The sequence below is a fragment of the Conyzicola nivalis genome (assembly GCF_014639655.1).
Lineage (GTDB): Bacteria > Actinomycetota > Actinomycetes > Actinomycetales > Microbacteriaceae > Conyzicola > Conyzicola nivalis.
Map to the genome: position 1 here is coordinate 2,491,919 of NZ_BMGB01000001.1, position 114,472 is coordinate 2,606,390.

General features: G+C 66.7%; 109 protein-coding genes (2 of these 109 cut by a window edge). 55 read left to right on the forward strand and 54 right to left on the reverse strand.

From position 1 onward, the window contains the following. Positions 1-681, reverse strand: the 5' portion of a protein-coding gene (locus tag IEV96_RS12460; protein ID WP_188510890.1) for an NAD(P)/FAD-dependent oxidoreductase. The gene continues 270 nt to the left of window position 1, outside the view; the window shows 681 of its 951 coding nt (coding positions 1-681); the start codon lies at positions 679-681; its stop codon lies beyond the left edge, outside the window. A gap of 65 nt (positions 682-746) precedes the next feature. On the opposite strand from IEV96_RS12460, the gene IEV96_RS12465 reads away from it, so the two are divergent. Further along, positions 747-1,331, forward strand: coding sequence for a helix-turn-helix domain-containing protein (locus tag IEV96_RS12465; protein WP_188510891.1), 585 nt, complete (start codon positions 747-749; stop codon positions 1,329-1,331). Here IEV96_RS12465 and IEV96_RS12470 read toward each other — a convergent pair. The 4 genes from IEV96_RS12470 to IEV96_RS12485 form a co-directional block, all read right to left on the reverse strand. After that, positions 1,328-1,750: a hypothetical protein gene (locus tag IEV96_RS12470; RefSeq protein ID WP_188510892.1), complete on the reverse strand. Its 423-nt coding sequence runs from the start codon at positions 1,748-1,750 to the stop codon at positions 1,328-1,330. The genes IEV96_RS12465 and IEV96_RS12470 overlap by 4 nt on opposite strands. Continuing rightward, complete coding sequence (locus IEV96_RS12475; protein WP_188510893.1) at positions 1,747-2,178, reverse strand: winged helix DNA-binding protein; 432 nt, start codon at positions 2,176-2,178, stop codon at positions 1,747-1,749. The genes IEV96_RS12470 and IEV96_RS12475 overlap by 4 nt, the downstream gene beginning before the upstream one ends. 165 nt (positions 2,179-2,343) lie before the next feature. Further along, positions 2,344-3,135, reverse strand: coding sequence for an isocitrate lyase/PEP mutase family protein (locus tag IEV96_RS12480; RefSeq protein ID WP_188510894.1), 792 nt, complete (start codon positions 3,133-3,135; stop codon positions 2,344-2,346). Positions 3,136-3,332: 197 nt separating this feature from the next. Next, a complete protein-coding gene (locus tag IEV96_RS12485) occupies positions 3,333-4,751 on the reverse strand; it encodes an MFS transporter (RefSeq protein WP_188510895.1) in 1,419 nt (472 codons plus the stop codon). Positions 4,752-4,940: 189 nt separating this feature from the next. Between IEV96_RS12485 and dnaK the strand changes: the two genes are divergently transcribed. The 6 genes from dnaK to IEV96_RS12515 are packed head-to-tail and all read left to right on the forward strand — an operon-like array spanning position 4,941 to position 12,155. Continuing rightward, positions 4,941-6,809, forward strand: a complete 1,869-nt coding sequence (dnaK, locus tag IEV96_RS12490) for a molecular chaperone DnaK (RefSeq protein ID WP_188510896.1) — start codon at positions 4,941-4,943, stop codon at positions 6,807-6,809. A gap of 8 nt (positions 6,810-6,817) precedes the next feature. Next, on the forward strand, positions 6,818-7,429 hold the full coding sequence (locus IEV96_RS12495) for a nucleotide exchange factor GrpE (RefSeq protein WP_188510897.1): 612 nt from the start codon (positions 6,818-6,820) through the stop codon (positions 7,427-7,429). A 10-nt stretch (positions 7,430-7,439) separates the two neighbouring features. Next, positions 7,440-8,432 carry a DnaJ C-terminal domain-containing protein gene (locus IEV96_RS12500; protein WP_188510898.1) on the forward strand — a complete coding sequence of 331 codons (993 nt, stop codon included), beginning with the start codon at positions 7,440-7,442 and terminating at the stop codon, positions 8,430-8,432. Beyond that, positions 8,432-8,839: a heat shock protein transcriptional repressor HspR gene (locus IEV96_RS12505; protein WP_188510899.1), complete on the forward strand. Its 408-nt coding sequence runs from the start codon at positions 8,432-8,434 to the stop codon at positions 8,837-8,839. Before IEV96_RS12500 ends, IEV96_RS12505 begins: the two co-directional genes overlap by 1 nt. 5 nt (positions 8,840-8,844) lie before the next feature. Then, the gene (locus IEV96_RS12510; protein WP_188511256.1) at positions 8,845-9,984 is read left to right on the forward strand and encodes a class I SAM-dependent methyltransferase; all 1,140 of its coding nucleotides are present in this window, start codon (positions 8,845-8,847) and stop codon (positions 9,982-9,984) included. 17 nt (positions 9,985-10,001) lie between these two features. Beyond that, positions 10,002-12,155 (forward strand): ATP-dependent Clp protease ATP-binding subunit, encoded by a 2,154-nt coding sequence (locus IEV96_RS12515; RefSeq protein WP_188510900.1) that lies wholly within the window; start codon positions 10,002-10,004, stop codon positions 12,153-12,155. A 100-nt stretch (positions 12,156-12,255) separates the two neighbouring features. Here IEV96_RS12515 and IEV96_RS12520 read toward each other — a convergent pair whose 3' ends face one another. From IEV96_RS12520 to IEV96_RS12555, 8 genes are all read right to left on the reverse strand, one after another. Continuing rightward, a complete protein-coding gene (locus IEV96_RS12520; protein ID WP_229733290.1) occupies positions 12,256-12,960 on the reverse strand; it encodes a response regulator in 705 nt (234 codons plus the stop codon). Further along, positions 12,957-14,183 carry a sensor histidine kinase gene (locus IEV96_RS12525; protein WP_188510901.1) on the reverse strand — a complete coding sequence of 409 codons (1,227 nt, stop codon included), beginning with the start codon at positions 14,181-14,183 and terminating at the stop codon, positions 12,957-12,959. Before IEV96_RS12525 ends, IEV96_RS12520 begins: the two co-directional genes overlap by 4 nt. Before the next feature lie 90 nt (positions 14,184-14,273). After that, on the reverse strand, positions 14,274-15,341 hold the full coding sequence (locus IEV96_RS12530; protein WP_188510902.1) for a threonine aldolase family protein: 1,068 nt from the start codon (positions 15,339-15,341) through the stop codon (positions 14,274-14,276). A 73-nt stretch (positions 15,342-15,414) separates the two neighbouring features. Then, positions 15,415-16,503 (reverse strand): ABC transporter permease, encoded by a 1,089-nt coding sequence (locus tag IEV96_RS12535; protein ID WP_268235594.1) that lies wholly within the window; start codon positions 16,501-16,503, stop codon positions 15,415-15,417. Further along, a complete protein-coding gene (locus tag IEV96_RS12540) occupies positions 16,500-17,384 on the reverse strand; it encodes an ABC transporter ATP-binding protein (RefSeq protein WP_188510903.1) in 885 nt (294 codons plus the stop codon). Before IEV96_RS12540 ends, IEV96_RS12535 begins: the two co-directional genes overlap by 4 nt. A gap of 78 nt (positions 17,385-17,462) precedes the next feature. Next, positions 17,463-18,149: a response regulator gene (locus IEV96_RS12545; protein ID WP_188510904.1), complete on the reverse strand. Its 687-nt coding sequence runs from the start codon at positions 18,147-18,149 to the stop codon at positions 17,463-17,465. Beyond that, a complete protein-coding gene (locus IEV96_RS12550; protein WP_229733292.1) occupies positions 18,146-19,423 on the reverse strand; it encodes a sensor histidine kinase in 1,278 nt (425 codons plus the stop codon). The genes IEV96_RS12545 and IEV96_RS12550 overlap by 4 nt, the downstream gene beginning before the upstream one ends. 158 nt (positions 19,424-19,581) lie before the next feature. After that, positions 19,582-20,964 (reverse strand): DUF6421 family protein, encoded by a 1,383-nt coding sequence (locus IEV96_RS12555; protein WP_188510905.1) that lies wholly within the window; start codon positions 20,962-20,964, stop codon positions 19,582-19,584. 183 nt (positions 20,965-21,147) lie between these two features. On the opposite strand from IEV96_RS12555, the gene IEV96_RS12560 reads away from it, so the two are divergent. The 3 genes from IEV96_RS12560 (at position 21,148) to IEV96_RS12570 (ending at position 23,980) form a co-directional block, all read left to right on the forward strand. Further along, the gene (locus IEV96_RS12560) at positions 21,148-21,873 is read left to right on the forward strand and encodes a DNA alkylation repair protein (protein WP_188510906.1); all 726 of its coding nucleotides are present in this window, start codon (positions 21,148-21,150) and stop codon (positions 21,871-21,873) included. 122 nt (positions 21,874-21,995) lie between these two features. Continuing rightward, positions 21,996-22,916 (forward strand): AEC family transporter, encoded by a 921-nt coding sequence (locus IEV96_RS12565; protein ID WP_188510907.1) that lies wholly within the window; start codon positions 21,996-21,998, stop codon positions 22,914-22,916. A 242-nt stretch (positions 22,917-23,158) separates the two neighbouring features. Beyond that, entirely contained in the window at positions 23,159-23,980 is an 822-nt protein-coding gene (locus IEV96_RS12570) for a hypothetical protein (RefSeq protein ID WP_188510908.1), read from the forward strand. 30 nt (positions 23,981-24,010) lie between these two features. On the opposite strand, the gene IEV96_RS12575 is transcribed toward IEV96_RS12570, so the two are convergent. Continuing rightward, a complete protein-coding gene (locus IEV96_RS12575) occupies positions 24,011-24,844 on the reverse strand; it encodes an aldo/keto reductase (RefSeq protein ID WP_188510909.1) in 834 nt (277 codons plus the stop codon). 77 nt (positions 24,845-24,921) lie between these two features. On the opposite strand from IEV96_RS12575, the gene IEV96_RS12580 reads away from it, so the two are divergent. Continuing rightward, the gene (locus IEV96_RS12580) at positions 24,922-25,221 is read left to right on the forward strand and encodes a DUF4287 domain-containing protein (RefSeq protein WP_188510910.1); all 300 of its coding nucleotides are present in this window, start codon (positions 24,922-24,924) and stop codon (positions 25,219-25,221) included. A gap of 26 nt (positions 25,222-25,247) precedes the next feature. On the opposite strand, the gene IEV96_RS12585 is transcribed toward IEV96_RS12580, so the two are convergent. Next, positions 25,248-26,318 (reverse strand): Glu/Leu/Phe/Val dehydrogenase family protein, encoded by a 1,071-nt coding sequence (locus IEV96_RS12585; protein ID WP_188510911.1) that lies wholly within the window; start codon positions 26,316-26,318, stop codon positions 25,248-25,250. 142 nt (positions 26,319-26,460) lie between these two features. Here IEV96_RS12585 and IEV96_RS12590 point away from each other — a divergent pair, with 142 nt between their 5' ends. Both IEV96_RS12590 and IEV96_RS12595 read left to right on the forward strand, forming a co-directional pair. Further along, positions 26,461-26,934 carry an Lrp/AsnC family transcriptional regulator gene (locus IEV96_RS12590; RefSeq protein ID WP_188510912.1) on the forward strand — a complete coding sequence of 158 codons (474 nt, stop codon included), beginning with the start codon at positions 26,461-26,463 and terminating at the stop codon, positions 26,932-26,934. A gap of 9 nt (positions 26,935-26,943) precedes the next feature. Next, entirely contained in the window at positions 26,944-27,246 is a 303-nt protein-coding gene (locus IEV96_RS12595; RefSeq protein WP_188510913.1) for a hypothetical protein, read from the forward strand. A gap of 113 nt (positions 27,247-27,359) precedes the next feature. On the opposite strand, the gene IEV96_RS12600 is transcribed toward IEV96_RS12595, so the two are convergent. Further along, positions 27,360-28,199: an exodeoxyribonuclease III gene (locus IEV96_RS12600; RefSeq protein WP_188510914.1), complete on the reverse strand. Its 840-nt coding sequence runs from the start codon at positions 28,197-28,199 to the stop codon at positions 27,360-27,362. A 53-nt stretch (positions 28,200-28,252) separates the two neighbouring features. Here IEV96_RS12600 and pyrE point away from each other — a divergent pair, with 53 nt between their 5' ends. Next, positions 28,253-28,801, forward strand: coding sequence for an orotate phosphoribosyltransferase (gene pyrE / locus IEV96_RS12605; protein WP_188510915.1), 549 nt, complete (start codon positions 28,253-28,255; stop codon positions 28,799-28,801). Further along, the gene (locus tag IEV96_RS12610) at positions 28,798-30,006 is read left to right on the forward strand and encodes a hypothetical protein (protein ID WP_188510916.1); all 1,209 of its coding nucleotides are present in this window, start codon (positions 28,798-28,800) and stop codon (positions 30,004-30,006) included. Before pyrE ends, IEV96_RS12610 begins: the two co-directional genes overlap by 4 nt. 31 nt (positions 30,007-30,037) lie before the next feature. Here IEV96_RS12610 and IEV96_RS12615 read toward each other — a convergent pair whose 3' ends face one another. Genes IEV96_RS12615 through opgC form a run of 7 tightly spaced genes read right to left on the reverse strand, consistent with a single transcriptional unit; the run spans position 30,038 to position 36,750 of the window. Then, complete coding sequence (locus IEV96_RS12615; RefSeq protein ID WP_188510917.1) at positions 30,038-30,838, reverse strand: HAD-IIA family hydrolase; 801 nt, start codon at positions 30,836-30,838, stop codon at positions 30,038-30,040. Beyond that, positions 30,831-31,697, reverse strand: a complete 867-nt coding sequence (locus tag IEV96_RS12620) for a DNA-methyltransferase (RefSeq protein ID WP_188510918.1) — start codon at positions 31,695-31,697, stop codon at positions 30,831-30,833. The genes IEV96_RS12615 and IEV96_RS12620 overlap by 8 nt, the downstream gene beginning before the upstream one ends. A gap of 27 nt (positions 31,698-31,724) precedes the next feature. Continuing rightward, entirely contained in the window at positions 31,725-32,891 is a 1,167-nt protein-coding gene (locus IEV96_RS12625) for a PP2C family protein-serine/threonine phosphatase (RefSeq protein WP_188510919.1), read from the reverse strand. Further along, positions 32,888-33,298: an ATP-binding protein gene (locus tag IEV96_RS12630; RefSeq protein WP_188510920.1), complete on the reverse strand. Its 411-nt coding sequence runs from the start codon at positions 33,296-33,298 to the stop codon at positions 32,888-32,890. The genes IEV96_RS12625 and IEV96_RS12630 overlap by 4 nt, the downstream gene beginning before the upstream one ends. Continuing rightward, on the reverse strand, positions 33,291-33,623 hold the full coding sequence (locus tag IEV96_RS12635; RefSeq protein WP_188510921.1) for an STAS domain-containing protein: 333 nt from the start codon (positions 33,621-33,623) through the stop codon (positions 33,291-33,293). The genes IEV96_RS12630 and IEV96_RS12635 overlap by 8 nt, the downstream gene beginning before the upstream one ends. Further along, positions 33,623-35,554, reverse strand: coding sequence for a glycosyltransferase family 2 protein (locus tag IEV96_RS12640; RefSeq protein ID WP_229733294.1), 1,932 nt, complete (start codon positions 35,552-35,554; stop codon positions 33,623-33,625). Before IEV96_RS12640 ends, IEV96_RS12635 begins: the two co-directional genes overlap by 1 nt. After that, positions 35,551-36,750 carry an OpgC domain-containing protein gene (opgC, locus tag IEV96_RS12645; RefSeq protein ID WP_188510922.1) on the reverse strand — a complete coding sequence of 400 codons (1,200 nt, stop codon included), beginning with the start codon at positions 36,748-36,750 and terminating at the stop codon, positions 35,551-35,553. Before opgC ends, IEV96_RS12640 begins: the two co-directional genes overlap by 4 nt. A gap of 158 nt (positions 36,751-36,908) precedes the next feature. On the opposite strand from opgC, the gene IEV96_RS12650 reads away from it, so the two are divergent. Continuing rightward, positions 36,909-37,550, forward strand: coding sequence for a TrmH family RNA methyltransferase (locus IEV96_RS12650; RefSeq protein WP_188510923.1), 642 nt, complete (start codon positions 36,909-36,911; stop codon positions 37,548-37,550). A 43-nt stretch (positions 37,551-37,593) separates the two neighbouring features. On the opposite strand, the gene IEV96_RS12655 is transcribed toward IEV96_RS12650, so the two are convergent. From IEV96_RS12655 to IEV96_RS12665, 3 genes are read right to left on the reverse strand one after another with little or no spacing between them, the layout of a single operon-like run. Next, positions 37,594-39,576: a YhgE/Pip family protein gene (locus IEV96_RS12655; protein WP_188510924.1), complete on the reverse strand. Its 1,983-nt coding sequence runs from the start codon at positions 39,574-39,576 to the stop codon at positions 37,594-37,596. Beyond that, positions 39,573-40,247 (reverse strand): hypothetical protein, encoded by a 675-nt coding sequence (locus tag IEV96_RS12660; protein WP_188510925.1) that lies wholly within the window; start codon positions 40,245-40,247, stop codon positions 39,573-39,575. Before IEV96_RS12660 ends, IEV96_RS12655 begins: the two co-directional genes overlap by 4 nt. Continuing rightward, positions 40,247-40,882 (reverse strand): TetR/AcrR family transcriptional regulator, encoded by a 636-nt coding sequence (locus IEV96_RS12665; RefSeq protein ID WP_188510926.1) that lies wholly within the window; start codon positions 40,880-40,882, stop codon positions 40,247-40,249. Before IEV96_RS12665 ends, IEV96_RS12660 begins: the two co-directional genes overlap by 1 nt. A gap of 99 nt (positions 40,883-40,981) precedes the next feature. On the opposite strand from IEV96_RS12665, the gene IEV96_RS12670 reads away from it, so the two are divergent. From IEV96_RS12670 to IEV96_RS12695, 6 genes are all read left to right on the forward strand, one after another. Continuing rightward, positions 40,982-42,268: an adenylosuccinate synthase gene (locus IEV96_RS12670; protein ID WP_188510927.1), complete on the forward strand. Its 1,287-nt coding sequence runs from the start codon at positions 40,982-40,984 to the stop codon at positions 42,266-42,268. Positions 42,269-42,335: 67 nt separating this feature from the next. After that, positions 42,336-42,755, forward strand: coding sequence for an organic hydroperoxide resistance protein (locus tag IEV96_RS12675; protein ID WP_188510928.1), 420 nt, complete (start codon positions 42,336-42,338; stop codon positions 42,753-42,755). A gap of 101 nt (positions 42,756-42,856) precedes the next feature. Beyond that, the gene (locus tag IEV96_RS12680; protein WP_188510929.1) at positions 42,857-43,507 is read left to right on the forward strand and encodes a GNAT family N-acetyltransferase; all 651 of its coding nucleotides are present in this window, start codon (positions 42,857-42,859) and stop codon (positions 43,505-43,507) included. Positions 43,508-43,522: 15 nt separating this feature from the next. After that, positions 43,523-44,449, forward strand: a complete 927-nt coding sequence (locus IEV96_RS12685) for a DMT family transporter (RefSeq protein ID WP_308419484.1) — start codon at positions 43,523-43,525, stop codon at positions 44,447-44,449. Positions 44,450-44,458: 9 nt separating this feature from the next. Next, positions 44,459-44,830, forward strand: a complete 372-nt coding sequence (locus IEV96_RS12690) for a chorismate mutase (RefSeq protein ID WP_188510930.1) — start codon at positions 44,459-44,461, stop codon at positions 44,828-44,830. After that, complete coding sequence (locus IEV96_RS12695; protein ID WP_188510931.1) at positions 44,827-45,756, forward strand: SDR family NAD(P)-dependent oxidoreductase; 930 nt, start codon at positions 44,827-44,829, stop codon at positions 45,754-45,756. The genes IEV96_RS12690 and IEV96_RS12695 overlap by 4 nt, the downstream gene beginning before the upstream one ends. A gap of 150 nt (positions 45,757-45,906) precedes the next feature. Here IEV96_RS12695 and purL read toward each other — a convergent pair whose 3' ends face one another. After that, positions 45,907-48,222, reverse strand: coding sequence for a phosphoribosylformylglycinamidine synthase subunit PurL (gene purL / locus IEV96_RS12700; protein ID WP_188511262.1), 2,316 nt, complete (start codon positions 48,220-48,222; stop codon positions 45,907-45,909). 180 nt (positions 48,223-48,402) lie between these two features. Continuing rightward, the gene (locus tag IEV96_RS12705; RefSeq protein ID WP_188510932.1) at positions 48,403-49,389 is read right to left on the reverse strand and encodes a putative endonuclease domain-containing protein; all 987 of its coding nucleotides are present in this window, start codon (positions 49,387-49,389) and stop codon (positions 48,403-48,405) included. Between the two features lie 245 nt (positions 49,390-49,634). Between IEV96_RS12705 and IEV96_RS12710 the strand changes: the two genes are divergently transcribed. After that, a complete protein-coding gene (locus tag IEV96_RS12710; RefSeq protein WP_188510933.1) occupies positions 49,635-50,801 on the forward strand; it encodes a mechanosensitive ion channel family protein in 1,167 nt (388 codons plus the stop codon). Between the two features lie 3 nt (positions 50,802-50,804). Here the strand turns inward: IEV96_RS12710 and IEV96_RS12715 are convergent, their stop codons facing one another. The 5 genes from IEV96_RS12715 to IEV96_RS12735 all read right to left on the reverse strand — a co-directional run bounded on the left by IEV96_RS12715 (position 50,805) and on the right by IEV96_RS12735 (position 53,570). Next, entirely contained in the window at positions 50,805-51,260 is a 456-nt protein-coding gene (locus IEV96_RS12715; protein ID WP_188511263.1) for a DUF3817 domain-containing protein, read from the reverse strand. Further along, a complete protein-coding gene (locus IEV96_RS12720; RefSeq protein WP_229733298.1) occupies positions 51,257-51,808 on the reverse strand; it encodes a GNAT family N-acetyltransferase in 552 nt (183 codons plus the stop codon). Before IEV96_RS12720 ends, IEV96_RS12715 begins: the two co-directional genes overlap by 4 nt. 2 nt (positions 51,809-51,810) lie before the next feature. Then, positions 51,811-52,506, reverse strand: a complete 696-nt coding sequence (gene purQ, locus IEV96_RS12725; RefSeq protein ID WP_188510934.1) for a phosphoribosylformylglycinamidine synthase subunit PurQ — start codon at positions 52,504-52,506, stop codon at positions 51,811-51,813. Then, on the reverse strand, positions 52,506-52,754 hold the full coding sequence (gene purS, locus IEV96_RS12730) for a phosphoribosylformylglycinamidine synthase subunit PurS (RefSeq protein WP_188510935.1): 249 nt from the start codon (positions 52,752-52,754) through the stop codon (positions 52,506-52,508). Before purS ends, purQ begins: the two co-directional genes overlap by 1 nt. A gap of 66 nt (positions 52,755-52,820) precedes the next feature. Next, positions 52,821-53,570, reverse strand: a complete 750-nt coding sequence (locus IEV96_RS12735) for an SGNH/GDSL hydrolase family protein (protein ID WP_188510936.1) — start codon at positions 53,568-53,570, stop codon at positions 52,821-52,823. A gap of 35 nt (positions 53,571-53,605) precedes the next feature. Here IEV96_RS12735 and IEV96_RS12740 point away from each other — a divergent pair, with 35 nt between their 5' ends. Next, entirely contained in the window at positions 53,606-54,616 is a 1,011-nt protein-coding gene (locus IEV96_RS12740; RefSeq protein ID WP_188510937.1) for a serine hydrolase domain-containing protein, read from the forward strand. Here IEV96_RS12740 and IEV96_RS12745 read toward each other — a convergent pair. From IEV96_RS12745 to purD, 5 genes are all read right to left on the reverse strand, one after another. Next, complete coding sequence (locus IEV96_RS12745) at positions 54,613-54,909, reverse strand: hypothetical protein (protein WP_188510938.1); 297 nt, start codon at positions 54,907-54,909, stop codon at positions 54,613-54,615. The genes IEV96_RS12740 and IEV96_RS12745 overlap by 4 nt on opposite strands. A 37-nt stretch (positions 54,910-54,946) precedes the next feature. Next, positions 54,947-55,816, reverse strand: coding sequence for a VOC family protein (locus IEV96_RS12750; protein WP_229733300.1), 870 nt, complete (start codon positions 55,814-55,816; stop codon positions 54,947-54,949). A gap of 135 nt (positions 55,817-55,951) precedes the next feature. Beyond that, the gene (locus IEV96_RS12755; RefSeq protein ID WP_188510939.1) at positions 55,952-56,446 is read right to left on the reverse strand and encodes a GNAT family N-acetyltransferase; all 495 of its coding nucleotides are present in this window, start codon (positions 56,444-56,446) and stop codon (positions 55,952-55,954) included. Further along, entirely contained in the window at positions 56,443-57,312 is an 870-nt protein-coding gene (locus IEV96_RS12760) for a phosphoribosylaminoimidazolesuccinocarboxamide synthase (protein WP_188510940.1), read from the reverse strand. Before IEV96_RS12760 ends, IEV96_RS12755 begins: the two co-directional genes overlap by 4 nt. Positions 57,313-57,455: 143 nt before the next feature. Beyond that, a complete protein-coding gene (gene purD, locus IEV96_RS12765; RefSeq protein ID WP_188510941.1) occupies positions 57,456-58,706 on the reverse strand; it encodes a phosphoribosylamine--glycine ligase in 1,251 nt (416 codons plus the stop codon). Between the two features lie 40 nt (positions 58,707-58,746). Here purD and IEV96_RS12770 point away from each other — a divergent pair, with 40 nt between their 5' ends. Both IEV96_RS12770 and IEV96_RS12775 read left to right on the forward strand, forming a co-directional pair. After that, on the forward strand, positions 58,747-59,121 hold the full coding sequence (locus IEV96_RS12770; protein WP_188510942.1) for a sterol carrier family protein: 375 nt from the start codon (positions 58,747-58,749) through the stop codon (positions 59,119-59,121). Then, positions 59,118-59,609, forward strand: a complete 492-nt coding sequence (locus tag IEV96_RS12775; RefSeq protein ID WP_188510943.1) for a hypothetical protein — start codon at positions 59,118-59,120, stop codon at positions 59,607-59,609. Before IEV96_RS12770 ends, IEV96_RS12775 begins: the two co-directional genes overlap by 4 nt. A 538-nt stretch (positions 59,610-60,147) precedes the next feature. On the opposite strand, the gene purF is transcribed toward IEV96_RS12775, so the two are convergent. Continuing rightward, entirely contained in the window at positions 60,148-61,605 is a 1,458-nt protein-coding gene (purF, locus tag IEV96_RS12780) for an amidophosphoribosyltransferase (protein ID WP_188510944.1), read from the reverse strand. 72 nt (positions 61,606-61,677) lie between these two features. Between purF and purM the strand changes: the two genes are divergently transcribed. Continuing rightward, the gene (gene purM / locus IEV96_RS12785) at positions 61,678-62,769 is read left to right on the forward strand and encodes a phosphoribosylformylglycinamidine cyclo-ligase (RefSeq protein WP_188510945.1); all 1,092 of its coding nucleotides are present in this window, start codon (positions 61,678-61,680) and stop codon (positions 62,767-62,769) included. A gap of 75 nt (positions 62,770-62,844) precedes the next feature. Here the strand turns inward: purM and IEV96_RS12790 are convergent, their stop codons facing one another. Further along, positions 62,845-63,108 (reverse strand): DUF3073 domain-containing protein, encoded by a 264-nt coding sequence (locus tag IEV96_RS12790; RefSeq protein ID WP_188510946.1) that lies wholly within the window; start codon positions 63,106-63,108, stop codon positions 62,845-62,847. A 121-nt stretch (positions 63,109-63,229) separates the two neighbouring features. Between IEV96_RS12790 and IEV96_RS16765 the strand changes: the two genes are divergently transcribed. Next, positions 63,230-65,377 (forward strand): NAD(P)-binding domain-containing protein, encoded by a 2,148-nt coding sequence (locus tag IEV96_RS16765; protein WP_268235595.1) that lies wholly within the window; start codon positions 63,230-63,232, stop codon positions 65,375-65,377. Between the two features lie 220 nt (positions 65,378-65,597). Here the strand turns inward: IEV96_RS16765 and crcB are convergent, their stop codons facing one another. From crcB to IEV96_RS12810, 3 genes are read right to left on the reverse strand one after another with little or no spacing between them, the layout of a single operon-like run. Beyond that, complete coding sequence (gene crcB / locus IEV96_RS12800; protein WP_188510947.1) at positions 65,598-65,963, reverse strand: fluoride efflux transporter CrcB; 366 nt, start codon at positions 65,961-65,963, stop codon at positions 65,598-65,600. After that, on the reverse strand, positions 65,960-66,319 hold the full coding sequence (locus IEV96_RS12805) for a fluoride efflux transporter FluC (RefSeq protein WP_188510948.1): 360 nt from the start codon (positions 66,317-66,319) through the stop codon (positions 65,960-65,962). The genes crcB and IEV96_RS12805 overlap by 4 nt, the downstream gene beginning before the upstream one ends. Continuing rightward, positions 66,320-68,347 carry an APC family permease gene (locus IEV96_RS12810; RefSeq protein WP_188510949.1) on the reverse strand — a complete coding sequence of 676 codons (2,028 nt, stop codon included), beginning with the start codon at positions 68,345-68,347 and terminating at the stop codon, positions 66,320-66,322. 64 nt (positions 68,348-68,411) lie between these two features. On the opposite strand from IEV96_RS12810, the gene IEV96_RS12815 reads away from it, so the two are divergent. Then, the gene (locus tag IEV96_RS12815; protein WP_188510950.1) at positions 68,412-69,062 is read left to right on the forward strand and encodes a hypothetical protein; all 651 of its coding nucleotides are present in this window, start codon (positions 68,412-68,414) and stop codon (positions 69,060-69,062) included. Here the strand turns inward: IEV96_RS12815 and IEV96_RS12820 are convergent. The 3 genes from IEV96_RS12820 to IEV96_RS12830 all read right to left on the reverse strand — a co-directional run bounded on the left by IEV96_RS12820 (position 69,059) and on the right by IEV96_RS12830 (position 70,861). Then, a complete protein-coding gene (locus IEV96_RS12820) occupies positions 69,059-69,250 on the reverse strand; it encodes an RNA polymerase sigma factor (protein WP_188510951.1) in 192 nt (63 codons plus the stop codon). The genes IEV96_RS12815 and IEV96_RS12820 overlap by 4 nt on opposite strands. A 193-nt stretch (positions 69,251-69,443) precedes the next feature. Further along, positions 69,444-70,061 carry a PadR family transcriptional regulator gene (locus IEV96_RS12825; protein WP_188510952.1) on the reverse strand — a complete coding sequence of 206 codons (618 nt, stop codon included), beginning with the start codon at positions 70,059-70,061 and terminating at the stop codon, positions 69,444-69,446. After that, a complete protein-coding gene (locus IEV96_RS12830; RefSeq protein WP_188510953.1) occupies positions 70,058-70,861 on the reverse strand; it encodes a DUF4097 family beta strand repeat-containing protein in 804 nt (267 codons plus the stop codon). The genes IEV96_RS12825 and IEV96_RS12830 overlap by 4 nt, the downstream gene beginning before the upstream one ends. Positions 70,862-71,055: 194 nt before the next feature. On the opposite strand from IEV96_RS12830, the gene IEV96_RS12835 reads away from it, so the two are divergent. Beyond that, positions 71,056-71,811: a MerR family transcriptional regulator gene (locus IEV96_RS12835; RefSeq protein ID WP_188510954.1), complete on the forward strand. Its 756-nt coding sequence runs from the start codon at positions 71,056-71,058 to the stop codon at positions 71,809-71,811. A 116-nt stretch (positions 71,812-71,927) separates the two neighbouring features. Beyond that, on the forward strand, positions 71,928-73,397 hold the full coding sequence (locus IEV96_RS12840; protein ID WP_229733302.1) for an LCP family protein: 1,470 nt from the start codon (positions 71,928-71,930) through the stop codon (positions 73,395-73,397). Here IEV96_RS12840 and yczE read toward each other — a convergent pair. Then, complete coding sequence (yczE, locus tag IEV96_RS12845; RefSeq protein WP_188510955.1) at positions 73,390-74,040, reverse strand: membrane protein YczE; 651 nt, start codon at positions 74,038-74,040, stop codon at positions 73,390-73,392. The two genes, IEV96_RS12840 and yczE, sit on opposite strands and share 8 nt — an antisense overlap. Positions 74,041-74,103: 63 nt before the next feature. On the opposite strand from yczE, the gene yczR reads away from it, so the two are divergent. The 7 genes from yczR (at position 74,104) to IEV96_RS12880 (ending at position 81,849) form a co-directional block, all read left to right on the forward strand. Further along, complete coding sequence (yczR, locus tag IEV96_RS12850; RefSeq protein ID WP_188510956.1) at positions 74,104-75,534, forward strand: MocR-like transcription factor YczR; 1,431 nt, start codon at positions 74,104-74,106, stop codon at positions 75,532-75,534. Between the two features lie 155 nt (positions 75,535-75,689). Beyond that, positions 75,690-78,788: an efflux RND transporter permease subunit gene (locus tag IEV96_RS12855; protein WP_188510957.1), complete on the forward strand. Its 3,099-nt coding sequence runs from the start codon at positions 75,690-75,692 to the stop codon at positions 78,786-78,788. Between the two features lie 91 nt (positions 78,789-78,879). Continuing rightward, a complete protein-coding gene (locus IEV96_RS12860) occupies positions 78,880-79,164 on the forward strand; it encodes an SAV_915 family protein (protein ID WP_188510958.1) in 285 nt (94 codons plus the stop codon). Beyond that, positions 79,161-79,454, forward strand: coding sequence for a hypothetical protein (locus IEV96_RS12865; protein ID WP_188510959.1), 294 nt, complete (start codon positions 79,161-79,163; stop codon positions 79,452-79,454). The genes IEV96_RS12860 and IEV96_RS12865 overlap by 4 nt, the downstream gene beginning before the upstream one ends. Further along, positions 79,454-80,605, forward strand: a complete 1,152-nt coding sequence (locus tag IEV96_RS12870) for a hypothetical protein (protein ID WP_188510960.1) — start codon at positions 79,454-79,456, stop codon at positions 80,603-80,605. Before IEV96_RS12865 ends, IEV96_RS12870 begins: the two co-directional genes overlap by 1 nt. 11 nt (positions 80,606-80,616) lie before the next feature. Continuing rightward, a complete protein-coding gene (locus tag IEV96_RS12875) occupies positions 80,617-81,354 on the forward strand; it encodes a hypothetical protein (RefSeq protein ID WP_229733304.1) in 738 nt (245 codons plus the stop codon). Positions 81,355-81,363: 9 nt separating this feature from the next. Continuing rightward, entirely contained in the window at positions 81,364-81,849 is a 486-nt protein-coding gene (locus IEV96_RS12880; RefSeq protein ID WP_188510962.1) for an NUDIX hydrolase, read from the forward strand. On the opposite strand, the gene IEV96_RS12885 is transcribed toward IEV96_RS12880, so the two are convergent. After that, positions 81,846-82,301 carry a GNAT family N-acetyltransferase gene (locus IEV96_RS12885; RefSeq protein WP_188510963.1) on the reverse strand — a complete coding sequence of 152 codons (456 nt, stop codon included), beginning with the start codon at positions 82,299-82,301 and terminating at the stop codon, positions 81,846-81,848. The genes IEV96_RS12880 and IEV96_RS12885 overlap by 4 nt on opposite strands. A gap of 155 nt (positions 82,302-82,456) precedes the next feature. Beyond that, positions 82,457-84,502: an acyltransferase family protein gene (locus IEV96_RS12890; RefSeq protein ID WP_188510964.1), complete on the reverse strand. Its 2,046-nt coding sequence runs from the start codon at positions 84,500-84,502 to the stop codon at positions 82,457-82,459. A 340-nt stretch (positions 84,503-84,842) separates the two neighbouring features. On the opposite strand from IEV96_RS12890, the gene IEV96_RS12895 reads away from it, so the two are divergent. Continuing rightward, positions 84,843-86,996 (forward strand): DEAD/DEAH box helicase, encoded by a 2,154-nt coding sequence (locus tag IEV96_RS12895; RefSeq protein ID WP_188510965.1) that lies wholly within the window; start codon positions 84,843-84,845, stop codon positions 86,994-86,996. Positions 86,997-87,122: 126 nt separating this feature from the next. After that, positions 87,123-87,494 carry a YybH family protein gene (locus tag IEV96_RS12900; protein ID WP_188510966.1) on the forward strand — a complete coding sequence of 124 codons (372 nt, stop codon included), beginning with the start codon at positions 87,123-87,125 and terminating at the stop codon, positions 87,492-87,494. Between the two features lie 132 nt (positions 87,495-87,626). Here IEV96_RS12900 and IEV96_RS12905 read toward each other — a convergent pair whose 3' ends face one another. After that, entirely contained in the window at positions 87,627-89,738 is a 2,112-nt protein-coding gene (locus tag IEV96_RS12905; protein ID WP_188510967.1) for an acyltransferase family protein, read from the reverse strand. Positions 89,739-89,916: 178 nt separating this feature from the next. On the opposite strand from IEV96_RS12905, the gene cysK reads away from it, so the two are divergent. From cysK to IEV96_RS12940, 7 genes are all read left to right on the forward strand, one after another. Continuing rightward, positions 89,917-90,849: a cysteine synthase A gene (gene cysK / locus IEV96_RS12910; RefSeq protein WP_188510968.1), complete on the forward strand. Its 933-nt coding sequence runs from the start codon at positions 89,917-89,919 to the stop codon at positions 90,847-90,849. 4 nt (positions 90,850-90,853) lie between these two features. After that, positions 90,854-91,393 (forward strand): serine O-acetyltransferase EpsC, encoded by a 540-nt coding sequence (epsC, locus tag IEV96_RS12915; RefSeq protein WP_188511267.1) that lies wholly within the window; start codon positions 90,854-90,856, stop codon positions 91,391-91,393. Between the two features lie 284 nt (positions 91,394-91,677). Continuing rightward, entirely contained in the window at positions 91,678-93,537 is a 1,860-nt protein-coding gene (locus IEV96_RS12920) for a polysaccharide biosynthesis protein (protein WP_188510969.1), read from the forward strand. A gap of 95 nt (positions 93,538-93,632) precedes the next feature. After that, positions 93,633-95,492 carry a DUF4012 domain-containing protein gene (locus tag IEV96_RS12925; RefSeq protein ID WP_188510970.1) on the forward strand — a complete coding sequence of 620 codons (1,860 nt, stop codon included), beginning with the start codon at positions 93,633-93,635 and terminating at the stop codon, positions 95,490-95,492. Positions 95,493-95,754: 262 nt separating this feature from the next. After that, positions 95,755-97,575, forward strand: a complete 1,821-nt coding sequence (locus IEV96_RS12930) for a polysaccharide biosynthesis protein (RefSeq protein WP_188510971.1) — start codon at positions 95,755-95,757, stop codon at positions 97,573-97,575. Between the two features lie 5 nt (positions 97,576-97,580). Then, entirely contained in the window at positions 97,581-99,593 is a 2,013-nt protein-coding gene (locus tag IEV96_RS12935) for an NAD-dependent epimerase/dehydratase family protein (RefSeq protein ID WP_229733305.1), read from the forward strand. Further along, positions 99,590-100,834, forward strand: a complete 1,245-nt coding sequence (locus IEV96_RS12940) for a glycosyltransferase family 4 protein (RefSeq protein WP_188510973.1) — start codon at positions 99,590-99,592, stop codon at positions 100,832-100,834. The genes IEV96_RS12935 and IEV96_RS12940 overlap by 4 nt, the downstream gene beginning before the upstream one ends. An 18-nt stretch (positions 100,835-100,852) precedes the next feature. Here IEV96_RS12940 and IEV96_RS12945 read toward each other — a convergent pair whose 3' ends face one another. Further along, positions 100,853-101,734 carry a dTDP-4-dehydrorhamnose reductase family protein gene (locus IEV96_RS12945; RefSeq protein ID WP_229733408.1) on the reverse strand — a complete coding sequence of 294 codons (882 nt, stop codon included), beginning with the start codon at positions 101,732-101,734 and terminating at the stop codon, positions 100,853-100,855. A 213-nt stretch (positions 101,735-101,947) separates the two neighbouring features. Between IEV96_RS12945 and IEV96_RS12950 the strand changes: the two genes are divergently transcribed. The 5 genes from IEV96_RS12950 to IEV96_RS12970 all read left to right on the forward strand — a co-directional run bounded on the left by IEV96_RS12950 (position 101,948) and on the right by IEV96_RS12970 (position 108,065). Next, complete coding sequence (locus tag IEV96_RS12950) at positions 101,948-103,006, forward strand: polysaccharide biosynthesis protein (RefSeq protein WP_188510975.1); 1,059 nt, start codon at positions 101,948-101,950, stop codon at positions 103,004-103,006. A 14-nt stretch (positions 103,007-103,020) separates the two neighbouring features. Continuing rightward, positions 103,021-104,151 carry a non-hydrolyzing UDP-N-acetylglucosamine 2-epimerase gene (gene wecB, locus IEV96_RS12955; protein WP_188511268.1) on the forward strand — a complete coding sequence of 377 codons (1,131 nt, stop codon included), beginning with the start codon at positions 103,021-103,023 and terminating at the stop codon, positions 104,149-104,151. 86 nt (positions 104,152-104,237) lie between these two features. Continuing rightward, positions 104,238-105,329, forward strand: a complete 1,092-nt coding sequence (locus tag IEV96_RS12960; protein WP_188510976.1) for a glycosyltransferase — start codon at positions 104,238-104,240, stop codon at positions 105,327-105,329. A 2-nt stretch (positions 105,330-105,331) separates the two neighbouring features. Next, complete coding sequence (gene wzy, locus IEV96_RS12965; RefSeq protein WP_188510977.1) at positions 105,332-106,840, forward strand: O-antigen polysaccharide polymerase Wzy; 1,509 nt, start codon at positions 105,332-105,334, stop codon at positions 106,838-106,840. 76 nt (positions 106,841-106,916) lie between these two features. Beyond that, positions 106,917-108,065 carry an MATE family efflux transporter gene (locus IEV96_RS12970; protein ID WP_229733307.1) on the forward strand — a complete coding sequence of 383 codons (1,149 nt, stop codon included), beginning with the start codon at positions 106,917-106,919 and terminating at the stop codon, positions 108,063-108,065. Here the strand turns inward: IEV96_RS12970 and IEV96_RS12975 are convergent. After that, positions 108,062-108,907, reverse strand: a complete 846-nt coding sequence (locus IEV96_RS12975; protein ID WP_188510979.1) for an NAD-dependent epimerase/dehydratase family protein — start codon at positions 108,905-108,907, stop codon at positions 108,062-108,064. The genes IEV96_RS12970 and IEV96_RS12975 overlap by 4 nt on opposite strands. Positions 108,908-109,063: 156 nt before the next feature. On the opposite strand from IEV96_RS12975, the gene IEV96_RS12980 reads away from it, so the two are divergent. Continuing rightward, positions 109,064-109,534 (forward strand): VanZ family protein, encoded by a 471-nt coding sequence (locus IEV96_RS12980; protein WP_188510980.1) that lies wholly within the window; start codon positions 109,064-109,066, stop codon positions 109,532-109,534. Positions 109,535-109,565: 31 nt separating this feature from the next. After that, positions 109,566-109,985: a GNAT family acetyltransferase gene (locus tag IEV96_RS12985; protein ID WP_188510981.1), complete on the forward strand. Its 420-nt coding sequence runs from the start codon at positions 109,566-109,568 to the stop codon at positions 109,983-109,985. Here IEV96_RS12985 and IEV96_RS12990 read toward each other — a convergent pair. Then, positions 109,969-110,403, reverse strand: coding sequence for a VanZ family protein (locus IEV96_RS12990; RefSeq protein ID WP_188510982.1), 435 nt, complete (start codon positions 110,401-110,403; stop codon positions 109,969-109,971). The two genes, IEV96_RS12985 and IEV96_RS12990, sit on opposite strands and share 17 nt — an antisense overlap. A gap of 17 nt (positions 110,404-110,420) precedes the next feature. Continuing rightward, on the reverse strand, positions 110,421-111,299 hold the full coding sequence (locus IEV96_RS12995) for an EamA family transporter (protein WP_188510983.1): 879 nt from the start codon (positions 111,297-111,299) through the stop codon (positions 110,421-110,423). Positions 111,300-111,445: 146 nt separating this feature from the next. Here IEV96_RS12995 and IEV96_RS13000 point away from each other — a divergent pair, with 146 nt between their 5' ends. Further along, positions 111,446-114,472, forward strand: the 5' portion of a protein-coding gene (locus IEV96_RS13000) for an ExeM/NucH family extracellular endonuclease (RefSeq protein ID WP_188510984.1). 990 nt of this gene lie beyond the right edge of the window; the window shows 3,027 of its 4,017 coding nt (coding positions 1-3,027); the start codon lies at positions 111,446-111,448; its stop codon lies beyond the right edge, outside the window.

Below are 114,472 nucleotides of genomic sequence, written 5' to 3' on the forward strand. Positions count from 1 at the left end.
GACGACGAGCGCCTCGAGCGCGTGAACGCTGCCGCCCGCCAGCTCGACACCGACGAGCGTGTCGTCCTCCACAACCAGCCGTTCGACCCGTCCTTCCACCACCTTGATGCCGCGCGCCGCCAGCAGTTCGAGCTGCTCGGCCTCGGGCAGGGCCTGGCCGTTGAGTAAGAGTGTGATGTCCGGGCTCCACTGTCGGAACAGCAGCGCCTGATGGAACGCCCGCGGTCCGCTCGCGAGCACGCCGATCGCCCGGTCGCGCACCTCCCAGCCGTGGCAGTACGGGCAGTGCAGAGCGTCCACGCCCCAGCGCTCGCGCAGGCCCTCGACCTCGGGCAGCTCGTCGACGAGCCCGGTCGTCACGAGCAACCGGCGCCCGGTGACCACCGATCCGGTCGACAGTCTCACGGCGAAGCCGTCATCCGTTCTCTGCACGCCGTCTGCGCGCGCGTCCACCAGCTCCGCGCCGTACGCCCGAGCCTCCTCGCGGCCGAGGCGCCGCAGTTCGGCGGGGCTCGTCCCGTCGCGCGTGAGGAAGTTGTGCACCGCGTGCGCAGGGGCGTTGCGCGGCTCGCCCGAGTCGACGACCACGACCGAGCGACGCGCACGTCCCAGCGCCACGGCCCCGCTCAGCCCGGCCGGTCCGCCGCCGATGATCACCACGTCAAATTTTGAATTCGTCATAGCTCATGGTGAATCGAAGCTGGCCGATTCGACAAGCTGCGTTGCTGGTCTGGCAAGATAGCCGCATGGATGACACGACAGACGGCGTACTCGCGGCGGTAGGACCACGGCTGCGCGCCGTACGGCAGCGGCGGGGCGTGACGCTCGCCGACCTCTCGGCGGCGACCGGCATCTCGGTGAGCACGCTCTCCCGGCTCGAGTCCGGACAGCGCCGCCCGAACCTCGAGTTGCTGCTGCCGCTCGCCCGGGCGCACGGCGTCCCGCTCGACGAGCTCGTCGGAGCGCCCGCCACGGGCGACCCGCGCATCCACATCCGGCCGATCAAGCGGCACGGGCACATCATCCTGCCGCTCTCCCGCGACGCCGGCGGCCTGCAGGCGTTCAAGCACGTGATCCCGGCGAACGCCCCTCAGGGGGAGCCGAGCCAGAAGACGCACGAGGGCTTCGAGTGGATGTACGTGATCAAGGGCAAGCTGCGGCTGGTGCTGGGCGAGCTCGACATCATCCTGCCCGCTGGCGAGGCCGCCGAGTTCGACACCCACGTGCCGCACTGGTTCGGCCGGGCCGGTGACGAGAGCGTCGAGTTCCTCAGCCTGTTCGGGCGGCAGGGCGAACGGATGCACGTACGGGCGAGCACCGAGCGGGCCTAGACGCGCGGGAGTGTGATCGCTCTCGGCTCGTTGCGCAGCAACAGCGTGAGGGCCCCGGCGCACAGCGTGCCACCCAGGGCCGAGACGGTCGGCCACAGATAGTTCTCGGGGCTGAACAAGTCGAGCGCGAGTGCGGCCGTGCCCACCGCCAGAACGCCGACGACGACCGCCGAGGTGAAACCGATGATCACGGCCCAACTATCCCCGGCGCGTGACCGCACTGCGAATGCCCTGCCGATGCGGAAGGCGGCGAAAGCGAGGAGCGCCATGATGACCGAAACAGCGAACATGAACACGACCGCAAACATCAGAGCCAGTTCGTAGAACGGCTCGCCGACGTACGACGCCATCGAGAACGCTCCGGCGATGCATCCGGAGATGACCCCCGCGACCAGCATGGCGGCGAGAAGCGTCTTCACGCCTCGAACCCGAGGTTGCGGGCGACGCGTTCGAGAACCCCGACCGTCGTGAGGTACTCCTGCTCGGAGACTCCCTCGGTGCTGCGGGTGCGCTGATCCGCGACAACGACCTCGAGCCGCGCGAGCGCCGCCGCGCCACGCTCGGTCAGTTCATAGCCGGTCGGGGTGGCGTTGACCCATGCGCTCTCGATGAGTTCGGTCAGGTGCTCTACGGATGACTCGGCTGGCGAGTCATCCGTAGCCGCCTGTAAAAACGGCGCCACCTCGGCGTCGAGCTGCTCGACGCTGGCCGGACCGGACGCGAGCACGTTCAGCAGCTGCCACTGGCGCCGCGTGATTCCGTGCTCGTCGAGGGTGAGGGCGAACTGCTCGTCGATCAGGCGGTCGACGAGTTTGAGCCAGAATCCAATCGGGCGACGATCACTCATGCAGCGACCATACGCTGAGGCCACCGCGCGGGGGAAGGCTCAACGTCCCGCGTACCAAATGCAGGAGATCTGCGGCGCGAGGGCCGTGCTTCCGCGCCGATGTGTGACTCGACGCGGTTTCTCCTGCATTTGGTACGGGGTGGGGCGGGTACGCGCGGGTGGGGCTCAGTACTGGAAGCCGAGCTCCTCGGGGTAGTCGCCGAGCGCCGTGAGCTGGGTCGCGGCGGCCTGGAGGTGGGCGAGGGTGAGGCCGAGGGTGCCGGGTCCGAAGCTGACGCGGGAGACGCCGAGGTCGGCGAGGCGCCTGAGCGGAACGGAGCCCGGGTTCGAGATCACGGAGACCTTGCCGTCGATCTCGGCGAGGGCGCGCTTGACCAGCTCTTCGGTGCCCAGTCCGAGCACGAACACGACGTCGGCGCCGGCGCCGAGGTAGGAGTTGGCGCGGGCGATCGCGTCGTCCCACTCGCCTCCGCCAGCCAGCGTGTCGACGCGCGCGTTGATCACGAGCGGCACGCCCGAGGCCTCGGCCGCGCGGCGCACCGCGGCGACGCGCTCGGTGGCGACCTCGATCGGGAAGGTCGGGGCTTTGGGCGCACCGACGCTGTCCTCGATGTTGAGACCGGCGGCGCCGGCCTCGATCAGGCGGGCGATGTTGGCCTCCAGCCCCGCGATGTCTGCCGAGTAGCCCTTCTCGAAGTCGACCGAGACGGGGATGTCGACGGCGGCGCTGACGAGGCGCGCGGTCTCGATGGCCTGGTCGACGGTGAGTCCCTCCCCGTCGTCGACGCCGTGGGCGAAGGAGACGGCGTGGCTCGCCGTGGCGAGAGCCTTCACGCCGGGGGCCCCGGCGACGATGCGGGCGGTCACCGCGTCCCAGACGTTGGTGACGATGAGCGGCGTTCCGGGAACGTGCAGCGAGCGGAGGAGTTCGGCCTTGGCGGCGGTTGTCGTAGTCATGCCCCCAGCTAACCCCGCGAACCTGACCGTGTCTCGCGGGTTACGGACGGTGACGTCGGCCCGCCGCGAGTCGCGCTCGCCGAGTCATCCGCCCCTCGAACCTGCCAAATGAAGGAGATTTACCCGGCGAGGCGTCTGCATCCCACCCAACCTGTGACTCGCACCCTGTTTCTCCTTCATTTGGCAGGAGAGCGGGGCTAGGAGGCCTTCGGGGCGACGCGCACGAAGAGCATCAGCACGAGGCCGACCGCGAGCACCAGCACGATGCCCAGGATGCCCCAGTACTGGAAGCCGAACAGCGCGATGAGCAGCGCCCAGAGGCCGGGGGAGAGGAAGCTGGCCGCGCGTCCCGTGGTGGCGTAGAGGCCGAAGATCTCGCCCTCGCGGCCGGCAGGGGTGACCCGCGCGAGCAGCGAGCGGCTCGCCGACTGTGCCGGGCCCACGAACGCGCAGAGCAGCAGGCCGAACACCCAGAACAGGCTCTTACCGGCGTCGTGGAAGAGGAAGGTGGCCGAACCGGCGATCACGAGACCGGTGAGGGAGAACAGGATGACGGCGCGCGGTCCGAAGCGGTCGTCGAAACGGCCGGAGACGATGGTGCTGACGCCGGCGACGAGGTTGGCGGCGACTCCGAAGATCAGCACCTCGTTGCTCGTGAACGCGAAGGTGCCGGTGGCGATGATGGCGCCGAACGCGAAGACGCCCGCGAGCCCGTCGCGGTAGACGGCGCTCGCGACGAGGAACCAGAAGGTGTCGCGGCTCTCGACCCAGAGGCGCTTGATGTCTTTCGCCAGCAGCACGTAGCTGCGGAAGAAGTTGACCTTCTCGCGCGAACCCCGCCCCTCGATCTCGGGCACGTTGAGGATGATCGGGATGACGAACACGATCGTCCAGACCGCGCAGCCGAGGGCGATGACGCGGTAGGCCATGCCGTTGTCGGTCGACATTCCGAACCACTCGAGCTGCGTGAGCACCACGACGATCACCAACGCCACGATCCCGCCGATGTAGCCGAGGCCCCAGCCGAGCCCGCTCACCTTGCCGACGGTCTTCTTGGTGGAGACCTGCACGAGCATGGCGTTGTAGCTGACGTTCGCGATCTCCTGGAAGACGCTGCCGATCGCCACGAGCGCGGCGCCGAGCACGAAGAACGCGGGGGCGGCCTGCACGAAGAACAGCAGCGCCATGCAGACCACGACGACCGCGGTGTTCACGAGCAACCAGAACTTGCGGCGGCCCGACGCGTCGGAACGCTGGCCCATGACGGGGGCGAGCACCGCGACGAGCAGGCCGGCGATGAAGATCGCGAAGCCGAACTGGCCCGAGAGGGCGTCGATCGCGAGGATGCGGGCGGTGTCGTCTTCGGGGAGGGCGGCCAGTTCCGGGGAGATGAAGGCGTCGGATGTCAGGTAGAGAGCCGTGAACACGAAGGTGAGGATTACCGTGTTGAAGGGCTGCGTCGCCCAGTCCCAGAGCGCCCAGGAGACCACCTGCTTGCGCGGGATGACCTTGCCCTCCTGCAGGTCGAGGCCCACGGCGGCAATGGCGCCGGTGTTGGCCAAGGTCGGCACCGACGGAGTGGTGGCCGACGTGTCATCCGGGGTCTTCTCGATCATGGTCACAGGGTAGTGCGCGGGAGGAAACATTCGGTGTCGCCATGCCTTGGCTGAGAGTTGAGCCTGAGTGGCTCAAGTTTCGGGCTATCGACTTGACAAACTTTTCTCGTGCTTTCAAACTTGATACAGCGCGGCTCAACTACGAATGGGCACTGAAGCGTAAGAAGTTTTGACAAGAGGAGAGAGCACATGGCTCGTGCAGTAGGAATCGACCTGGGAACGACCAACTCGGTCGTCGCAGTTCTCGAGGGTGGAGAACCCACCGTTATCGCAAACGCGGAAGGCTTCCGCACGACCCCGTCTGTCGTCGCCTTCACCAAGGACAACGACGTGCTGGTCGGCGAGACCGCCAAGCGCCAGAACGTCACCAACGTCGACCGCACCATTTCCAGCGTCAAGCGCCACATGGGCACGACCTGGACCGTCGACATCGACGGCAAGAAGTACACGCCGCAGGAGATCTCGGCCCGTATTCTCGCCAAGCTCAAGCGCGACGCCGAGCAGTACCTCGGAGAGCCCGTGACCGACGCCGTCGTCACCGTTCCCGCGTACTTCAACGACGCCGAGCGCCAGGCCACGAAGGACGCCGGCGAGATCGCCGGCCTCAACGTGCTGCGCATCATCAACGAGCCGACCGCCGCGGCTCTCGCCTACGGCCTCGACAAGGGCAAGGAAGACGAGCTCATCCTGGTCTTCGACCTCGGTGGCGGAACCTTCGACGTCTCGCTGCTCGAAGTGGGCAAGGACGACGACTTCTCGACCATTCAGGTTCGCTCGACCGCCGGTGACAACCGCCTCGGTGGAGACGACTGGGACCAGCGCGTCGTCGACTACCTCATCACCAAGTTCAAGGAGACCACCGGCGTCGACGTCTCCAACGACAAGATCGCCAAGCAGCGCCTGAAGGAAGCAGCCGAGCAGGCCAAGAAGGAACTGTCCTCCTCGACCAGCACCTCGATCCAGCTCCCCTACCTCTCGCTCACCGAGAACGGCCCTGCCAACCTCGACGAGACCCTGAGCCGCGCGAAGTTCGAGGAACTCACCAAGGACCTGCTCGAGCGCACCCGCAAGCCGTTCCAGGACGTCATCAAGGAGGCCGGAGTTTCGGTCGCCGACGTGTCGCACGTCGTGCTCGTCGGTGGTTCCACCCGCATGCCCGCCGTCGTCGACCTGGTGAAGAGCCTCACCGGAGGCAAGGAGCCGAACAAGGGCGTCAACCCCGACGAGGTCGTAGCCGTGGGCGCAGCCCTGCAGGCCGGCGTCCTCAAGGGCGAGCGCAAGGACGTTCTGCTCATCGACGTCACGCCCCTGAGCCTCGGTATCGAGACCAAGGGTGGCATCATGACGAAGCTGATCGAGCGCAACACCGCGATCCCGACCAAGCGCAGCGAGACCTTCACGACGGCCGACGACAACCAGCCGTCCGTCGCGATCCAGGTCTTCCAGGGCGAGCGCGACTTCACCCGCGACAACAAGAACCTCGGAACCTTCGAGCTTCAGGGCATCGCACCCGCGCCCCGCGGAATCCCGCAGGTCGAGGTGACCTTCGACATCGACGCCAACGGCATCGTGCAGGTTCACGCGAAGGACAAGGGCACCGGCAAGGAGCAGTCAATCACCATCACCGGTGGCTCGTCGCTCTCGAAGGACGACATCGAGCGCATGGTGCGCGAGGGCGAAGAGCACGCAGCAGAGGACAAGGCCCGCCGCGAGGCAGCCGAGATCCGCAACACTGCCGAGCAGCTCGCGTACTCGACCGACAAGCTGCTCGTCGACAACGCCGACAAGCTGCCCGACGAGGTCAAGACCACGGTCCAGGCCGATGTCGACGCCCTCAAGACGGCGCTCGCCGGAGACGACGAGGCGGCAGTGAAGACCGCGTTCGACACGCTCGCCGCGAGCCAGTCGAAGATCGGCGAGGCCCTGTACTCGCAGAGCGAGACCGCGGGTGCCACCCCCGGTGCCGACGAGACGCCCGAAGAGCCGACTCCGACGAACAGCGACGAAGACATCGTCGACGCTGAGGTTGTCGAAGACGAGCCCGAGACCAAGAAGTAAGAAGACACATGTCTCCCGATAAGAACAAGCGGGACGACAACGAGAAGCCGGAGGCCGCCAAGGCCTCCGGCTCCCCGGAGTCGTCCGAAGAAACTCCCGTCGTAGACGGCGAAGAGGTCGTCGTCGAGCCCGAAGCTGCGGATGTCACGGTGGAAACCGAGACCCTCAGCGAGGAAGACGCCGCGCTGCTCGACCTCGCGGCCGTCGACCTGGTCTCCGAGATGCGCAGCGACATGCTGCGCGCTCAGGCCGAGCTCGTGAACTTCCGAACCCGCGTCGAGCGTGACCGTGTCGCCAACCGTGAATCGGTCATCGCCGAGGTCATCCGCTCGCTGCTCCCCGCACTCGACGACCTGACCCGTGCCGAGAAGCACGGCGACCTCGTGGGCAGCCCCCTCGAGCTCGTCGCCGCGAAGCTCCACGCCGCGTTCGAGCGTTACGGACTGCGCTCGGTCGGTGAGAAGGGCGAGGTCTTCGACCCGCACTTCCACGAAGCCGTAGTGCAGCTCCCCACGCCGGGTGCCACCGCGCAGACCGTCGCCGACGTCATCGAGCCCGGCTATGCCCTGGGCGAGCGCCTGATCCGCGCCGCCAAGGTCGCGGTATCCGTCCCAGAGTAGGCGGAGCACCGTGGCTAGTCAGGACTGGTTCGATAAGGACTTCTACAAGATCCTCGGAGTGTCGAAAGACATCTCGCAGGCGGATCTGAAGAAGCACTATCGCAAGCTGGCCCGTCAGTATCACCCGGACTCCAACCCGGGCGACACCAAGGCAGAGGCGAAGTTCAAGGAGATCAGCGAGGCCAATTCGGTCCTCGCCGACCCCGAGACGCGCAAAGAGTACGACCAGATCCGGGCCATGGGCTCCGGGGCGCGGTTCACCGCACCCCGGCAGCCCGGCGCCAACGGCGGTTTCGAAGACGTCTTCGGCGGCATGTTCGGGCAGGGCGGCGGCGGTCGCCGTCAGGGCGCCCAGGGCACGAGCTTCGAAGACCTGCTCGGCGGTATGTTCGGCGGCCAGGACACGGGATTCGGCTCGTCGACCGGCGGCTTCCGCGGGGCGGGCGGTCCCACGAGGGGCCGCGACTTCAGCGCGACGACGACGCTCGACTTCCTCACCGCCATCCGTGGCGAGACGATCAAGCTGCAGCCGGCCGACGGACCCTCGATCAACGTCAAGGTGCCCGCCGGTGTGAGCGACGGTCAGAGGATCCGGTTGAAGGGAAAGGGCGAGCCCAGCCCCGACGGCGGTGCGCCGGGAGATCTCGTTCTCACGGTGACGGTTCGTCCGCATCCGGTCTTCGAACGCGACGGCCTCAACCTGCGCGTCGACGTGCCCGTGACGTTCGTCGAGGCGACCCTCGGCGCGACGATCGAGGTGCCGACGCTCGGCGGGGAACCGGTGCGCCTCAAGGTCGCTCCGGGAACGCCGAGCGGGCGCGTGCTGCGGGTCAAGGGCCGCGGCGTCACCACCGCGAAGGGCTCGGGCGACCTGCTCGCCACCGTGCAGGTCGCGGTGCCGAGCCACCTCAGTGGTGACGCGCGCAGCCTGCTCGAGGCCTTCGCCGACGCGATGCCTGCCGAAAACCCCCGCGCCGAACTGATAGCGAAAGCGCGCGGCTAATGGTTGACGAGAACTCCCCCGTCTTCGCGATCGCCGTGGCGGCGGAGCTCGCCGCGATGCACCCGCAGACGTTGCGGCAGTACGACCGCCTCGGGCTCGTGAGCCCGAGGCGGACGGCGGGCAAGTCCCGCCGGTATTCCATGCGGGATATCGTGCAGCTGCGGGAGATCGCGGCGCTCAGCGCCGAGGGACTCAACCTCGAGGGCATCCGCCGCATCCTGCAGCTGGAGAACCAGGTCGTGGCGCTGTCCAGCCGCGTGCAGGAACTCGAGCATGCCCTCGCCGAGGAGCTGCTCAACCGCTCGGGCCGCCGCGTCTTCGCGGCCGGTGCCGCCGGCGACGTCGTGTCGCTGCGTGCAGGAACCCGAGCGCACCGCGCCAACGAACTAGTGGTGTGGAGACCGTGACCGCTATGAAGAACGACTTCGATTTCGACGCCCTGCGTCGCTTCCCCGACGTGGAGGCCCCCAACCTCTTCGCGTACGACCCCAGCGACAAGCTCATCCTCGCCGAGGCGGCCGAGGCGCTCGCCGCGACGACGCCCGGCCAGGTGGCCGTGGTCGGCGACGACTACGGCGCCCTCACCCTCGGCGCCGCGTACGCCCACGGGCTCACCGGCATCCGGGTGCACCAGGACGCGCTCTCGGGCGAACTCGCCCTCGGATTCAACGCCCGGGAAGAGAACATGGGCGACGTCTACGAGAACTTCCCGCTCGACGAGGAGCTGCTGACCGGCGCGACCGTGGTGCTGCTGCAGCTTCCCCGCTCCCTCGAGGAGCTCGCCGACGTCGCGTCCGCGATCGCCCGTCACGCCGACCCGTCGGTCGTCGTCTTCTCGGCCGGCCGCATCAAGCACATGACCCTCGCCATGAACGAGGTGTTCGCGAAGTACTTCGAGCGCGTCGACGTGACCCGGGCGCAGCAGAAGTCGCGAGGACTCATCGCGCGCGGCCCCCGCGACCAGGCCGACGCCGTCGTCCCGCGCACCCAGTACCACGCCGACCTCGACCTGCACGTCGTCGCCACCGGCTCGGTGTTCGCCGGGACCAAGGTCGACATCGGCACGCGCGCACTGCTCGCGGTACTCGACCAGATCGATCCGTCCGCGCAGACCGCCATCGACCTGGGCGCCGGAACCGGGATTCTCGCGGCGACGCTCGCGAAGATGCGACCCGGCCTCGCCGTGATCGCGACGGACCAGTCGGCCGCTGCCGTCGCATCCGCCACCGCCACCATGAAGGCGAACGGCCTCGAAAACCGGGTGACCGTGGTGCGCGACGACGGACTCTCCTCGCAGCCCGACGAGAGCGCCGACGTCATCGTGGTGAACCCGCCCTTCCACATCGGCGGTGCCGTGCACGCGGGAGCCGCGATCAACCTGCTCGGCGACGTCTACCGGGTGCTCAAGCCCGGCGGCCAGCTCTGGGCCGTCTACAACACGCATCTCGCCTACCGCGCGGAGATGGGCCGCATGGTCGGACCGACCACACCCATCAGCCGAAACGATAAATTCACGGTAACCCTGGCCGAGAAACCGCTCACCGAGACCTGAATGAAAGCGCAGGAATCATGGCAAACCTCCAAGGTGCACCCGGCACCGACGAAGACCAGAAGACCGCTCTGCAGCGCTACGGCGTCGATCTCACCGCCATCGCGCGCAGCGGCAAGCTCGACCCGGTAATCGGCCGCGACGCCGAGATCCGCCGGGTGAGCCAGGTGCTCACCAGACGCACCAAGAACAACCCGGTGCTGATCGGCGAGCCCGGCGTCGGCAAGACGGCCGTGGTCGAGGGGCTCGCGCAGCGCATCGTCGCGGGCGACGTCGCCGACTCGCTCAAGGGCAAGCGGCTCGTCTCGCTCGACCTCGCAGCCCTCGTGGCCGGCGCCAAGTACCGCGGCGAGTTCGAGGAGCGGCTCAAGGCGGTTCTGGCCGAGATCAACGCGGCCGACGGCGAGATCATCACCTTCATCGACGAGCTGCACACGCTGATGGGCGCCGGCGGCGGTGAGGGTTCCGTCGCGGCATCCAACATGCTCAAGCCCATGCTCGCCCGCGGCGAGCTGCGCCTCATCGGCGCGACCACCCTCGACGAATACCGCCAGTACATCGAGAAGGACGCCGCGCTCGAGCGTCGCTTCCAGCAGGTCTTCGTGGGCGAGCCCAGCGTCGAAGACACCATCGCGATCCTGCGCGGCCTGCGCGGCCGGTACGAGGCGCACCACCAGATCACCATCGAAGACGGAGCGCTCGTCGCCGCCGCCGCCCTGTCGCACCGCTATATCTCGGGACGCAAGCTGCCCGACAAGGCGATCGACCTGATCGACGAGGCCGCCTCCCGCCTGCGCATGGAGATCGACTCCTCGCCCGTCGAGATCGACGAGTTGCGCCGCAGCGTCGACCGGTTGAAGCTCGAAGAACTCGCCCTCAAGCGGGAGAAGGATGACGCGTCGAAGGCCAGGCTCGAGAAGCTGCGAGCCGACCTGCGCGAGCGCGAGACCACCCTGCAGGGCCTCCAGTCGCGCTGGGAGACGGAACGCGCGTCGATCAACCGTGTCGGCGAGCTGAAGAAGCGTCTCGACAACCTCGAAACCGAGTCCGACCGTGCACAGCGCGAGGGCAACCTGGAGCGGGCCTCGCGCCTGCTCTACGGCGAGATCCCCGAGGTGAAGCGCGCGCTGGAAGAGGCGGAACGTGCCGAAGAGGGCGGCCCGCGGATGGTCAGCGAGCAGGTCACGGCGGAGGACATTGCCGAGGTCATCGCCGCGTGGACCGGCGTGCCCGTCGGCAAGCTGCTGCAGGGCGAGACCGAGCGCCTGCTCGGCCTCGAGGGCGAGCTCGGCAAGCGGCTCATCGGCCAGAAGGACGCCGTGCGGGCGGTCAGCGAGGCCGTCCGCCGCACGCGCGCCGGGGTCTCCGACCCCGACCGGCCCACCGGAACGTTTATGTTCCTGGGCCCGACCGGCGTCGGCAAGACCGAGCTCGCGAAGGCGCTCGCCGAGTACCTCTTCGACGACGAGAAGGCCCTCGTGCGCATCGACATGAGCGAGTACGGCGAGAAGTTCTCGGTCTCCCGCCTCGTCGGTGCCCCTCCCGGCTACATCGGCTACGAGCAGGGCGGCCAGCTCACCGAAGCCGTACGCCGCCGCCCGTACTCGGTGATCCTGCTCGACGAGGTCGAGAAGGCGCACCCCGAGGTCTTCGACCTACTGCTGCAGGTGCTCGACGACGGCCGGCTCACCGACGGCCAGGGCCGCACGGTCGACTTCCGCAACGTGATTCTGATCCTGACCAGCAACCTGGGCAGCCAGTACCTCGTCGACCAGACCCTCGACTGGGAGACGAAGGAACAGGCCGTGAACGCGCTCGTACGGCAGTCGTTCAAGCCCGAGTTCCTCAACCGGCTCGACGACATCGTCATCTTCTCGCCGCTGTCGGAGATCGACCTCGCACAGATCGTGGAGCTCTACGTCGACCGTCTGGGCCGACGGCTCGGCGACCGCCGCCTCGAGCTGGCCGTGACGCCGAACGCGCGACTCTGGCTAGCCGAGCGCGGATACGACCCGATCTACGGCGCGCGCCCGCTGCGTCGCCTGATGCAACACCAGATCGACGACAAGCTCGCGCGGTCGCTGCTCGGCGGCGAGATCCGCGACGGCGACACCGTGCTGGTCGACGTCGCGCCCGATGGCGAGGGCCTCAGCGTCAGCAAGGTCGCGCAGTAGCGATTGACCCGCGTTAGTGCGGGTGTGGCGGGTGTGAGAGCGGCATCACCCGCCACAACTGCACTTCCGCCGTAACCCGGCGCCGCGGACGGCGGCGCGGCTAGGCCTGGCCGAGCCAGCCCGGCCGCACGAAGCCGGTCTCGTAGGCGAACACCGCCGCCTGCACCCGGCTCTGCGTCTGCGTCTTGACCAGGATGTTGCTCAGGTGCGTCTTGACCGTCGCCTCGCTCAGGAAGAGTTCCGCCGCGATGGCCGCGTTGCTCAGCCCGCGAGCCACCGAGGCGAGCACCTCCTGCTCGCGGTCGCTCAGGGCGGCCAACAGGTCGCGGCCGACACCGGTGTCGGCGGGCGCCGCGGGTTCCGCGCGCAGCCGGTGCTCGAGCAGCGAGCGGGTCATGCCGGGATCGATCAGGGAGTCGCCGCGCATCGCCGCCCGAACCGAGGTGGCGAGCAGATCGCCGCCGGCGTCCTTCAGCAGAAACCCGCTTGCCCCCGCGCGGATGCTGTCGAGCAGATACTCCTCGTCGTCGAACGTCGTGATGATCACGACGGCCTTTGCCGTGCCCGCGGCCATGATGCGCCTGGTCGCCTCGACACCGTTGAGCCGCGGCATCCGAACGTCCATCAGAACCACGTCGGGCCGCAGGTGCGCGGCCTTCGCGACGGCCTCCTCGCCGTCGGCGGCCTCGTCGACCACGGTGATGTCGGCCTCGCTGTCGAGCATGGTGCGCAGGCCCGCTCGCACGATCTGCTGGTCGTCGACCACCAGCACGCGCGTCGAGGGGCCCAGGATGTCGGTGGTCACGAGACCGAGTCTGCCATCGCCGACCGCGGCAGGCGGGCCACGGTGCGCCAGCCGTGCTCGATCCGCACCGATTCGAGGGTGCCGTCGAGGGCCTCGGCGCGCTCGCGCATGCCCTGGATGCCGGAACCGCCGTCACCCACCCCCAACAGCCGGCGGCCGACGATGGCGTCGGGGCCCTCGCCGCTGCCGTTGTCGCACACGGTGAGTTCGATCGAGCCGGCATAGGGCGCGAGCGTCACCTTCACGTCGTTCGCGTCGGAGTGGATCATCACGTTCGTCAGCGCCTCCTGCGTGATCTGCAGCACGGCGGTCTCGGCGTCCGGGCTGAGCCGCACGGCGGGCGAGAGCGTCGTGGTGACGGTGAGCCCGGTGTCGCGCACGCGCGCGACGAGCTCGGCCATCGCGGCTTCGAAGGGCAGCGCGGCCGCCTCGTGCGGCCCGTCGGCCCGCAGCACCTTCACCGCGCGCCGCATGGCGGTGAGTGCTTCCTGCCCGTTCGTGATGACCGAGCGCACCGCCGGACGCAGCTTCTCGGGGTGGGCATCGGCGACGTGCTCGGCGGCTTGGGCGTTGATGACCATGGCGCTCACGTGGTGGGCCACGACGTCGTGGATGTCACGGGCGATGCGTGTGCGCTCCTGCGACGCGATGCGCTCGATGTCGGCGTTGCGCAGCGCCTGCAGTTCTTCGTTGCGCTCGTGCAGTTTCGCGGCGGTGGTCGACTGCCGGTGCGAGAACGTGCCGACGAGCAGCGCCGACAGCACGACGACTCCCGACAGGATGCGGGTAGACGGGTCGGTGAGATCGTAGATCGCGAACGGGTAGACGAGCGACAGGTCCGAGGTCAACCAGCTGTAGGTGAGCGCCGGCACGATCGTGTACAGCGCGAAGAAGGCGGTGAGCGGTGCCGCGACGAACAGGCTGAGGCCCCGCGCCGTGGCAAAGTAGCCGGCGAGCACGAGCGGGATCATCCGGATCTCCGGCTGGTCGAAGTACCAGGGCGGGAAGATCGTGATGAGCCCGATCCCGATCAGCCCGGGGAGGGGGAACTCCCGGCAGACGAGGATGGCGACGGCGGCGATCGCCCCGACCGCCACGTAGTTGCCGACGTTGTACGGGTACCACCCGAGCTGCAGCGCGGCGGAGATCGTCACCGACCAGACGGCGAAGAACAGCACGGCCTGAATAGCCGGCATCCTGAGCCGGCCGAGTCGTGCGCGCATGCGTTGCCCCCTGTTCCGCTCTCAGTCAACGGCATCCGCGCTCGCCGTGCATCGCCCTTTAGGCGGGGCGCTCTCAGCCGTACGGCTGAGCTACACCGCGAGTTCGCGGCTGATCGCGGCCACGAACGTGTCGATGTCCTGCTCGGTGGTGTCGAACGACGCCATCCAGCGGACCTCGTTAGCCGCGGCATCCCAGTCGTAGAAACGGAACGATTCACGCAGCGTGTCGGCCACGCCCGCCGGCAGCACGGCGAAGACCGCGTTCGCGTCGGTCGCCTGGCTGAAGCTCAGGCCGCTGATGGTGCCCGCGGCGATCTCCGCTTCGAGGGCCGCGCGCAGGCGGGCGGCCATCGCGTTGGCATGACCGGCGGAGCGCAGGTAGAGGTCGTCGGCGAGCAGCGCGATCAGCTGGGCAGACACGAAGCGCATCTTCGAGGCGAGCTGCATGTTGAGCTTGCGCAGGTAGGTGAGGCCCTCGGATGATTCGGGGTTCAGCACCACGACGGCCTCGCCGTACAGCAGGCCGTTCTTTGTCCCCCCGAAGCTGAGGATGTCGACGCCGGCGTCGGTCGTGAACTCGCGGAGGGGGACGCCGAGCGCCGCGGCGGCGTTCGAGATGCGCGCGCCGTCGAGGTGCACCTTCATGCCGAGCGAGTGGGCGTGGTCGCTGATCGCGCGGATCTCGTCGACCGAGTAGAGGGTGCCGAGTTCGGTGGTGTTGGTGATGCTCACGGCGAGCGGCTGGGCGCGGTGTTCGTCGCCCCATCCCCAGGCCTCGAGGTCGATGAGCTCGGGGGTGAGCTTGCCGTCGGGCACCTCGACGGTGAGCAGCTTGAGGCCGCTGACGCGCTCGGGTGCTCCGCCCTCGTCGGTGTTGATGTGCGCGGTCTTCGCGCTCACCACCGCGCCCCAGCGGGGAAGCAGCGAGGTGAGAGCGGTGACGTTGGCGCCGGTGCCGTTGAACACGGGGAAGGTCTCGGCCTGTTCGCCGAAGTGCGACTTCATGACCAGCTGCAGCTCGGCGGTGTAGACGTCTTCGCCGTAGGCCACCTGGTGGCCGCCGTTGGCTTCGGCGATGGCCGCCAGCACCTCGGGGTGGATCCCCGCGTAGTTGTCGGAAGCGAAGCCGCGGGAGGAGGTGTCGTGGAGTTGGGTCACGTGTCCATTGTCCCGTACGCGGGAGCGCCGGTTGGGTAAGGCCGCAGGCGGCCCTACCCAACCACCAAAGGCGCTACGCCTTCAGCGCGTCCTTCAGCTTCACGGGGGCTCCCATACGCAGCAGGCCGTTCTCGTAGATGCGCGAGCCGACCGCGATGATCGCGAGCGTCGACGCGAGAAGGATCACGAGCGAGAGCAGCGGCTCCCACCACTCGGCGAGCCCGAGGAAGACGCGCAGCGGCATGCCGACGGGTGCCGAGAACGGCACGTACGACATGATCGCGAGCACGAACGGGTTGTCGTAGAAGAAGACCACCGCGAAGTACGGCACCATCAGCAGCGTCGTGATCGGGGTGATGGTGGTGTTCATGTCCTCCTGGCGGGAGACGAGCGCGCCCGCCGCGGCGAACATGGCCGCGAGCATCACGAACCCGGCCGCGAAGAACACGATGAACCAGATGATCGACGGCCCGATCTCGCCGAGGAGGATGTTCTGGCCGGTGGCGAGCAGTCCGATGCCGGCGAACAGGGCGATCAGCACGATCTGGCCGAAGGCGAGGATGCTGCTGCCCACGATCTTGCCGGCCAGCAGAGCGCGTACGGGGATGGTGGCCATCAGGATCTCGACGATCCGGGTCTGCTTCTCCTCGACGACGCTCTGGGCGATCATCATGCCGAAGGTGAGAGCCGACGAGAGGAAGAGCGCGCCGAAGGCGAGCGCGACGAGGTAGACGATGCCCGGATTCTGGTCGGACGGTTCCAGGATTTCGATCTGGGGGGCGGCGCTGAGCAGCGCGACCACCGAGCTCGGCTCCTCGTCGAGCGCGATCACGGTGAGGCCGACCGCGCCCTCGGAGGGGATGACCGCCGCCTCGACCGACTCGTCGCGCACGAGTTCCTCGGCTTCCTCGACGGTGGCGGCCTCGGTCACCTCGAACGACTTGGTGGCCTCCACCTTGCTGATCGCCGTGCCCACCGCCGCGATCTTCGGCAGCGACTGGTTGGCGCCGAAAATACTCATCGCCACGATCGAGCCGAGAACGAGCAGAAGCAGGATGCCCGTGGAAACCATGAACGACTTGCTGCGCAGACGCATGCGGATCTCGCGCTCGGCCACGAGCCAGGTGGCGGGCAGCAACGTCGGGGTCGTGTACCTGGTCACTGGATGACCTCCTTGAAGATCTGAGAGAGAGACGGGAGTTGGGGAGCGAAGCGCTCGACGGTGGAGGTGGCGATCGCACGCTGCAGCACGCGCTGGGCGGTGGAGTCGGAGTCGACGTCGAACAGCGCGTAGCCGCCCGCGAAGTCGAGCACGCTCACGCCGGGTTCGTCGCGCAGCCAGCCGACGTCGCCGCCCACCTGCAGCTCGAACCGCGGGAGGGTGTGCTGGGCGCGCAGCCCCTCGCGCGACCCGCTCGCTCGGATCTCGCCGTCGGCGATGACGACGAGGTCGTCGCAGAGCCGCTCGACGATGTCGAGCTGGTGCGACGAGAAGATCACCGGCGCACCGGTCGCGGCGAAGTCCTTGAGCACGTTCAGAACGACCTCGACCGCGATCGGGTCGAGGCCCGAGAACGGCTCGTCGAGCACGAGCACCTCCGGGTCGTGAACGAGCGCGGCCGCGATCTGCGCGCGCTGCTGGTTGCCGAGCGAGAGGCTTTCGACGGTGTCGTCCATGCGCTCGCCGAGACCGAGCCGCTCCAGCAGGCTCTCGGTGTTGGTCTTGGCCTGCGCCGGGCTCATTCCGTGCAGCCGGCCGAGGTAGACGATCTGTTCGGCGATCTTCATCTTCGGGTAGAGGCCGCGTTCCTCGGGCATGTAGCCGAAGCGGGTGCGCTGCTCGGCGGTGAGCGGCGCGCCGTCGAGGGTCACGTTTCCGGAGTCCGCGGCCAGTACGCCGAGGATGACGCGCATGGTCGTGGTCTTACCGGCGCCGTTGCCGCCGACGAAGCCGGTCATGCGGCCGCCGGCCACCGTGAACGAGACGTCGCGCAGCACGCGGCGCTCGCCGAACGACCGGTTGATCGAGTGCAGTTCGAGCATGTGTACCTCCTTGGGTTATTACTCAAGTTACGGGGAGGGACGGCCCCGGGGCATCCGCCTGACGGCGGGTTTATGCCCTCATCCGCGCGGGGGAACCGCCCCGCCGCGCACCGCGATGCCGTTCTCGTAGGCGAACACGACGGCCTGGATGCGGTCGCGCACGCCGAGCTTCGCGAGCACGTTCGACACGTGCGTCTTCACGGTGGCCTCGCCGACGAACAGCTCGGCGGCGATCTCGGCGTTCGAGCGACCGAGGGCGATCTGTGCGAGCACCTCGGTCTCGCGCTCGGTCAGGTCGGGCAGGTCGACCGCGTCGGCACGACCGCTCGGCGGCGGCGGTGTTGCGCGCCCGAACCGCTCGATCACGCGGCGCGTGACGCTCGGCGAGAGCAACGCGTCGCCGCGGGCCAGCACCTGCACGGCCTCGACGAGGTTCTCGGGGGAGGCCGTCTTCAGCAGGAAGCCGCTCGCCCCCGCGGTCAACGCGGCGAACAGGTAGTCGTCGCGATCGAAGGTGGTGAGTACGAGCACCTGGCTGGTCACCGACGGGTCGGCGACGATCAGGCCGGTTGCTTCGAGGCCGTCCATGCCGGGCATCTGCACGTCCATGCAGATCACGTCGGGGTCCAGCTCGTGGGCGAGCCGCACGCCGTCCGCGCCGTTGGCGGCCTCGCCCACGACCTCGATGCCCGGTTCGCTGTTGAGGATGATGCGGAAGCCCGCGCGCACGAGCTCCTGGTCGTCGACGAGGAGCACCCGGGTCATGACTCCACCTGCACGATGCGGGCGCGCACGAGGTAACCACCGCGGGCACGCGGGCCGACCTCGAGCTGTCCGCCCACCGCGGCAACCCGCTCGCGCATGCCGACGTGGCCGTGACCGGGGCCGGCGGAGCGCAGGCCCGTGCCCTGCCCCGTGTCGGTGACCTCGAGCTCGACGCCGGAGTCGAGGTAGCGCAGCCGCACGTCGGCCGTCGCCCGCGGGCCGGCGTGCTTGCGCACGTTGGTGAGCGCCTCCTGCGTCACGCGGTACAGCGTGAAACCGACCAGGGAGGTTACGGGCCGTGGTTCGCCCACGACCTGCAGGGCGGCGGGCACTCCGGCCGCGGTGCACTCCTCGACGAGGTCGCCGAGCTGGTCGAGGCCCCGCGTCGAGGAGCTCTGGCTCGCGTCATCCGAATCGCTCTCGCGAAGCGTCGTGAGCAGGCGGTGCAGTTCGTCGACGGCGCTGCGGGCGCTCGACTCGATGGTGGCGAGGGATTCGGATGCCTGGGCCGGGTCGGTCTGGATGACGCGCCTCGCCGCGCCGGCCTGCACGCCCATGACCGAGACGTGGTGGGCGACGACGTCGTGCAGCTCGCGGGCGATGCGCACCCGGTCGAGCGCGACGGCCTGCTCGGCGCTGCGTTCGCGCTCGGCGGCGAGTTCCGCCGTGCGGTCCTCGAGTTCGGCACGCTCGCGGGCGCTGCGGAAGGCCGTGTACCCGAAGTAGTAGGCGCCGCCGAAGTAGAGCAGGTTGGTGAGCACGTTGATCACGGCCCACGACGCGAAGGCGCTGAAGACGCCCGAGCGGGAGAAGCCGGGAAGCGTGTCGGGGTCGTCGACGGTGAGCACCAGCTGCACGCCGATCCAGACGAACATGCCGATGATGATCAGGATGCGGGTGATGGTGGCCGCGCGCCGGTGGCGGCTCCAGGCGCCTACCGAGTAGATCGCGATGAACAGCGTGATGCTCGCGAACAGCATCTCGGGCACGTGGAAGGCCGGGGTGAGGAAGAACGCGACCGAGACCACCACGGCGACGACCTGGGGGTAGCGGCGGCGCCAGGCGAGGGGCACCGTGAGGGCGGCGATCATGATCGCGCTCAACCACAGGGGCGCGGGGTGCAGCGTCGGGTCGGCGTCGAGATCGAGGTAGAGCCCGGTGCGGGTGTAGAGCAGGGCGCTCACCGTGGTGCCGACGAAGAGCAGGGCCGCGCCGATCGCGTCGCGTCGGAACCCCTCGCGCCCCGGGCGGGGTCTCAGCCAGTCGTCGGTCACGGGTCAACGCTACCGACGGCGGGCGCGGGCGGCATCCGTCGCGAGGGGGAGCCGCGCCCGGCGTACCAAATGCAGGAGATTTCTGCGGGACGGGCCGCGCATCGGCGTCAACCTGTGACTCGACATGATTTCTCCTGCATTTGGTACGGAACGGAGGGCTACGCGTCGGCCGTGATGCCCGCCGTCGACTCGATGACCGCCGCCATCTTCTTGCTCAGCGCTTCGTAGAACATCGACAGGGGAAACTCGTCGTCCATCACGGCGTCGGTCAACCCGCGCGGCGGACCGTCGAGCGGCAGCTCGCGCACGGCCCAGCGCGAGGCCGGGTGGGGCGTGAGCGTCGTCGAGACCAGGTCGTAGGCCGCGAGCCAATGCGCCGTCTTCGGCCGGTCGATGCTCTTCCAGTAGAGGTCGTTGATCTCATCGGAGAGCGCGATGACGACGTCCTGGACGTCGTCCCAGTCGATCGTGAGCGCGGTGTCGGTCCAGTGCAGGACGTGGTGCTGGTGCATCCACGCGAACAGCAGCTGACCGCCGAGCCCGTCGTAGTTGCGCACGCGGCTGCCGGTAATCGCGAACCGGAAGATCCGGTCGAAGATCACGGCGTACTGCACGAGCTTCGCGCGGTCGTGGGCCACGTCGGTCGCTTCCTCCGCGCGCTCGATGCGCACCGCCTCGCGGAACGCAGTCAGGTCGCACCGCAGCTCCTCCAGCGAGTAGAGGAAATACGGCATGCGCTGCTTGATCATGAACGGGTCGAACGGCAGGTCGCCGCGCATGTGCGTGCGGTCGTGAATGAGATCCCACATGACGAACGTCTGCTCGGTCAGCGTCTGGTCGTCGAGCAGCCGCAACGCGTCATCCGGAAGTTCGAGCTTCGTGATTTCGGATGCCGCGCGAACGACCCGACGGAACCTGGCGGCCTCGCGGTCGGCGAAGATGGCACCCCACGTGAAGGTCGGTACCTCGCGCATCGCGACGCTCTCGGGGAAGAGCACGGCCGAGTTGGTGTCGTAGCCGGCGGTGAAATCGATGAAGCGCACGGGAACGAACAGCTTGTTCGAGTAATCGCCCGCCTCGAGCTCGGCCACGAACTCGGGCCAGATCACCTCGATCAGCACGGCCTCGACGAGGCGGCTCGTCGACCCGTTCTGCGTGTACATCGGGAAGACGACCAGGTGGCGCAGGCCGTCGACGCGGTCGAGCTGCGGCCGGAAGGCCTGCAGCGAGTCGAGGAAGTCGGGCACACCGAAGCCCTCGGCCGCCCAGCGCTCGAAGTCCCGCGAGACGGCCTCGAGGTAGGCGGCGTCGTGCGGCAGCGCGTTTCGGAAATTCAGGACCTCGCGCGCGATCGTCTCGGCGAAGCCGCGGGCCGCCGGGTGGTCGGCCGCCTCGGGAACGCTGCCATCCTGAATTTGCAGAGCCTGAAGCGCGGATGCCGCGGCCTTGATGTTCAGCCACGCGGCGCTCTCGGCGAGCGAGCGGTCCTCCACGACCTCGGGTTCTCCGACGATTGCTTCTGACATCGTGGTGTGGGACATGGGTGAACCTCCGATCCGCGTGAGCGAGTGTCTGGGGCGCACGGATGGAGCGCCTCGATCGAGCCTATCGACGGGTCAACCGCGGTTGGTTGTGTCTCGCGCGGGAAAGTTGCACCCGGAGGGCCGGTTGACGCAAGAATCCGTCATCCCGCGGGTGTCGCGCCCTGCGCCTACACTCGGGGGATGTCCAGCGCGCGAGAACTCGAAGACGCGCTCGCCGCGGTGGCGAACCCCGACCAGGCTCGCGAGCTGCAGCGGTTCTTCAAGACCCGAAAGGGCCAGTACGGCGCGGGCGACGTATTCATCGGCGTGCGCGTTCCCGAGGTGCGCCAGATCGCCAAGCGGTTCGCCGACCTGTCGCCCGCCGACCTGAACGACCTGCTCGACAGCGCCGTGCACGAGCACCGGTTCGCCGCGCTCGCGGTGATGGTCGCGCAGTTCCAGGCGGCGAGCAAGGCGGGCGACGAGGGGGAGCGGGAACGCCTCGTCGAGTTCTACCTGTCGGCCATGCGCCGCGGACGGATCAACAACTGGGACCTCGTCGATTCGTCGGCCGAGTACATCCTCGGCGAGTACCTCTACGACAAGCCGCGCGACCAGCTCGCCCGCCTCGCGAAGAGCGGCATCGTCTGGCAGCGGCGCATCGCGATTCTGTCGACGTTCGCCTTCATCAAGCACGGCGACGCCTCGACGACGCTCGAGGTGGCGGAGGTGCTGCTCGAGGACCAGCACGACCTGATCCAGAAAGCCGTCGGCTGGATGCTGCGAGAGGTCGGCAAGAGAGTGGACCGCGAGCTGCTGGTCGGGTTCATAGAGACGAACGCGAAGCGGATGTCGCGTGTGACGCTCGGTTATGCCACCGAGCATTTCGAGCACAGCGAGCGCGTCTACTACCGCTCGCTCAACTAGCTCTCAACCTGCCCTACCCGCAGCCGACGCGATTCCGGCGAAATGAGGGCGCCGCGGGCGCCTCATTCCGCCGGAAACGGCTCGGGAAGAGGCAGGCGGGGGTTGTACGCGATACTTGACGGGTGTCGGGGGTATTGGTCGGGTTCGCCATTATCGGCGCCGTGATCCTCATCGGATACGTCGTCGGTCGCGCCGGCGTGCTCGGCGACCACGCCCCCTTCGTGATCAGCCGCATCGTGTTCTTCGTGCTCTCGCCCGCCCTGCTCTTCACCGTGCTAGCCGACGCCGACATCCACCAGCTGTTCTCGTCGATGCTCGCGGTCTCGGCGATCGCCGCGCTGCTGGCGTGCCTGCTGTTTTTGGGCGTCGCGCTGCTCGTCTTCCGCCGAAAGCTCCCCGAGGCGATCATCGGCTCCGTGTCATCCGGATACGTCAACGCGAACAACATCGGCATTCCGGTCGCGTTCTACGTGCTCGGCGACACCGCCCTGTCGGCGCCGGTCATCCTGCTGCAGTTGCTCGTGCTCACGCCCATCACGCTCACCATCCTCGACATCACCACCAGCGGAACGACCTCGGTCAAGCGCATCATCATGACGCCGCTGACCAACCCGGTAATCATCGGGTCGGCCCTCGGCGTCATCGTCTCGGCGACCGGACTCGACGTGCCCGATGCGGTCATGGAGCCGTTCCGCATCGTGGGGGCCGCCGCCGTTCCCCTCGTGCTCATCGGGTTCGGCATGTCGCTGCACGGTCAGAGGCTGCTCGCTCCCGGGTCCGGGCGGCGCGACATCCTGCTGGCGTCGGCCATCAAGCTCGCGCTCATGCCGATCATCGCCTGGGTTTTCGGGCGGTTCGTCTTCGGGCTCGACCACGACCAGCTGTTCGCGGCCGTGGTTCTCGCCGGCCTGCCGACCGCCCAGAACGTCTTCGTTTACGCGCAGCGGTACGAGCGCGGGGTCACCCTGGCGCGCGACACGGTGCTGATCACGACGGTGGGTTCGGTGCCGGTGCTCGTTCTCGTGGCCTTGCTGCTCAAATAGGCGCGGCGTGTCGGTATTCCCCGGCTGTCGCTATCGAGGTCGGCGGCACCTTAGTATTGACGGCAGAACCGCCGCTTAGCGAGTGTTTGTAACAAAATACGGTGTTCTGACTACCGGTCGACACCAGCTGTACCCCTTTTGCGCGAGCAACTATCAAAGAATTGGCTAAAGTTGCCATGTGTTCGATTCCATGCGTCCCCCAGTTGTGCAGGTGAGTGATGTCCGTTAGCGCGACTGATGAGTTGGCAGCCTGGAAGGCGGCCGCGGTAGCCCGTGGCTACTCGTACCAATCCCACATCCGCGGCCCGCTGCTGCGTGGACTGCTCTTCCGCACCGGCGACAGCGTCGTGGCGACCTCCCTCGTGAGCGCGCTGCAGGCCTCGACCCCCTTCTTCGCCGGCAGCGTGAACGGCCGCTACAAGATCGACGAGCAGGATTCGCGCAGCGTCTCCTCCTCTTTCGTCGCCATTCCGCTCGCCCGCAAGGTGCCGAACGCCGTTCTGCTCGGCGAGGGTGTCGACGTGCTCCGCTCCGCCGGTATCGCGCTGCAGAGCCGCCAGAAGCTCTCGATCGACGACCACTTCGAGGGTCCCTTCACGCTGTACAGCCACGGCGGCCACGAGCGCGAGGCGCTCGAGATCTTCACGCCCGAGTTCCTGGGCCTCCTCACCGAGACCACCGACGGCTGCGACGTCGAGCTCATCGACACGTGGATGTTCGTCTACAGCCGCCCCGGACGCTTCGGCTCCGAAGAGGCCCTGCAGAACGTCGAGCGCATCACCAAGCACGTGAAGCTCAACGTGCTGCCGTACATCGAGCCGGAGACGCCCGTCGGCTCGCCGTTGGCTGAGCCGTACGAGGCGCCGACAGAAGATGCGGATGCCGCGGCTCGACTCGCGGCGCGCGAGGAGCGCGAGGCCCGTGCCGGGGCGATTGCCACCGGTCGCCGCACCCTCGACGCCCGCAACCGTGAGATCGGCCGCCTCGTCGGAGTGGGCATCGGCTCGTTCCTGCTCGGTGCCGCCGCCTGGTGGGCGCTCGGCGAGACGCTGCTTTCGGTCTAGCCCGGCACCGCGGGCGGCCCGCCCGCGGTCTCAGCCGACGTCGTCGGGGTTCGAGCCGGTGCGTTCGCCGGTCTCGAGCGCCGCGATGGCGGCGAGGTCCGTCTCATCCAACTCGAAATCGAAGACCCGCGAGTTCTCGCGGATGCGTTCGATCGAGTTGGACTTGGGGATCACGACCAGGCCCTGCTGAACGTGCCAGCGCAGCACGACCTGTGCGCTCGACCTGCCGTGCTTCTCGCCGATCGCCTCGAGCGTCGGCTCGCCGAGCACGCGGCCGCGGGCCAGCGGCGACCACGACTCGGTCACGATGCCGTGACCGGCGTCGAAGTCGCGCAGCTCGCGCTGCTGCAGCCACGGCTGGATCTCGACCTGGTTGATCACCGGTGTTTCGACCGAGTGGGCGATCAGGTTCTCGAGGTGCGCGGCCGTGAAGTTGCTGACCCCGATCGAGCGGGCCCGGCCGTCGCGCTTCAGCGTCTCGAGCGCGCGCCAGGTCTCGAGGTATTTGTTCTGCTTCGGCGCTGGCCAGTGGATCAGGTAGAGGTCGACGTAGTCCATGCCGAGCAGCTCGAGGCTCGCGTCGAAGGCGCGCAGGGTCTCGTCGTAGCCGTGGTCGTCGTTCCACACCTTGGTCGTGACGAAGAGCTCGTCGCGCGGGATTCCCGAAGCCCGCACACCCGCGCCCACGCCGGCCTCGTTGAAGTACAGCTTGGCGGTGTCGACGTGACGGTAGCCGGCATCGATGGCGCCCTCGACGATTCGGGCGGCCGTGTCATCCTCGACCTTGTACACCCCCAGTCCCAGCTGCGGGATCCGACGCCCGTCGGCGAGCGTGATCAACGGTGAGAACGGGGGAGTCGTCATGGTTCCAGTATTGCGGGTGTTTATCCGCGACGGCATGGCGGTACATTGTTGCCACCACCTGCAGACGGGAGACCAGCATGTCGTTCCAGGCCTATCTCGACACGATCGAGGACAAGACCGGTCTCACGCCCAGGCAGCTGGTCGCCATCGCCTCGGAGCGCGGTCTCGACACCGCACCGGTGAAGGCCGGCCCGATCGTCGATTGGCTGAAGGACGACTACGGACTCGGGCGCGGCCACGCGATGGCACTCGTGCACGTGATCAAGAACGGCGCCACGATCAGCGACAAGCACGTCGGCACGGAGGGCACCCACAGTGACGAGTCGTCCGAGCTGTGGCTCGACGGCAAGGCCTCCAACCCGCTCGCGAAGAAGTAGCCCGATTAAGGGCGCTCGCGCCCTACCTAGCCCGCGACCGAGCGCAGGCGCTCCGCGACGAGCCGGTCGGCCGCCTCGACCGAGGTGACGCCGCTGCGCTCCGACTCGTCGAAGACCTCGCCGAGGGTGCGCTCGATCGCGTCGATGCGGGCGAACACCTCGTCGTCGGTAGACCGCTCGTCGCCGAGCCGGATGACGCCGCCCGCGTTCACGAGATAGTCGGGCGCGTACAGGATGCCGCGTGCCCGCAGCTGCGCGTCGCCGTCGCTCTCCGCCAATTGGTTGTTCGCGGGGCCACACACGGCGGTCGCGGCGAGCTCGGCGATGACGGCGGGCGACAGCATGCCGCCGACGCCGGCGGGCACGAACACGTCGGCCGGCACGCGGTGCGCCTCGTCGGGCGCGACCCAGGTGGCGCCGAGTTCGGCGGCGAACTGGCTGCGTGCCGGGTTGAAGTCGGTGACGGTGAGCACGGCGCCCTCGTGCGCGAGGCGGCTGGCGAGGCGGGATCCGACCTGCCCGAGGCCCGCGACCGTGATGCGGCGGCCGTCGACCGACGCGCTGCCGGTGGCGCGACGCAGGGTCTCGCGCAGTCCCGCGTAGACGCCGCGGGCGGTGTACTCGGCCGGGTCGCCGTGGCCGCCGGTCTCGGTGGGCAGTCCCACCACGTGCGCCGTGCGCTCGGCGATGATCGCCATGTCGGCCGAGGTGGTGGCCACGTCTTCGGCGGTGCGGTAGCTGCCGCCGAGCGATTCGACCAGGTCGCCCAGGTCGAGGAACGCGTCACGCCGGGCGGCGCCCTCGAGAACCGTTCCGGCCGGCAGCATGATGACCGATTTGCCGCCGCCGGCGTCGAGCCCGGCCAGGGCGTTCTTGCTCGTCATACCGCGCGAGAGGCGCAGCGCGTCGGCGAGCCCGTCGGCCCACGAGTCGTACGACCACAGTCGGCAGCCGCCGAGTGCCGGGCCGAGCGTCGTGCTGTGCACCGCGACGACCATCGAGAGGCCCGAGCGCGTGCCGGTGGCGGCGACGACGGTCTCGTGGTCGAAGGAGAGGGGTGTCGTGGTGGCGGTGCGGACGGGAAGAACTGCGGTCATCGTCGATCGATTCTGTGGATGTGCGCGAGCGGGCGGTATTGAGGCCCATTCCAGCATCTTCCGTCGTGAGCGACAAGAGTTGGCTCCGGCGCTAAGCGATCTGTTCAACGAACGGCACGAATACCGGCATACACTGGCCAGCATGACCGCTCTGGACGCGACCGACCGCAGAATTCTCGCCGCCCTCGATGACGATCCACGAGCATCCGTTCAACTGCTGGCCCTGAACCTGCGGCTCGCCCGGGGCACCGTGCACGCGCGCCTCGACCGCATGGCCCGCGAGGGCGTCATGCGCAAGAACTCTGTGCGGCTGTCGCCGACGGCGCTCGGGTATCCGATGCGGGCGCTCGTGACCGCCGAGGTCGACCAAGACCAGTTCGACGAGATGATGGCCGACATGGCCGGCATCGCCGAGGTGATCGAGTGCGTCGGCCTCGCGGGCGAGAACGACCTGATGATCCAGATAGTGGCCCGCGACGCCGACCACGTGTACGACATCACGAAGCGCATCAAGGGCTGCCGCGGCATCAACCGCACGGCGACGTCGATCGTGCTGCGCGAGCTGCTCGGGTACAGATTCGAGCATCTCTTACGAGACGCGCCCCTACCGGGCTAGCGTGGCCGCATGCAGAAGAGACGGTTTGTGCCGTGGGCCCTCATCGCGGGGCTCGTGGTCGGGATAGTTGTCGCGGGCCCGGTGAATGCCGGCTGGCACATGGTGTGGATCGGGCTGGTCGTCGGCGGCGTCGTCGACCTGCTGCGGTTCACGCTCGCGGGCAGCCGAGGCGGCGACCGAGCGGGCTCCGGTGACGGTGGTGGGGGCGGGGGAACGCCCTTCGTCTACGGCGACGGGGGTGGGCACCACCACGGCGACCACGGCCACGGCGGCGGCTTCGACGGGGGCGGCGGAGGCGGTGGAGGCGACTGACGCCCACAGGACGAATCGGCGCTGACGCACGCTCAACAGGATGAACTCCCGGGTTGGGAGGCCGGCGTCATGTTGACGACGGTTTCGACGAGCTCAACCGGCGGGGATGAGAGCTAGAAGATCATCGGGCGGTCGTCGTCGTCGCCCAGCACGTCGTCGAGTTCGACCAGCACCGGCACGTGGTCGCTCGGTGCCTCGCCCTTGCGCTCGTTGCGGTGGATGCTCGCCGCGATCACCAGGTCGGCGAACGACTGCGAGCCAAGGATGAAGTCGATGCGCAGGCCCTCGTTGCGTGGGAAGCGCAGCTGCTTGTAGTCCCAGTAGGTGTAGCCCTCTGGCACGAACGGCCGCACCGTGTCGACCAGGCCGATGTCGGCGAACGCGGCGAAAGCGGCCCGTTCCTCCGGCGAGACGTGGGTGGACTGGCCGACGACGATCGTCGGATCGCCATTGTCCTCGTCGGTGGGGATGATGTTGAAGTCGCCCATCAGCGCTAGCGGGGCGCCGTAGTTGGCGGCGAGCCAGCGCGCGGTCTCTTCCTTGAGCTTGGCGAGCCAGTCGAGCTTGTAGACGAGGTGGGGGTCGTCGAGCGAGCGTCCGTTCGGCACGTACAGGCTCCACAGGCGCACGCCGTCGACGGTCACCCCGATCGCGCGTGCCTCGATCGGCTGGTCTGGTCCTTCCGCACCCTTCAGGAAGCCGGGCTGTCCCTCGAACTGCGTCACGACATCCGTCATCGGAAGCCTGGACGCGAAGGCGACGCCGTTCCACTGGTTCAGCCCGGTGAGCTGCACGTCGTAGCCGGCCGCCGTGAACTTCTCGTACGGGAACTGCTCGGGCTTGCACTTGATTTCCTGCATCGCGAGCACGTCGACGTCTTCGCGCACCATCCAGTCGACGGTGCGGTCGACGCGGGCACGGATCGAGTTCACATTCCAGGTGGCTACACGCATGCCCCCAACGCTACCGTTCGACCACGGCCGTGAGGCTCAGTAGTCTTGAGCCTGTGACTGACGCGCGTACCCAACTCATCGAGTTCATCAAGGCTGACGCCGTATTCCACGGAGACTTCACCCTCACGAGCGGCAAGAAGGCCACGTACTACGTGGACATGCGCCGCGTGAGCCTCGACCACCGCGTCGCCCCGCTGATCGGACAGGTCATGGTCGACCTCATCTCCGAGATTCCGGATGTCACGGCCGTCGGTGGTCTCACCATGGGCGCGGACCCGATCGCGTCCGCCGTGATGCACCAGGGCATCGCCATGGGCCACAACTACGACTCCTTCGTCGTGCGCAAAGAGCCTAAGGACCACGGCCGCGGCCGCCAGGTGGAGGGCCCCGACCTCGACGGCAAGCGCGTCGTCGTGCTCGAAGACACCTCGACCACGGGCGGATCGCCGCTCAAGGCCATCGAGGCGCTGCTGAAGGTCGGCGCGATCATCGCCGGCGTCGCCGTGGTCGTCGACCGCAACACCGGTGCCAAAGAGATCATCGAGGACGCCGGCTACCCCTACTACTCGGCCATCGGCTTGGGTGACCTCGGGCTCGAATGAGCGACGACGAGAAGACCCGGGGCGAGGGGTTCACCTGGGGACTTCGGCCCGGGGGAGAGCCGAAAGAGCCGAAAGATCCGGATGCCACGGAGCCTGAGGCGAAACCGGTCATGCCGCTCGATCTCGGCCATTTCCTCGCTCTCAACCAGACCGAGATGATCGCGGCGGCCACCGAGCCCGACCCGATGACCGACCCGATCCGCCTCCCCGTCGACGACAGCGTCGACGACGGCGAGCCGACGGCTGCCTTCGACTTCCGCGCGCCGCCGCCCCCGCCTGTCGACCCGCTCCAGGCTCCGGTGTACCACGCGGGCCACGCGCTGCCGTGGGAACAGCCGCCCGCCTTCGACCCCGCCCTCGACGGCGCCACCGAAGTCCTCGGCCCCGAGGCCGTGGGTATGGACACCCCGGCGGGGGAGTCCGCTCCCACCTCCGCGATCGACGCGCTGTTCGGCGAGGGCAAGTTTCACGAGTACACCGACGCTCCCGTTTCCGTCGTCATCCCCGTCACGTCGCACGAACTCGTCACCATCGCGCCGCCGGCCCCGCCGAAGCGGCCGAAGGGCCCGCGTGCGCCGATGGCGAAGAGCCAGAAGGTGCTCGTCGGCATCGCCGCCGCCCTGGTGGCCGCGCTCGCGCTCGCCGGACTCTTCTTCATCGGCACCCGGCTCAGCGAGGCGCCCCCCGTCGCCGAAGCCACGCCCGCGCCCTCCGCGCCCGCCGGCCCCGCTTCGAGCGCGTCGGCCGAGGCGCCGGTCGCTCCGGTCGCCGCCCTCGGCCCGGTCGCTCCCGGCGTGCACGAGTGGAAAGACCTGCTCGGCACCGAATGCCTCGACCCCTTCGTCTCTGCGTGGGAGAGCGAGTACACGGTCGTGGACTGCGCCGCCCCGCACGGCGGCCAGCTCGTCTACCGCGGCCGCTTCGACGACTCGGCCCTCGACGCTTTCCCCGGTCTCGAGCCGCTGCAGGCGCGCATGAACCTGCTCTGCTCCAGCCCCGAGAACATCGACTACGCGGCCGCCAGTGAGTTCGACGACATCCAGATCTCGTCGAGTTTCGCGGGGACCGAGGAGGACTGGGCGAGCGGCAACCGCAACTACTTCTGCTTCGTCAGCCGCTCGTCGGGCGATCCGCTGACGATGGGCGTCGCGATGCCCCCGCGGGCTCCCGCCGTGATCCCCGTCGTTCCGTCGCAGGAACCGTGATCTCGGCTCGCGGGTCAGCCAACGGCGGCGGCTAGATCTCGTCGGATTCGACGGGTTCGGGGTTCACGAGGTCGGCGACACTGTCGAGGATCTCGTCGGGGCGGAACGGGTAGCGGTCGATCTCGGCCTGGTCGCTGATGCCGGTGAGCACCAGAATCGTGTGCAGGCCAGCCTCGATGCCGGCGACGATGTCGGTGTCCATGCGGTCGCCGATCATGCCCGTGTTCTCGGAGTGGGCGCCGATCTTGTTCATCGCCGACCGGAACATCATGGGGTTCGGCTTGCCGACCACGTAGGGCTCTTTGCCCGTTGCCTTGGTGATGAGGGCGGCGACGGCCCCGGTCGCGGGGAGCGGTCCGTCGGCACTGGGCCCCGTGGCATCCGGATTCGTCACAATGAATTTTGACCCCGCGCCGATGAGGCGGATGGCCTTGGTGATCGCCTCGAACGAATAGTTGCGCGTCTCACCGACGACCACGTAGTCGGGCTGCGACTCGGTCATGATGAAGCCGGCCTCGTGCAGCGCGGTGGTGAGGCCGGCCTCGCCGATCACGAAGGCGCTGCCGCCCGGCAGCTGGCTGGCAAGGAAGTCGGCCGTAGCGAGCGCGGAGGTCCAGATGCGGTCTTCCGGAACGTCGAGCCCCGAGGCCCTGAGGCGCGCGCTCAGGTCGCGCGGGGTAAAGATCGAGTTGTTGGTGAGCACGAGGTAGGGCTTGCCCTCGTCGCGCCACTGCTGCAGCAATTCGGCCGCCCCGGGAACAGGATGGTTCTCGTGCACGAGAACGCCGTCCATATCGGTGAGCCAGCACTCGATTTCGCCGCGGTTATTCATGCGGCAATAGTACCGAGATAGCGCCCGCGCCCAGCCTCTTCTCGATGATTGCCAGCGCGGCCGGATTCTGTTCGACCAGAACGAAGCGACGGCCGAGCTTCTGCGCGACGGCCCCGGTCGTGCCGCTGCCGGCGAAGAAGTCGAGCACCCAGTCGCCGGGGGCGCTCGAGGCGTGGATGATGCGGCGCAGGATGCCCTCGGGCTTCTGCGTGGCGTAGCCGGTCTTCTCCTTGCCCGTGGGCGAGACGATCGTGTGCCACCAGACATCGGTCGGGAGTTTGCCCAGTGCTACCTTCTCGGGCGTCACGAGGCCGGGCGCCATGTACGGTTCACGGTCGACCTCGGCGTTGTCGAAGAAGTAGGTCTTGGGGTTCTTCACGTAGACGAGGATTGTGTCGTGCTTGGCCGGCCACTTGTTCTTGGCCCTGGCGCCGTAGTCGTAGGCCCAGATGATCTCGTTGAGAAAGTGCTCGCGGCCGAAGAGCGCGTCGAGCACGACCTTGGCGTAGTGGACCTCGCGGAAGTCGAGGTGCAGGTAGAGGGTGCCGCGGTCGTCGAGCAGGCGCCAGGCCTCTTCGAGCCGGGGCTCCAGGAAGTCCCAGTAGTCGGCGAACGAGTCGTCGTAGCTGTAGAGCAGTCCCTTGACGGTCTCGTAGCTGCGGCCTTGGAACCCCTTGCGGGTGCCCTCGGCCGAGCGCACCGTCGTCATGGTCTGCCTCGCCTGTACCCGTCCGGTGTTGAACGGTGGGTCTATGTAGATCAGGCGGAACGATTCATCCGGCAACTGCGCGAGCGCCGGCAGGTTGTCGCCGTGCACCAGGAGGTTCGGGCCGTCAGATTGCCAGCCCAGTTTCTCCATGATGAGAGATTAACATCGCGCCGACGGCTAGATGAGCGACGGCCGGGTCACCGCGACGACGGTGACGTCGTCGGTGCGGCGCAGGGTCTGGCAGAGGTCGGTGATCCGGTTGACGATTTCGACCGCACCCTTGCTCTCCAGCGCGATGTCGACGATCGGATCGATCGAAGCCAGCGTGCCATCGAGCAGGTCAAGGAGTCCGTCTGTGAACGTCACGAGAGTATCGCCGTGTTCGAGCAGTGCGTGTCCGGCGTGAAATTCGACGTCGGCGGCGATTCCCAGCGGAAGGCCGGTGGAGACGAGGCGCTCGTGCGAGCCGTCTGGGCGTACCAGTACGGTGAGGCCATGTCCGGCGTCGGCGAAATCGAGGTCGCCCGTCGTGAGGTCGATACGAGCGAGAAAAACCGTCGCGAAGGTCGAGGTGGCGGTGAAATCGTCGAGCAGCAGCTCGTTGGTGCGGCGCAGCACGTCGGAGGGGGCGCCGTCGCCGAGCGCGTTGATGGTGGCGCGAACTGTTGCGGCTACGATTGCGGCTCCGACTCCTTTGCCCATGACGTCGGCCAGGACGACGCTCACTATCGAGCCCTTTCGTGACCACGAGTGGAAGTCGCCACCCACGTGGTGGAAGGGGATGCTGACGCCGGCGACCTCCGCGTCGGTGGCTGTCTCCGGCCCGACGGGCATCAGGCTGCGTTGCACGAGGCCGGCTTGATCTCGTTCGACGTTGTCTATCAACTCGCGCTCCACCCATATGGCCATCTCGTCGAGCAGGTGTTCCTGTTCGGCGTCAAACGATCGCGGTTCAGTGTCGACGAGGCAGATCGTGCCGACTCGCGCTCCATTGCCCGCGGTGAGGGGCCTGCCCGCGTAGAAACGAATATGGCGTTCGCCGGTGACGGTCGAGCGTTCGGCGAAGCGATCATCGAGCGTGGCGTCGCGAACCACGAGGTTGTCTGGCGACTGGATCGTCACGTCGCAGAACGATTGGTCGCGCGGAGAGATCGGATTGGCGCCCGGCAGTTGGGGAGACTTTGTGAACTGGATGGTCTCGCCGATCAGGTTGATCTCGGCAATCGGCACATCGAACACCTCGCGCGCCAATCGGGTGATGCGGTCGAAACGCTCCTCGGGTGGGGTGTGCATCAACTCGAGTCCGAGCAACGTCTCCAGGCGGCCCTCTTCGCTGACCGTCATGACTTTTCCCTCTCTCGCATTTTCTCGATCATCCACAGGTTCTCGCCTTGACGTCGTTCATAGTGAAACGCGTCGACCAACCGCTGGATGAACGCGATACCGCGACCTGACTCTGCGAATTCGCCGGGCATATCGCGGTCCGCAAGGTCAACCTCGCTCGGCGCGGATACATCGGCGAGACTGCCTCGGATGCGGTCGGGGTCTACTGCGATGCTAAGGGTTCCCACTACCCCGTTTCCGCCATTCGAGTGCTGGATGACGTTCGCGGCGAGTTCGATCAGGGCCGTTTCGAACTTCAGCCTATCCATCGCGTCGAGTTCGGGGGAAGCTGCCCAGACCCGCTGGATGTAGTCGTGCACCGTGTCGAGGTCGTCGGGCGGGCAGCGCAGCGCCAGTGGCTCAGTCACGGTATGCGTCTTCCGGAGAGACGTAGGAGGTGAGGATGCGGTCCAGGTTCGAGAGTTGCAACACCATCGTCACCTGCTCCGAGGGGGCAGCGATCCGGAGGTCGCCGCCGGCCTGCCGGGCCGTTTTCAGGCAACCGACCAGCGCCCCGAGGCCTGAGGAGTCCATGAAGTCCACGCCCGAGAGGTCGACGACCACGCGCGGTCGGCCCTTAGAGATCGCGTCCGTGACCGCTTCTCTGAGCAGCGGCGCGGAGACCATGTTAAGCCGGCCCTCTCCTCGAATGACGGTCACGAGTTCGTCTATGGTCCTGGTTTCGAACTCCATTAGCTGCCTTTCGAGTGGGGCACGTAGCCCTTATAGGTGATCGCGGGGAAGATTACGCTCAGAACGACGAGGTCGAAGACTGCCCACGCTAGGTTAACCGCTGTGCCGACGAGCTCTGCGTCATTCACGAGCGCGTTGATCAAGCCAACCACGATCGCGATTACGAGCAGCGCCATAACGACCAGCTGCGGGCGTACAAGTGACCACTGTCGCTCGGTCGTCAATCGTCGGGTCTTCGGGGTCACCGCGAAACCGAGAGGAATGCGCAGCACCACGTTAGTGAACGCTGTCGTGCAGGCGGAGATCCACACCGGGAAGAGAGCGAGGCTGTATTGCTGTCCTCGCCAGGTTGGAATGCCGCGCCCGGCGACAAGGAAGAGAAGCTGGTTGACCGCCATGAACGGGATGAAACGCGCGAAGAAGTCGAGGGCAAGGCTGTTCACCGGCAGGATGCCTGCGATCAGGAAGATGATCGGGGCGGCGAAATACACGATGGCCGCGAAGCCGCCGAGATAGGACCACATGGTGGAAAAGTACATCAAGCGCTGTGCTGCGTTCATACCGCGCTGCAGCAGCGGGTTTTCCTTCAGGAACACTTGCATTGTGCCTTGGCCCCAGCGCAGCCGTTGAGTGAGCATGGTGCCGACGTCTTCGGGCGCGAGCCCGTCGGCGAGCAGCTCATTGTGGAACACGGTCTTCCAGCCGAGGCCGTGCAGGCGCATCGAGGTCGCCATGTCTTCGGTGACCGAGATGGTGGCGAGCGGCATCACCGGCTGAGCCTCATCGCCGCGGTCGATGCCGACGCGCCGTAACACCGCCTGCACTTCTTCGAGCGCACTGAGCGGGCTGGGGTCGCGGTCGGAGATCTGGGTGAGTAGCGCGCCGTCGTCCGACTGGAGGGCGTCGTCAGCGCCGTGCCTTCCGCGCGCGGGGTCGACTTGGAGAGAGGCGAGGTCGACGGCCACGATCGATGACGTGGCGGAGTCCACCTTGCGGTGGAGGTCGTAGGTCAACTCACCGATCGGAGCGCCTGCGGCGAGGCTCGACCTGGCGACGGCGACAGCCTCGGTCACGGTGTCGAGCGCGGTGCGCACGGCGGGCTCGGCGTTCGCCGGGTGGTTGCGCGCCGCGCGCAGTACCTGGGCGGCATTGCGAAGCGCGATCGAGACGGAGCGGTCGATCTCGCGCACGTAGCCGACGATGCCCAGCTGCATGAGGGCCTCGCGGCGCAGAACCGCGTTAGATCCGCAGAAGAACGCGGCGTTCCAGCCGTCCTTGCCCTGCTGGATGGGTCCGTAGAACAAGGGCGCCTGGCTGCCGAGCGGATCCCGGTCGGACACGTTGGAGAAGACCTGCGGGGTCTGGACGAGCGATACGGCGTCGTCGGTGAAGTAGCCGAGAGTGCGGTCGAGAATCTCCGGCCGCGGGATCATGTCGGCGTCGAGGATGAGGATGAACTCTCCCTCGGTGTCCACGAGCGCGTTGTTGATGTTGCCGGCCTTGGCGTGGCGTTGGAATCCGGCCCACTCCGAGCCGCGCGAGATGTAGCCGATGCCCTCGGCCTGCGCCGCGAGCTTCAGGTCGTCGCGGGCACCGTCGTCGAGAATCCAGGTTTTGTGCGGGTAACGGATGTCGCGTGCGGCTCGCCCCGTGGTCAGCACGAGTTCGACCGGCTCGTTGTATGTGGCGATGAACACGTCGACCGTGCGGCCGTCCGGTGCCTCCGGCGGGGCAGGCCGCGGTTTCGCACGCCAGATGGTGAGCCCGAACAGGCACACGTCGATGAGGCTGTAGGTCTCGGCCAGCACGAGGGGCACGGCGATCCACCACGCGTCCCAGTTGAGCGACACGAGCCAGCGCCAGACGATGTAGTTGGCTCCGAGCACGGCAGTCGCCAGGATCAGAATGCGGAGCAGCACCATGCGGGTCATCGGGCCGACCTCCTTTGAGCGAGGAGGGCGAGGGCTCCGCGCATGGCGAGCACGGTAGCCGCGATGATCACGACGGCGGGAAGCGGCGAGTCGCGAATGCCTGGCACGCTCACGACCACAACTCCTGCGGCGACGAGCAACATGGTCGAGGCTATGGTGCTGCGGCCGAGTGCCGACAGCAGCCAGCCGAAGACAGCGTGGAGGGGCCGCCACGCGACGGTGAGCAGCCCGTAGGTCACAATGATGAACACGACCGCCACGACGGCGCGCAGCGGGCCGGGGGCAGAGGGTTCGAACAGCCAACCGGTGTCGGTGCCCGCGAATCGGGCGAGCAGGTCGGGGTACGACGTAGTCACGTTCCCCGTGAACCACGGCAACGCGATGATGGACGCCGCGATGGCGGCGAGCACGGCAAAGACCCAACGCCCGACCCGGCCGCGGAACCGGGCAACGAGTTCGCGCCGGTAGTAGCCTCCGAGGAGGCCGAGCACGAAGATGAACTGCCAGCCGAGCGCGGGCAGGCTGGCTTCGGCCCGGGTGGGCAGGATGCGCAGTTGCGTGACGAGTTCGATCACATAGAGCGCGGCGCTGACGAACAGCACAAGGAACCACTTGCCCCGGCCTAGCGCCCACAGCGCCGCGGGTGCAACGACGAAGAGACCGACGAGCACGCCAATCACATCGAGCGGCCACGGCCCTAGGCGGAGGAGCAGGATGTCGAGCACGATGTTCGGGTCGAGCGGGTAACCGATCGTCACGTCGGCGGCGTCGACGGGCGGCGGTGCGAACAACGACCCGCGAGCCGCGTGCGAGGAAAGGGCGGTGAGGGGCGCCGTGGAAACCCACGGCACCAATGTCAGAGCGAGCAGGGCTGCCGTCGCGGCGACGACGGCGAGGTAGTGCGCCCGGCCGCTCTTCCAGATGCGTAGGACCGACTCGCCGACGGCACCCCCCGCGAACCGTGGCCGATACAGCATTCCCATAACCGCTCCCTCGGTGGCGACGAGGAAGGCGATCGCGGAAAGAGTGCCGGTGGACTCGAACAGGACGGCCGTTGGTCGCGTGAGCTGCACGACCATCTCCGCCGTGAGGAAGACGATAGCGATGCCGCGCAGAATGTCGATGCGCCCGTCACGGGCGCTCGGCCCGTCGTACCCGAGGGCGGCGGTGCGCTGTCGACTGGCAGTCGCGAGCATCTCCGTCCCCCTGTTCCCCCGGAGTGACATGACATTTCGTAGCGACATGAAAGGTTCTCAATCGCGTCCGACGATTGTATGCCGGAATCGGCCGAAATCCCATGGTTGGCCAGCGCTGACGCAACGAGTGGGTACCGGCGTCGTACTACTGTCGACAGGTGGCCGATAACAACGACAACCCCTCCGTCGAATTGACGACCAACGGGGTGGGGCCGTGGCGTGGCGACCTGCCGGACGGCGACCACTGGGACCCCGAACTGCTGGCCAACGGCGACTCGCGCAACGTGATCGACCGCTACCGCTACTGGACGATGGCCGCGATCGTGGCCGATCTCGACGAGCACCGGCACGGCTTCCACGTCGCCATCGAGAACTGGCAGCACGACATGAACATCGGGTCGATCGTGCGCAGCGCCAACGCGTTCGCCGCCGATACCGTGCACATCATCGGCCGCCGCCGCTGGAACAAGCGGGGCGCCATGGTCACCGACAGGTACCAGCACGTTATGAATCATCCGGATGTCGCGGCCTTCGTTTTATGGGCCCGCGAGGCACACCTGCCCATCGTCGCCATCGACAACATGGAGGGCGCCGTGCTGATCGAGACCTTCGACTTCCCCGAGCGGTGCGTGCTGCTGTTCGGACAGGAGGGGCCAGGGCTTACGTCAGAGGCGCTCGCCGCCAGCGACGTGCAGGTGGAGATCAGCCAGTTCGGCTCGACCCGGAGCCTCAACGCCTCCGCCGCGGCCGCGGTCGCGATGCACGCCTGGGTCACCCAGCACGTCGCCTTCGGTCGCTGAGCCCGTCGAAGCGACCCTTCGACAGGCCCAGGGACCGGTCTGGCTAGGCGCCGATCGGGCTCGGGCGCAGCTCGCGCAGGGTGCGGAACCGTCCCTGCTTGAGCGCGCCGAGCGCCGAGGCAGCGAGCGAGATCAGCAGCCACGCCGCGAGCGGCAGCACCGTCGCCCAGAAGGCGGCCGGGGATCCGCCGTACATCAGCTGCCGCACGCCGTCGACGGCGTGGCTCATCGGCAGGCCCTGGTGGATGAACGCGAGCGGCGCGGGCAGCGTCTGCCAGGGGAACGTGCCGCCGGCGGTCACCAGCTGCACCACCATCAGAATGAGGCCGATGAACTGGCCGACACTGCCGAGCCACACGTTCAACGCCAGGATGATCGACGCGAACGTGATCGAGATGAACGCGAGGAAGCCGAGCAGGGCGAGCGGGTTCGCCGAGTCCATGCCGAGGCCGAAGGTGACGATCGCGAACAGCGCGGCGACCTGCAGCACGCCGAGCAGCGCGGGGGTGAGCCAGCCGGCGAGTGCCGTGCGCACCGGTCGGCGCACTGCGGTCAGCGCACGGCGCGACAGCGGCCGCACGAGCAGGAACAGCGCGTACATTCCGATCCACGCGGCGAGCGTGATGAAGAACGGGGCTAGGCCTGCGCCGTAGTTCTCCGCCTCGGTGAGCGACGTGCGCTTCACGAGCACGGGGTCGGCGATCGCGGCCGCGGCCTTGGAGCGTTCGGCGTCGGTGGATCCCGGGATCTTGACGACGGCGTCGCCGAGCGAGGTGCTCAGCTCGCTCGAGCCGGAGGCGAGCGAGGCGACGCCGGTCGAGAGGTCGGTTGCGCCGGTCGAGAGCTGTGCGGTTCCGGTCGCGAGACTTGATGCGCCGGATGCTGCGGACTTCGCGCCGCTCGCGAGGGTCGCCGCTCCCGTCGCCGCCGTGTGCACGGCGTTCGCCAGTACGGGGGCCTGAGCGTTGAGCGTGTTGGTTCCGGCGGAGACCTGCGCCGCGCCCGACGAGAGGGTGGTGAGCCCGGGGGCGATCTTGGTGACACCGCTGCTGACGCCGGCCGTGAGGGCGGCCACCTGTCCGAGCTTCGTCTGGATGCTCTGGCTCTCGTCGGGCGTGACGATGCCGTCGGCGAACGCGGCCGTCGCCTCGGTCTGCACCGCTGCGGAGAGCTGGCTGGCCTGGGCGGCCGGCGTGAGGAGGGCGGCCTCCCCGGTCGCCGCCTGGCTCGCCCCCGAGGCCACGGAAGCCGCGCCGGTGGCGAGCGTCGCCGTGGCCGACGGCAGGGCCGCGGCCGACTTGTCGAGCTGAGTGAGCCCCGAGCTGAGCTTGCTCGCGCCGCTCGACAGCGACGCGTTTCCGGTGCTGAGACTGGCGGCGCCCGAGGCCGCGCTCGCGGCACCCTCGGCGAGGGTCGACGCGCCCGTGGCCGCCGTGGCCGCACCGTCGGACAGCTGCTTGGCGCCGTCGGCGGCGTCGATGAGCCCCTCGCGCACCTGCTCGAGCGAATCGAGCAGCGTTCCGGCCGCCTCCTCGCCGAGCTGTTCCGCGACCTTGACCCGCACGGCCTCCGCAGCGCGCTCGGCGAGCGTCGAGCTCAGGTAGCTGTTGGTGTCGCTCGTCGTGAGCGCGAGCTTCGCGGCCGTCGGGTCGTCGCCGCCCGCCGAAACCAGATCGGTGGAGAAGTTCTTCGGGAAGGTGAGCCCGAAGTCGTACTTCCCCGAGACAATGCCCGCCTTGGCCTGCGCGGCGCTGACCTCGACCCAGCCGAAGTCCATGCCGTCGAGCAGTTCGTCCGCGGCATCCTGCCCGTAGTTGACGGCCTCACCGTCGTCGTTCGTCGCCCCCGTATCGTCCACCACCAGGGCCGCGGGAATCTGGTCGAGTCGGCTGTAGGGGTCTTGGTTGCCCCACAAGTAGAGGCCGCCGTAAACGAGGGGCACCGTCATGAGGGCGACGAGCGAGAGGATGCCCATCTTGCTCGAGGTGAGCCGCGCGAGCTCGGTGCGGACGAGGGTGATGATCATGACTGGCTTTCTTCGGTCGCTGAGGTTGTCGAAGCGGCCTCGAGTGAATCGGGGATCGGCAGCAACGCGTCGCGCGCGCCGTAGGAGAGGAGGATGCCGCGGGTGGCGGCGTCGGTGACGACGGCGATGGTGACGCCGCGCCGGGCGATGGCGGCGAGGTTCTCGTACCACTCGGCCGGATCGCCGCCGTGGCGCTCGGGCGAGGTCACGATGAGCGCCTCGACGCCCGGGCGCAGCAGCGCGAGTTCGCTGAACATGCGGGTGCGGCGTGCGGGAGGCAGGGCGCGCACCGGCACGGCACCGTACTCGCCGATGCCGGCGCTGTCGAGGAAGTCCCGCACGGCCCGGCGCGACGAGGGCAGCGCGGCGAACGAGAACTCTTCGGCCACGATGCTCGCGAGGCTGAGCCCCGCCGTCGGCTCGGCGACCACGGGGGTGTCGACCAGGGCGGTGCTCCTGCGCAGTTCGTCGAGGTCGTCGCTGCCGTCGATCGTGACGCGGCCGGAGTCCGGCTTGATGCGCCCGCCGAGCAGCAGCGAGACGAGCAGGGGGCGTTCGGCGGTTTCGACGGCGAGCACCGAGACCTCGCCGTCGGCGATGGTGATGCTGAGCGGAGGGACGGAGGCGCCGAGGCCCTCGCCGATCGCCGCCGATTCGAGTGCGATGCGCATCAGGATGCCGCCTTCCAGGCGAGTTCGGGGTGGGAATCGACGAAGCGGTTCGCGTCTTTCCAGCCCAGGCCGATACTGCCGAGGGTGGAGAGGATGACGAGCCGGTGTCCGTCTGCTTCGGGGAGCGGATGTTCCGTGGACTCCTCGAGCACCGAGAACATAGCGTCCTCCATGAGGCGGGCGAGCCGCTCGGCCGAGATGTCGTCGCGGATGGTGCCGTCGTCGCGGCCGGTGTGGATGGCGTCGAGCACGCCGCGACGCAGCGGCTCGAGCGCCTCGTCGATGTGGTGCTTGAGGCCGCTGCGCACGGTGAAGACGGTCATCACGCGCACGTCTTCCACCTCGTGCCAGAGCCGCGACGCGATCAGGGCAAGGCGCACGAGCGGGTCGGGGTGGGTGACCGCCTCGAGTGCGGCGGCGACACGGCGCGATCCGACCGAGACCAGTTCGCGCAGCAGGTCGTCGCGGCTCGCGAAGTGCCCGTAGACCGAGCGGCGGCTCAAACCCGCCTCGGCCGCGATCGTTTCGAGCGGGGCATCCGGATTCTGATTCAGCACCACCTTCGCGGCGTCGATGAGTGCGGCGCGGTTCTGCGTCGCGTCGCGCCGGGGGGTGCGGGTGGTGGTGTCGGTCACTCGTTCGATTGTAATAACTTGCACAGCGTTGTGCAAGATCGTGTTCACGCGGCTGGCGGTTAGAATTGGGTCTAATCCCGTTCAAACGAGAGGCATCCCATGCCAGCTATCGTCATCATTGGCGCCCAGTGGGGCGATGAGGGCAAGGGCAAGGCCACCGACCTGCTCGGCAGCCGCATCGACTACGTCGTGAAATTCAACGGCGGAAACAACGCCGGCCACACCGTCGTCATCGACGGCGACAAGTACGCGCTGCACCTGCTGCCGTCCGGCATCCTGAGCGAGGGCGTCATCCCCGTCATCTCGAACGGCGTCGTCATCGACATCGAGGTGCTGTTCGAAGAGCTCGACGCGCTGATCGCCCGCGGCGTCGACGTCTCGCGCCTGCTGATCAGCTCGAACGCGCACGTCATCACCCAGTACCACCGCACACTCGACAAGGTCACCGAGCGCTTCCTCGGCAAGCGCCAGATCGGCACCACCGGCCGCGGCATTGGACCGGCCTACGCCGACAAGATCAACCGCGTCGGAATCCGCATCCAAGACCTGTTCGACGAGAACATCCTGCGCCAGAAGGTGGAGGGTGCGCTGCACCAGAAGAACCACCTGCTGGTGAAGATCTACAACCGCCGCGCCATCGAGGTCGACGAGATCGTCAGCAACCTGCTGTCGTACGCCGAGCGTCTGCGTCCCATGGTCGCCGACACGGCGCTGGTCCTCAACGACGCGCTCGACGCGCAGAAGATCGTTCTGTTCGAGGGCGGCCAGGCGACGATGCTGGATGTCGACCACGGCACGTACCCGTTCGTCACCTCCTCGAATTCCACCTCCGGCGGAGCGTCGACCGGCTCGGGCATCGGACCGAACCGCATCGACCGCGTGATCGGCATCGTCAAGGCGTACACGACGCGCGTCGGAGCCGGCCCGTTCCCCACCGAGCTGCACGGCGAAGACGGCGAGTGGCTGCGCCAGAAGGGCTTCGAGTTCGGCACCACCACCGGCCGCCCCCGTCGCACCGGCTGGTACGACGCTCCGATCGCCCGCTATTCGGCGCGTATCAACGGCGTCACCGACTTCGTGATGACCAAGCTCGACGTGCTCTCAGGGCTCGAGAAGATCCCCGTGTGCGTCGCGTACTCCGTCGACGGAGTGCGGGTCGACGAGGTTCCGGCGTCGCAGAGCGACTTCCACCACGCCGTGCCGATCTACGAGGAGTTCGACGGCTGGCAGGAAGACATCACCGGCGCGCGCAACTTCGAAGACCTGCCGCAGAAGGCGCAGGACTACGTTCTCGCCATCGAGGCCATCAGCGGCGCGCGCATCTCGGCGATCGGTGTCGGCCCCGGCCGTGAGGCGATCGTCGTGCGGCACGACCTGATTAACTGACGCAATACCACGCGATCCTGAGCGACGCTTGACCCTGACGCACAGCTACGAGGAGTCGACTGCAGTAATGGAAATCGCATACACGGCCATCGCCCACGCAACCGGAGGCGGCCGCGACGGCCACGTCCGTTCGGAGGACGACCTTCTCGACCTCGACACCCGCCCGCCCAAGGAGATGGGCGGCAACGGCGAGGGAACCAACCCCGAGCAGCTTTTCGCCGCGGGCTACGCCGCCTGCTTCCTCAGCGCGATCCACGCCGTAGGCAGGAAGCTGAAGATCGACACCAAGGACTCCGCGGTGTCGTCGAGCGTCGGCATCGGCTCGAACGGCGAGGGCGGATTCGGCCTCGAGGTCGAACTGCACGTCTACACGCCGAACGTGCCCGTCGAACAGCGCCAGGAGCTGGCCGACGCCGCACACCAGGTCTGCCCGTACTCGAACGCGACCCGCGGCAACATCGAGGTCACGATCACGCTGGTCGACTAGTCGACCCTGCCGGTCCCTGAGCTTCTCCGGTCCCTGAGCTTGTCGAAGGGAGCCCTGCCCGTCAGGCCCTTCGACAAGCTCAGGGACCGTACAGTTGGCGCATGACCGCCGTCCGTCCGCCCCGCACCCCGCTCGTCGGCGACTTCGTCCGTCTCGATCCCCTGCTGAAGACAGACGTACCCGACCTGTTCACGGCCATCGGGCATCCGCTCGTCTTTTCCGGCGGATTCGGCGGCGGGCCGGAGGGTTACCCCGACAACCTCGCCGACTTCACCGCGTTCGCCGACTCCTACTTCGCGTGGGAGCGCAGCAACGTGCACGCCGTGCGCCTGGTCGGCGGCGAGAACGACGGCCTGCTCGTCGGCACGTCGACGCTCGGCGATTTCGACCTCGATCTCGAGCACGCCCACATCGGCTGGACCGCCTACGACCCGCGCGTCTGGGGTACTGCCGTCAACGCCGAGGCGAAGCTGCTGCTGCTCGGGGCCGCGTTCGACAACGGGTTCGGCCGCGTGAAGCTACAGGCCGACGTGCTCAACGAGCGGTCCCGCGCCGCGATCAGCAAGATCGGCGCGCAGTTCGAGGGGATCGTTCGCCGCGACCGCCGTCGCGCAGACGGCACCTGGCGCGACTCGGCCATCTTCTCGGTCGTCGTCGACGAGTGGCCCGCGGTGCGCGCCGGCCTCGAGTCGCGATTGGCAGCTTATGGCGCAGAACCCGTCCGTTTGCGTGCGGCGCCCGACGGAGGCTGAGGGTATCGTCCATACGTGCCGTCGACGACAACCCCCACCCGCAACCTCTCCATAGTTCTGCAGTTCGTGGGCATGGGGCTCGTCTGGGGCGCCAGCTTCCTGTTTATGAAGATCGCCCTCGACGGCGTCTCGTTCTACCAGGTGGCCTGGTCGCGCCTGGTTCTCGGCGGCCTCACCCTCGGCGTGATCGTGCTGGTCACCCGCCAGCGGCTGCCGCGCGAGCGGGTGGTCTACCTGCACTTCCTTGTGATCGCGTTCACTAACTGCGTCATCCCGCACCTCGCTTTCGCGTGGGCGGAGCAGTACGTGTCGTCGGGCCTCGCGAGCATCTACAACGCCGTCACCCCGATCACCACGGCGCTCATGGTGACGCTCGCCTTCCACGTCGAGAAGCTGAACCGCGGGCAGGTGCTCGGCATCGGCATCGGCATCGCCGGCGTCATCGTGATCATCGCCCCGTGGCAGCACGCCGCGTTCACCGGCGACCTTGCCGGGCAGCTCGCCTGCCTGCTCGCCGCCACCTGCTACGGCTTCAGCTTCGGCTACACCCGCCGGTTCCTCAGCCACCGCCCGATCCCGGGCACGAGCTTCGCATTCCTCAACATCGGGGTCGCCGGGGCGATCATGCTGCTCCTCACCCCGGTCATCGCCTGGCAGCCGGTCGTCCTCGACACCGGTATCGTCGCGAGCCTGCTGACCCTCGGTGTGCTCGGCACCGGCGTCGCGTACATCTGGAACATCAACGTGTTGCGCGCGTGGGGTCCGACCAACGCGTCGACCGTCACCTACATCACACCGGTCGTGGGAGTCCTGCTCGGCGTGCTCGTTCTGGGCGAGACCTTCTCCCTCAACCAGCCCGCCGGAGCCGCTCTCGTGTTCGTCGGCATTCTCTTCACGCAGCAGCGCATCCGTCTGTCTCGTCGAACTCTGGTCACCCAGTAGTCTCGAACAATGGCAGACGACGAGACAGGTTCGGCCGAGCTCACGGGGCTTCGCCAGAGCATCGACAACATTGACGCGGCCCTCGTGCATCTGCTCGCCGAGCGCTTCAAGTTCACCCAGCAGGTCGGCCGGCTCAAGGCCGCGACCGGCATGGCCGCGTCCGATCCCGAGCGCGAGAAGGTGCAGATCGCCCGCCTGCGCGCCCTCGCCGAGGAGAGCCACCTCGACCCCGCCTTCGCCGAGAAGTTTCTGAACTTCATCGTCGCCGAAGTCATCCACCACCACCAGTCGATTGCGTCGACCGGTGCGATCGCGACGACCGACCTCATCGACGACCTCCCCGACGGCCTCTCCACCGACACCGACCCGATCGACGCATGACCTGGCACCCCGGCCGGCTGCCCGATAGGCGCGGCCGGGTCTACGTCGTCACCGGCGGCAATGCCGGACTCGGCTATTTCACCGCCGAACAGCTCGCCTCCACCGGAGCGCACGTCGTTCTCGCTTCGCGCGACGGAAAGAAGGCGGATGCTGCGATCCGATCGATCCGCGCGCGTCTCGGCCGCGCATCCCTCGACCGCATCACCGTCGACCTGTCGTCGCTCGAATCGGCCGAGACGGCCGGCCGCGCGATCGCCGACTTCGACCGGCTCGACGGTCTCGTGCTCAACGCCGGAACCGTCACCGGGTCACGCGACCGCCAGGAGACCGACGACGGCCTCGAACTCGTGCTCGCGACCAACTACGTGGGGCACTTCGCGCTCACGGCCCGCGCTTGGCCGATCCTCGCCCGCACGCCCGAGAGCCGGGTCGTCGGGCTCGGCAGCCTGTCGACCGAGCTGGTACGGCTCGACCCCGCCGACCTGCTGAGCGAGCGCAGGTACGGCTTCTTCCGCGCCTACGCGTTCTCGAAGCACGCGATCCACGGCTTCACCCTCGAGCTCGACCGTCGCTCGCGGGCGGCGTCGGCCGGGGTCGCCGGCGTGCTCGCTCACCCCGGCTACGCGGTCGACGGGCTTACCCCCCAGCGCCCCGGCATTGCGTCGCGCGGTGCGGGCGACCGGCTCTACGGCGCGTCGATCGCCGTGGGTGCGCAGGGCAAGAACCGCGGCGCCGCGTCGACCGTGCGGGCCCTGCTCGACCCCACCGTGGTCGGCGGCGAGTACGTCGGGCCGGAGTTCCTCACCCGGGGGCGTCCCGTGCTGCAGCGGCCCGTCGTCTCGAGCGCCTCGCCCGAGTTCGGCGCGTACCTCTGGGCGCAGAGCGAACTGTGGACGGGTATCCCCTTCGACGTAGCCGCCAGCTGAGCCCGCCGAAACTAACGCCGGTTGAGTAGGTCGCTCAGCGACCGTATCGAAACCCCCGCACGGATCATCAGATTGCGTCATTTGGGGCATTTAAGTCTCTCGACTGCCCCAAACGGCGCAACAAGCGCGACCTCCGGCGGGGTCAGCTCGTCAGTACCCGACGATCGCGCCGAACGCGTCGGCGAGCGTTCCGCGGTGCGCCTGCTGCAGTTCCGCGATCGACGCGGTGAATTCGCCCTGAACCTCGAGCTCGCCCGAGTTGTCGGTGACGCCGATGCGCAGCACCGGGTAGCCGCGTCCCTCGCACAGGCCCTGGAAGCGCACGTCGTCTTCGCGCGGAACCGACACCAGCACCCGGCCGCTCGATTCGCTGAAGAGTGCCGTGGCCGCATCCACACCGTCTCGCTGCATGATCTCGGTGAGCCAGACGCGCGCGCCAACGCCGAAGCGCAGAACGGCCTCGGCGAGGGCCTGCGCGAGGCCGCCGTCGGCAAGGTCGTGCGCCGAGGCGATGAGGCTCTGCTCGCCGCCCGCCGCGATCAGCTGGGCAAGGCGCATCTCGGCGGCGAGGTCGACCGCCGGCGGGCGCCCGCCGAGGTGGTTGTGGATCGTGCCGGCCCAGGCCGAGCCGTCGAGCTCGAGCGCCGTGGTGCCGAGCAGGTAGATGTTGTTGCCCTCGTCCTGCCAGCCGCTGGGGATGCGCTTGGCGACGTCGTCCATCACGCCGAGCACGGCGATGACGGGGGTCGGGTGGATCGGCACGTCGCCGGTCTGGTTGTAGAACGAAACGTTGCCGCCGGTCACCGGGATGTCGAGCTCGAGGCACGCGTCGCTCAGCGCCTCGACGGTCTGGGCGAACTGCCACATGACCTCGGGGTTCTCGGGACTGCCGAAGTTGAGGCAGTCGCTGACGGCGACCGGCGTCGCGCCGGTGACGGCCACGTTGCGGTACGCCTCGGCGAGGGCGAGCTTGGCTCCCTGGGCCGGGTCGAGCTGGCAGTAGCGTCCGTTGGCGTCGGTCGCGACCGCGAAGCCGAGGCCGCTCTCCTCGTCGATGCGCACCATGCCGCCGTCGTCGGGGAAGCTCAGGGCGGTGTTGCCCATCACGTAGCGGTCGTACTGGTTGGTGATCCAGCTCTTGTCGGCGAGGTTCGGGCTGGCGAGCAGCTCGAGCGTCTGGCTCTTCAGCTCGTCGCCGGATGTCGGGCGCGCGAGTGTCGCGGCGGTGTCGGCCTGCAGCGCATCGATCCAGGTCGGGTAGGCGACGGGGCGGTCGTACACCGGGCCGTCGACCGCGACCGTGCGGGGCAGAACGTTGACGATCTCCTCGCCGTTCCAGTTGATGATCAGGCGGCCGGTGTCGGTGACCTCGCCGAGCACGCTGGTCTCGACGTCCCACTTCTCGACGACCTTCAGGAAGCCCTCGAGCTTCTCGGGCGTCACGATCGCCATCATGCGCTCCTGGCTCTCCGACATCAGAATCTCTTCCGCGGTCATCGACGGGTCGCGCAGCAGCACCTTTTCGAGCTCGATGAACATGCCGCCGTCGCCGTTGGAGGCGAGCTCGCTGGTCGCGCACGAGATTCCGGCCGCACCGAGGTCCTGGATGCCCTCGACGAGCTTCTGCTGGAACAGCTCGAGGCAGCACTCGATGAGCACCTTCTCGGCGAAGGGGTCGCCGACCTGTACGGCCGGTCGCTTGGTCGGGCCGGACGCGTCGAAGGTGTCGGACGCCAGAATGGATGCTCCGCCGATGCCGTCGGCGCCGGTGCGGGCGCCGAACAGCACGACCTTGTTGCCCACGCCGCGCGCGTTGGCGAGGTGCAGGTCTTCGTGGCGGAGCACGCCAACGGCCAGCGCGTTCACGAGCGGGTTGGCCTGGTACACGGAGTCGAAGTAGGTCTCGCCGCCGATGTTCGGAAGTCCGAGGCAGTTGCCGTAGTGGCTGATGCCGGCGACGACGCCGTGCACGACGCGGGCCGTGTCGGGGTGGTCGATAGCGCCGAAGCGCAGGGCGTCCATCACGGCGACCGGGCGGGCGCCCATCGAGATGATGTCGCGCACGATGCCGCCGACGCCGGTCGCGGCGCCCTGGAACGGCTCGATGAAGCTCGGGTGGTTGTGGCTCTCGATCTTGAACGTGACCGCCCAGCCCTCGCCCACGTCGACGACGCCGGCGTTCTCGCCCATACCCACCATGAGGTTCTTCTTCATGGTCGGGCTGACCTTCTGGCCGAACTGGCGCAGGTAGTTCTTGCTCGACTTGTACGAGCAGTGCTCGCTCCACATCACCGAGTACATCGCGAGCTCGCCGCTCGTGGGACGCCGCCCGAGGATCTCGCGGATCGCGAGGTACTCGTCCTCCTTCAACCCGAGGGCGCCGTACGGCTGCTCCTTCTCGGGGGTGGCGATAGCGTTCGAGACGGTGTCGGCGACGCCTCTGGAGGGGGTGGTAACGGTCACGATTGAGAACTCCCAGAGTTGACGGATGCCGGAAGCCCCCAGTCTACCGGCGGCAGGGCCGGGGTGCTGGGCGGGGGCGGCAGGCCCGCCCCCGCCGCGTCCGCCCGCCGCCCCTCCGGCGGTTTTGGTCGCTAGATGCTCTAAGTCGCCCGGCCATCGAGCATCTGGCGACCAAAAGTGCGCTCAGCCGGGCCAGCCGGCGGCACGCAGCGCGCGCCCGACCCGGTCGACCGCCTCGCGCGGGCGGCCGAAGAGCTGGCCCTTGCGGATGCGCACCGTCGCGTAGCCCGCCCGGTGGAAGTTCTCGATGCGGGTCTCGTCACGGTCGTATTGCGCGCTGCTGGTGCGGTGCTGCTCGCCGTCGAACTCGCTGATCACCTTCCACTCTCGGAAGAGCTGGTCGGCGCGCCCGAGCCACGTGCCGGCGTCGTCGTAGATGTCGACGCCCACCTCGGGTTCGGGCAGCCCGGCCCGCACGAGCAGCAGCCGCAGGTGCGTCTCCGGTCGCGACTCGACGCCCTCCCGGACGTGCTCGATCGCGGATGCCGCGGCCCGCGCACCCCATCCGGAGCTGCCCTCGACCGCCGCCCTCAGCTCGGCGATCGTGGCGTACGGGCGCTCGTCCGAGGGGTCCAGCACGAGAGGGTCGAGCACGAGGTGGTCACCGACCGCGACCAAGTCGTCGAGCCCGAGCGGCCTTCCCAGCGAGATCCAGGTGCTCGCCGGTTCACCGATGGGCAGGCCGAACCGATCGAGAATGCGCGAGGTGGCCGGCGCCTGGTGCCCGGTGATTCCAGCGCTTCGTGGGGCGCGCCCCGGCGAGAGCGTCGCGACGTCGAGCGGCTCGGCGTCGGTGAACGGGGCAGGCAGCGGAGCTTTCCAGAGCCGGGCGGCGGTCGTGTGGCTGAAGAACTGGCCAGGGCGCAGCAGCGGAGCGTATGACCGGCACCGGGCGATGAGCGCCGCAAACTCTTCGGCGGCCCGTGTGCTCGGGAAGACGCCGAACCGCGACAGTTCGACCTGTCCGGCCGCGTCGAAGCGCACCCCGCGGTACGGGGCTTCAAGGTCGCGGGCGCGTAGCCGACCCGCCGTGATCCCGGCCGCGCGAGCCGCCCCGACCGCGAACGGCCGCTCGCGCCATTGCGGCGGAAGTTTCTTACGGCTGGCCATGCCCCAGCCTGCTCCGGCTCGGCAGCATCCGCGGATCTTCTCCACAGCTCACGGGCCAGCGCAACTTTTGGTCGCCAGTTGCGCGATCTGAACGAACATCGAGCATCTAGCGACCAAAACGCGCCCCAGGCCCCGCGCCCCAGGTGCCACCCGCGTCGGCCGCCGGGCGCCCGCCCAGCCGCCCCCGCTACCCTTGAGGCTCGACGCTCGACGGTGTGCGTGACCCAAACACCTAGGAGAGATTCATGTTCGACTGGCATTCCTGGCTCGGCCTCGCGGCGTCCGTGGCCATCGCGCTCGCCGCGGCGTTCGTCGTCGCGGTGATCACCAAGCTCATCGTCGTCGCGGCGACGAAGCGGCGCGAGTGGCCGCGCGCGCTCACCAGCAAGGCGCGCCACCCCTACCGCCTGCTGCTCGCCGTGATCGCCACGTGGGCCGCGATCAACTTCAGCATGCCGGGCATGGACTGGGTCGACCACGCGTTCCTCATCGCCCTCATCGCGGTCGGTGCCTGGTTCATCGGCGCCATCGTCAGCTTCGGCATCGGGCTCGGCATGGGCCGGTACCGCATCGACGTGCCCGACAACCGGGTCGCCCGCCGCATCCAGACCCAGCTCGCCATCGTGCGCCGCCTCGCGTTCGCCGTGATCGTGATCGTCGCGGCCGGCTCGATCCTGCTGACTTTCCCCGGCGTGCAGGCTGTCGGCGCGAGCGTGCTGGCGAGCGCCGGCATCGTCTCGATCGTCGCGGGCCTCGCCGCCCAGTCGACCCTCGCGAACGTCTTCGCGGGCGTGCAGTTGGCCTTCAGCGATGCCATCCGCGTCGACGACGTCGTGATCGCCGAGGGCGAGTGGGGCCGCATCGAGGAGGTCACGCTCACCTACGTGGTCGTGCACATCTGGGACGACCGCCGTATGGTCCTCCCCTCCACCTACTTCACGTCGACACCGTTCGAGAACTGGACGCGCTCCGGCTCCGAGCTGCTCGGCTCGGTCGAGATCGACCTCGACTGGCGCGTCAGCCCGGTGGCCATGCGCGCCGAGCTCGACAGGATCCTCGCCCGCACCAACATCTGGGACGGCCGCGCGAGCGTGCTGCAGGTCACCGACGCGACCGGCGGATTCGTGCGTGTGCGGATTCTGGTGACGGCCGTGGATGCGCCCACCCTGTTCGACCTCCGCTGCTTCATCCGCGAGGAGATGGTCGAGTGGCTGCAGACCCAGGACCCCGCGGCGATTCCCCGCACGCGCGTGCAGATGGTGCAGTCCGAGCAGCGCGCCGAGAGCGCCCCGACCAGCGAGACCCACACCGACCAGATCGGCCTCTTCACCGGGAGCGCACAGGCCGAAGAGCGCGCCAGCCTGCTCACGTCGTCGATCCCGATCATCGAGACCGACGGCAGGCGCGACTAGCCGCTACGAGCCGGGCGGCCCGACAACGAGCAGCGCCACGAATACGCCGCCGACGACGACGACCATCAGCACCACGAACAGCGCGGTGTTGGCCAGGGCCCAGCGCAGCAGCCGGTTCACGGCACTGCCGTCGCCCGGGTGGCCGGTGGCGACCCGGCGCCAGTCGCCGTCGAGGTGTCCGTGCCGTTCGAGCCAGCGCTCGGCCGGGATCGTCGCGTAGGGAACGACCGCGCTCGCGAGGGCCAGCAGCGTGACGGGCGGGCTCCAGCGCTGGTTGACGGACAGAATGACGGATGCTGCGGCGAACGCCAGGAACGCGAAACCGTGCAGCCCTCCGCCGATGCTTACCCCGACGTCGGTCAGCACGAACACGTACTTGAGCAGCATCCCCGCGATGAGCAGGGTCCAGGTGACCGCCTCCGCGAGGGCCAGGGCGCGGAACAGCGCGCGCGGCGTTATAAGTGGTCCGTGACGTCGATGGCGTAGTGCAGCTCGTCGACCAGGCCGCCCTTGAACGGCCGGTCGCGCACGAGCTCGCCGCGCGTCATGCCGAGCTTCTCGAGCAGCGCGGCCGACGCGGCGTTGCGGGCGTCGAGGGTGGCCGTGACCCGCGTCAACGCCAGTTCGCCGAACGCGAGCGACAGCATGGTGCTGGCCGCCTCGTAGCCGTAGCCCGCGCGCTGGAACCCGGCGTGCAGGGCGAAACCGATCTCGCCCTCCGTCTCGGACACGCACTTGAGCACGACCTCGCCGATCACCTGGCCGGTCTCGGCGAGCTCGACGGCCAGCACGAGCCACTGCCCCTCGCTGTCGACGCGCGCCTGCGGAACTTTGGCGAGCAGCGCGAACCGCGTCTCGTCGATCGACCGCACCGGCCACGGCAGGTAGCGCACGACCTCGGGGTCGGAGTGGAACTGCAGCAGGTCGTCGAGGTCGTCAGCGGTGTGGGCACGCAGCAGCAGCCGAGGCGTGCTGATCGGCAGGACGGGCGTCCATGGCAGGGGCACGGTCAGACCGAGGCGAGTGCTCGGATCGCGGAGGTGAAGATGGCGAGACCGTCGACGCCGGAGCGCATTGCGGCCGCGGTGTCGGGGCCGAAGCCGGCCTCGACGGCGTGCTCGGGGTGCGGCATGAGGCCGACGACGTTTCCGCGCTCGTTGCTGATGCCGGCGATGTCGTTGATCGAGCCGTTCGGGTTGACGCCGAGGTAGCGGAAGACGACCTGGCCTTCGCCCTCGAGCCGGTTGATCGTGTCGGCGTCGGCGATGAAGCCGCCCTCGCCGTTCTTGAGCGGGATGGTGATCTCGGCGCCGGTCGCGAAGTCGTTGGTCCACGCGGTGGAGGTGTTCTCGACGCGCAGGCCCTGGTCGCGGCAGATGAAGTTGCCGTGGTCGTTGCGGATCAGGCCGCCCGCGAGCAGGTGCGCCTCGGCGAGCATCTGGAAGCCGTTGCAGATGCCGAGCACGGGCATTCCGGCGTTCGCGGCGTCGATGACCTCGGCCATGATCGGGGAGTGCGCGGCTATCGCGCCGCAGCGCAGGTAGTCGCCGTAGCTGAAGCCGCCCGGCAAAACGAGGGCGTCGACGCCGTGCAGGTCGTGGTCGCCGTGCCAGAGTGCGACGGGCTTGGCACCGGCGAGACGCACGGCGCGCTGGGCGTCGCGGTCGTCGAGCGACCCAGGGAAGGTGATGACGCCGACGCGCATTACTGCGCCACCTCGATCGACACCACGTCTTCGATGACCGAGTTGGAGAACATCTCGTCGGCGTAGGTCTGCACCTCGGCGAGCAGCGCGTCGGTCACCTCGCCCTCGACGGTGAGCTCGAAGCGCTTGCCGATGCGCACCTCGGAGACGGTGGTGTTTCCCAGGCGGTGCAGGGCGCCGGTGACGGCCTTCCCCTGGGGATCGAGCAGAACGGCCTTGGGCATGACCTCGACGACGATTGTGGGCACCAGTAACTCCAAGGATTTCGCGCGTGGGTTGACGGGTACGAGTCTACCCGAGGGTGGCGGGCGCCGTCAGAGTTGGCCGCGGGCGACGGCGTCGCCGACCGCGAAGTCCGCCCAGTCGCGGTAGCCGATGGCGCTCGGGTGGAACAGGTCGCTCGCGAAGAACCCCTCCGTGTACGGCGGGGGCGGTGGCGACATAAACGCGCCAGGGGTCGCGGCCACGATCGCCCGCGCCTCCGCCTCGAGGCTGCGCGAGTGCAAATACAGGTTGAACCGCAGCGGGTTCGGCAGCAGCACGAAGCGGAAGAAGGCCGGCAGCGACGACATCAGGATGGTCGCCTCCGGGTTCGCGGCGCGCAGGCGTGCGAGCAGAGACCGGATGTCACGCCCGAACGCCGCGCGCGACCGGACACCGAGTGCGTCGTTCGCGCCGATCGTCAGGAACACCACGTCGTAGCTGTCGGCCGTGGCGGCGTCGATGTAGTCGCTCAGCAGATCCTTGGCCGTGGCGCCGTTCTTGCCGACCGCCGTCCACTGCACGCCGCGCCCGTAGTGGAGGGAGAGCGAGCGGGCGAGGTTGCCCGGCAGCGCCTCGTGCTGCGAGTCGACGCCGACACCGGCCGCTGTGGAGTCGCCCAGCACGAGCAGCCGCAGCGGGGCATCGCCCGAGCGGGAGGTGGGGGCATCGAGCGACCCAGACCATGGGCTCGCAGCATCCGCGAGCCTGGGTGTGTCGCGGCGAAGCCGGCGACCCTGCACCAGCAGAACCGGCGCGACCGGGAGCATCGCCACTCGGCTCAGTCGCTGCAGTAGGGGCACGGACCAATCGTAGGCGCGTCGGTAAACTCGCAGGCATGGATACCGCAGGCCTCACCGAATTTCTCGCGCAGCAACAGTTCTCGGGCGTCGTGCTCGTGCGCAGGGGCGCGACCACGGTCTTCGAATCGGCGACCGGCCTCGCCAGCCGCACCACCGAGGCGCCCATCACCATGGACACCCGCTTCGACACCGCCTCGATCACAAAACTGTTCACGAGCGTGGGCGTGCTGCAGCAGGTCGCCGCGGGAAACCTCGACCTCGAGACATCCATCCACCACTACGTCGACCTCGCGGGGACGCGCATCCCGATCGAGGTGAACCTGCTCAACCTGCTCACCCACACGAGCGGCCTGGCCGACGACGTCGACGAGGAGAACGGCGACGACTACGCCGAATTCTGGGCCGCGCTGCCCGTGCAGGAGTTCTTGGAGACGGCGGACTTCCTGCCGCTGTTCGTGAACAAGGAGCCGCTGGCCGACCCGGGCGACGAGGTCGCGTTCATCAACGTCGGCTACATCCTCGCGGGGCTCGCGCTCGAGCGGGTCACCGGTGTTCCCTACCGCCAGTACATCCGCGACGAGGTCTTCGCGCCGGCCGGCATGACCGCCTCCGACTTCTTCGACCGGCGCGAGGGCGTGCCTGGTGTCGCCGAGGGATGGGACCGCACCGAGAACGGGGAGTGGGAGCACAACCTGCTCGCCTACCCGCCGATCGGCACCCCCGACGGCGGCGCGCACTCGACCGCCGGCGACCTCGTGAAATTCTTCGAGGCCGTGCGCGGCGGCGTGCTGCTCAATAAGGAGTACACGGACGAGTTCCTGCTGCCGCAGGTCGAGCTCGACGAGGAGACGGCCTACGGGTTCGGTCTCGAGTTCGACCTCGACGAGGAGGGCTCGGTGCGGTCGTACTTCCAGGACGGCATCAACGCCGGGGCAAGCGGCATCCTGCGGCACTACGTCGAGGAGGGCCTCGACGTCGTCGTGCTCTCCAACTCGGAGGACGGCGCGTGGGACGTCATCACCGAGCTCGACGACCGGGTCGCCTAGCCCGCGGCCGCCACCCGGCGGTTATGCGCCACGAAGACCAGCAGCGGTGAGGCGGTCGTTGCGAATACGAGCAAGATGACGAAGGCTCCGAGCGTCGAGTAGAGGCTTAACGAACCCCAGATCGCAAGGGCGCCGCCCACTCCGCGCCATAACGGCGCGGTCTTTGGCTGGTTCGGGATGCGGCCGGCCCAGGGAATCTTCGCCTTGGTGTTAGCCCGTGTGATCTGCCGCGCGGAGATGAACCCGAGCGCCGTGCCGACTATGACCAAGGCGATCGCGAAGACATCGAGCATGCGCCCATCCTGCGCGGTCGCACGCCCCACGGCAAACTCAGCCGGCGGCGCTCACCGTGATCAGGTTGCTCCACGGGTCGTCGAAGCTCACGGTCTTGCCGTCGTCCCGGATCGGCACGCCGAAGTGGGTCAGTCGTTCGGTGAGCGCGCCCACGTCGTCGGCGCCGGGAACCCGGATGTCGACCTGCGCCAGCCCGAGGGCCAGTTGTCGGGGCCCCGCGCCTTTCGAGTTCCAGGTGTTCATCGCCATGTGGTGGTGGTAGCCGCCGGCGCTCACGAACAGCGCGCTGTCGCCGAACCTCGTCGTCGTCTCGAAGCCGAGCCGGTCCACGTAGAACTCGCGGGCCGTCTCGACGTCTCCGACCTGCAGGTGCACGTGCCCCACCTGAGCGCCGCCGATGAGCGGCTGCGACACCGCCCGCTCGGTGAGGTTCTGCTGCAGGAACTCGTTCGGGTCGAGGTAGAGCGTCGACATCTCGATGCTGCCGTGCGACCAGCTCCAGTTGCTGCGGTCGCGGTCCCAGTACAGCTCGACGCCGTTGTTCTCGGGGTCGGTGAAGTAGAAGGCCTTGCTCACGAGGTGGTCGGAGCTGCCGGTGAAGGTGTTCGGGTGCTTCTGCGCGACCGAATAGACGGATGCCGCCAGCGCCTCCTCGGTCTCGAAGAGAATCGCGGTGTGGAAGAGCCCGGCGTCTCGCGGGCTCGCGTTGCGCAATTCGGGCGCGTGCATGAGGACCATCACGGCGGTCGTCCCCCGGCCGAGCACGGTCACGTCGCCGTCGGCGCTCAGCACCTGCAGGGCGACGGCGTCGCGGTAGTAGGCGGTCATCGCGTCGAGGTCGGCGACCCGCAGCGTCACCGCGCCCATCGATGTGTCCGCCGCGAGGAGGTTCTGGTAGCTGGTCATGGGACGCCCTTCCGTCACCAGCCTACAACTTAGTTGACGCGACAACTATTCCCGGAAGGCGGCGGTGGCCCGCTGTTCTGGGCAACGGGCCACCACCGAAAGGGATTCGGAGCGGTGCGTCAATCGGATGGGTGACTACTCGCAGCTCTCGCAGAGCGTGTCGGTGGCCGGGTCGGATGCGACGAGCGTCTTCTCGAAACACAGCGAGTCGTCGGAGTCGGCGTAGTACCCGTACCTGTCGATCGGGGTGAAGCCCTCGCGCGTGTAGAAACGGATCGCGTCCGGCTGGGCGGTGCCGGTCTCGAGCACGAGGCGCGACCACCCGCTCTCGAGGCCGAAGCGCTCGAGCCGGTTCAGCACGGCGGTCGAGACACCCGAGCCGCGGGCGGAGGGGGCCACGAACATCCGCTTGATCTCTCCGTGCGATTCGTCGATGCGGCGCAGACCGCCACATCCGACCGGTGTTCCGTCGTCGGAGTAGGCCACGTAGAACGCGGTGATGTCGTCGGCCGTGGGCGCGGGGCCGGGCTCGGAGTCGTCGGTGCCGTAGCGCTCGGCGATCTCGACCCGCTGGGCCGCGCGCAGGGCGACGGCGCCCGCATCGTCCCAGTCGACCTCGCGCACGATCATTTGCCGGTCAGTCTCTCGATGAGTTCGCGGTAGCGCGCTGCGGTCTGCGCGACGATCTCGGCCGGCAGCGTGGGCGGGGTGCCGGTCTGATCCCAGTTCGTCTTCAGCCAGTTGCGCACGATCTGCTTGTCGAAGCTCTCCAGCCGGCGCGGGCCGCCCGCCTCGTACAGCTCCGCGTCCCAGAACCGGCTCGAGTCGCTCGTGAGCACCTCGTCGCCGAGGGTCAACTCGCCGGTCCCGGGGTCGGCGCCGAACTCGAACTTGGTGTCGGCCAGGATGATGCCGCGGCCCTCCGCGATCGCCGACGCGCGCGTGAAGATGTCGAGGCTCGCGTCGCGAAGGGCGGATGCGACCTCCGCTCCGACGAGCTCCACCGTGCGCTCGAAGGTGATGTTCTCGTCGTGTTCGCCCATCGGGGCCTTCCACGCTGGGGTGTAGATCGGCTCGGGCAGGCGGTCGCCGTCGTTCAGCCCGGCGGGCAGCGCGACGCCGCAGACGCTCTGGGACTGCTGGTATTCCAGCCAGCCGCTGCCGCTGAGGTAGCCGCGCACGACGCACTCCACCGGGTACATGTCGAGCGTCTTGGCGAGCATCGCGCGCTGGGCGACGGCCTCGGGCAGGTCGCCCGTCGACGCGCGGGCCAGGTGGTTCGGCACGCCGTAAAGCTGCTCGAACCACCAGCGGCTGAGCGTCGTGAGCAGCTCGCCCTTGCCCGGGATGCCCGGCTCGAGCACGTGGTCGAACGCGCTCACGCGGTCGCTCGCCACCATCAACACTTCGCCGGGGTGATCGGGCGAGGTGTACAGCTCGCGCACCTTGCCGGAATAGAGGAGGGTCCATCCGGGGAGAGCTGCAGCATCCGTCATGCCCCCATTAAACCGCACCCGCCCCGTGCCAAATGCAGGAGATTTCGCGCGCGAGGGCCGTGGATCCGTGCCGACGTGTGACTCGACCGGATTTCTCCTGCATTTGGTACATGGAGCCCGTCGAGCGGGGCCGCGCGCCGGGGCTACTGCGCTACGCGGGCGGCGATGTCGGTGCGGTAGTGGCTGCCCTCGAGGCGGATGTGCCCGAGCGCCTGGTACGCCCGGTCGCGCGCGATCGCGAAGGTCGCGCCGGTGGCCACGACGCTGAGCACGCGTCCGCCGGTCGCGATGAACTTGCCGTCGAGCTTCGCGGTCGCGGCGTGCGTGATGTGCACGCCGTCGATTGCGGATGCCGCGTCGAGGCCGGTGATTTCCCGGCCGGTGACAGGCGAGTCGGGGTAGCCCTCGCTGGCGAGCACCACGGTCACGGCCACGTCGCCCGAGAATTTGGGGTAGGGGAGGCGGCCGAGACCGCCGGTCGCCGCCGCGTAGAGCAAACCGCTCAAGGGGGTTACCAGACGGGGCAGCACGGCTTGGGTCTCAGGGTCGCCGAAGCGGGCGTTGAATTCGATGACCCGCGTGCCCTGCTTGGTGAGGATGAGGCCGCAGTAGAGCAGCCCGACGAACGGCGTGTTCTCGGCGGCGAGCTGGCGGATCGTGGGCAGCGCGACCGAGGTGATGACGTCGTCGACGAACTCCTCGCTCAGCCAGGGCAGGGGCGAGTAGGCGCCCATGCCGCCGGTGTTCGGACCCTCGTCGTGATCGTAGGCGCGCTTGTAGTCCTGCGCGGGTTCGAGCGGCACGACGCTCTCGCCGTCGCTGAGCAGGAACAGCGACACCTCTTGCCCGGCGAGGAACTCCTCCACCAGCACGTCGCCGTGCTGCAGCCAGTAGTCGGCGTGGGCGACCGCGGCGTTGCGGTCGGGGGTGACGAGCACGCCCTTGCCCGCGGCCAGTCCGTCGGCCTTGATCACGTAGGGGGCGCCGTATTCGTCGATCGCGGCGACCGCCTGCTCGTGGCTCGTGGCGCGTACGGCCCGCCCGGTGGGAACGCCCGCGGCGTCCATGATGCGCTTCGCGAAGGTCTTGCTTCCCTCGAGGGCGGCGGCGGCCTTGTTCGGGCCGAAGACCGGGATGCCGGCCGCGCGCAGCTTGTCGGCCACGCCGGAGACGAGCGGCGCCTCGGGCCCGATGACCACGAGTTCGATGCCGTTGTCGGCGGCGTAGTCGCGCACGATCGAGCCGTTCGTCGGGTCGAGGGCGACCACCTCGACGACGGCGGCGATGCCCGCGTTGCCGGGAGCGGCGGTGATCTCATGCCCCGCGTTCTCACTCAACAGGGACGTGATGATGGCGTGCTCACGCGCGCCGGAGCCGAGAACTAGGATTCGCACCCGCTCAGCGTACCGGGCTGGCCCGGGTAGCGTTGAGTACATGGCCAGGGCTCGCATCGACAGCGGAATCGGCGCCGCGGCGGTTCGCACAGCCGTCGCCGGCACGGATGTTTCACGTGACACACTGGCGACCGCCGTGCGCTATCTGCTGCAGGAGCTCTCGGAACAGGCCGAGGGCAACACGGTCGAGGTGCGGGTTCCGCCGTTCGGGGCGGTGCAGTGCATCGAGGGACCGCGGCACACACGCGGAACGCCGCCGAATGTTGTCGAGACGGATGCTGCTACGTGGCTGGCACTGGCGACGGGGTCACTCGGCTGGGCCGACGCGCTCGCCGCGGGCAAGGTGCACGCCTCGGGGCAGCGCGCCGACCTCAGCGACTACCTCCCGGTTACGGCTGCGACAATAGGCACATGAGCACTGCCCCCAGCGACGACAACGACGCCGCGAACGAGACCGAGGTGCGCATCCGCCGCGCCCCCAAGTACCCCGCGTTCATGATCGTCGGCGGCGGAATCGGCGCCATCATCACCTTCATCCTCACGGCGAGCTTCCCGGTCGACCCCCAGGTCGGGTTCGGCGCCCTGTTCGGATACTTCGCGCTGTACGGCGTCACCGGGGGCGTTCTCGTCGGAGCGCTGCTCGCGCTGCTGTTCGACCGCGTGCTGCTGCGTCGCTCGCGGCCCGCGACGGTCGTCACCGAGTTCACCGACCCCGATCTCGCCGAGGCCGAGCGCCTGGAAGACGAGCGCTACGCCGCCGAGGACGCCGCCGAGGATGCCGCGGCTGCTGCTGCTGCTGCCACGCCGCCCGCAGGCCAGCCCGCTGAGCCCCGCGCCGCTGCCGCCACCTCCCCTGAGCCCGTCGAGGGGTCGCAGCCCCCGAAGCCCGACCCCGCCGACTAACGGTCGACGGCTCAGCGCGAGGCGCATCCGCCCGCCCTCTGCGCACGTTTGGTCGTTAGTTGCTGCATTTAGGCCGCCCGAACCGCATTACGCGACCAAAACCTTCGGATGATCCCGCGCACGCGCGCTCGACCTGTCGCAAACGGGGCAACCGCGGCGCGGGTCACCCCGTTTCGTGACACCTCGACCGCCGAGCCGGTCGGCCCATCTTTTGGTCGCTAGTTGCGGTGTCCCAGCCGCCCGAACCGCATTACGCGACCAAAACCTGCGGATGATCCCGCGCACGCGCGCTCGACCTGTCGCAAACGGGGCAACCGCGGCGCGGGTCACCCCGTTTCGTGACAACTCGACCGCCGACGAGCACGCGCGCCCGGCACGAGCGTGCCGGCGCGAGGCGCATCCGCCCCACCGCCCCGTGCCACATGCAGGAGATTTCGTACCCGAGGCCCCGCGATCCGCGTAAACCTGTGACTCGACGCTGCATCTCCTGCATTTGGCACAGGGGGAGCAACAGAGGGCGGGCGAGGAGCGGCCCGTCCTAGCTCAGCTGGTTCGCCTCGACCCAGGCGAGGTACTCCGGCGTGACCGTACCCGTGACGTAGTCGCCCGTGAAGCAACTCATCTCGAGGGCGGTGACGTCCGAGCCCTCGAGAATGGCGGCCTGCATGTCGGCGACCTCCTGGTAGATCAGGTAGTCGGCGCCCAGCTCGGTCGCGATCTCGGGGATCTTGCGGTTGTGTGCGACGAGCTCCTGGCGCGACGGCATGTTGATGCCGTACACGTGCGGGAAGCGCACGGGCGGCGCGGCCGAGGTGAACGTGACCTTGTTGGCGCCGGCGTCGCGGGCCATCTGCACGATCTCCTTCGACGTGGTGCCGCGCACGATCGAGTCGTCGACGATGAGGATGTTCTTGCCCCGGAACTCGCTGCCCATCGCGTTCAGCTTCTGCTTCACGCTCTTCTTGCGCTCTTCCTGGCCGGGCATGATGAACGTGCGGCCCACGTAGCGGTTCTTGTAGAACCCCTCGCGGTATTCGATGCCGAGCTTCTGCGCGACCTGCATAGCGGCGGGGCGCGATGAGTCGGGGATGGGCATAACGACGTCGATGTCGCCCATCGGGGTGTACTGCGCGATCGTGTCGGCGAGGCGGTCGCCCAGGCGCAGGCGCGCGTCGTAGACCGAGATGCCGTTCATGATCGAGTCGGGGCGCGCGAGGTAGACGTACTCGAACGAGCACGGGATCAGCCGCGGGTTCGCCGCGCACTGCTTCGACACCATCTCGCCGCCGCGGGTGATGAACACCGCTTCGCCGGGCGCGACGTCGCGTACGACCTCGTAGCCGCCGCTTTCGAGAACGAGAGATTCGGATGCCACGATCCATTCGTCCCCGACGAGACCCGCTGACCGCTTACCCAGGATCAGCGGGCGAATGCCGAACGGGTCGCGGAAGGCGAGCAGTCCGTGTCCGGCGATGAGGGCGATGGCGGCGTAGGAGCCTTCGACGCGTTCGTGCACGCGGGAGACGGCGTTGAACACCTGGTCGGCGTCGAGGTCGGCGCCCGACACCTCGGCCTGCAGCTCGTGCGCGAGCACATTCACCAGCAGCTCGGTGTCGGATGTGGTGTTGAGGTGACGGCGGTCGACGTCGAACAGTTCGCGGGTGAGCTCACGGGTGTTGGTGAGGTTGCCGTTGTGGATGAGCGTGATGCCGTAGGGCGCGTTCACGTAGAACGGCTGGGCCTCCTGCTCGTTGGCGGCGTTGCCTTTCGTGGCGTACCGCACGTGGCCGATTCCCATGTTGCCGAGCAGGCCGCGCATGTCGCGGGTGCGGTAGGCCTCGCGCACCTGCCCCTTGGCCTTGGTGCTGTAGAAGGTACTGCCGTCGGCCGTCGAGATGCCCGTCGAGTCCTGGCCGCGGTGCTGCAAGAGCAGCAGAGCGTCGTAGACCTGTTGGTTAGCCGGCTGGGAGGAAACGATGCCAACAATGCCGCACATGCGGAATGAGCTCCAGACCGTAGAGTTGGGGGGATATATACAGTCTTTCACGTTGCGGATGGGATCTCTGGCATGAGTAACAAGTACGCGGAGGCCGGAGTCGACACGGCGGCCGGTGACCTGGCCGTCGAGCTCATGAAGTCCGCGGTCTCCGCGACGCACGGCCCGTCTGTGGTCGGGGGTTTTGGCGGATTCGCCGGCCTCTTCGACGTCTCGTTTCTCAAGCAGTACGACCGCCCGCTGCTCGCCACATCGACCGACGGCGTCGGAACGAAAGTCGCCATCGCGCAGGCTCTCGACAAGCACGACACCATCGGACAGGACCTCGTGGGCATGGTCGTCGACGACATCGTCGTGGTCGGCGCCCGCCCGTTGTTCATGACCGACTACATCGCCTGCGGCCGGGTCGTGCCCGCGCGCATCGCCGACATCGTCAAGGGCATTGCGCTCGCCTGCTCCGAGACGGGCACCGCGCTGGTCGGCGGCGAGACCGCCGAGCACCCCGGACTTCTGGGGCCGGATGACTACGATGTGGCGGGTGCGGCCGTCGGTGTGGTCGAGGCGTCGAAGGCCCTCGGCCCGGAGTTGGTGGTCGACGGCGACGTGGTCGTCGCGATCGCGTCATCCGGCCTGCACAGCAACGGGTTCTCTCTCGTGCGCCACATCCTGAGCGGCGCGGGCGTCGGCTACACCGACAACTCGGCCGACCTCGGCTCTTGGGGCGAGGCCCTGCTCGTGCCGACCCGGCTCTACACGACGCCGCTGCTCGGCGTGATCGACGAGCTGCCCGGCGCGATCCACTCGCTGAGCCACGTCACCGGCGGGGGCATCGCCGCCAACCTCGCCCGCGTGCTGCCGATCGGCTCGTGGGTCGACCTCGAGCGCGCGACCTGGTCGCCCGATCCCGTCTTCCGCGTGCTCGCCGACCTCGGGTCGATGACGCTCGAGGAGACCGAGGGCACGTGGAACCTCGGCATCGGCATGTTCGCCGTGGTCGCCGCGGATCAGGCCGCCGCGGTCATTGCGTCGATCGAGGCGGCGGGCATCCCCGCGTGGGAGGCCGGCCGGGTCGGCTTCGGCGAGCGTTCACTCGCCGGCTTCGAGCAGGGGGCGAAGGGTGTTAACGGCGGCGCGGTGCGCCTGAGCGGTTCGTACCGAAACTGAAACGGTCGCTGAGCTTGTCGAAGCGAATGCCCGATAAGTATCGGGACGCTTAGACAAGCTCAGCGACCGTTGCGGTTACGCGCTGCGCGCAGCGTCGTCGTCTTCGGCCTGGTAGCTGCCGGGAACGTATTCGTCGTCGTCGTCTTCCTGGTCGTCCTCGGCAACCGCGACGCCCGAGCCGGCAACGTATTCGGGCCAGGCTGCGAGGTCCTCGTCGAGTCGGGGGTCTCCGGAAGTGCCGAGCTCCTTTTGAAGAGCTCCGTAGTTGGTGTCAGGACTGAAGTACTTCAGGTCACGTGCGACCTTGGTGTGCTTCGCCTTTTGACGGCCTCGCCCCATGCGTGACCCCCTCATGAATCAGTCCGAAGGGAACCGTGTAGGTTCCGGGAATTTGCGAACAGCGATTGAACGAAAAGTAGTTGGCAGTTTAGCACGCAGGGTCAGCGGGTAACGTTGTCGGGTGACCTCTGACAGCACCGACACATCCGTCGTCGTTATCGGTGGTGGCCAGGCGGGACTCTCCGTCTCCTACTACCTGAAGCGACTTGGTCTCGACCCCGGAAACGAGTTCGTGGTGCTCGACCGCGGCCCGGGCTCGGGCGGCGCCTGGCAATTCCGCTGGGACGCGCTGCGCATCGGTTCCGCTCACCGCATCAACGACCTTCCCGGTCTCGACGCACTCGGGCTCAGCTTCGAGACCGCCGACCGCACGCAACCGGCCAAAGACGTCGTCGCCGACTACTACGAGCGGTACGAGCGCTTCTACGATTTCCAGGTCGTGCGCCCCGCCGCCGTCACCCAGGTCGTGAACGCGGGCGACCGCATGCTGGTCACCTTCTCCGACGGCGAGGGCGAACAGACCGTGTCGACCGACGTCGTCATCAACGCCACCGGCACCTGGGGTTCCCCCTTCATCCCGTGGTACCCGGGTCGCGATAGCTTCGCGGGACGTCACGTCCACACCGCCGAATATGCGGATGCCGCGGACTTCGCCGGTAAAAACGTCGTGGTTGTGGGCGGCGGAACGTCTGCGATCGGATTCCTGCTCGAGCTCGAGTCGGTCGCCGCCGAGACGACGTGGGTCAGCCGCCGCCCGATCGAGTTCCTCGAAGATGGCGAGCTCAACCTCGAGGCGCGTGCCTCCGCGGTCGCGATGCAGGACGAGGCCGCCCGTGCCGGCAAGGCGCTGCCCAGCATCGTGAGCGGCACCGGCGTGCCGCGCACGAGACGCATCCAGGCGGGCATCGACCGCGGGGTGCTCACCGCGCGTCCCATGTTCTCGTCGATCGAGCCCGACGGGGTGCGCTGGTCGAACGGCGCGTTCCAAGAGGCGGACGTGATCATCTGGTCCACCGGCTTCCGGCCCGAGCTGCGCCACCTCGCACCGCTCAAGCTGCGCGAGAAGGAGGGCGGCATCATGGTCGCCAACGGGACGTCGTGGAAGGAGCCGCGCATCTTCTTCGCCGGCTACGGACCGCAGGCGTCGACCATCGGCGCCAACCGCGCCGGACGCACCGTCGCACGCCAGGCGATCGCCACCCTCTCCCGGCTCAAGCGCCAGGAGCGCGAGGCGGAGGACGCCCGACTCGCCGCCGAGGCCGAGCGCACCGGCGAGCCTGCACCCTTCGTGTTTGTGTCGAGCGCCGCGGCGGCCTCGACGGTTGAGCCCACGTCGCCGGTCGAACCCGCCTCGTTGGTTGAGCCTGTCGAAACCCCCGCGGTCGAAGCCCCCTCCGCCGACACCCCCTCCGCCGACACCCAACCCCGCCACGCCACGGAGTCCGACGACGATGACATGAGCTGGCTGCTTCCCAGCAGCGAGCCGGTCGTGCCGATCGAGTCAGCACCCATCGAACCCGCGCCCATCGACTCCGCCGCCGACGAGTCGCCCGCGCCCGCGTTCACGGGCTTCCCGAATCCTGCCGCGGCAGCGGCGCTCGCCGAACCCGTCCAAGTCGAGTTCGAGCCGGAGCCCGGCACCGAGGCTCACGAGCAGACCGACCTCCAGGCGTTCGCCGAGGCCGAACCGGAGCTCGTCCCGATGCCCGCGCCCGACGCGCAGCCCGACGTCGAGCCGGAGCCGGCCGCCGAGTCCCAGCCCGCCCGCCAGCACACGACCTTCGCTCAAGCGGCGGTGGCCCTCGCCTCCGCCGGTGTGGCCCCCGCGGTGGATTCCGCCGCGGAGCCGGAGCCGGAGATGTCGCCCGAGCCCGAGCCCGAGCCCGAGCCCGAAGCGCAGCCCGAGCCCGAGCCCGAACTCGCAGCCGACCCGGAACTCACGATCGAACCCGAGCCGGCGAGCGAGCCCGAGCCCGAGCTGGCCGCAGATCCCGACCTGGCGGAGGAGCAAGACCCCGCACAGCCCGCCGACCAGTCTCCCGAGCCGACCCCGTTCTTCGAGTTCGTGCCGCAGTCGGCGAGCGACGTGTTTCCGTCGCCGGTATCGGCGTCCACGTCCGACGAGCCGCGCGACTACGTGTTCCGCTTCGAGGTCGAGGAGCAGGACAACGTCGTCGACGACTCGACGAAGCCGCGCGAGCACGTGCGTCCGATCGCGCGCGAGCTCCCGGACTTCGACGAGCTGCTGAACCCCCGCAGCGACGACTAACGCGCTTCACCGGCGGCATAGTGCTCTTCCGTCGACCGGGAGCAGCAATACGCCGCCGATGAGTTGACCCGCCGCCCTCGCCCGCCACCGTCCCTCTCGCAACTCAGGCAGATTTCGCCGGCTGGCCGCCCCGCCCGCGGTTTCGTGGGGCGGGCGCCGCAGCATCCGGCATTCTGCCTGAGTTGCGAGAACGACGAATGACGAACGACGTACTTCGGCGTCAGCGCAGCAGCAGGTAGGCCAGGGCCGCGGCGCCGACGCCGAGCACCAGGTTGGCGGCGACGCTCAGCACGGCGACGCGCGTGAAGCCGGTGCGCGCGAGCTCGACCGTCTCGACGCTGAAGGTGCTGAAGGTGGTGAGCCCGCCGCAGAGGCCGGTGAGCAGGATGAGACGCAGGTCGGCGCTCACCTCGGCGCGTTCGGCGAGGGCGAGCACGGCGCCCCCGATGAGGGAGCCGGCCACGTTGACCGCGAGCACCGCCCACGGGAATCCGGGCGTGCGTGCGAACGCCAGCGAGACGAGGTAGCGCACGACGGCCGCTACGGCGCCGGCGGCGATCACGGTGAGGGCGAGAAGCGGGGTCATCGGGGGTCCGTCTTCCTCGACCCCGCGCGCAGCCCGGCCCACGCAGCGCCCAACCCGAGCGCGAGTGTGGCGACGAGGTACAGGGCCCCGAGCATCCATTCGTCGGAGGAAGCGAGCGACACAAGCGCCACGGCGAACGCCGAGAACGTGGTGAACGAGCCGAGCAGCCCGGGTCCAAGGCCGGCGCGCACCCACGGGCGGGCGCGCGGCCAGACCCGGGCCGTGAGCAGGCCCAGCGTGAACGCGCCGACGACGTTGATGATCAGCGTCGAGAACGGCGACGCCAGCAGGTCGATCCCGAGGCGCAGACCCGTGCCCAGCGCCCCACCCACGAGCACCGCCAGCAGCGACGACACTTACGGCCGCTTGGTGGGGATGCGCGCGGGCGGCAGCGCCTTGCGCTGGATCACACGCACGGGCTCGCCGCGGCGGTCCTGACCGGGCAACGGGCGCTGCGGGCGTGTGTACAGCGCGCGGGTCGAGTCGAGCAGCCACGGCACGAGAGCCACGGTCACGCCCGGGCAGAGCAGCAACTTGTGGCGGATGCGCCTCGCCTTGTGGTTGTGCAGCAGGCTCTCCCACCAGTGGCCCACGATGTACTGCGGCGTGTAGACCGTGACGATCTCCGAGCCGTTCTCTTCGCGGTGGCCCTTGATGTAGCTGATGAGCGGCATGCTGATGTCGCGGTACGGGGAGGCGATCACGCGCAGCGGCACGTCGATGCCCTGCTCCTCCCACTGGGCGACGAGCAGCGCGGACTCCGCCTCGTCGATCGACACGTGCACGGCCTCGAGCGAGGCGTGGCGGGCGGCGATCGCGTAGTCGAGCGCCTTCAGCGTGGGCTTCTGCATCTTGCCGACGAGCACGATGGCGTGATCGCCGCTGGCCCCGAACTGCGTGGTGTTGTCGACCTCGATGTCGCGCTCGACCTTGCCGTAGTAGCGGTTGATCCGCAGCATAACGACGTAGAGGATCGGCATGATCGCGAACACGAGCCAGGCGCCGTGGGTGAACTTGGTGATGGTGACGATGACCAGAACCGTGGCCGTGAGCACGGCGCCTACGGCGTTGATCGCGCGCGAGCGGTAGACCTGAACCGGGTTGGCGCATCCGTCTCGCAGCATCTTCGTCCAGTGCACGACCATGCCCGTCTGTCCGAGCGTGAAGCTCACGAAGACGCCGATGATGTACAGCTGGATCAGCTGCGTGAGGTTGGCCTGGTAGGCGATGAGGATGACGGCGGCCACGAAGCCGAGGGCCAGCACGCCGTTCGAGTAGACCAGACGGTCGCCGCGGGTGGAGAGCGACTTGGGCGCGTACTTGTCGCGCGCCAGCACCGAACCGAGCAGCGGGAACCCGTTGAACGCGGTGTTGGCGGCGAGCAGCAGCACGAGCGCCGTCGTCGCCTGGATCACGAAGAACATGATCGAGCCGTTGCCGAAGACCGCCGAGGCGATCTGCGCCATCACGCTGCGCTGCGGGTTGGTGAGACAGTCGACGAAGCCCTCGAGGTGGCAGGCGTTCTCGGCGTAGTGCACGCGGCTGGTGAGCGCGAGGATCATCACGCCGATGAACAGCACGATGGCGATGCCACCCATCAGCACGAGGGTGCGCTGGGCGTTCTTGATCTTCGGGCGGCGGAAGGCGGGCACGCCGTTGGCGATCGCCTCGACGCCGGTGAGCGCGCTGCACCCGCTCGCGAAGGCACGCAGCAGCAGCAACACGAACGCGACCTGCGTGAGGCTCTCGCTCTGCACCGTGTAGCCCGCGCTCTCGGCCACGGCCGGGTCGCCGAGGGCCAACCGCACGATGCCGGTCACGATCATCACTCCGACGCTGCCGATGAACAGGTAGGTCGGAAGCGCGAACGCCTTGCTCGACTCGGCGACGCCGCGCAGGTTGATCGCCGCGAGCACGACGATGAAGCCGACCGCCAGCTCGACCCGCAACGGGTTCAGCCCCGGGAACGCCGAGATGATGTTGTCGACGCCGCTCGCGACGGACACCGCGACGGTGAGGATGTAGTCGACGAGAAGAGCGGATGCCACGACGAGGCCGGCCTTCTCGCCCAGGTTCTTGTGCGCGACTTCGTAGTCGCCGCCACCCGAGGGGTAGGCCTTGATCAGCTGCCGGTACGACGCGACGACGACGATGAGCAGCACGACGACGGCCGCGGCCACCCACGGCGCGAACGACAGGAAGGCGAGACCGCCGAGGGTGAGGATGAGCAGCAGTTCCTGCGGCGCGTACGCCACAGACGAGAGGGGGTCGCTCGCGAAGATCGGGAGCGCCAGATGCTTGGGAAGTAGTTGCCCCTCGAGCTTCTCAGAGGGGAGTGGTTCACCGATAAGCCAACGCTTCGGTGACCGCACGTCGTTAGTCACGAGGGGCGAGCCTACTCTTTTTATTCCCGATGGGCAGAAATCAGTCGCGACTTAGACTTCTGCCATGGTGCGAGCGGGTAGACGGCGACGAATCCGCTGGTGGTGGGTCGCGCTCGCCGTTGTCGCCGTGCTGCTCGTACCGGTCGCGATCGTGGTGCTGCCGATCGTCACGCACGAGAACCAGGGACGCTCGGGACAGGCCGGTTTCGTCGAAGAGTGGCCCACCTCGGTGACGGCCGCGGGAGACGACGAACGCACCCGCTCTTTCGACGTCCTCTCGCCCGAGCCCGGCGCATCCGTCGACACCTCGGCGCTCACTCCCGGCGACCGCCTCGTCGTCAGCGGAACCGGCTACGACGCGTCGCGCGGCATCTACGTGGCGATCTGCAAGATTCCGGATGACACGGGCTCAAAGCCCGGGCCGTGCATCGGGGGCGTCCCTGACCAGCAGGGCGCGACCGAAGGCACCGTGGGTGCCGTCGAGTACGCGCCGAGCAACTGGGTCAACGACGACTGGGCCTGGAAACTGTTCGGCGCCCGCGGTTACGACGACGCGGCGTCGGGAACGTTCACGGCGTACCTCGAGGTGGGCGACCCGGTCGGCGAGAACCTCGACTGCCGGGTCGACGCGTGCGGCATCTTCACCCGCAACGACCACACGGCGCTGAGCGACCGGGCGCAAGACCTCTACGTGCCGGTCGCCTTCGCGCCCTAGCCCGCGAGGGCCGCGAAACCGGCGCGCAGCCGCTCTTCGACGTCCTCGATGGTCACCCCGAGCAGACCTGCGATCTGTTCGGTGGTGAAACCGGAGAAGTAGCTCAAGTTGATCGCCTGGCGCAGCTCGGGCGACAGCGCGTCGAGTGCTTCCTGCGAGTGGTTGAGATTGATAGTGGGATTGAACATGGTGGAACAGACATTTCTAGCTGAGAGTGTGTGGGCTCCGGCCTGGATCAAGGCAGTGGAGCAGCTCCTGAGGAGCTCGGCGGATCGTGGATAAGGATCAACGCGCCACCAAGACTAGTACACATCTACGACAGAACGCGGATTGAGCTTGTCGAAATCCCGCGTTTCGACACGCTCAACCCGCGCAGCGCCGCTAAAGCGTCGCCTTCACCCGATCGCGCAGCTCGTCGAGTCCGACGGTGAGCACGCGCACGGTCTCCTCGTTCAGCTGGCCGCGAGCGACCTTCTTGCGCAGCTCCGTTCGCAGCTGCAGCCGGAAGTCGTTGAGCGCGGCCTCGGCGTTCATTAGCTGGCCGCGGCTGTCGACGTGCTCGGTCTTGACGTTCGCGCGCGTCGTGCGCCCGGCATCCTTCGCCTCGTTGCGCGCCTCCCGCGCGGCCGACGCGAGATCCGCGCGCAGCGTCTTCATCGCGGAGTTGACCGACGAGCGCACCTCGTCGGCGAGCCGGCGCACCGAGTCGGTGACGCCGTCCTCGATGCCGTCGAGCTCGCTCGCTCGGGCGGCGAGTTCGGCCCGTCCGGCGTCGGTGATCTCGTAGACGGTCTTGCGGCCGTCGGTGGACTTGGTGACCAGCCCGTCTTCCTCAAGTTTCGCGAGGCGGGGGTAGATCGTGCCGGCGCTCGGAACGTAGGTGCCGCCGAAGCGCTCCTCGAGCGCCTGGATGACCTCGTAGCCGTGCATCGGGGCGTCGGCGAGCAGGCTCAGCAGGTAGAGGCGCAGGTGGCCGTGGGCGAAGACCGGGGGAGTCATGCCGACACCGCGTGCATCACGTTGATGCGGCCCGACACCGTGTTGGCCTTGAAGTCGAGCCACTTCGCGTCGAGCTCGCCGTACTTGCCGATGTACTGGCCGTGCACACCCTTGATCTCGGCGTCGTCGAGCTGCACCCGACCGCCGACGGTGTTGATCTTGTACTGCGCCGCGACTCCGGGGGCGAGACGGGTGGTCACGTCGCCGCTCACGGTGCTGATGCGCACCTCGTCGGCGATGCCGGTGATGTCGGTGAAGACGTCGCCGCTCAGCGACTCCGCGGTGAAGACGCTCAGGTCGCCCGACGCGGTGATGTCGCCGCTGACGGTGCGGCTGGAGATCTTGCCGTTGTGATCGCTGATCGCGATCTCGCCGCTCACGCCGTTCACCTGCAGGGCGCCGGTGAGCCCGTCGATCACGAGGTCTCCGCTCACGGTGGAGATCGTGGCATCCGTCGTGTTCAGTCCGGAAATGAGTGCGCTCGCGCTGACGACGCCGAAGGTGAGGGCGACGTTGCGCGGGACCATGATGCTCACGTCGGCGCGGGCGGTGCCGCGGAAGCTGGAGAACACTTCGATGAAGTTGTCCCAGCTCAACTGGGGGTGGTCGATCTCGAGGGTGCCGTTGTCGATCGAGATCTTGAGCTCTTTACCGCTGACCGAGTGCACCTCGATGCGGGCGCCGGGCTCGTCATGGCCGACGATGTCGACCTTGCCGGCGATGAGGCTGACCTTCAGTTTGTTCACGTGCTCGACGTCGATGACTTTGGCGCCGTCGACAAGCCATTTTTCGTGTGCCATCGGATTCTCCTAGGGTCTGTGACGCTCGCGTTATATCGCGAGTGCGTGCCAACACGATATATCGCGTCTCGCGTCGAGCGCAACCCCCTGCGGTGCTGGGTGGCCGCAGCCGCCGCTTGCTCGGTTTCGGCACCCCCTCTTGACCTTGACGCGGCGTCAACCCATACCGTGGATTCACGAGAGAGGAGGGACGCATGGACTGGTCCATTCAGGAGGTGGCACGGCTCGCCGGCACCACCAGCCGCACCCTACGGCACTACGGCGACGTGGGCCTGCTCGCTCCGAGTCGCACCGGCGACAACGGATACCGCTACTACGACCAGACGGCGCTCGTGCGGCTGCAGCGCATTCTGCTGTTGCGCCAGCTCGGCCTCGGTCTGCCCGCTATCGGCGAGGTGCTCGACGGTGAGCGCGACGACGCGTCGGCTCTGCTCGCGCACCTGGAGTGGCTGCGGTCGGAACAACGGCGCATCGCCGACCAGATCTCGAGCGTCCAGTCCACGATCGACAAACTGAAGGGAGGTGAACAACTCATGGCAGAAGAAATGTTGAACGGCTTCGACCACACCCAATACAAAGAGGAGGTGGTCGACCGCTGGGGCGCGGACGCCTACGCCTCGGGGGATAAGTGGTGGCGCGCGAAGACCGGGGAGGAGAAGGCAGCTTTCCTGGCAGAGCAGGCGGCGCTCGCCGCAGAATGGGCGGATGCCGCGGCTCGCGCCCTCGACCCCGCGGGTACCGAGGCTCACGAACTCGCGCGGCGGCAGTACGGCTGGCTGTCGGGCATCCCCGGCACCCCGGGCTATCCCGCCGGACCGACGAAGGAGTACTTCGTCGGTTTGGGCGAGCTGTACGTGTCGGACGAGCGTTTCGGCGCGAACTACGGCGGAACCGAGGGTGCGGCGTTCGTGCGCGACGCGATGACGGCGTACGCCGAGCGCGAGCTCTGACGCCGGTCGAGTAGCGGGCTCGTTCCGCGCTCGCTACTCGACCGGCGTGTCATCCTTAAGACTGATTGTCGGCTCAGTCGGCATATTTCTTCAGGATCGGTCGGTAATCTCGCGGAGTGACCTCCCGCCCGAACTCCTATGACGACTTCCCGCTGCCGGTGGACCCGGCCCTCGGCGGGCAGCCGCCGTTCGAGCCGCCGCAGCCACCCGTGCCGCCGCAGCGACCGAAACGCCGCCGCCACGTCATGCGCTGGATCGGCCTCGTGGTCGCCATCGCGGTGCTCGCCGCCGGCGGATACGTCTTCTTCAACTACCAGCGCTTCGTGTCCGGCGTGAACCAGATCGACGCGATCGACAGCTCGGGCGACGACGCGTTCGACGGCACCGACCAGAACATCCTGCTCGTGGGCGACGACCACCGGCCCGACGGCGCGAGCGACGCGCAGCTCGCCCAACTCGGCACGACCGCCGACGGCGGCGGCACGAGCACCGACACCATGATGGTGATGCACATCCCCGCCGACGGCAGCTCGGCGACGCTGATCTCGTTCCCGCGCGACTCCTGGGTCGACGTCCCGGGGTTCGGCAAGAACAAGCTGAATGCCGCGTTCTCGCTGGGCGGCGGCAACGACGACCCCGCGGGCGGAGCGCGACTGCTGATCCAGGTGATCGAGGGCATGACGGGCCTGCACATCGACCACTACGTGCGCGTCTCGCTGCTCGGTTTCTACAACATCGCCGAGGCGCTCGGTCCGATCGACGTGTGCCTGAACAACCCGGTGAACGACAGGTACTCGACCCTCAACCTGCCGGCCGGCGTCTCGACGCTCAACGCCCAGCAGGCGCTCGCCTTCGTGCGGCAGCGCCACGGCCTGCCGCGCGGCGACCTCGACCGCCAGGTGCGCCAGCAGTACTTCCTCTCGGTGGAGGCGCGCAAGATCCTTTCCGCCGGCACCCTGCTCAACCCGTTCAAGCTCGGCGAGGTTCTCGACGCCGTCAGCGGCGCGATCGAGACCGACTCGGGCCTGAACTTCATCGACCTCGCCACCCAGATGAAGGGACTCAGCGCCGACAACATCACCACGGCGACGATCCCGATCCTCGGCACGCCCACGATCAACGTCGGCGGCAGCGCGCTGTCGATCGTCGAGGTCGACACGGCGGCGATCCCCGCCTTCATCGAGGACCTCATCGGCGGACCGTCGGCCTACGAGACGGCGACCGCCGCAGCCCCCGCCGATGTCACGGTCGCCGTGCTCAACGGTGGCGCGTACAACGGCTCTGCGGCGGCGGCCACCGAGACGCTCGCGTCGTTCGGATTCCTCACTGTCGCGCCGGCGTCCACGGAGGCGACCGCCACGACCACCATCCAGTACCCGGCGGGCCAGGAGGGCGCGGCCAAGGCCGTGGCCACCTACCTGCCCGGCGCCGCCGTCGTGGCGTCCACCACCGTGTCGCAGGTCACCGTCGTTCTCGGCGGCGACGGACTCATGCCGGCAGCCCCGGTGGCGGCTGAGCCGGCGGCACCCGCTCCCGAGGCGACTCCGGCAGGCACCACCTACGCCGCGGGTGCCTGCATCAACTGACCCGTTCGGCCGGGACGGGGATCCCTGCCGCTGAACCTGCCGGGGCGACCGGTGTGGGCACGCGCAGCCGCGGCAGCGTGATCCCGACCATCGGGCCCACGAGCAGGGCGAAGGCCAGCGTGCCGAGTCCGACGTTCCCGCCGAGCAGCCAGCCGATGGCGAGCACGGTGATCTCGATCACCGAGCGCACCCACCAGATCTTGAAGCCCCACCGGTTGTGGATGCCGGTCATCAGGCCGTCACGCGGGCCGGGCCCGAAGCGTGCGCCGATGTACAGTCCGCTCGCGATGGCCAGCAGCCCCAGACCGGCGGCGAAGAGCAGCACCCGCTGCCAGAGTTCGGTGGGCGCGGCGATGAGGGCGAGTCCCAGTTCGATCGACGGCCCGACGAACAGCACGTTGGCGATCGTGCCGAGGCCGGGCTTCTGCCGGATCGGAATCCACAGCAGCAGCACGAGGGCCCCGATGATGTTGGTCAGCACGCCGAACGGCAGGCCGGTCTGCAGCATGAGGCCCTGCGTGAGCACGTCCCACGGCGGTACCCCGAGGGCCGCGCGCACCATCATCGAAATCGCGACGCCGTAGGCGACGAGGCCGACGAGCAGTTGGACGATGCGGCGGGCCAAAAGGGCGGAATTGTTCATAGCGGCAATCCAATTACGAAATTGGACTTACAACAAGAGTCCAATCGGCGTAAAGTGGCCCGCGTGAATCTCGTATCCGCCCGTGCACTCGACCTCATGCTCGACAGCTGGAGGGGCGCGGGAGCGACGCCCGCCTACGAAGCCCTGGCCGATCGCATCCGGCTTCTGATCCTCGACGGCCGCATCGGTCTCGGCACCCGCCTGCCCGCCGAACGCGACCTCGCCGCGCAGCTCGGAGTCAGCCGCACCACGGTGACCGCCGCCTACGCCGAGTTGCGCGAGAAGAACTACCTCAGCAGCGTGCGCGGTTCGGGCAGTGTCGCCCGCCAGCCGCACGGCGCGGGTATCCCGGCCGAGACGGTGGCGTCGGGCCTGCTCGACTTCAGCAAGGCCAGCATGCCGGCGCTGCCCGAACTGGCGGCCGCCGCCGTGGCCGCGGCCGAGCAGCTCCCCGCCTACTTCGGCGACAGCGGCTTCGACCCGGTGGGCATCCCCGTCCTGCGCCAGGCGATCGCCGACCGGTATACGGCCCGCGGCCTGCCCACCGAACCCGACCAGATCATGGTCACCCTCGGCGCGCAGCACGCCATCGCCCTGCTCGCCCGCACCCTCATCGCCCGCGGCGACCGCGCGCTCGTCGAGACGCCCAGCTACCCGCACGCGATGGAAGCGTTGAAGTCGGCGGGCGCCCGCTTGGTGCCGGTCCCCGTCACGACCCACGACGGTTGGGACCAGGAGGCGCTCGAGCAGACCATCCAGCGCACGAGCCCGTCGATCGGCTACCTCATGCCCGACTTCCACAATCCCACCGGCCAGACCATGCCCGCCGCCCTTCGCGAGCGCACCCTCGACCTCGCCGCACAGCACGGCACCACGTTGATCGCCGACGAGACGATGGCCGAACTCGACATCGATGCGACAGAGCGGATGCTGCCGTTCGCCGCCTACGGTGCGGCGGGTGCGCAGGCAATCCTTGTCGGGTCGGTCGGCAAGACCGTGTGGGGCGGCGTGCGCATCGGTTGGATCCGCGCCGACCGCTCGGTCATCGCGCGCCTCGTGCGTGCGCGGTCGAGCGGCGACCTCGGAACGCCGGCCCTCGAACAGCTGATCGTGGCCCACCTGCTCGGCGACTACGACGCGATCCTCGAATCGCGCCGTCGACTGCTCACGACCGGGCGCGACTTCCTGCAGGCCCAGCTCGCCGAGAAGCTCCCCGAGTGGGAGGTACCGAGGGTCGCCGGCGGTCTCACCACCTGGGTGAACCTCGGCGCCCCCGTGAGTTCGCAGCTCACCCTCGCCGCCCGCAACGAGGGACTGCAGATCGCGGCCGGCCCCCGGTTCGGCATCGACGGCGCCTTCGAGAGGTTCCTGCGCATCCCGATCTCCTATCCCGAGGCCGAGACGGTGCGCGCCGTCGACGCGCTCGCCGCGGCCTGGCGCAGCGTCGGCCGCCTCGATCTGGCCGAGAGCGGTTGGCTCGCCGAGATCGTCTGACCGGCCTTTCTCCCCCGACCGGGCGGGCCCGATTCATCCCGAGGGAGTATGGGCGTTTGCCGACCCCGCTGGGATAATCGGAAAGCACACCGGAGTGCACCCTCGTCTCAGCGACCGCAGCAGATCGCCCAGCGCACCCCCACCAGGAGTTTTCCGTGCACCTTTTGTCCGTGTTCAGCCTGCGCAACCGCGCGCTCATCGCCCTCGTGACGATTGTCGTCGGCATCTTCGGCGGAGTGGCACTCACCTCGCTGAAGCAGGAGCTCATTCCCTCGCTGTCGCTGCCGCAGATCTTCGTGGTGACGTCGTACCCCGGTGCCAGCCCCGAGGTCGTGAACGAAGACGTGTCGACCCCGATCGAGACGGCCATCCAGAGCGTGCCAGGGCTCGACGGCACGACCGCGACCTCCAACGCGAACGTCTCCACCATCACCGCCTCGTTCGAGTACGGTACCGACATCACGACCTCCGAGCAGAAGGTGCAGCTCGCGATCAACCGCCTGTCGTCGCAGCTGCCCGAGAGCGCGGACACCCAGGTGCTCACCTTCAGCCTCAGTGACCTTCCGGTCATCCAGATCGCCGTCACCAGCGACCTCGACCCGCGCGACCTGTCGGCGCAGCTCGAGAATTCCGCGATTGCCGACATCAAGCAGCTCGAGGGCGTCAGCGACGCGAGCCTGCTCGGCTCGACCACACAGCGGGTCACCATCACCCCCGACGACGCCGCGCTCCTCGCCGCGGGTCTCTCCACCCAGGCGATCCGCGACGCGCTCGACGACAACGGCGTGCTGCTGCCCGCCGGCGAGATCACCGAAGACGGCAAGACCCTCACGGTTCAGGCCGGCTCGCGCATCCAGTCGACCGACGACCTCGCCGCGTTGCCGCTGATCGGCGGCCGCACCGCCACGACCCTCGGCAGCGTCGCCACGGTCACCCTCGAAGACGACCCGGTCACCGGGATCTCCCGCGTCGACGGCGAACCGTCGCTCACCATCGCCGTGACCAAGTCGCCCGCGGGCAACACCGTCGAGGTGTCGAAGCTCGTGCAAGACCTCATCCCCGAGATCGAAGACTCGCTCGGCAGCAACACCAAGCTGACCGTGGTCTTCGACCAGGCGCCGTTCATCGAGGAGTCGATCAACAGCCTCGCCGTCGAGGGCCTGCTCGGTCTCGTCTTCGCGGTCATCGTGATCCTGGTGTTCCTGCTCTCCATCCGCTCCACGCTCGTGACGGCGATCTCGATCCCCGTCTCGGTGCTCATCACCTTCGTCGGCATGCAGGCCTCCGGCTACACGCTCAACATCATCACCCTCGGTGCGCTGACGATCGCCATCGGGCGCGTCGTCGACGACTCGATCGTGGTGATCGAGAACATCAAGCGCCACCTCGGCCTCGGCGAAGACAAGAAGACCGCGATCCTCACCGCCGTGCGTGAGGTCGCCGGCGCCGTCACCGCCTCGACCGTGACCACCGTCGCCGTGTTCCTGCCGCTCGCCCTCGTGGGCGACGTGACCGGCGAGCTGTTCCGCCCGTTCGCGCTCACCGTGACGATCGCCCTCGCCGCGAGCCTCTTCGTCTCGCTCACCATCGTGCCCGTGCTGGCCTACTGGTTCCTCAAGGCGAAGCCCGTGCACAAGCACGCCGGCGGTGTCGCCCCGGCCGCCGACGAGGTCGAGGCCCCCGGTCGCCTGCAGAAGGCGTACCTGCCGGTCATCCACTGGACGCTCAAGCGTCCGTGGCTCACCCTTCTCGCCGCGGCTCTCGTGCTCGTGCTGACCGGACTCGTGACCCCGCTGCTGAAGACCAACTTCATCGGCGACAGCGGCCAGAACACCCTCACCGTGACCCAGACCATGCCGCTCGGCTCGAGCCTCGAGGTGCGAGACGACGCGGCCATGAAGGTCGAGGACGCGCTCATCGGCCTGCCCGGCGTCGAGACCGTGCAGTTGTCGCTCGGCTCCAGCGGCAGCTCGCTGCAGGCCGCCTTCACGGGCAGCGGATCGACCACGTTCTCGCTGACGACGGATCCGGATGTCGACCAGGACGAACTGCAGGCCGACGTGCGTGATGCGGTGGCCGACATCGACGACGCGGGCGAGATCGCTCTCGCCGCGGCGAGCTCGGGCTTCGCGTCATCCGATATCGAAATCAACATCACGGCCAACGGTTCCGAAGACCTGACCACCTCGGCCGACGCGATCCTCGCCGAGGTCGAGAAGCTCGACGTTGTGGCCGAGGCGTCGAGCAACCTGTCGGTGACGCAGCCGTACATCGCCATCACCGTCGACCGCGCTGCGGCGGCGGAGGCGGGCCTCAGCGAGATCGCCGTCGGCGGCATCATCACCGCCGCGATGAACCCGAGCGCGAGCGGTTCGGTCGTGATCGACGAGGAGACCCTCTCGATCTACATCGACAACGCGAACGCGCCGACCACCCTCGGCGAGATCCAGGCGTTCCAGATCCCGACGGCGACCGGCTTCGTGCCGCTGTCCGACCTCGCCACGGTCGAGCAGGCCGACGGGCCTTCGAGCATCACGACCATCAAGGGCGTGCGCAGTGCGACCGTGAGCGTCACCCCGGGCAGCGACGACGTGGGCACCGCCTCGTCCCTCGTATCGGCTGCCGTCGCCGAGGTCGACCTGCCCGCCGGCGCCTCCGCCGAGCTCGGCGGCGTCACGTCGCAGCAGGGGGACGCGTTCCAGCAGCTCGGCCTCGCGCTGCTCGTCGCCATCCTGATCGTCTACGTGGTGATGGTCGCGACCTTCAAGAGCCTGCTTCAGCCGCTGCTGTTGCTCGTCTCGGTGCCGTTCGCGGCGACCGGCGCGATCCTGCTGCAGGTGGCCACGGGCATTCCGCTCGGCGTTCCGTCGCTCATCGGCGTGCTGATGCTCATCGGAATCGTCGTGACCAACGCGATCGTGCTCGTCGACCTCATCAACCAGTACCGCGAACGCGGCATGAAGGTGGGCGAGGCGATCGTGCACGGCGCCTCGCGCCGACTGCGCCCGATCCTGATGACGGCGCTCGCCACGATCTTCGCGCTGCTGCCGCTCGGCATCGGCCTCACCGGCCACGGCGGGTTCATCTCGCAGCCGCTCGCGATCATCGTGATCGGCGGCCTCGTGTCGTCGACGATCCTCACCCTGGTTGTGCTGCCCACGCTGTACTACCTGGTCGAGGGCCGCAAGGAGCGTCGCGCCGACAAGCGCGCGGCGAAGGCGGCGGTCCTGGCGCCCGACGCTTCAGCCGAGTAGCCGCCGACTGACCGGGCGTTGAGCATTGCTCCACAGCGTTCGGTAGAATCGGCCCAGTCCACATCGACCGACGCAGTGAGCAGGAGCATCCATGACCGACGCGCCAGTGATCCTCCCGCCGATGCTGTACCTCCCGGTGCTCGAGCATCCCGAGGGCGGGGATTACGCGGCAGTTCTCGAGCTCTCAGATAAGCGGATGGGGCTGCTCGCCTATACGGCGCTCGACCGGCTCGCCGACAAGTGCGGTGTGAACCAGTCGTGGATTGTGATGTCCACCTCGCAGCTCGGACGCATCAAGGAAGCGCAGCCCTACGACGTCGTGCTCTTCGACTTCGACGTGCCGGCCTCCATGCGCAGCGGGGAGCGCATCGCATGAGCGACATCTATGTCGACCGCACCAACATGGAGCGTCTCATGACGCTTCAAGAGGAAGACGCCGACTCGAACTACACGGGACTCGGCGCCATGCCGGCCGCCGTCGACGCCGGAGCCGCGACCGCACTGATCGCCTTTCTCGCCACGGGTGCGGCCGAGGCGGCGGGCATCATGGCGGACACCCACCGGGTGCTCGCGGCCATCACCACGGCCGTGGTCGAAGACGTCACCCTCACCGAGGAGCAGATCCAAGAAGACCTCGGCCTCATCGGTAAGGGGCTGGACGACTAATGGGCCTCAATGTGATTGTTTCCGGCGACCCGGAGGGCATGCGGGGCATCGCCACTTGGCTCGACAACGACGTGGCGAAGCCCACGTCGTATGCCGACCTCGACCTCGCCTACGCGTGGGGCGACTCCTCGAACTACTGGACGGGCAAGTCGGGCGACGCGTTTCGCACCGCAGCGATGAAGGTGCGCGACAGCAGTTCCGGGCTTCCCAAACTGGCAAACGACATCGCCAGCGCCATCCGCGCCTACGCCTCGCGGATCGAGCGCGCACAGGAAGAGTTCAGCGGGTACCTCACGCAGGCAACGAGCGCCGGCCTTAAGGTTACGGGCACCGTCGTCGCGGTTCCGACAACGTCTCTGCAATACTGCCCGGCCGACAACGCGCCCGAGGCAGACATCAAGGAGTACGACAGCTACCTGGCGAAGATGGAGACCTATAACCAACTTTCCGAGCTTTACGGAACCTGGATCGGAGAGATCGATAAGTGGATCTCCGAGAATCTTGTGCCGCTCTCCGTCAGGGCCGGTGAGTTCGCCGAACTCGGGGAGCTTTTGGCAGGTCTCGCTCTCGACAACGGAGACATCATCGACTTCACGCTCGACTACGCGGACAATAAGGCGGATCGGCTGCACGTGAAGTTCGAGGAGGACGCGGCTGCCATCCAGCAGACCCTCGACGACATCCGGGCAGGGCAACGTTCCGGCAATCCCGCCCTGCGCGCCGCGGCGGATGCGGTGAACCCGTCGGAGATTCGCAAGGGCCTTGGCGCGTTGAACGAGATGATTGGCGAAGTGCGCGGAGTCTCAAAGTTCATTCCGGTGGCGGGCGGCGTTGTCACCGTCGTCGGGGCCGGGATGGATCTCGCCGCGGGCGAGTCCCCTTCCTCGATCGCCGTGGAATTCGGCGGCGGCGTCGCCGGCGCCGCCGCCGGAACCGCGCTCGTCGCCGCGGTGGGTTCAACCTGGGCGGTGCCGCCGGTCGGCGCTGTCGTCACGGTCGCCGCCGCCGCTGTCGCTGCGGGAGCGGGCGCAAAGTGGCTCTACGAGTCGCAGGTGCCGATCGATGTTCGCGAGTCGATCGACGGCTTTCTCGTCGGTCACGGCCGGCCGGTGATTCTCAGCGGGGCAAAGCCCACCTGGGGCTCCTGGTGAGCGCCGCCACGATGCGGCTAGCATCGGTCGAGCGCGCGTCGACCCGAGTGCCCGTGCGCACGACGCCGGTCAATCCGGTCGTCGCCGTAGTGTTCCTGGGCGCAATCGTGCTGATCTTCGCCGCGCTGGCGATCTTCAACGTCTATCCATCCGCCCGGTTCGCGTTCATTGCCGCCGCAGTCTTCCTCATGCTCTTCCCGGTGGGAGTGGGGCTGCTCAACACCCGGCTCAAGCCGGGGGTCGTGCGCTTCGACGAGAACGCTGCATCGCTGCGCTTCATCCCCCAGGCGGCGGCCCCTGTGCTGTTCTTCGCGGCCGCGCTCGTGGGGCTGGTTCCCGGAATTGTCGCCCTGGTCAACGGCCTCGACGCCATCGGGCGCGGGCTCGCGGTCATCAGCGCACTCTGCCTCGTCTGGGTGTTGCAGCAGCTGTGGGCACTGCGTCTCCCCGCGGGGCTCGTGCTCGATGAGCACGGCATCCGCGGAGTTCGCGGCTCAAAGGCGGTCGATCTCAGCTGGGATGATCTCGCCAAGGCAGAGGTTACGGCGCCGAAGGGAATACGGCTGACGCTGCACCTCCGGCCGGCGGGCTCGGTTGTGATCGAGCCGCAGTACATCGGCTCCGATCCGAACGTGCTCGCGCCCGTGATCAACTTCTTCCGCGAGCACCCGCAGCACCGTGCGGCTCTCGCCACTCCGCGGGCGGCGCTCGAGCTCGTGGAGGCGCACGCCTCCGCACGCGCTGACTAGGCTCGGAGCATGGCAACTCCCGACTTCGTTCTAGCCCTGCGCGAGAAGGTCGGCACCCACCCACTGTGGCTCTCCGGAGTCACGGCGGTGGTGCTGCGCGACGGTGACAGCACCACCGGAACGGAGGTGCTGCTCGTGCGGCGCTCCGACACGGGCGCGTGGACCCCGGTCACCGGCATCATCGACCCGGGTGAGGAGCCTGCCGTGGCCGCCGCCCGCGAGATCCTCGAGGAGGCGAACGTCGTCGCGACGGTCGACACCCTCGTCTGGGTGAAGGTCACCGACCCGGTGCGCTACGAGAACGGCGACGAGTCGCAGTACCTCGACCTCATCTTCAGGTGCAGCTACGTCTCCGGCGACGCGTTCCCCGCCGACGGTGAGAACACCGAGGCCGCCTGGTTCGCGCTCAACGCCCTGCCCACGATCAGCGAGGACATGCGCGGCCGCGTCATGAGCGCGGTCGAGACCGACGGCACCGCCCGCTTCGAGGTCTAGCCCAGCCGCTTCTCCATACACACGCTCGACTCGTCGCCCACATACTTGCCGAAGTTCGGGATGTGCACGTAGCCGTGCTTCAGGTACAGCGCGATCGCGTCGGGCTGCTCCCAGCCGGTCTCGAGACGGATGACAGAGACGGATGCCGCGGCGGCAGCCTCCGCGAGGCGGCCCAGCAGCGCGCCCGCGACGCCGCGACCCCTATGGTTCTCGGCCACGAACATCCGCTTCACTTCGGCGGAGCCGTCTCCGTTGTCGACCAGCGCGACGATCCCGGCAAGCCCCTCGTCGCGCGCCACGAACAGCGTCACGCCCGGCTGCTCGAGTTCGGCCACATCGAGCTTGTGGTACGCCTCGGGCGGGTAGAGGCTGAGCGCGTACTCGTCGGCGAGGCGCATCAGCTCGAGCACGTCGGGCTGACGCGGGGGCTCGATGGTGATGGTGGTTGGCATGCGTCAATTCTGTCCCCTTGACCGCCCGTCCTGGGCTCGAGAAGGATGGGCGCATCGCGCAATGAACGGATTTGTCAGCGACGTTCACGAAGGCTCATTTGCCTCTACCGGAGCGCGTCCCCCGCGTGTTCATTTCGCAGCGACGTTGAACGGTTCTATCGGGGGTAGGCCGGCGGCAAGGTCGACGCCACGATGGCGGCGAACGCGGGCGACAAGCGTTGCGAGTACGAAGCGTTGAAGTGGCCGCTGTCTCGGTAGATTATGCGGTTCCTGTCGACCACCGGGCATACGTCTGTGCAAACTAGGGTCGACGGGTCAAAGTAGACAGCATCTACGGAAGCCGCGGTGGCGATATCCCGCTCTCGATCAGCCGGAGGCAAGGCAATGTCGATCGGTGTGGCGCAGTTGTCGACCGATTTGAGATTGCGGTAGAGACAGTCGCCGATGTCATCGGCCGATTCCGGGAATCGGCCGAAATACACAAGAGGCGCAATAGACGCCAGCGAGCGGGCGATGGGTGATACTCCGACTTCCCATTCCGAGATTTCCGAATCGGACATGTTCAGGGGGTCCTCAACGCCGTATCCATAACCCCGGTTCGCAAACAGTATGAGGTCGGGATCGATCGCCTCTATGCGCGCGACTGCCTCGCTTCGCCAGACGCTGCACCCCGGAGATTCCACCTCTTCTTGCGTAGCTGTGACAGGAACTTCAGCTAGTGGGCATCCACTTTTCGCAACGCCGAATAGCTTCCAACCGTTCTCTCGAGCCGCCTGGTCGCCGGCGGGCCACCAATGCCCAGCTTGAGAATCCCCGGCCAAGACCACCGTGGTGTCGCCATTCGGATCCCCGCCTACACACGTCGCTGCAGTGATTCCCATACAACCCAGGAACACGTCCGCGAGATCCGCGGGAAGGGCCTCGAGCGTCGGTTCGACGTTTTGTGGCAGCCAGCCCGGTGACACGATATCCACGGGTTTGTCGAACACGATTGTGGATTCGTGTACGGCAGCGCTTACGCGCACAGGCCCACCGACTGCGACCGCCGGACCACCCGTCGTCGGGAATGACGCCGTCGCGGCGATGAGCGAAAGCACCACGGTGAGGGTTGAAGCGATGCCGATCACAACTACTCTCGCGGGCGGAAGCGAAATTCCTAAACGCGCTCCTCGACGTTCGATGCCGTAATAGGTCGCCACTGACAGGAGCGCACTGACTGCGAGAAGAGCTAATTTCGCCGGATTGCTGAAGCCTACGATCGCCACGCCGAACGTCAGCACGGGCCAATGCCATAGGTACAGCGAGTAAGAAATGTCACCTATGAAGCGGAGAGGTGGGACCCCTAAACCACTCGCGATACCTTCGTGATGATACGAGCCAGCCCAGATGACAAGCGCTGTGCCAACGGTGGGGACCGCGGCGGTCCAACTGGGGAAGGGGGTGAGGTCAGAAAAAATGAGCGCTGACGAGAAAATCGCGACTATTCCGATTGCGGCGGCAACCGACGTCACGACCGCCGAAGGTTGGCGCTTGACCAAGAACACGAGAAACGCAACCGCGCCTCCGATGGCTAGCTCCCATGCTCGGGTCCCCAGCGAGTAGTAGGCGTCGTTCGAGCCGGACGCCGTGAGGGCCACCGAGGCGCCGAGAGAGACGACCAGGGCCGACGCCAAGACCACGGGGGCGACGAGCCGCCACCGACGCTTGGCAAGAAGTGCCACCACCAAAAGGACGGCCGGCCAGACGAGGTAGTACTGCTCCTCCACGGCGAGCGACCAGAAATGCATGAACAGCGAAGGATCCGAATTCGCAAAATATCCATCAGGGCTTTGCGCAAGATGGAAATTGGCGAGATACGCGGTAGACCACGCCGCATCTTCGAGCACGTTCGCTTTCTGGAGCGGCCCGAACAGCACCAACGCGGCTCCCACCGTCGCTGCTGTCACCGTTAGTGATGCGGGAAGGAGGCGACGGAGACGCCGAGCATAGAACGACCGCATCGAGATCCGACCGGTGAGGTCAATCTCCTTGATAAGGAGGAGGGTGATCAAGAAGCCGGAAATGACAAAGAAAACATCGACGCCGACGAATCCTCCCGGGATCACCGCGGGGAAATAGTGATAGACAACGACAGCCACAACCGCTACCGCCCGCAATCCCTGAATGTCACCCCGCTTTGGTGTCGCGGAGGCTCGTTGCACCTTGAAATTCTAATGGGAGGCCACGTTTGCCTCGCTGTAGAGAGACACGAGCCGATATGTGGCTCGAGTCCATGAGGGTAAGCAACGCGAAGCTGGCACAATGACGCGCCATGCACTAACGTGGACTAGTCGGCTCGAGACAGCACGCATGGCGTGTATGGGTTTGTAAGTCTTAGAGGCCGGTTTCCCAGCGCATCCGCTGCGGAAAAATCACACGAATGTATGTGATGGCCTCGGTCAAAGACTGCCCGGGTTCAGAAGTGCAACTCACGCGTACTCCACATCGCGTTTGCATCTGCACGTGTACTTTCACGTAACTGAAACAACCCAGGAAAGAACTATGTCCCCGTACTCCAAGCCTGACTACAACAAGTCGGACCGCGACAACAAGAAGCCGTACACCCCTCGTGGCGGCGATGCTCGCAACTCCCGCCCCGACCAGGGCGGCGCACCCAAGAAGCGCTGGACCGGCGACGACCGTGCCGCACGTACGGGAGACCGCCCCTCGGGCGGCGACCGTCGTCCCGACTGGAACCCGCGCGAGAAGCCCGCTTACGGCGACCGCCCGAACCGCAGCAACGGCGCATCCCGCTCCGAGCGCCCCGCCTACGGCGACCGTCCCGCGCGTCCCGCGTACGGCGACCGCAACGAGCGCCCCACCTACAACGACCGCCCGGCCCGTCCGTCGTACGGTGACCGTCCCGCGCGTCCGACCTACGGCGACAGCGCCGACCGTCCCGCCCGCACCGAGCGTCCCTCCTACGGCGACCGCCCGGCTCGCACCGAGCGTCCCAGCTACGGCGACCGTCCGGCCACGAACGATCGCCAGCCGCGCACGCCCTACAACGAGCGCGCCGGCCGCAGCGAGCGCCCGTCGTACAACCCCGACCGCCCGGCCCGCCCGAGCTACAACTCGGAGCGCCCCGCGCGCACCGAGCGTCCCAGCTACGGTAACGACCGTCCCAGTTACAACGACCGCCCGGCCCGCACCGAGCGTCCGTCGTACAACTCGGACCGTCCGGCCCGCACCGAGCGTCCGTCGTACAACAGCGACCGTCCCGCCCGCACCGAGCGTCCCAGCTACAACAGCGACCGCTCGGCCCGTCCGTCGTATGACCGCGCCGAGCGCACGGAACGTCCCTCGTACAACCGCGACGAGCGCCCCTCGCGTCCGGCCTATGCCGACCGCGCCGAGCGTCCCACCCGCGACTCCAGCTACTACCCGGCCAAAGACGGCGCTGCGAACAAGTCGCACTCCGGCGGCGGCATGCAGGAAGACGTCGTTCTCGAGCGTCTCGAAGCCGAGGTCATCACGGCCAAAGACGTCGAAGGCGTGACCTTCGGCGATCTCGGCCTCGGTGCCAACATCGTCCGCCAGCTCGAGTCGATGGGTGCAGCGGCTCCGTTCGCCATCCAAGCCGCGACCATCCCCGACGTTCTCGCCGGCAAGGATGTTCTCGGACGCGGCAAGACCGGTTCCGGCAAGACCATCGCTTTCGGTGCACCGCTCGTCGAGCGTCTGATGGAGAACAACGGTGGCAAGGACCGTCAGGCCGGCCGCAAGCCGCGCGCCCTGATCCTCGCCCCCACCCGTGAGCTCGCCATGCAGATCGACCGCACGGTTCAGCCCATCGCCCGCAGCGTCGGCCTGTTCACCACCACGATCGTCGGTGGCGTTCCGCAGTACAAGCAGGTCTCCGCCCTTCAGCGCGGCGTCGACATCATCATCGCGACCCCGGGCCGCGTCGAGGACCTCGTCGAGCAGGGTCGTCTCGACCTCTCGAACGTCATCGTCTCGGTTCTCGACGAGGCCGACCACATGTGCGACCTCGGATTCCTCGAGCCCGTGCAGCGCATCCTCAAGGAGACCAAGGAGGGCGGCCAGAAGCTGCTCTTCTCGGCAACCCTCGACAAGGGTGTCGCCACCCTCGTGAAGCAGTTCCTCAAGAGCCCGTCGGTTCACGAGGTTGCCGGTGAAGACCAGGCCTCCTCCACGATCGACCACAAGGTTCTGCTCATCGAGCAGCGCGACAAGCGCGAGATCATCCGCGAGCTCGCCGCGGGCGAGGGCAAGACCCTGGTCTTCACCCGCACCCGCGCGTTTGCCGAAGAGATGAGCGACTACCTGGAGGACGCCGGCATCCCCGCCACGAGCCTCCATGGTGACCTCAACCAGAGCCGCCGTACGCGCAACCTGCAGCTGCTCACGAGTGGTCGCGTCAACGTTCTCGTCGCGACCGACGTCGCGGCACGTGGCATCCACGTCGACGACATCAGCCTGGTCATCCAGGCCGACGCTCCCGAGGAGTACAAGACCTACCTGCACCGCGCCGGCCGCACGGGCCGCGCCGGCAAGGTCGGTACCGTCGTCACGCTCATCCCGCGCGCTCGTCGCCGCAAGATGGACGAACTGCTCGGCCGCGCCGAGATCAAGGCCGAGAACATCATGGCCGCTCCTGGCGACGCCGTGCTCGGAGATCTCGCGGCCCTGTAACGCCAACGCTCGCTGGGCTTGTCGAAGCGGAAGGCGCCCATCCCTCACGGGGGTGGGCGCCTTCCGCCGTTAATCGCACCCACAACCCCTATGCGTGTGTCGGCGGCCGCCACTAGAACAGTCACCATGACTACGACAGACGAAGTGACCCGTTGGATAGAGGCCTACCGATCCGCCTGGATCAGCAACGACGCCGACGAAGTGGCGGCTCTGTTCACCGAAGACGCGCTCTACGAATTCCGGCCTAACGACCCAGAGCCGTGGCGTGGCCGCGACGAGATCGTAACGGGATGGCTCGAAGAGCCCGACGCACCCGACACCTGGACGTTCGATTTCAAGATCGTCGGCCTGCTCGACGATGGAACGGCCGTTGTGCAGGGCGTCACCGAGTACCTCGACGAGAACCCGACCTACGACAACTTGTGGTTGATCGCTTTCGAAGAAGGCAAGGCGAGCCGCTTCACGGAGTGGTACATGGAGCGTGAGCAGGCAGAGTAGACGAACGACACCGCGCTGGAAAGAACTCGAGCGGGCCGAGACATACACCGGCGTGGGTTGAAAGCCGAAACGACTACTAATACCCAGGGGCGCGACGCAATCGTCAACTGTTAGCTAGACCACATCAGCGAGCTAGCCCAAATCAGTCAAGAACTGAGTGAATCGCGGTATGAGGTCTTTGCTAGCGGGCACGGAGATGTGAATGTCGTCCCGGTAGAGGCCAAGGTCTCCGTGTCTTGTGGTGCAGATAGATCCTGGGCAGAAATAGTCGCGAAGATCGAGAATGGCACTTCCAGTCCGGCGGGCCGCTTCGTCGACGGCCTCGCGCGTTGCGCCCTGCACCAGATCCATTTCGTCGACGGTAGCCGACGTGTTGCATAGGTCCGCCATGATGACAGCGACGGCGCAGTTTCCCGGTTTCCACGAGGGCGTTGGGAAACGATAGCTCGGGGGTGCCTTTGCGATCACAACTTCATGCCCTGCCGCGGACAGCCGCTCGGCCGTGGATTCCATACCGCTCACGAGGGCGCGTTTCTTCTCGGCATTCGGCGCAGCAGAGACTTTCGCGAGTGCGTCGGCGTCGCCAAGATCGCCAGTCATCGCTATCGAATCGACAAGATCCGAGGGCGACCACCATGAGACATCGTTGGCACCCATAATCACGAGCCCGGGAGTACGGGCTTCAAGCCAACTGAGGGTCCCGTCGATGTAAGGGGCGCAGCCAGCCTTCTCCGTCGCATCCATCGGCTTTGGTTCTCCCGGAACCCGAAGCGTGATCCGGTAGGGAGGACATCCGGGTGCAGTCGTCATGAAGAGGGGGCGGTTGAGTTCCAGGCTTGCCCCGATTAGTGCCTCGCCATACTGTTCGACGACCGAGTCGCCAATGAGATAGATCGGTTCGCCCGACGCGGACGCATTCCACTCGCAATTCGCCTGCGTCGCCACGGTGATTGGCACCGGCGTTATGCAACCAGAAGCGAGACCCGGATGAAATGCTTGAGTTTCCTGCATCAGGGCCATCCGGGCGGACCAGTAGTTGCTCTTTACGGCTAAATCGAGCGTTGCGGCCAGCGTCAGGGGAACGATCAACGTCACCGCAACGAGCGCGGTGAGCCTCCGCTTACTGCTTCGGACAGGTTTACGCAGCGGCCGCTCCACAAAGTGGTACGAAGCGACGGCGGGACCGAGCGAAACGGTTGCAGCGAGGATAGGTCCCCATAATTCGCCAGGCCAGATGAGTTCTGCGAACACGATCATGGGCCAGTGCCACAGGTACCAGGAATAGGAGATATTGCCGATAGCGACGAGCGGGCGCGCGCCGAGGAGCCGACTGATTGGGTTGACTGAACCCAGCCCGGCGTACAGGACAAGAACAGTTCCCAGCACAGGCACCACCGTCGCTGGTCCGGGGAAAACGGTCGAGTCGGTAAAGGCGAGAACGGACACGGCGATCAGCGCGATCCCCGTGATACCCGTGACGGTGCCTACGGTTTTCGTAGGCAGCCAAATCCGGGTAGCGATCGCCGCTAGTAGCGCGCCAGCCGCGAATTCCCACACTCTACCGACCGGACTGTAGAACCCCAGCAGTGCCGATGGCACGTAGGGAAAGGAAACTCCGAGCGCGACCCCGATTGAAATCGCGAACGATACGGCCCCCAATGCCGCGACAAGGACTGCGATCACGACGCTGGGTCGCCCAATTCGACGGGCCACTCGCCATCCCAGTAGGAGCAGGATCGGAAAGGCGAGATAGAACTGCTCTTCAACTGACAAAGACCAAGTGTGTAGAAGCGGGTTGGTTTCTGCCACTATCCCGAAATAGCCACCCGAAAATTGTGCGATCGCAAAGTTCGCGAAGAGAAGCATTGCCCCCACCGCCGTGGATGTGACGAGTTGTTGGCTCCACAGGGGCGACATCAGGAAGGCCGATACAACCACCGTTGAACTGACCATTAGAGCGAGCGCCGGTGTTAGACGGCGGAACCTGCGTACGTAAAACGTTGTCAGGCGGATGGTCCCCGTAGTTTGTCTCTCACGCAGCAACATCGCGGTAATTACGAAACCTGAGATCACAAAGAACACATCGACGCCGACGTAGCCCCCCGGAAACGGCAGATTCGCGTGGAACGCCACAACCGCTACAACGGCAATAGCGCGAAGCCCTTGAATGTCGCGTCGACGTGGTGGGATGGAAGCTGGCGACGAATGCTTGGCTGTGACGGTGTCCTCTTTGAGGTCGGTCACAATGCTCCTGAGTCCGTCACGCTGGATCCGGTGTTCGCACCGATCTGACAATGCTTTAGATCATATGTCCAGAACGGCTTCCCCTCGACGAACTGTGACGCTTCGGTATCACGACCCGTAATGACCTCCCTAAGCTGGGCTTATCGCTACCACCTACCGGTCTAGAGAGAGAACACGTATGCCCGTCTACAACGACATCACGGAGATCTTCGGCAAGACCCCGCTCGTGCGCCTCAACAAGGTCACCGAGGGCCTCGGCGCCACCGTGTTGGCCAAGCTCGAGTTCTACAACCCCAGCGCGAGCGTCAAAGACCGCCTCGGTGTAGCCATCGTCGATGCCGCCGAGAAGAGCGGCGCGCTGAAGCCGGGCGGCACGATCGTGGAGGGCACGAGTGGCAACACCGGCATCGCCCTGGCGATGATCGGCGCGGCCCGCGGCTACAAGGTGATCCTCACCATGCCCGAGACGATGAGCAAGGAACGCCGCGTACTCCTCCGCGCGTACGGCGCCGAGCTGGTGCTGACCCCGGGCGCATCCGGAATGAAGGGTGCTGTCGAGAAAGCGGCCGAAATCGTGGCGTCCACCCCGGGCGCCGTGTTGGCTCGTCAGTTTGAGAACGAGGCGAACCCCGCGATCCACCGAGTGACGACCGGCCCGGAAGTCTGGTCGGACACCGACGGCGCCGTCGACATCTTCGTCTCGGGAATCGGCACCGGAGGAACCATCACCGGTGCCGGCAACTACCTCAAGGAGCAGAAGCCGAACCTGCAGGTCGTCGCCGTGGAGCCGGCCGAGAGCCCCATCCTCAACGGCGGGGCACCCGGACCGCACAAGATCCAGGGCATCGGCGCGAACTTCGTGCCCGACGTCCTCGACCGCGAGGTCTACGACGAGGTCATCGACGTCAATATCACGCAGAGCGTGGAGATGGCCCGCCGCCTCGCGGCCGAAGAGGGCATCCTCGCCGGCATTTCGAGCGGCGCGACCGTCACCGCCGCGCTCGAGCTCGCAGGGCGTCCCGAGAACGCCGGCAAGACGATCGTCGTGATCGTCGCCAGCTACGGTGAGCGCTACCTCTCCACCGTGCTCTACGAAGACCTGGTCGACTAGCGTGCTGTTCTCCCGCACCAGGGAGGACATCGCCACCGCCCGACATCGTGACCCCGCAGCGCGAAGTGCGCCGGAGGTGTGGCTTACCTACTCGGGGCTGCATGCAATCTGGGGCCATCGCCTCGCCCACAGGCTCTGGGGATGGCGGTGGTTCCTGCTGGCTCGCGTCGTCTCCCAGATCACCCGTTTCCTCACCGGCGTGGAGATTCACCCCGGCGCGGCAATCGGCCGACGGTTCTTCATCGACCACGGCATGGGCATCGTGATCGGCGAGACGGCCGAGATTGGCGACGACGTGATGCTCTATCACGGAGTCACGCTGGGTGGCGTGACCTCGATGCCGGGCAAGCGGCATCCGACGCTAGGCGACCACGTCGTCGTGGGCACCGGCGCGAGCATTCTCGGACCGGTCACTATCGGCGCAAACTCGGTGATCGCTGCGCACGCGGTGGTGTTGTCGGATGCGCCCGATGCCTCGCTGCTGACGGGTGCGCCGGCGCGTGTGCGGCCGCGCACGCCACACACTCCCGACTTCTACATCTGATGGCCAAAGCCGTCACTTTGTAGCGTTAACGTTCCCGACGTAGACTGGACAAAGGGCCGAAACATGATGCAACATCAAGTTCTGGGCCGCTGTGGCCTTTGATCCCTCAATCTGAGGCCAAATCGTGTGTGACAATGGGGTGTTTGTATCCTGCCGGTGTTCACGCGGATACGAATACTGAAGAACGTAAGGGTAGCGATGTCGATGACTTTTTCGGGCACTAGAGCTCGACCGGCGTCTGCCCCCGACTCCCTGAATTTCGCTGACCAAGTTTGGCCGCTCAAATGACCCTTTCCTCGTTCGCGCAGACGCAAATTAACAATCTCCGAGCCAGAGGCCCACTGAGCAGGTTCGGCATTCAGTTCTTGATCGACGGCGCGGCTTGGCTATTCGCGCTTACTTTTGCCGTCCTTCTTCGGTATGACTTCGACAGCAGCCAAATTTCGTGGAGTTGGTTCGCGCTGATTGTTGCGGCTACCTTGCTCGTTCAACTCGTCGCAGGTTGGGCGGTCTATCTTTACCGCGGACGCCACCCATATGGCAGCTTCGCGGAGGTGCGATCGCTGCTATACACGGTGCTGATTGCGGCTGTAGTCGTTGGTTTGCCGGTAGTGCTGTTCGGCACCCTCATCCAGGTCCCGCGTAGTGCATTCCTGATAGCGGCGCCTACAGCCTTCGTTCTCATGGGCGGCGTGCGGTACATTAAGCGGCTCATCCTCGAAAGCCTCATAGAGCATGACGCGAAAGCTGAGCCAGCCCTGGTCTACGGTGCCGGGTACCTCGGCTCGACGATCGTTCGTCGCATGCTGACAGACAGAAACTCGCTTTTCATTCCAGTCGGCATCATCGACGATAGCCCCGCCCGGCGTAATAGTTGGTTCGATGGCGTCAGGGTCCTCGGTACAGGTAGGGACATCGAAGCGGTAGCGGCATCGACGGAAGCAAAAGTCCTCGTGGTCGCGATAGCGAAAGCCGACGCAGGGTTTCTGCGCGAGATCAACGACAGGGCGACCGCTGCCGGGCTTCAGGTGAAGGTCTTGCCTCCCCTCGAGGAGATTATCGAGGGCAAGTCTCGTCTACGGGACTTGCGGGATATCTCCATCGAGGACCTCATCGGCCGTCATCCGGTCGACACAAAAATCGAGTCCATAGCGGGCTACCTCAAAGGCAAGCGCGTTCTCGTCACCGGCGCGGGTGGATCAATTGGCTCGGAACTGTGTCGCCAGATCCACAAATTTGCTCCTTCAGAGCTGATCATGCTCGACCACGACGAAACCGGTCTGCAGTCCACTCAGATTTCTATTTTCGGCCACGGTCTGTTGGATACGCCTGATGTGGTCCTCGCGAGTATTCGCGACGCAGACTCGGTATTGGAGATCTTCAAGAACCGCCGGCCAGAGGTCGTTTTCCACGCTGCCGCACTCAAGCATCTCCCCATGCTCGAGCAATTCCCAGATGAGGCCTGGAAGACCAACGTGCTTGGCACGCTGAACGTGCTCGCGGCGGCCCAAGCTGTTGGCGTTACTACCTTCGTGAACATTTCGACGGACAAGGCGGCGAATCCGACAAGCATCTTGGGGCACTCCAAGCGGGTTGCTGAAAAGCTCACCGCCTGGGCGGCAGAGCAGTCAGGCCAGCGCTACCTTTCGGTGCGATTCGGCAATGTCATCGGAAGCCGTGGCTCGATGCTCCCTACTTTTACCTCTCTTATCGAAGCGGGCGGTCCTCTGACAATCACCCACCCCGACGTCACGCGCTATTTCATGACGATTCCCGAAGCATGCCAGCTCGTGGTGCAGGCGGGCGGGATCGGCCGACCCGCCGAGGTTCTGATCCTTGACATGGGGGAACCGGTTCGTATCTTGGATGTCGCCCAGCGCATGATCGATATGTCGGGCCAAGACATCGCGATCGTCTACACGGGTCTTCGACCTGGCGAAAAGCTGCATGAAGAACTCGTTGGCTTGAACGAAACGGACGAGCGACCCGTCCATCCGAAAATCTCACACACGGTAGTTCCTTCCATCGCCCCCGAGAACTTAGACAAGGATCGTTGGATGGAGCGATGCAAGGCCGCAAACGGCCAGCCACCCGTCGAGCCTGCGGGTCGATCAATACCTGATCAGGAAAGCATCTCGCGCTAACCGCTGGCCAACGACTGGCGCGACCGGTTCTTCGCTGAGGGATGGCGCGCCCGGCATTGGGCATTTTAACGGGATGAGCATGCTTTACTATTCGAATGTCCGCCACCGATGAGTTGCGCCCAACCGCGCATCGCCCACCCCGCAAGCGCCTGATTCGCCGTTGGTGGTTCTGGCTCATCGTTGCGGTGTTGCTCATTGTTGTAGCGGCGGGGCTGTACGCGTGGGCCCTGGCTTCGCGCGTTTTCGAAGTAAAGGCTGAACTCGAGAGTGCGCAGTCACTCGCCTCAGACCTGAAGATTCAAGCGTCCGCGTTCGATATGGACGGCGCTATGTCGACTCTTGATGACGTGTCCGCCCATACCAACCGGGCTGTGGAAATAGCCGACGAACCCATCTGGTCGTTCAGCGAGGGGCTCCCAGTAATCGGGAAGAACCTCATCGTTGTGCGACAGCTCGCCGGGGTCACCGACGACCTGATGGTCCAGGTCGCAACTCCCCTGGTCGCGGCGGTGAAGAACGTCGACCCAGCCTCACTGGCAATTACAGACGGGGCCATCGATGTGTCGCCCTTCGTCGGCGCGGTTGATGCAATCGCTGAGGCAGACGCGAACCTCAAGGACACTGCGGCGACGCTGGACGCTATCGACACCGCGGATACGGTCGAACAGGTGTCAGGGGCGAAGACAACGCTGGCTGGCCTCGTTACGAGTGTGGCTCCGTTACTCGAGACGGCGAACAACATCGCCCCGCTTCTGCCTGCCACACTGGGCGTTGACGCGCCCCGTCGGTACGTAGTTATGTTCCAGAACAACGCCGAATCGCGCGCGCTTGGCGGCACCGCCCTGTCATTCGCTGTGATCAGCATCGATAACGGCAAGATCATCTTCGACGAGACGATCCCCGCTGGTTTCAAGAACTTCGTAACGAGTACACCGGTATTACCCCAACCCGACGGCGTCGCCGAGTTGTTCAATGGCGAACTAGGCAACTTCATACCGAATAACACTCTTCGGCCAAGTTTCACGACGGCCGCTCAATTGACGCAGGAAATGTGGAAGCGAGATCAGGGCTACGCCGTCGATGGGGTGGTCTCTGTGGACCCGGTCGCCCTGAGCTACATCCTTCGGGCTACAGGTCCAATTCCTCTCTCAACCGGCGACGTTCTCACAAGCGACTCTCTAGTGCCGCTTCTGCTGAACGGCCTTTACCAGAGGTTCAACACCAAGAACGCTCAGAAGGACAACATCGCACAAGACGTGGTGTACTCAGAGGCGGTGGACGCCACCTTCACGGCACTGACAACAAAGCCGCTGGACCCGACCGCCCTCATTGATGCGCTCACCCAGGGGTGGAACGAGAGCCGCATCATGTATTGGAGTGCACACGAAGATGAGCAGGCTCGCCTCATCAATTTTGGTCTCAACGGTGAGCTGCCGGTAAGCGACGAGAAGACGGAACGCGTAGGGGTCTACTTCGCCGACAATGTGGGTTCAAAGATGAACTACTACCTAAACCAGTCGATCGAGCTGTCGCAGGCTACGTGCCGGGGTGATGGGCTCGAAAGTTACCGGGTGTCCGCCACGCTGACAAACACGATGGATCCGCCTTTCGTGAAGCAGCTCTCAACGTCGATCTTGGGGCAGCAGTACTGGAAGATGGGCCTCGCAAAGGGTGTGCAGCGGTTGGTCGTCATGCTTTACGCGCCCCCCGGCAGCCAAATAGCAAACGTCTCGGTCAACGGAGCACCGTACGCGATGCCCGCTCATCACGACGGTGACTACCCAGTCGGTCGAGTGGTGGTGGACGTGAACCCGGGCGCCGCCGCCAATGTGACCTACGACCTCGTAGCCGGAACCCCTGGGGTGCGAACTCTCGAGGCCAAGTCGACTCCGATGGTCACGCCGACTGCGATCGCTACCGTTCCCCTCGACTGCGCGACGGTGGCCGCCAAGTAAAGCCCGGCCCTCTCTATGCGACTCAGTACCCGCCGTTAGGTCGACGGTGATCCAGCTTTGAGAACGCGGCATCTGAAGCGAACGAGGCATCCATCCCCGATCATATTTCGCGCCGGCTTACAGAAGGAGATAACTTTCGCGAAAAGCTGGTCAGCCCAGTGATGATGGGTGGGGTTTGCCCTGCGCGATCGTGAGCCGTAATCAGTGGCAGAATGAGAGCGTTTGTTTTGGGGCACAGAGTGTCGAATAGTCGAGGTCAAAAATGAGCCTAGCTCAGCTAGCGGTGTCTGCGGTTAATAAGCTTCGATCGCGCAGCACGCTCTCGCGCACGGCGGTTCAGTGCGGAATCGACGCTGCCGCCTGGGTCGGCGCTCTCATGCTCGCTGTGCTGCTGCGTTACGACTTTGAACCTGCGCTCGTTGAGTGGCCCACCCTGATTCTGCTCATGCTCGTCACCGTGCTGGTGCAACTGGCTGCGGGCTGGACGATGCATCTCTACCGTGGGCGCCACCCGTACGGGAGTTTTGCTGAGGTCAAGGCGCTGTTCTACTCGGTGCTGATCGCGGGAATAGTGCTTGGGGTTCCGGTGGCACTCTTCGGAACTCTCATCGAAACGCCGCGGAGCCTATTCCTCATCGCGGCGCCGATAGCCTTTGTCGCGATGGGCGCGGCTCGTTACGTGAAGAGGTTGCTGGTCGAGCGCGCGTTCACGGCTGCACCCGACGCTGAACTCGCCATCGTCTACGGTGCCGGCTACCTAGGGCCGACCATAGTCCGACGCATGATCACCGATCGCAACTCACCGTATATTCCTGTCGGGTTGATCGACGACAGTCCCCAGCGTCGCAACTCTTGGTTTGACGGCGTGCGAGTTCTCGGAACTGGCAAGGACCTCATCGACATCGCGCACGCCACGGGGGCGAAAGTGATTGTCGTTGCTATCGCGAAAGCCGACGCCTCGCTGCTCCGTGAGATTACTGACCGCGCCGCATCCGCTCAACTGCAGGTCAAAGTGCTTCCGCCGTTCGATGAGGTATTGGAAGGGAAGTCCCGTCTTCGTGATCTCCGGGACATTTCAATTGAGGACCTCATTGGACGTCACCCGGTTGACACCGAGATTGAATCGATCGCGGGCTACCTCAAGGGCAAGCGGGTGTTGGTCACGGGCGCTGGCGGATCTATTGGATCAGAACTTTGCCGCCAAATCTCGAAATTCTCGCCCGCTGAGTTGATCATGTTGGACCATGACGAGACGGGCCTGCAGACGACGCAAATCTCGATACTCGGTCACGGTCTGCTCGACACGCCCGACGTAGTGCTCGCGAGCATTCGCAACGAAGAATCCCTTCTCCGCATATTCGCAGACCGCCGACCGGAAGTCGTCTTCCACGCGGCCGCACTAAAGCATCTCCCAATGCTCGAACAGTTTCCCGATGAGGCGTGGCAAACGAATGTTCAAGGAACGCTAAACGTCCTGAAGGCAGCCCTTTCGGTTGGCGTCTCCACCTTCGTCAACATCTCTACGGATAAGGCTGCAAACCCCACGAGCGTTCTCGGACATTCCAAGCGGGTAGCGGAAAAGTTGACGTCTTGGGCTGCGGAGGCCTCTGGACAGCGGTACCTTTCGGTGCGTTTCGGCAATGTCATCGGCAGTCGCGGTTCGATGCTTCCGACCTTCACTGCACTGATCGAAGCTGGCGGGCCGCTGACGATTACTCATCCAGACGTCACTCGTTACTTCATGACAATTCCGGAGGCTTGCCAGTTGGTGGTCCAAGCTGGTGGTATCGGGCGACCCAGCGAGGTGCTGATTCTAGACATGGGTGAGCCGGTACGGATTCTTGACGTTGCGCAGAGAATGATCGACATGTCGGGTCGCGATGTCGCCATCGTCTATACCGGCCTCCGACCTGGGGAAAAACTTCATGAGGAACTGATCGGGTCACACGAAGTCGACGAACGGCCGGTGCATCCAAAGATCTCTCACACAAAGGTCAAGGCGGTCAGTCCTGACAACTTGGACAAGACTCGCTGGGAGGAGCGCTGCCGTCTGGAAAGCGCGACCGGAGTGAAGACAGCGTGATCGGCGTGGGTGTCGCCGCCGCGGTTCTAGCCCTTGTAGTCAGCCTGGTCGCTCCGTTCGTCGTCATCCCGTGGCTGCGACGCGTCGGTGCGGTGGACACGCCATCCGATCGGTCTCTCCATACCGAACCGGCTGTGCGCGGGGTCGGCTTTGCCCCGCTTCTCGCCGTCATGGCTGGTTTTGTAACTGTCATCATCAGCGTGCTGACGGCCGAAGGCGACGTCTCGCCGTACGTCGTCGCCGCAAGCATCGCTATAGTGGCCGGCTTGCTGGGCGCCGCCGAAGATATCCGTGGTCTCAGCATCCGAGTTCGAGCCGGGTCGCAGTTTGGTCTGGGCGTGGTCGGTGGTGCAGCAGCGATCGCCCTCACAGGAGCGCCGTGGTGGCTTCTTCCCGTGTTCGCGGTCGGGATCGCCGGGTACATTAATGTGGCAAATTTCATGGACGGCGTGAACGGGATCTCGAGTCTCCACGGACTAGCCGTCGGTGGACTCTTTGTCGTCGTTGGGCAAATGACCGGCACTACGTGGCTTGCCGTTACGGGTGCTGTGATCGCGGTCTCATTTCTTGGCTTCTTGCCGTGGAACATACTCCGCCCCGGGACGTTCCTGGGCGATGTGGGCAGCTACCTACTCGGCGGCGTTATATCGATCTCGGCGGTCGTTGCGGTGGCTGAAGGGCTAAATCCCGTCGCGGTCGTGGCGCCAATGGCTATATATCTCGCGGACACTAGTTTCACGCTCACGCAGCGAATCAGGCGAGGAGAGCGGTGGACCGAGTCTCACCGCAGCCACGTTTTTCAGCGGTTGGTCACCCTGGGTCTTAGCCACCTACAGTCGGCGCTCATAGTCACCGCGGCTACCGTACTCGCGGCATTGCTGGGGCTTATCGCGCTCCGCGGGGACATCGCTGCGGTCGCCTTGTCCGTTTCGGGGATCTTCGCGGTTATCGCTGTCTATCTAACGCTGCCCGTTTGGGTCGGCCGACGTTCATCCGCCGCCCATGAAGACACATCGACCCTGCTGGCCACGCCCCACCCCCGTGTCGACATCGAGCCCCGCCCCGCTTCGCATCGCTGGGCGGTCCTCGGAGCGTCCGGGTTCATTGGAGGGGCTCTAGTCGCCGAACTCACGTCCAACGGGTTCGAGGTTGTCGAGCTGGCTGCACCGCGCATGTCGCTCGATTCACACACGTCTGCAGACGACGTGGTCGCGCAGGCCGCGATGCGCGATGACGCAGTCGAAGCACTTGCGCGCAGCATCGGAGGGGTGGACATCGTCGTCAACGCCGCCGGCCTGGCGGTACCCGACTCGGGCGACTCGCCATCACTTTATGGTGCGAACAGCCTTCTTCCGCTTGTCGTCGCACAAGCGGCGGCCATGGCAGGTGTGCATCGGGTGGTCCACCTCAGTTCGGCTGCCGTCCAAGGCCGACGTGCGGTACTCGACGAATCGTCCGAGACAGCCCCGTTTTCGCCGTACTCTCGGTCGAAGGCGCTCGGCGAGGCTGCCCTGCTGAGCTACGACGGCGCGAGTGATGGTGGCCTAGAGATCGTCATTGTGCGCGCGACGTCCGTGCAAGGTGTCACCCGATCGACGACTCAACAACTCAAGAAACTGGCGCGCTCGCCCTTAGCCTCTATTGCGAGCCCGGGCGATCTCCCCACGGTCGTCAGCTCGGTTCGAGGTCTCGTCTCCTTCATCCTCAAGGTCGCGACGCATCCCGCCCCCGTGCCCGTTATCGTCCTCCAGCCCTGGGAGGGGCTGACTACCGCGGATACCTTGCGGCTCGCCGGCGGGAAGAACCCCGTCGCGCTTCCCGCCGTCCTATGCCGCGCTCTCATCGGCGGAGGTTACTTGGCCGCGAAAGTTTTGCCACCGATCGCTGGACCCGTCCGCCGTGTCGAGCTGATGTGGTTCGGGCAGGCGCAGAACGCGCAGTGGGCGGCCTCGGTCGGAATGCAGCAAACGTCGTTCGTCGCAGACGTCCTGCGCGGCGAGAAGGAAGCTAACGCATGAAGATCGGCATGCTATCCCAGTGGTTCGACCCGGAACCAGGACCGGCGGCCATCCCCGCCGTCTTCGCGCGCGAGTTCGTGGCGCAAGGGCATGAAGTCTCCGTGCTCACTGGCTTCCCCAACTACCCGAGCGGCGAGATCTACGCCGGGTACAAGCAACAGCTGAGGTCGAAGTCATTCGTAGACGGGTTCGCTGTTACGCGCGTGCCACTGTATGCGAATCACGACAGTTCGGCGCGCAGACGGCTAGCTAACTACGCGAGCTTCGCGCTTTCCGCAACCACACTCGGCGCAGGAGCATTGCGCGGGACAGACGCCATCTGGGTCTACAACTCGCCTGTCACAGTCGCATTGCCCTTGCTGGCGCATTCGAGGTTCGGCAAGACTCCCTATTTCCTCCAAGTGCAGGATCTCTGGCCCGATTCGCTCATCGATAGCGGTATGTTCCCTGGCGGAGCTGTGGGCCGTGTCGGCGCTGCAGTCATTGACAAAATCGTAAGAGTGATGGAAAACCGCTCCGTCGTTATCGGAGTCAGTTCGCCTGGGGCGCGGCGATTGATTTTGGAGCGCAATTCCCGCCTGGATCCGGCAAGAATCGTTGATTCGCCAAACCCGACCGACGAGGCACTATTCCGCCCAGTTTCCGAGATCAATCCGTCAGCAGTTCCCGAAGTGCCGTGGGCAAACTACTTCACGCTCATGTACGTCGGCGCGGTAGGGGACGTGCAGGGCCTGGACAGCTTGGTGGATGCCGCGACGATCCTGCGGGGCGAACGACACATCCGCGTCGTGGTGGTCGGGGACGGAATCGCGCGCCAGAGGCTGGAAAGCCTTTGCGTCGCTCGCGGACTCGATAACGTCACGTTCGTGGGACGAGTCGACAAGTCACTGGTACCCGGATACACCGCCACGGCAGATGTCCAGCTGGTGTCCTTGGCCGACCGACCGTTCCTCCGTTCGACTACGCCCAGCAAGATCGCTTCGCTCCTTGCATCGCGTGTACCCATAATCGGTCAGATCTCCGGCGACGGTGCCGACCTGATTAGAAAGTCGGGAGCGGGGTTAATCGCCTCCCCCGGTGACGCGGACGCTCTCGCCCGAGCGATATCGACTATGGCACAAGCGGCCGGGTCAGAGCTCGAGGCGTACGCCGCAAACGGGCGCAAATACTATGAAGAGCATCTCGCGGCAGGCGTTGTCGCGGCCAATGTAGTCGAGGCCTTGTCAGCGGCAATGTCCTGACGCCGAGCCGGCATGTACCTAGGGCGCCATCCGTCTGACCAGATCTTCGACTGTCGGCGCCGTAGCAAAACCTGCCGCGCGCCAGAGACTCTCGTTCAATGCCTGATCTGTGGTCGCGAGGGAGCGATCCACGGGCCTTCCTGTGACAGTGGGAACTACGGTGACGTCGTCGCGGCCAAACGTCGAAAGGATGAGCGATGAAAGGTCACTCTTGTTCATCGAGGATGACGGCACGAAGTGATGAGTCCCTGACAGCTCGCTCTTGGTCGCCACCAACCCGATCGCCAAGTCAGCGAATGTTTCGGTGGTTACACCGTTCCATTCGTGGTCCAAGAATCCACGGATCTCGCCGTTTGCGGGCTGGGAGAGTAGCCACTCAACGAGGGAAGTCGCTCCCGACACTTCGCGTCCGATTATGGAACAGCGCACGTTGAGAAAGAGGGGATGAGGCACTTCGCCGAGGCTCTTCGTTTTGCCATAAACATCGAGAGGGTCGTGGGGGGAGTCCTCGGTATACCGGCCTGTGGTGCCTGCGTAGACACAATCCGTGGCGATCTGGATGACGCGAAAACCCTGACTTTCCGCAAGCTCGGCGAGTTCGTAGGGAAAGGCCGAGTTGACGCGAATCGCTTCACGCCGGTCGGCTGGGTTGGCATCGTCCATACGGTGCTTGATGAGGCCGATGCAGTTGATGACGTAGTCGCCTTCGCCGAATCCGGAGAGCACGTCGGCGAGGTTAGGGTCGCCGACAGCGAATGTAACGAAGCGCACGCCCGGCGTCGGCTTTTCAGGCAAGCGACGCGCGGTAACCGTGGTCGAAAATTCGGGACGACCAGCGAGCCGGTCGACAAGCGCACTACCCAGCATTCCCGCGCCGCCCAGGATCAAAACATTAGTCATCACCACCCAAGAATACCGACTGGCAGGCCCGGCCGCTGGCTGTGTTCAGGACGCATCGTGCATTCTGTGAAATAATCACGGGTGATCGCGCTTTGGCGCGTACAAGCCCCCCGTAGCTGTCCGTGTGCAATCTGCGCAGGAGGCACTGGGGACACGCCCACGCTAACGAGCTGTCAGGCGTGCTGGCGCAACGAGAGATTTGGAAACGTAACGATGGAAGCCGACTACGCCGACAAGAGAATTCTCATCACCGGAGGTACGGGATCTTTCGGCCAGACAGTCACCGAGGCCTTGCTCGAAAGGGGCGCGGCCGAAGTTCGCGTGCTCAGCCGTGACGAAGCCAAGCAGGACGCTATGCGCCACCAATTCGGCGACTCGCGGCTGCGCCTCTATATCGGTGACGTCCGCGACTATCTCAGCGTCGAGCGCGCGACCCGAGGGGTGGACTATGTATTCCACGCAGCGGCACTGAAACAAGTGCCATCCGGTGAGTTCTTCCCGATGGAGGCGGTTCGAACGAATATCCTCGGCACCGAGAACGTAATACGCGCGAGCGAAGACCACGGCGTGAAGTCACTCGTCTGCCTCAGCACGGACAAAGCCGTCTACCCCATCAATGCCATGGGGATGAGCAAGGCAATGATGGAGAAAGTCGCGCAGTCGCATGGGCTGAACAACCCCACCGCTTCAACCATCGTCTCGTGCGTGCGCTACGGGAACGTAATGTACTCGCGCGGCTCCGTCATTCCCCACTTCATCCGTCAACTTCGCGACGGCAACCCGCTCACTGTGACGGACCCGACGATGACTCGTTTCATGATGTCCTTGGCCGACTCGGTCAAACTCGTTGAGCACGCGTTCGTGAACGCCAAGCAGGGGGATCTGTTCATTCGCAAGGCACCGTCCTGCACCATCGGCGACCTCGCGACGGCGTTGTGCAACCTGTACGGAATAACGCCAGACGTCAGAGTCATCGGTACTCGTCACGCGGAAAAGCTTTCCGAAAGCCTGGCAACGGGTGCGGAGCTCGCGCGATCTGACGATATGGGCGACTACTACCGAATCAACCCCGATAGCCGCGACCTGAACTATGCGCCGTACTTCGAAGAGGGTGTAGAAGGTATCAGCGCCTTCGAAGACTACGATTCCCACACGACCGAGCGACTCACCATCGAGGGAGTCGAAGAACTCTTGCTCAGCATTCCGCAGCTACGGTCCGACTTGGAGAAGTGGACGAAAGACGGCAACAACTCCGCTCGGGTCCACGTCTGATGGCGCGATCCAAGATGAAGGTCGTGACGATCGTTGGAACGCGTCCGGAAATCATCCGATTGGCGCCCACTATCAAAGCGCTTGATCGGGTCGCTGATCATGTTCTCGTCCACACCGGTCAGAATTACGACTACGAACTAAACGAGATCTTTTTCCGCGACCTCGATCTGCGTGCACCGGACCACTTCCTGGGGGCGGACACGTCGACCCTGGGATCCGTGCTCGGTTCGGTTCTCGTCAAAACCGAGCAGGTCCTGCTTGAGGAGAAGCCTGACGCTCTCGTCATCCTGGGCGACACGAACAGTTCTATCTCGGCGCTGATTTCCAAGCGAATGAAAATCCCCGTCTATCACATGGAAGCGGGCAACCGGTCGTTTGACGAAAACGTGCCTGAGGAGATCAACAGGCGGCTTGTAGACCATGTGTCCGACTACAACCTCGTCTACACGGAACACGCGCGTCGCAATTTGCTCGCCGAAGGAATTCACCCTTCTCGCATTCTCCTTACCGGATCGCCGATGAGAGAAGTTCTCGACGCGAGCGCAGACGCTATCTCACGGAGCGACGTGCTCGAGCGCGAAGGCCTGACACCAGGCGCCTACTTCATGGTGAGTCTGCATCGCGAGGAGAACGTAGATAGCGCGGAGCGCTTGTCGATGGTTCTGGGCGCGCTCAACGAACTGCGGGAGACGTACGACGTACCAATTCTGATCTCCACTCATCCGCGCACGCGCAAGCGCCTCGACGCCCAGCCCGACCATCTCAAATCTGGCCTCCGGTGGTCGCCGCCGTTCGGGTTCAACGACTACATCGCCCTTCAATCGTCCGCCAAGCTCGTTTTGTCTGACAGCGGCACCATTAGCGAGGAAGCGGCACTGCTGGGTTTCCCTGCCGTCACACTCCGCGACGCGATCGAACGCCCAGAAGCGATCGAAACAGGCGGAATCGTTACCGCCGGAGTCGAGACCTCGTCGATTCTCGATTCCGTAGACATCGTTTTGCAGCAATTCGCCGCTCATGGGGCCCCGATTGCCCCTCAGGAGTACCTCATCTCCGACACATCTCGGCGCGTGGTCAACTTCATTCGGTCGACAGTCGCAACCCATCACGAGCGCGCCGGGATTCGTCGGGCATCCACCTCGTGAAGGTCCTCCTGTATGCCGACTTTCGGAGCCCCCACTCCCGTGGATGGCGTCAGGGCCTAGTCGCCGCTGGCATCGAGGTCCTCGCGGTGAGTAGCGAACCCGTAAACGGGTATGACGCGGTCAATCCGGTGGACTGGCTGAGCAAGCGGCGGCAGGACTTCCTCGATACGTCTGCGTCGACGGAGCCGACCGGGCTGCGCCTCTTCCTCAAGAAGGCCAGTAACTCGCAGATGGCTCATACGGTCATGAACCTCGGAAGGTTGCGTTCGAGGCGCAAACAGCTTTCTTCGATTATCGAAGGCTTCCAGCCTGACATAATCCACGCTCTCCGTATCCCATACGAGGGATTGACGGTTCTCGGTCTTCGCACCAATGTCCCGAGAATCGTATCCACGTGGGGGTCGGACTTCGTTCCGATGGCTTCTACCGATGTGCTGCTTTCCGCGTGGATGAAGCGGCTTTTGAAAAGGGCTTCCGGGTTCCAGTCGGACTCCAGGCAAGACATCGAACGCGCCGCCGGATACGGGCTGTCAACAACCGCTCCTCGCTTTTACTCGGCCGGCAACTTCGGGGTAGACAACGACCTGTTCTTCGTCGATGCCGAGCGCCCATCGGGAGTCGTCGTCTACCCCCGCAAAGCAAAGGCGAACGCCAACTACGCGGGTTTCGTTGAGGCCGCGGTGCAACTGTCAAAGCGGCGGGACCTTCGGTTCGTGGCCGTGGGACTCTTGCCCGTGCGGGAACAGTTCGTCGCGCAGTACGGCGAAACCGCGTTGGAATCCATAACGATGACCGCAGACCTCACCCGTGACGAGATGGCAGCGCTGATGCGCAGTGCTGAGGTTGTGGTCTCGCCGACCTTCTGGGATGGAACGCCAGTCACCGTTCTCGAAGCTATTGCCAGCGGCGCACAGGTAATCGCCGGAGAATTGCCCGAGTTGCGCACCCTCAAGGAAGACGGAATGCCGATCGAACTCATCGACGCCAGCAGTACGCACGCAATCGCCGATGCTATCTCCGCTGCACTCGATCTCGACCAGCAGGTCGCGACGGCAGCTCGCCTGCCGGACCAGTTCAACCGCGAGGCGAACCGGGTGCGCGTGGTCGAGTTCTACGACGAGGTGCTTGCCGCCGACGGCAACCGACGCGCCGGGTCGTCGGTAGACCGATCGGCGTAGTGGTGACAGTCGTACAGAAGGAACTGCAGCGGTACGCGTCTCTGAGCGGATGGCGCAAGCTAATCGTCGTTTCGACGGTGGTCTTGTTCGCGGCTTCGTTCGCAATCTCGATAATCGGCGCCGGAGGTATCAGGGAACCGGCGGTGAAACACCTCGGCGTGGGCCTCACCATCGCGGCCGGCGTACTGGCCGCGATGAGTGCTTTCCTGCGCCACGGTCCTTCCTCTCGGGCGCTTCTCCACCCGATGATCGCCCCTGTCGCGTACCTGATTTATTCACTCCTCGTGCCATTGGCTTATATGGCGGTCACCGGTCGGGGCATCCAGGTGATGCCTGCGTCGATCTACACGAGTGCTTCGTCTTCCGTCATGTGCCTCACAGTTCTTGCATACTGCGCCGGAGTTTTCCTCGCGTCGGTCGTTCGAGCCAATCGGCGCAGCTTGACCGACCCGGCTCTGCTCGTGGCTCCCGAACGTGACCGTCGCGGTGTCTTCTCACGCGATGTTGGCCGGCTCATTCTCATTCTCGCCCTGACTGCGAAGGTGCAGCAGCTGATCGTGAACGGACCCGTCTTCACCCGCGTCTATGGGGCCGATCAACTGGACTACGATCTCGGCACAACGATCGCGGTAGCCGGCGCCACACTCACCACGGTGGGCTGCCTTCTGGTGATGTACAGCAACGTTCGTCGAGTCGGCCATCCGCTTCAATGGCCCGACTGGGCACTGCTCGGGGCGGTGGGGTTCATCAGCCTCTTCCTGCTCGGCACGCGGTCCGAGATTATCGCCCCCGTTGTGCTGTTCCTGTGGTTCCGGCTCCAGTCCGGCAAAAAGTTCAGCATCTGGATTCCCATAGCGGCAGTTGCTGCCGCCGGAGGCATATTCGCTCTCGTCGCTCAGCTACGCGTAAAGTCGCCGGATGCACCCGACTATCCAGCGATCGAGAGCCTGCTCGTAGACACATCGAGCCCGATTCTTCTCACGTCTAACGTGGCCGCATTGGTTCCGAGCTCGACCGATTTCTATTTCGGAAGCACGTACCTGGAAGCCCTCAAGTTCATGCTGCCCGGTCCCGTCGCGCGTGCTCTGTTTGGCGAACCGACGGGAACAGGGGCGTTTGCGTATCGAGACCTAATCGATTTTACCTTCAGCGGACAGGGATGGGGCTTCTCGTTGCCGACCGAGGCCTACCTGAATTTCGGGTTCGTCGGCGTCGTCGTGATCGCCGGGCTCGTCGGCTGGCTGTTCGGTCGGGCGTACCTGTGGGCGAATGAGCCGCACAACGTCAATCGCCTCTCGGCATATGTGTATCCCCTACTTCTGTCGTATCTGCCCTTCGGCCTACGCAGCGACGCTCTCGGGCAGATGAAGAGCATCATCTACCCGCTTCTCATCATCCTCGGTGTTCTCTTAGTCGAACGCTGGCTGCTCAGCCGCAACGCCGCCTCCGTCGATTCGGGCCCACAATGGCAATGGCGCACGCTCCTCCCGCGGCGGGGTTCGCTTGATTAGGCGAACCCTATCAACGCACGGACTGCCTATTCTCGACCAAGGGTTGTCCAGCGGCACCAATTTCTTAGCGGTATTCGTGCTCGCCGGCAGCCTTAGTAGCGGTGAATTCGGTATCTTCGCGATGGCGTACACGGTGCTCACGCTCTTCGTCGGTGTCACCAGATCCTTTTTCGGGCTGCCGTTGGCCCTCGCGGCACAGAGCTCCAGAGCCGAGCTCGACGCGCTCTACCGCTCCTCCGTTTCTGCACTCTGCTGGATCGCGCTGCCAATCATTGCCGTGGTCTTTGGGGTGGGGGCCATTGCCGCCGTCGGGGCCGACGAGGCATCCATGGAACTCGGTCTCTTGGCCGCCCTGGCTGTGGCGGTCGCGACCCCACTCGTGATGATTCAGGACATCTCGCGTTACTACGCCATCTCGACCAATCAACCAGGCTCCGCGGTTGCCTCGGACGGAATCTGGCTGGTGTCGATTGTCGTACTTTTCGGACTGCGCGAACTCTTCGACCCAACAACGGTCATAGCGGCGTGGACGGCGGCCGTCATCGCGGCTCTCGTTTTCTTCATGGTGCGGTTCGCGCCCCGCCCCGCTCCTCGTCAGGGCCTTCGGCTGCTCAGGCCCAGGCGAGGGCTGCGTGAATCCATTTCGATCACCGTGGTTCTTTCGACGGGAGTCACGCTCGTCATGGGCTTCCTAATGCTGCCGTTCCTCGGTGCGGCGGCTGTGGGTAGCATTCGCGGTGCGGGCACCCTCTTCGGCCCGGTCAACACGTTGATGGCCTTGCTCGACTTCAGTGTCTTGAGCCAGCTATCGCGGCGTGACCGTCGGCGCGATGGCAAAACGGTGTTGCTCATCTCTGCAGTGGTGTGCGCGATATCGGGCTTGTGGGCGGTAGCGCTGCTGCTCCTCCCCCAGGGAGCGGGCGAGTTCATTCTCGGCGAAACTTGGGCGGGAGCGAGGAGCATCCTTCCGATCACATCTGTGGAGTATGTGCTTCTATGTCTTGCGGCCTGCGTGGCATTAATACCTAAGCTCCGGGACCGCGCTCGCGTGCTCCTCCTCAATCGTGTCTGGGCAACTGTTGCGATTCTCGGGACGGCAGTCGTCGCCTTGATCCTCGGCGGCGGCGTTGAGTGGATGGCGCTCGCGCTCCTTGTCGGCGCTTCAGTCAGTGCCGTCGGCTTGCTCTGGGACTCGCGTTCGGAACTCCGGCGCAGTCCGCGCTAGGCGTTGGCGAGGCGGCTGATGGGCGCGAACCCGAGTACTCGAGTCGCTGCAGAGATGTCGGCGCAGCTATAGCTGTATCCGCCGGGCGCTACCTCAAAATGCACCGCTCCAGAGCCGCCGAGAAGCTCGATGAGATCGCGGTTGCTCGTGGGAGTGCCGCTTCCGATGTTGAAAACAGCAGCTCGCGACTGTAGTTCGGCGTTGAGCGCGGCATTTATTGCGTCGACCACGGCGTCAACGTGCGAGTAGTCGCGAACGAAAGCGTCGAGGTCGCGGAGGTGGACAGGGCTTTCGGGAGTGGACGCGCGGAGCTTGGAGATCAGGGAACCGTCGAAGCCCGGGCCGTATACATTGAATATCCTCAAGCTGATTGTCTCGAGTGAAGATGCCTCGGCGGCCGACGCGAGAATCTGTTCCGCTTCGAACTTGGTCTTGGCGTAGGTGGAACCGGGGTGTAGCTCGTCGTCCTCGCGCACCGGGCGGTCGTACTGGTCGCCGTACACAGCCGATGTCGATGCGAACAGAATGCGCCCGACGCCGTGCCGCTTGGCGGCTTCCGCGATTGTGCCCACAGCATCGACGTTTACCGCGTACGCTCGCGCGACGTCCTCCTCGCACGCCGCGCCAGCGATTGAGGCAAGATGCACGATCGCGTGCGGCCCGAACTGCTGGATGGCGTTTGTCAATGCGAGGGAGTCGGTGACATCGACGTCGCCTGGTCCGCGTGGAGTGTCCTTCTTTGGATTGCGCAAGTAGAGCACATCGTGTTCGGGCTCGGACGTGAATCGGCGCTGCAATTGCACGCCGAGTCGCCCAGCCGAGCCTGTGACGAGTATCTTCATCTTTGCTTTCGAGTAGGCCCTCTTCAACTGGGGTTCCGGGTTAGTACGACCGACCCACTCTACCGGTCCCCATCCGCGCCAGAGCGGCAGCCCGGGGCCAACGCCCGTGCAGCTCAGTCTCAATCCCGGCTCGTGTGGTTGAATGACCGAATCATGATGGCTTCCCGATTCCGCCGCCGTATCGTCACGGTACTGCTGATCGGCTACGCAATTTTCGTGATGATCATCACTCTCACGCATCGAGCGCCGGGATCCGGATATGTCACGCTCCTCGTCTACCGGGTCATAGAGAAGCTGCAGGAACGTGGGATCACCTTCATCACCTATCTCGGCGTCGAGTTCTTCGGGAACATCCTGATGTTCGTGCCGCTCGGAATCTTCGCTGCTCTTCTGATCTCACGGAAAGCGTGGTGGACGCTGCTGTTTATGGGCACAGCGTTCTCCGGGTTCATCGAGTTCTTCCAGGCGACCTTCCTCCCGGAGCGCTACCCCGAAGTGCGCGACCTGATCTCCAACACGACCGGCTTTCTCATCGGTGCGTTCTTTGCCGTAATGCTGCGGCTCCTTGTCTCACACCGGGATCGCTTGGTCGAGCAAGACCGCCGCGCGGCCGCCCTCGCGAGATAAGTCGCCCTAGTCCGCCTGGAAGAATGGGCGGATGCTGCTGCGTCCGTTCTCGCCCGCCGACGAGTCATCCGTCATTCAGCTGTGGAACGACTGCGGGCTCACGCGTCCGTGGAACGACCCCGCTAAAGACATCGCTCGCAAGCTGACGGTGCAGCCGGAGATGTTCCTAGTGGGGGAGATCGACGGCGAGATCGTCGCGACCGGAATGTTCGGTTTCGACGGCATCAGGGGCTGGGTGCACTACCTGGCGGTCGCGCCCGGACGGCAGGGTGAGGCGCTCGGGCGGCAGCTGATGGGCGAGGGCGAGCGGATGCTCACGGCTATCGGCTGCCCGAAGATCAACCTGCAGGTGCGCGCCGGCAACGAGCGGGTGATCGGCTTCTACCGCGCCCTCGGCTACGACCCCGACGGCACGGTGTCGCTCGGCAAACGGCTCATCCCCGACGTCTGAGACCGTGCCGGGCGGCCCAGTGCACGAGCAGCAGGCCGATGGCCGTGCCAAGCGTGTTGGCGACCACGTCTGAGACCGTGCTGTAGCGGCTTGGCAGGGACTGCTGCACGAGTTCGATCGTGAGGGTCGTTGCGAATCCGAGGGCGAGGATGATCCACCACGGCGGTCGCCCGAAGGCCAGTGGCACCAGCACGCCGAACGGCACGAACATCGCGATATTCGCGGTGAACTCGAGCGTTCCGTAAGCCCATGGATCTGAGTCACGCAGGTCGTCGAGGTTGTTGAAGACCCACGCGAACGGTCCGGTGGCCTGAGTCGTGTCGTCGGCGGGCGAGAAGACGATGTAGAACACCACCGCGAGATAGACGGGCAGCAGGATGCGCGCGGCTAGGGCGAGGCGAGGGTTGGCGGCGCGCATCCGGTCAGGCTAGCGGCTCAGGCCAGCGCGAGCATCGCCCCGGCCGTGACCGCGAGTACCAGACCGACGATCTGCACGGGGGCGACGCGCTCCTTGAGCACGACGGCGGCGAGGATGATCGTTCCGGCCGGGTAGAGCGCGGTGAGCACGGCCATGACCGAGAGCTCGCCGAGGCGCAGGCCGATGAGCAGGCCGGTGTTGGCGGCGGCGTCGACGATGCCGCAGAGGATCGCGAGGCGGAGGCCCGGGCGCCAGGTGTGGCCCGCGGGGGTCTCGATACGGTCGCTTCGCGACCTACTCGATGAGCTGAGCGCCAGCACCCCCACGGCGGCAAACAGGATGGCCGCGCCCACGGCCCGGTTCACGACGAGGGGCACGAGCCCCGAGTCATCCGGGGTCTGATCGATGATCACCAGGAACAGGCCGATGGCGGCCCCCGAACCGACCGCCATCAGCACGCCGCGCAGGCTGGGGCGCACGGCTCCCTTCTCGGGCACGAAGCCGACGAGCACGACGGCCACGAGCGCGAGGACGAGCGCCAGGTAGCCGATCGGCTGCAACCGTTCCCCGCCGACAAGGCCGATGGTGAGGGGCACGATCGCCGACACCACCGCGGTGAGCGGCGAGAGGATGCTCATCGGCCCGATCGCGAGGCACGCGTAGAGCAGGCCGATCGCGACGGCACCGGTGACGCCGCTCAGGGCGCCGAGCACCACGGCCTCGGGCGACCAGGCTCCGCCCACGAACGGCAGGGCGATCAGCAGCGCGACGAGCCCGGCCGCCGCGGCGACGGCGGTGACGCGCACGGGGCTGATGCGGCGCGATGCGGTTCCGCCGAGAAAGTCGGCGGCACCGTAAATGAGCGCGCTCGAGATGCCGATAATGACGGAAAGCATGGCTTCACGGTATCGGGTGAACCGCAGTTGACCGGCGGGTTACGTTCCGGCGCAAACCTCGACAGTGACACTGGCAATGCATAGGCTACGAACCAAACCCCCCGTAGGGGGCACAGCCGACGAGTTTTGCTTGGAGACCTGCTGCAATGACGACGACGCCATCCGCCCCGACTCACTCCCTCGCGAGGCGCGCCGCCGCTCTCGCCACGGCCAGCGCTCTCGCGCTCGGGCTCACAGCCGCTGTCGCCTCGCCGGCCGCCGCGGCACCGCCCACGGCCACCATCGCCGACGTGCAGGGAGACGGCGCGGCCACCCCCGTCGCCGGCAGCGTCGTCACCGTCGAGGGCGTGATCACGGGCGACTACCGCGCGTCGACCACCAGTGGCTACCGCGGCTTCTACCTGCAGACCGCGGGCAGCGGTGGGGCTTCGGATGCCACGCCCGGACGCTCCGACGCAGTCTTCGTCTTCTCGGCCAACGCCGACCCCGCCGTCGCGCTCGGCGACCTCGTGACCGTGACGGGCACGGCGGGCGAGTTCAACGGACAGACGCAGATCACCGCCACCGCGAACGCCAACTACGAGGTCGTCACCGCGGGCGCCGGGCTCCCGGCCCCCACGGTGCTTCCCAACAGCGTCGTCGGCGCCGCGCGTGAGGCCTACGAGGGCATGCTGGTCACGCCCGAGAGCGCCTACCTCAGCTCGAGCCACCAGCTCTACAACTTCGGCACGCTCTGGCTGAACGTCGGCGACCTCGCCGTGAAGGCCACCGAGACCACCGACGCGGGTGCCGCGGCGGGCGCCATCGCCGACGCCAACCGCGCGAACCGGCTGCTCGTCGACGACGGCTACAGCATCCAGGTCTCCAACGGCGCCCACGTCGGCGGTCAGCCCTACTTCGACGCCGCGACGGTCGTCCGCAACGGTGACCGCTTCGTCGCCCCCGCAGCAGGCATGATCCTCGGCTGGGGCTTCGACGACTGGCGCCTGCAGCCGCAGCGTCCGCTCACCGACGCGTCACCCGCCGAGACCGCGGCGCTCGAGCCCACGTGGGAGTCGCTCAACCCGCGCACCGCGGCTCCCGCCGAGGTCGGCGGCGACGTCAAGGCGGCCGCTTTCAACGTCTTCAACTACTTCACGACCTTCGGCGGAGACGCCCGAGGCGCCTCCAACGCCGCCGAGTTCGCGGTGCAGCAGTCGAAGATCGTCTCGGCGATCAACGCCCTCGACGCCGACGTGGTCGGCCTCATGGAGATCGAGAACTCGGTGAAGCTCGGCGAGCCGGCCGACGAAGCCCTCGGCAACCTCGTCGACGCCCTGAACGCAGCGAGTGCACCCGGAACCTGGGCCTTCGTGCCCACCCCGCAGGTGCTGCGCGACGCGGCCACGACCGACTTCATCACCAACGCCATCATCTACAAGCCCGCCGCGGTCACCCCGGTCGGCGAGAGCTTCGCCGACAGCGACGAGACCGTGTGGAACATCGCGCGCGAACCGCTCGCTCAGACCTTCGAAACCAACGCCAACGGCAAGATCGTCACGGTCGTCGCCAACCACTTCAAGTCGAAGAGCCCGCCGAGCGGCAACACCGCCCCCGAGCCGGCCGACCTGCAGGGATTCTTCAACGCCGAGCGCGTGCAGCAGGCCAAGCGACTCGTCGCGATGGTCGAGACGGTGAAGGCCGACCCCGCCAAGGGCGAGAACGTTCTGCTCGTCGGTGACTTCAACGCCTACGCCGAGGAAGACCCGATCCAGGAGCTCACCGCGGCCGGCCTCGTCGACCTCGTGCCGGTGAAGACCGACGACGAGTACACCTACACCTTCGACGGTGAGCTCGGCTCGCTCGACCACGCGTTCGCGACACCCGAGCTCGCGGCATCCGTCACCGGAGTCGACGTCTGGAACATCAACTCGCCCGAATGGAGCGACCGCGGCTATGAATTCGGCGCGACCGAGCCGGGCACGCCCTACCGTTCGAGCGACCACGACCCCATCGTGATCGGCATCAACTCGGCTCCGGCGCCCGTCGACATCGACATCGTCGCGATCGCCGACTTCCACGGCCGTCTCGAAGCGGCCCCGCCCATCGCCGGCGCAGCCGTGCTCGGCGGCATGGTCGACTCGTACCGCGCGGCCAACCCGAACACGACGTTCGTGGGCGGCGGCGACCTCATCGGTGCCTCGACGTTCACCTCGTTCATCCAGAACGACGAGCCGACCATCGACGCGCTCAACGAGATCGGCCTCACTGCCAGTGCGCTGGGCAACCACGAGTTCGACCAGGGCCGCGCCGACGTCGACGACCGCATCGAACCGGCCGCCGACTGGGACTACCTGGCCGCCAACATCTACGACACGACGACGAACGAGCCGGCCTACCAGCAGTACTCCCTGCAGGAGTTCGACGGCGTCACCGTCGGGTTCATCGGCGCCATGACGGAAGAGCTGCCCGACCTGGTCAGCCCCGACGGCATCGCGACGCTCGACGTGCGCGAGGTGGTGCCCGAGGTCAACCGCGTGGCCGACCTGCTCAGCGACGGCAACGAGGCGAACGGCGAAGCCGACGCGATCGTGCTGCTCGTACACGAGGGAGCCGCGACCGCGGACATCGCCAGCGCGACGGATGACTCGGCCTTCGGCCGCATCGTCACCGGAGCGAACGCGAACATCGACGCGATCATGGGCGCCCACACCCACCTTGCCTACGACCACGAGATTCCGATCGCCGGCACCAACACCCTGCGGCCGGTGCTCGCCGCGGGCCAGTACGGCGAGAAGTTCGCCCACCTCGACCTGTCGGTCGACCCGGCCAGCGGCGCGATCCTGAGCCTGTCGGCCGAGGTGCTGCCTCTCGCCGGAGCGTTCCCGCCCGACCCCGAGGTCGCCACGATCGTCGCGAACGCCGTGGCCGTGGCCAACGTCAAGGGTGCGGTGAAGGTGGGCGAGATCACCGCCGACTTCAACCGGGCGCGCCAGTCGGGCGCCACCTTCGCCGAGAACCGCGGCGGGGAGTCGACGCTCGGCAACTTCGTCGCCGACGTGCAGCTGTGGGCGACCGCCGACTCGGGCGCCGACATCGCGCTAATGAACCCGGGCGGACTGCGGGCCGACCTGAAGTACGCCTCGAGCGGCAGCGGCGACCCCGACGGGAACCTCACCTACAAAGAGGCCGCC

Coding starts and splice junctions, on each gene's coding strand:
- IEV96_RS12465 (WP_188510891.1), top strand. CDS start 747: ATGGATGACACGACAGACGGCGTACTCGCGGCGGTAGGACCACGGCTG.
- IEV96_RS12475 (WP_188510893.1), bottom strand. CDS start 2,178: ATGAGTGATCGTCGCCCGATTGGATTCTGGCTCAAACTCGTCGACCGC.
- IEV96_RS12480 (WP_188510894.1), bottom strand. CDS start 3,135: ATGACTACGACAACCGCCGCCAAGGCCGAACTCCTCCGCTCGCTGCAC.
- IEV96_RS12485 (WP_188510895.1), bottom strand. CDS start 4,751: ATGATCGAGAAGACCCCGGATGACACGTCGGCCACCACTCCGTCGGTG.
- dnaK (WP_188510896.1), top strand. CDS start 4,941: ATGGCTCGTGCAGTAGGAATCGACCTGGGAACGACCAACTCGGTCGTC.
- IEV96_RS12495 (WP_188510897.1), top strand. CDS start 6,818: ATGTCTCCCGATAAGAACAAGCGGGACGACAACGAGAAGCCGGAGGCC.
- IEV96_RS12505 (WP_188510899.1), top strand. CDS start 8,432: ATGGTTGACGAGAACTCCCCCGTCTTCGCGATCGCCGTGGCGGCGGAG.
- IEV96_RS12510 (WP_188511256.1), top strand. CDS start 8,845: ATGAAGAACGACTTCGATTTCGACGCCCTGCGTCGCTTCCCCGACGTG.
- IEV96_RS12515 (WP_188510900.1), top strand. CDS start 10,002: ATGGCAAACCTCCAAGGTGCACCCGGCACCGACGAAGACCAGAAGACC.
- IEV96_RS12525 (WP_188510901.1), bottom strand. CDS start 14,183: ATGCGCGCACGACTCGGCCGGCTCAGGATGCCGGCTATTCAGGCCGTG.
- IEV96_RS12540 (WP_188510903.1), bottom strand. CDS start 17,384: ATGCTCGAACTGCACTCGATCAACCGGTCGTTCGGCGAGCGCCGCGTG.
- IEV96_RS12545 (WP_188510904.1), bottom strand. CDS start 18,149: ATGACCCGGGTGCTCCTCGTCGACGACCAGGAGCTCGTGCGCGCGGGC.
- IEV96_RS12555 (WP_188510905.1), bottom strand. CDS start 20,964: ATGTCCCACACCACGATGTCAGAAGCAATCGTCGGAGAACCCGAGGTC.
- IEV96_RS12560 (WP_188510906.1), top strand. CDS start 21,148: ATGTCCAGCGCGCGAGAACTCGAAGACGCGCTCGCCGCGGTGGCGAAC.
- IEV96_RS12575 (WP_188510909.1), bottom strand. CDS start 24,844: ATGACGACTCCCCCGTTCTCACCGTTGATCACGCTCGCCGACGGGCGT.
- IEV96_RS12580 (WP_188510910.1), top strand. CDS start 24,922: ATGTCGTTCCAGGCCTATCTCGACACGATCGAGGACAAGACCGGTCTC.
- IEV96_RS12585 (WP_188510911.1), bottom strand. CDS start 26,318: ATGACCGCAGTTCTTCCCGTCCGCACCGCCACCACGACACCCCTCTCC.
- IEV96_RS12590 (WP_188510912.1), top strand. CDS start 26,461: ATGACCGCTCTGGACGCGACCGACCGCAGAATTCTCGCCGCCCTCGAT.
- IEV96_RS12595 (WP_188510913.1), top strand. CDS start 26,944: ATGCAGAAGAGACGGTTTGTGCCGTGGGCCCTCATCGCGGGGCTCGTG.
- IEV96_RS12600 (WP_188510914.1), bottom strand. CDS start 28,199: ATGCGTGTAGCCACCTGGAATGTGAACTCGATCCGTGCCCGCGTCGAC.
- IEV96_RS12610 (WP_188510916.1), top strand. CDS start 28,798: ATGAGCGACGACGAGAAGACCCGGGGCGAGGGGTTCACCTGGGGACTT.
- IEV96_RS12615 (WP_188510917.1), bottom strand. CDS start 30,838: ATGAATAACCGCGGCGAAATCGAGTGCTGGCTCACCGATATGGACGGC.
- IEV96_RS12620 (WP_188510918.1), bottom strand. CDS start 31,697: ATGGAGAAACTGGGCTGGCAATCTGACGGCCCGAACCTCCTGGTGCAC.
- IEV96_RS12625 (WP_188510919.1), bottom strand. CDS start 32,891: ATGACGGTCAGCGAAGAGGGCCGCCTGGAGACGTTGCTCGGACTCGAG.
- IEV96_RS12635 (WP_188510921.1), bottom strand. CDS start 33,623: ATGGAGTTCGAAACCAGGACCATAGACGAACTCGTGACCGTCATTCGA.
- IEV96_RS12640 (WP_229733294.1), bottom strand. CDS start 35,554: ATGACCCGCATGGTGCTGCTCCGCATTCTGATCCTGGCGACTGCCGTG.
- opgC (WP_188510922.1), bottom strand. CDS start 36,750: ATGCTCGCGACTGCCAGTCGACAGCGCACCGCCGCCCTCGGGTACGAC.
- IEV96_RS12655 (WP_188510924.1), bottom strand. CDS start 39,576: ATGATCATCACCCTCGTCCGCACCGAGCTCGCGCGGCTCACCTCGAGC.
- IEV96_RS12660 (WP_188510925.1), bottom strand. CDS start 40,247: ATGCGCATCGCACTCGAATCGGCGGCGATCGGCGAGGGCCTCGGCGCC.
- IEV96_RS12670 (WP_188510927.1), top strand. CDS start 40,982: ATGCCAGCTATCGTCATCATTGGCGCCCAGTGGGGCGATGAGGGCAAG.
- IEV96_RS12675 (WP_188510928.1), top strand. CDS start 42,336: ATGGAAATCGCATACACGGCCATCGCCCACGCAACCGGAGGCGGCCGC.
- IEV96_RS12680 (WP_188510929.1), top strand. CDS start 42,857: ATGACCGCCGTCCGTCCGCCCCGCACCCCGCTCGTCGGCGACTTCGTC.
- IEV96_RS12690 (WP_188510930.1), top strand. CDS start 44,459: ATGGCAGACGACGAGACAGGTTCGGCCGAGCTCACGGGGCTTCGCCAG.
- IEV96_RS12695 (WP_188510931.1), top strand. CDS start 44,827: ATGACCTGGCACCCCGGCCGGCTGCCCGATAGGCGCGGCCGGGTCTAC.
- IEV96_RS12705 (WP_188510932.1), bottom strand. CDS start 49,389: ATGGCCAGCCGTAAGAAACTTCCGCCGCAATGGCGCGAGCGGCCGTTC.
- IEV96_RS12710 (WP_188510933.1), top strand. CDS start 49,635: ATGTTCGACTGGCATTCCTGGCTCGGCCTCGCGGCGTCCGTGGCCATC.
- purQ (WP_188510934.1), bottom strand. CDS start 52,506: ATGCGCGTCGGCGTCATCACCTTCCCTGGGTCGCTCGACGACCGCGAC.
- IEV96_RS12740 (WP_188510937.1), top strand. CDS start 53,606: ATGGATACCGCAGGCCTCACCGAATTTCTCGCGCAGCAACAGTTCTCG.
- IEV96_RS12745 (WP_188510938.1), bottom strand. CDS start 54,909: ATGCTCGATGTCTTCGCGATCGCCTTGGTCATAGTCGGCACGGCGCTC.
- IEV96_RS12750 (WP_229733300.1), bottom strand. CDS start 55,816: ATGACCAGCTACCAGAACCTCCTCGCGGCGGACACATCGATGGGCGCG.
- IEV96_RS12755 (WP_188510939.1), bottom strand. CDS start 56,446: ATGATCGTGCGCGAGGTCGACTGGGACGATGCGGGCGCCGTCGCCCTG.
- IEV96_RS12760 (WP_188510940.1), bottom strand. CDS start 57,312: ATGACGGATGCTGCAGCTCTCCCCGGATGGACCCTCCTCTATTCCGGC.
- IEV96_RS12770 (WP_188510942.1), top strand. CDS start 58,747: ATGGCCAGGGCTCGCATCGACAGCGGAATCGGCGCCGCGGCGGTTCGC.
- IEV96_RS12775 (WP_188510943.1), top strand. CDS start 59,118: ATGAGCACTGCCCCCAGCGACGACAACGACGCCGCGAACGAGACCGAG.
- purF (WP_188510944.1), bottom strand. CDS start 61,605: ATGTGCGGCATTGTTGGCATCGTTTCCTCCCAGCCGGCTAACCAACAG.
- purM (WP_188510945.1), top strand. CDS start 61,678: ATGAGTAACAAGTACGCGGAGGCCGGAGTCGACACGGCGGCCGGTGAC.
- IEV96_RS12790 (WP_188510946.1), bottom strand. CDS start 63,108: ATGGGGCGAGGCCGTCAAAAGGCGAAGCACACCAAGGTCGCACGTGAC.
- crcB (WP_188510947.1), bottom strand. CDS start 65,963: ATGACCCCGCTTCTCGCCCTCACCGTGATCGCCGCCGGCGCCGTAGCG.
- IEV96_RS12815 (WP_188510950.1), top strand. CDS start 68,412: ATGGTGCGAGCGGGTAGACGGCGACGAATCCGCTGGTGGTGGGTCGCG.
- IEV96_RS12820 (WP_188510951.1), bottom strand. CDS start 69,250: ATGTTCAATCCCACTATCAATCTCAACCACTCGCAGGAAGCACTCGAC.
- IEV96_RS12825 (WP_188510952.1), bottom strand. CDS start 70,061: ATGACTCCCCCGGTCTTCGCCCACGGCCACCTGCGCCTCTACCTGCTG.
- IEV96_RS12830 (WP_188510953.1), bottom strand. CDS start 70,861: ATGGCACACGAAAAATGGCTTGTCGACGGCGCCAAAGTCATCGACGTC.
- IEV96_RS12835 (WP_188510954.1), top strand. CDS start 71,056: ATGGACTGGTCCATTCAGGAGGTGGCACGGCTCGCCGGCACCACCAGC.
- yczE (WP_188510955.1), bottom strand. CDS start 74,040: ATGAACAATTCCGCCCTTTTGGCCCGCCGCATCGTCCAACTGCTCGTC.
- IEV96_RS12860 (WP_188510958.1), top strand. CDS start 78,880: ATGACCGACGCGCCAGTGATCCTCCCGCCGATGCTGTACCTCCCGGTG.
- IEV96_RS12865 (WP_188510959.1), top strand. CDS start 79,161: ATGAGCGACATCTATGTCGACCGCACCAACATGGAGCGTCTCATGACG.
- IEV96_RS12870 (WP_188510960.1), top strand. CDS start 79,454: ATGGGCCTCAATGTGATTGTTTCCGGCGACCCGGAGGGCATGCGGGGC.
- IEV96_RS12875 (WP_229733304.1), top strand. CDS start 80,617: ATGCGGCTAGCATCGGTCGAGCGCGCGTCGACCCGAGTGCCCGTGCGC.
- IEV96_RS12880 (WP_188510962.1), top strand. CDS start 81,364: ATGGCAACTCCCGACTTCGTTCTAGCCCTGCGCGAGAAGGTCGGCACC.
- IEV96_RS12885 (WP_188510963.1), bottom strand. CDS start 82,301: ATGCCAACCACCATCACCATCGAGCCCCCGCGTCAGCCCGACGTGCTC.
- IEV96_RS12895 (WP_188510965.1), top strand. CDS start 84,843: ATGTCCCCGTACTCCAAGCCTGACTACAACAAGTCGGACCGCGACAAC.
- IEV96_RS12900 (WP_188510966.1), top strand. CDS start 87,123: ATGACTACGACAGACGAAGTGACCCGTTGGATAGAGGCCTACCGATCC.
- cysK (WP_188510968.1), top strand. CDS start 89,917: ATGCCCGTCTACAACGACATCACGGAGATCTTCGGCAAGACCCCGCTC.
- IEV96_RS12920 (WP_188510969.1), top strand. CDS start 91,678: ATGACCCTTTCCTCGTTCGCGCAGACGCAAATTAACAATCTCCGAGCC.
- IEV96_RS12925 (WP_188510970.1), top strand. CDS start 93,633: ATGTCCGCCACCGATGAGTTGCGCCCAACCGCGCATCGCCCACCCCGC.
- IEV96_RS12930 (WP_188510971.1), top strand. CDS start 95,755: ATGAGCCTAGCTCAGCTAGCGGTGTCTGCGGTTAATAAGCTTCGATCG.
- IEV96_RS12940 (WP_188510973.1), top strand. CDS start 99,590: ATGAAGATCGGCATGCTATCCCAGTGGTTCGACCCGGAACCAGGACCG.
- IEV96_RS12945 (WP_229733408.1), bottom strand. CDS start 101,734: ATGACTAATGTTTTGATCCTGGGCGGCGCGGGAATGCTGGGTAGTGCG.
- IEV96_RS12950 (WP_188510975.1), top strand. CDS start 101,948: ATGGAAGCCGACTACGCCGACAAGAGAATTCTCATCACCGGAGGTACG.
- wecB (WP_188511268.1), top strand. CDS start 103,021: ATGAAGGTCGTGACGATCGTTGGAACGCGTCCGGAAATCATCCGATTG.
- IEV96_RS12975 (WP_188510979.1), bottom strand. CDS start 108,907: ATGAAGATACTCGTCACAGGCTCGGCTGGGCGACTCGGCGTGCAATTG.
- IEV96_RS12980 (WP_188510980.1), top strand. CDS start 109,064: ATGGCTTCCCGATTCCGCCGCCGTATCGTCACGGTACTGCTGATCGGC.
- IEV96_RS12985 (WP_188510981.1), top strand. CDS start 109,566: ATGCTGCTGCGTCCGTTCTCGCCCGCCGACGAGTCATCCGTCATTCAG.
- IEV96_RS12990 (WP_188510982.1), bottom strand. CDS start 110,403: ATGCGCGCCGCCAACCCTCGCCTCGCCCTAGCCGCGCGCATCCTGCTG.
- IEV96_RS12995 (WP_188510983.1), bottom strand. CDS start 111,299: ATGCTTTCCGTCATTATCGGCATCTCGAGCGCGCTCATTTACGGTGCC.